General features: G+C 69.8%; 82 protein-coding genes, 1 pseudogene and 1 riboswitch. Of the genes and pseudogenes, 57 read left to right on the forward strand and 26 right to left on the reverse strand.

Annotated features, from left to right (window positions below; genetic code table 11):
• Nucleotides 1–264, forward strand: a pseudogene (locus ACFVDI_RS14360) (hypothetical protein); the annotation flags it as partial.
• On the forward strand, nucleotides 264–1,316 hold the full coding sequence (locus ACFVDI_RS14365; RefSeq protein ID WP_378906041.1) for an MBL fold metallo-hydrolase: 1,053 nt from the start codon (nucleotides 264–266) through the stop codon (nucleotides 1,314–1,316). The pseudogene ACFVDI_RS14360 and the gene ACFVDI_RS14365, both read left to right, overlap by 1 nt.
• Here ACFVDI_RS14365 and ACFVDI_RS14370 read toward each other — a convergent pair.
• Nucleotides 1,306–1,737 carry a GNAT family N-acetyltransferase gene (locus ACFVDI_RS14370; protein WP_378906043.1) on the reverse strand — a complete coding sequence of 144 codons (432 nt, stop codon included), beginning with the start codon at nucleotides 1,735–1,737 and terminating at the stop codon, nucleotides 1,306–1,308. The two genes, ACFVDI_RS14365 and ACFVDI_RS14370, sit on opposite strands and share 11 nt — an antisense overlap.
• A gap of 31 nt (nucleotides 1,738–1,768) precedes the next feature.
• Nucleotides 1,769–1,877: riboswitch (TPP riboswitch) on the forward strand.
• Between ACFVDI_RS14370 and ACFVDI_RS14375 the strand changes: the two genes are divergently transcribed.
• The 7 genes from ACFVDI_RS14375 (at nucleotide 1,874) to ACFVDI_RS14405 (ending at nucleotide 10,499) form a co-directional block, all read left to right on the forward strand.
• Nucleotides 1,874–2,935, forward strand: coding sequence for a thiamine ABC transporter substrate binding subunit (locus ACFVDI_RS14375; protein ID WP_378906045.1), 1,062 nt, complete (start codon nucleotides 1,874–1,876; stop codon nucleotides 2,933–2,935). Its footprint overlaps the riboswitch before it by 4 nt.
• Complete coding sequence (locus ACFVDI_RS14380; protein WP_378906047.1) at nucleotides 2,932–4,575, forward strand: ABC transporter permease; 1,644 nt, start codon at nucleotides 2,932–2,934, stop codon at nucleotides 4,573–4,575. Before ACFVDI_RS14375 ends, ACFVDI_RS14380 begins: the two co-directional genes overlap by 4 nt.
• Before the next feature lie 135 nt (nucleotides 4,576–4,710).
• On the forward strand, nucleotides 4,711–5,733 hold the full coding sequence (locus tag ACFVDI_RS14385) for an ABC transporter ATP-binding protein (RefSeq protein ID WP_378906049.1): 1,023 nt from the start codon (nucleotides 4,711–4,713) through the stop codon (nucleotides 5,731–5,733).
• A gap of 11 nt (nucleotides 5,734–5,744) precedes the next feature.
• Nucleotides 5,745–6,812 (forward strand): phosphatase PAP2 family protein, encoded by a 1,068-nt coding sequence (locus ACFVDI_RS14390; RefSeq protein WP_378906051.1) that lies wholly within the window; start codon nucleotides 5,745–5,747, stop codon nucleotides 6,810–6,812.
• Between the two features lie 30 nt (nucleotides 6,813–6,842).
• Entirely contained in the window at nucleotides 6,843–8,756 is a 1,914-nt protein-coding gene (locus tag ACFVDI_RS14395) for an acyl-CoA dehydrogenase (protein ID WP_378906053.1), read from the forward strand.
• Between the two features lie 145 nt (nucleotides 8,757–8,901).
• On the forward strand, nucleotides 8,902–9,921 hold the full coding sequence (locus ACFVDI_RS14400; RefSeq protein WP_378906055.1) for a type IV toxin-antitoxin system AbiEi family antitoxin domain-containing protein: 1,020 nt from the start codon (nucleotides 8,902–8,904) through the stop codon (nucleotides 9,919–9,921).
• A 26-nt stretch (nucleotides 9,922–9,947) separates the two neighbouring features.
• Nucleotides 9,948–10,499 carry an AAA family ATPase gene (locus ACFVDI_RS14405; protein WP_378906057.1) on the forward strand — a complete coding sequence of 184 codons (552 nt, stop codon included), beginning with the start codon at nucleotides 9,948–9,950 and terminating at the stop codon, nucleotides 10,497–10,499.
• Nucleotides 10,500–10,588: 89 nt separating this feature from the next.
• Here ACFVDI_RS14405 and ACFVDI_RS14410 read toward each other — a convergent pair whose 3' ends face one another.
• Complete coding sequence (locus tag ACFVDI_RS14410) at nucleotides 10,589–11,080, reverse strand: inorganic diphosphatase (protein ID WP_141796010.1); 492 nt, start codon at nucleotides 11,078–11,080, stop codon at nucleotides 10,589–10,591.
• Nucleotides 11,081–11,166: 86 nt separating this feature from the next.
• Between ACFVDI_RS14410 and dacB the strand changes: the two genes are divergently transcribed.
• The 4 genes from dacB to hpt all read left to right on the forward strand — a co-directional run bounded on the left by dacB (nucleotide 11,167) and on the right by hpt (nucleotide 15,286).
• The gene (dacB, locus tag ACFVDI_RS14415; protein WP_378906060.1) at nucleotides 11,167–12,546 is read left to right on the forward strand and encodes a D-alanyl-D-alanine carboxypeptidase/D-alanyl-D-alanine-endopeptidase; all 1,380 of its coding nucleotides are present in this window, start codon (nucleotides 11,167–11,169) and stop codon (nucleotides 12,544–12,546) included.
• Nucleotides 12,547–12,570: 24 nt separating this feature from the next.
• Nucleotides 12,571–13,620, forward strand: coding sequence for a zinc-dependent metalloprotease (locus tag ACFVDI_RS14420; RefSeq protein ID WP_378906062.1), 1,050 nt, complete (start codon nucleotides 12,571–12,573; stop codon nucleotides 13,618–13,620).
• A gap of 120 nt (nucleotides 13,621–13,740) precedes the next feature.
• Nucleotides 13,741–14,724 (forward strand): tRNA lysidine(34) synthetase TilS, encoded by a 984-nt coding sequence (gene tilS, locus ACFVDI_RS14425; protein WP_378906064.1) that lies wholly within the window; start codon nucleotides 13,741–13,743, stop codon nucleotides 14,722–14,724.
• A gap of 10 nt (nucleotides 14,725–14,734) precedes the next feature.
• Nucleotides 14,735–15,286 carry a hypoxanthine phosphoribosyltransferase gene (gene hpt, locus ACFVDI_RS14430; protein WP_378906066.1) on the forward strand — a complete coding sequence of 184 codons (552 nt, stop codon included), beginning with the start codon at nucleotides 14,735–14,737 and terminating at the stop codon, nucleotides 15,284–15,286.
• 33 nt (nucleotides 15,287–15,319) lie between these two features.
• Here hpt and ACFVDI_RS14435 read toward each other — a convergent pair whose 3' ends face one another.
• Nucleotides 15,320–16,105, reverse strand: coding sequence for a hypothetical protein (locus tag ACFVDI_RS14435; protein ID WP_378906068.1), 786 nt, complete (start codon nucleotides 16,103–16,105; stop codon nucleotides 15,320–15,322).
• Nucleotides 16,106–16,275: 170 nt separating this feature from the next.
• On the opposite strand from ACFVDI_RS14435, the gene ftsH reads away from it, so the two are divergent.
• The 10 genes from ftsH (at nucleotide 16,276) to ACFVDI_RS14485 (ending at nucleotide 25,542) form a co-directional block, all read left to right on the forward strand.
• Nucleotides 16,276–18,315 carry an ATP-dependent zinc metalloprotease FtsH gene (ftsH, locus tag ACFVDI_RS14440; RefSeq protein ID WP_378906070.1) on the forward strand — a complete coding sequence of 680 codons (2,040 nt, stop codon included), beginning with the start codon at nucleotides 16,276–16,278 and terminating at the stop codon, nucleotides 18,313–18,315.
• Nucleotides 18,316–18,325: 10 nt separating this feature from the next.
• The gene (folE, locus tag ACFVDI_RS14445) at nucleotides 18,326–18,964 is read left to right on the forward strand and encodes a GTP cyclohydrolase I FolE (protein ID WP_378906072.1); all 639 of its coding nucleotides are present in this window, start codon (nucleotides 18,326–18,328) and stop codon (nucleotides 18,962–18,964) included.
• 132 nt (nucleotides 18,965–19,096) lie between these two features.
• Nucleotides 19,097–19,903, forward strand: coding sequence for a dihydropteroate synthase (gene folP, locus ACFVDI_RS14450; RefSeq protein WP_378906196.1), 807 nt, complete (start codon nucleotides 19,097–19,099; stop codon nucleotides 19,901–19,903).
• Nucleotides 19,900–20,280, forward strand: coding sequence for a dihydroneopterin aldolase (gene folB / locus ACFVDI_RS14455; RefSeq protein ID WP_165109446.1), 381 nt, complete (start codon nucleotides 19,900–19,902; stop codon nucleotides 20,278–20,280). Before folP ends, folB begins: the two co-directional genes overlap by 4 nt.
• Nucleotides 20,277–20,843 (forward strand): 2-amino-4-hydroxy-6-hydroxymethyldihydropteridine diphosphokinase, encoded by a 567-nt coding sequence (folK, locus tag ACFVDI_RS14460; protein WP_378906075.1) that lies wholly within the window; start codon nucleotides 20,277–20,279, stop codon nucleotides 20,841–20,843. Before folB ends, folK begins: the two co-directional genes overlap by 4 nt.
• A gap of 82 nt (nucleotides 20,844–20,925) precedes the next feature.
• Nucleotides 20,926–21,363 (forward strand): DUF3180 domain-containing protein, encoded by a 438-nt coding sequence (locus ACFVDI_RS14465; RefSeq protein WP_378906077.1) that lies wholly within the window; start codon nucleotides 20,926–20,928, stop codon nucleotides 21,361–21,363.
• Nucleotides 21,364–21,378: 15 nt separating this feature from the next.
• On the forward strand, nucleotides 21,379–21,972 hold the full coding sequence (locus tag ACFVDI_RS14470) for a hypothetical protein (RefSeq protein ID WP_378906079.1): 594 nt from the start codon (nucleotides 21,379–21,381) through the stop codon (nucleotides 21,970–21,972).
• Nucleotides 21,973–22,197: 225 nt separating this feature from the next.
• Entirely contained in the window at nucleotides 22,198–22,878 is a 681-nt protein-coding gene (locus tag ACFVDI_RS14475) for a hypothetical protein (RefSeq protein WP_378906081.1), read from the forward strand.
• Complete coding sequence (locus tag ACFVDI_RS14480) at nucleotides 22,869–23,243, forward strand: hypothetical protein (RefSeq protein ID WP_378906083.1); 375 nt, start codon at nucleotides 22,869–22,871, stop codon at nucleotides 23,241–23,243. The genes ACFVDI_RS14475 and ACFVDI_RS14480 overlap by 10 nt, the downstream gene beginning before the upstream one ends.
• A 4-nt stretch (nucleotides 23,244–23,247) precedes the next feature.
• Nucleotides 23,248–25,542 carry a glycosyltransferase gene (locus tag ACFVDI_RS14485; RefSeq protein ID WP_378906085.1) on the forward strand — a complete coding sequence of 765 codons (2,295 nt, stop codon included), beginning with the start codon at nucleotides 23,248–23,250 and terminating at the stop codon, nucleotides 25,540–25,542.
• 27 nt (nucleotides 25,543–25,569) lie between these two features.
• Here the strand turns inward: ACFVDI_RS14485 and ACFVDI_RS14490 are convergent, their stop codons facing one another.
• The 5 genes from ACFVDI_RS14490 to ACFVDI_RS14510 are packed head-to-tail and all read right to left on the reverse strand — an operon-like array spanning nucleotide 25,570 to nucleotide 30,834.
• Nucleotides 25,570–27,198 (reverse strand): hypothetical protein, encoded by a 1,629-nt coding sequence (locus ACFVDI_RS14490; protein WP_378906087.1) that lies wholly within the window; start codon nucleotides 27,196–27,198, stop codon nucleotides 25,570–25,572.
• Entirely contained in the window at nucleotides 27,195–28,034 is an 840-nt protein-coding gene (locus ACFVDI_RS14495) for a hypothetical protein (protein ID WP_378906089.1), read from the reverse strand. Before ACFVDI_RS14495 ends, ACFVDI_RS14490 begins: the two co-directional genes overlap by 4 nt.
• Nucleotides 28,035–28,037: 3 nt before the next feature.
• Nucleotides 28,038–28,823, reverse strand: coding sequence for a class I SAM-dependent methyltransferase (locus tag ACFVDI_RS14500; RefSeq protein ID WP_378906091.1), 786 nt, complete (start codon nucleotides 28,821–28,823; stop codon nucleotides 28,038–28,040).
• Nucleotides 28,820–29,839, reverse strand: a complete 1,020-nt coding sequence (locus ACFVDI_RS14505; RefSeq protein ID WP_378906093.1) for an NAD-dependent epimerase/dehydratase family protein — start codon at nucleotides 29,837–29,839, stop codon at nucleotides 28,820–28,822. Before ACFVDI_RS14505 ends, ACFVDI_RS14500 begins: the two co-directional genes overlap by 4 nt.
• Nucleotides 29,836–30,834, reverse strand: coding sequence for a glycosyltransferase (locus tag ACFVDI_RS14510; protein ID WP_378906095.1), 999 nt, complete (start codon nucleotides 30,832–30,834; stop codon nucleotides 29,836–29,838). Before ACFVDI_RS14510 ends, ACFVDI_RS14505 begins: the two co-directional genes overlap by 4 nt.
• Nucleotides 30,835–30,908: 74 nt before the next feature.
• Between ACFVDI_RS14510 and ACFVDI_RS14515 the strand changes: the two genes are divergently transcribed.
• Nucleotides 30,909–33,221, forward strand: coding sequence for a hypothetical protein (locus tag ACFVDI_RS14515; protein WP_378906097.1), 2,313 nt, complete (start codon nucleotides 30,909–30,911; stop codon nucleotides 33,219–33,221).
• An 8-nt stretch (nucleotides 33,222–33,229) separates the two neighbouring features.
• Here the strand turns inward: ACFVDI_RS14515 and ACFVDI_RS14520 are convergent, their stop codons facing one another.
• The 4 genes from ACFVDI_RS14520 to pseB form a co-directional block, all read right to left on the reverse strand.
• Nucleotides 33,230–34,378 carry a hypothetical protein gene (locus tag ACFVDI_RS14520; RefSeq protein ID WP_378906099.1) on the reverse strand — a complete coding sequence of 383 codons (1,149 nt, stop codon included), beginning with the start codon at nucleotides 34,376–34,378 and terminating at the stop codon, nucleotides 33,230–33,232.
• Nucleotides 34,379–34,455: 77 nt separating this feature from the next.
• The gene (locus ACFVDI_RS14525) at nucleotides 34,456–35,178 is read right to left on the reverse strand and encodes a cytidylyltransferase domain-containing protein (RefSeq protein WP_378906101.1); all 723 of its coding nucleotides are present in this window, start codon (nucleotides 35,176–35,178) and stop codon (nucleotides 34,456–34,458) included.
• Nucleotides 35,175–36,296 (reverse strand): DegT/DnrJ/EryC1/StrS family aminotransferase, encoded by a 1,122-nt coding sequence (locus ACFVDI_RS14530; protein ID WP_378906103.1) that lies wholly within the window; start codon nucleotides 36,294–36,296, stop codon nucleotides 35,175–35,177. Before ACFVDI_RS14530 ends, ACFVDI_RS14525 begins: the two co-directional genes overlap by 4 nt.
• A 2-nt stretch (nucleotides 36,297–36,298) precedes the next feature.
• Nucleotides 36,299–37,321 carry a UDP-N-acetylglucosamine 4,6-dehydratase (inverting) gene (gene pseB, locus ACFVDI_RS14535; protein WP_378906105.1) on the reverse strand — a complete coding sequence of 341 codons (1,023 nt, stop codon included), beginning with the start codon at nucleotides 37,319–37,321 and terminating at the stop codon, nucleotides 36,299–36,301.
• Between the two features lie 114 nt (nucleotides 37,322–37,435).
• Between pseB and ACFVDI_RS14540 the strand changes: the two genes are divergently transcribed.
• Complete coding sequence (locus tag ACFVDI_RS14540; protein WP_378906107.1) at nucleotides 37,436–38,494, forward strand: PseG/SpsG family protein; 1,059 nt, start codon at nucleotides 37,436–37,438, stop codon at nucleotides 38,492–38,494.
• On the opposite strand, the gene pseI is transcribed toward ACFVDI_RS14540, so the two are convergent.
• Complete coding sequence (gene pseI, locus ACFVDI_RS14545) at nucleotides 38,491–39,546, reverse strand: pseudaminic acid synthase (RefSeq protein ID WP_378906109.1); 1,056 nt, start codon at nucleotides 39,544–39,546, stop codon at nucleotides 38,491–38,493. The two genes, ACFVDI_RS14540 and pseI, sit on opposite strands and share 4 nt — an antisense overlap.
• Nucleotides 39,546–40,082, reverse strand: a complete 537-nt coding sequence (locus ACFVDI_RS14550; RefSeq protein ID WP_378906111.1) for a GNAT family N-acetyltransferase — start codon at nucleotides 40,080–40,082, stop codon at nucleotides 39,546–39,548. The genes pseI and ACFVDI_RS14550 overlap by 1 nt, the downstream gene beginning before the upstream one ends.
• A 52-nt stretch (nucleotides 40,083–40,134) precedes the next feature.
• Between ACFVDI_RS14550 and ACFVDI_RS14555 the strand changes: the two genes are divergently transcribed.
• The 9 genes from ACFVDI_RS14555 (at nucleotide 40,135) to ACFVDI_RS14595 (ending at nucleotide 50,120) form a co-directional block, all read left to right on the forward strand.
• Nucleotides 40,135–40,386, forward strand: coding sequence for a phosphopantetheine-binding protein (locus ACFVDI_RS14555; RefSeq protein ID WP_378906113.1), 252 nt, complete (start codon nucleotides 40,135–40,137; stop codon nucleotides 40,384–40,386).
• Nucleotides 40,383–41,615, forward strand: a complete 1,233-nt coding sequence (locus tag ACFVDI_RS14560; protein WP_378906115.1) for an AMP-binding protein — start codon at nucleotides 40,383–40,385, stop codon at nucleotides 41,613–41,615. The genes ACFVDI_RS14555 and ACFVDI_RS14560 overlap by 4 nt, the downstream gene beginning before the upstream one ends.
• Nucleotides 41,608–42,354 (forward strand): SDR family NAD(P)-dependent oxidoreductase, encoded by a 747-nt coding sequence (locus ACFVDI_RS14565; RefSeq protein WP_378906117.1) that lies wholly within the window; start codon nucleotides 41,608–41,610, stop codon nucleotides 42,352–42,354. Before ACFVDI_RS14560 ends, ACFVDI_RS14565 begins: the two co-directional genes overlap by 8 nt.
• The gene (locus tag ACFVDI_RS14570; protein WP_378906119.1) at nucleotides 42,354–42,725 is read left to right on the forward strand and encodes a hypothetical protein; all 372 of its coding nucleotides are present in this window, start codon (nucleotides 42,354–42,356) and stop codon (nucleotides 42,723–42,725) included. Before ACFVDI_RS14565 ends, ACFVDI_RS14570 begins: the two co-directional genes overlap by 1 nt.
• Before the next feature lie 30 nt (nucleotides 42,726–42,755).
• Complete coding sequence (locus ACFVDI_RS14575) at nucleotides 42,756–44,795, forward strand: acyltransferase family protein (RefSeq protein ID WP_378906121.1); 2,040 nt, start codon at nucleotides 42,756–42,758, stop codon at nucleotides 44,793–44,795.
• Nucleotides 44,796–45,038: 243 nt separating this feature from the next.
• Nucleotides 45,039–46,913: a capsular polysaccharide synthesis protein gene (locus ACFVDI_RS14580; protein WP_378906123.1), complete on the forward strand. Its 1,875-nt coding sequence runs from the start codon at nucleotides 45,039–45,041 to the stop codon at nucleotides 46,911–46,913.
• Between the two features lie 83 nt (nucleotides 46,914–46,996).
• Nucleotides 46,997–47,392 carry an adenylyltransferase/cytidyltransferase family protein gene (locus ACFVDI_RS14585; RefSeq protein ID WP_378906125.1) on the forward strand — a complete coding sequence of 132 codons (396 nt, stop codon included), beginning with the start codon at nucleotides 46,997–46,999 and terminating at the stop codon, nucleotides 47,390–47,392.
• 82 nt (nucleotides 47,393–47,474) lie between these two features.
• Nucleotides 47,475–48,911 carry a hypothetical protein gene (locus tag ACFVDI_RS14590; protein ID WP_378906127.1) on the forward strand — a complete coding sequence of 479 codons (1,437 nt, stop codon included), beginning with the start codon at nucleotides 47,475–47,477 and terminating at the stop codon, nucleotides 48,909–48,911.
• 18 nt (nucleotides 48,912–48,929) lie between these two features.
• The gene (locus tag ACFVDI_RS14595; RefSeq protein WP_378906129.1) at nucleotides 48,930–50,120 is read left to right on the forward strand and encodes an acyltransferase family protein; all 1,191 of its coding nucleotides are present in this window, start codon (nucleotides 48,930–48,932) and stop codon (nucleotides 50,118–50,120) included.
• Nucleotides 50,121–50,122: 2 nt separating this feature from the next.
• On the opposite strand, the gene ACFVDI_RS14600 is transcribed toward ACFVDI_RS14595, so the two are convergent.
• Both ACFVDI_RS14600 and ACFVDI_RS14605 read right to left on the reverse strand, forming a co-directional pair.
• A complete protein-coding gene (locus tag ACFVDI_RS14600; protein ID WP_378906131.1) occupies nucleotides 50,123–51,220 on the reverse strand; it encodes a glycosyltransferase family 2 protein in 1,098 nt (365 codons plus the stop codon).
• Entirely contained in the window at nucleotides 51,211–54,744 is a 3,534-nt protein-coding gene (locus ACFVDI_RS14605; RefSeq protein WP_378906198.1) for a CDP-glycerol glycerophosphotransferase family protein, read from the reverse strand. The genes ACFVDI_RS14600 and ACFVDI_RS14605 overlap by 10 nt, the downstream gene beginning before the upstream one ends.
• A 336-nt stretch (nucleotides 54,745–55,080) precedes the next feature.
• On the opposite strand from ACFVDI_RS14605, the gene ACFVDI_RS14610 reads away from it, so the two are divergent.
• The 8 genes from ACFVDI_RS14610 (at nucleotide 55,081) to ACFVDI_RS14645 (ending at nucleotide 63,993) form a co-directional block, all read left to right on the forward strand.
• Nucleotides 55,081–56,001, forward strand: coding sequence for a Rossmann-like and DUF2520 domain-containing protein (locus ACFVDI_RS14610; protein ID WP_378906133.1), 921 nt, complete (start codon nucleotides 55,081–55,083; stop codon nucleotides 55,999–56,001).
• Entirely contained in the window at nucleotides 56,001–56,867 is an 867-nt protein-coding gene (gene panC / locus ACFVDI_RS14615) for a pantoate--beta-alanine ligase (protein WP_378906135.1), read from the forward strand. Before ACFVDI_RS14610 ends, panC begins: the two co-directional genes overlap by 1 nt.
• Complete coding sequence (panD, locus tag ACFVDI_RS14620; RefSeq protein ID WP_378906137.1) at nucleotides 56,864–57,289, forward strand: aspartate 1-decarboxylase; 426 nt, start codon at nucleotides 56,864–56,866, stop codon at nucleotides 57,287–57,289. The genes panC and panD overlap by 4 nt, the downstream gene beginning before the upstream one ends.
• Nucleotides 57,290–57,298: 9 nt before the next feature.
• Nucleotides 57,299–59,026 carry an L-aspartate oxidase gene (locus ACFVDI_RS14625; protein ID WP_378906139.1) on the forward strand — a complete coding sequence of 576 codons (1,728 nt, stop codon included), beginning with the start codon at nucleotides 57,299–57,301 and terminating at the stop codon, nucleotides 59,024–59,026.
• On the forward strand, nucleotides 59,026–59,955 hold the full coding sequence (nadC, locus tag ACFVDI_RS14630) for a carboxylating nicotinate-nucleotide diphosphorylase (protein WP_378906141.1): 930 nt from the start codon (nucleotides 59,026–59,028) through the stop codon (nucleotides 59,953–59,955). Before ACFVDI_RS14625 ends, nadC begins: the two co-directional genes overlap by 1 nt.
• 11 nt (nucleotides 59,956–59,966) lie before the next feature.
• The gene (locus ACFVDI_RS14635; protein WP_378906143.1) at nucleotides 59,967–60,749 is read left to right on the forward strand and encodes a type III pantothenate kinase; all 783 of its coding nucleotides are present in this window, start codon (nucleotides 59,967–59,969) and stop codon (nucleotides 60,747–60,749) included.
• Between the two features lie 121 nt (nucleotides 60,750–60,870).
• The gene (locus ACFVDI_RS14640; protein ID WP_008354872.1) at nucleotides 60,871–61,194 is read left to right on the forward strand and encodes an Lsr2 family protein; all 324 of its coding nucleotides are present in this window, start codon (nucleotides 60,871–60,873) and stop codon (nucleotides 61,192–61,194) included.
• 213 nt (nucleotides 61,195–61,407) lie between these two features.
• Nucleotides 61,408–63,993: an ATP-dependent Clp protease ATP-binding subunit gene (locus tag ACFVDI_RS14645; RefSeq protein WP_378906146.1), complete on the forward strand. Its 2,586-nt coding sequence runs from the start codon at nucleotides 61,408–61,410 to the stop codon at nucleotides 63,991–63,993.
• A gap of 145 nt (nucleotides 63,994–64,138) precedes the next feature.
• On the opposite strand, the gene ACFVDI_RS14650 is transcribed toward ACFVDI_RS14645, so the two are convergent.
• On the reverse strand, nucleotides 64,139–65,005 hold the full coding sequence (locus ACFVDI_RS14650) for an A/G-specific adenine glycosylase (protein ID WP_378906148.1): 867 nt from the start codon (nucleotides 65,003–65,005) through the stop codon (nucleotides 64,139–64,141).
• Between the two features lie 80 nt (nucleotides 65,006–65,085).
• On the opposite strand from ACFVDI_RS14650, the gene ACFVDI_RS14655 reads away from it, so the two are divergent.
• Nucleotides 65,086–65,808: a hypothetical protein gene (locus ACFVDI_RS14655; protein WP_378906150.1), complete on the forward strand. Its 723-nt coding sequence runs from the start codon at nucleotides 65,086–65,088 to the stop codon at nucleotides 65,806–65,808.
• A 118-nt stretch (nucleotides 65,809–65,926) separates the two neighbouring features.
• Here ACFVDI_RS14655 and disA read toward each other — a convergent pair whose 3' ends face one another.
• Entirely contained in the window at nucleotides 65,927–67,009 is a 1,083-nt protein-coding gene (disA, locus tag ACFVDI_RS14660; protein ID WP_378906152.1) for a DNA integrity scanning diadenylate cyclase DisA, read from the reverse strand.
• 88 nt (nucleotides 67,010–67,097) lie between these two features.
• A complete protein-coding gene (radA, locus tag ACFVDI_RS14665; RefSeq protein ID WP_378906154.1) occupies nucleotides 67,098–68,483 on the reverse strand; it encodes a DNA repair protein RadA in 1,386 nt (461 codons plus the stop codon).
• Nucleotides 68,484–68,707: 224 nt separating this feature from the next.
• On the opposite strand from radA, the gene ACFVDI_RS14670 reads away from it, so the two are divergent.
• Together ACFVDI_RS14670 and ACFVDI_RS14675 are read left to right on the forward strand one after the other, a co-directional pair.
• Nucleotides 68,708–69,745, forward strand: a complete 1,038-nt coding sequence (locus tag ACFVDI_RS14670; protein WP_378906156.1) for a LacI family DNA-binding transcriptional regulator — start codon at nucleotides 68,708–68,710, stop codon at nucleotides 69,743–69,745.
• A gap of 28 nt (nucleotides 69,746–69,773) precedes the next feature.
• Nucleotides 69,774–70,943: an NAD(P)/FAD-dependent oxidoreductase gene (locus tag ACFVDI_RS14675; protein WP_378906158.1), complete on the forward strand. Its 1,170-nt coding sequence runs from the start codon at nucleotides 69,774–69,776 to the stop codon at nucleotides 70,941–70,943.
• A 5-nt stretch (nucleotides 70,944–70,948) separates the two neighbouring features.
• Here the strand turns inward: ACFVDI_RS14675 and ACFVDI_RS14680 are convergent, their stop codons facing one another.
• Together ACFVDI_RS14680 and ACFVDI_RS14685 are read right to left on the reverse strand one after the other, a co-directional pair.
• A complete protein-coding gene (locus ACFVDI_RS14680) occupies nucleotides 70,949–71,704 on the reverse strand; it encodes a D-Ala-D-Ala carboxypeptidase family metallohydrolase (protein ID WP_378906160.1) in 756 nt (251 codons plus the stop codon).
• A gap of 99 nt (nucleotides 71,705–71,803) precedes the next feature.
• Nucleotides 71,804–72,532 carry an SDR family oxidoreductase gene (locus tag ACFVDI_RS14685; RefSeq protein WP_378906162.1) on the reverse strand — a complete coding sequence of 243 codons (729 nt, stop codon included), beginning with the start codon at nucleotides 72,530–72,532 and terminating at the stop codon, nucleotides 71,804–71,806.
• A 101-nt stretch (nucleotides 72,533–72,633) separates the two neighbouring features.
• Between ACFVDI_RS14685 and ACFVDI_RS14690 the strand changes: the two genes are divergently transcribed.
• Nucleotides 72,634–73,476, forward strand: a complete 843-nt coding sequence (locus ACFVDI_RS14690) for a LysR family transcriptional regulator (RefSeq protein ID WP_378906164.1) — start codon at nucleotides 72,634–72,636, stop codon at nucleotides 73,474–73,476.
• 9 nt (nucleotides 73,477–73,485) lie between these two features.
• Here the strand turns inward: ACFVDI_RS14690 and ACFVDI_RS14695 are convergent, their stop codons facing one another.
• The 4 genes from ACFVDI_RS14695 to sigJ all read right to left on the reverse strand — a co-directional run bounded on the left by ACFVDI_RS14695 (nucleotide 73,486) and on the right by sigJ (nucleotide 76,666).
• Nucleotides 73,486–74,199 carry a class I SAM-dependent methyltransferase gene (locus ACFVDI_RS14695; RefSeq protein WP_378906166.1) on the reverse strand — a complete coding sequence of 238 codons (714 nt, stop codon included), beginning with the start codon at nucleotides 74,197–74,199 and terminating at the stop codon, nucleotides 73,486–73,488.
• 46 nt (nucleotides 74,200–74,245) lie between these two features.
• Nucleotides 74,246–74,902, reverse strand: a complete 657-nt coding sequence (locus ACFVDI_RS14700) for a VOC family protein (protein ID WP_091045019.1) — start codon at nucleotides 74,900–74,902, stop codon at nucleotides 74,246–74,248.
• Nucleotides 74,903–74,980: 78 nt separating this feature from the next.
• Nucleotides 74,981–75,742, reverse strand: coding sequence for a hypothetical protein (locus ACFVDI_RS14705; RefSeq protein ID WP_378906168.1), 762 nt, complete (start codon nucleotides 75,740–75,742; stop codon nucleotides 74,981–74,983).
• Between the two features lie 36 nt (nucleotides 75,743–75,778).
• Complete coding sequence (gene sigJ / locus ACFVDI_RS14710) at nucleotides 75,779–76,666, reverse strand: RNA polymerase sigma factor SigJ (protein ID WP_378906170.1); 888 nt, start codon at nucleotides 76,664–76,666, stop codon at nucleotides 75,779–75,781.
• Between the two features lie 134 nt (nucleotides 76,667–76,800).
• On the opposite strand from sigJ, the gene ACFVDI_RS14715 reads away from it, so the two are divergent.
• The 5 genes from ACFVDI_RS14715 (at nucleotide 76,801) to ACFVDI_RS14735 (ending at nucleotide 81,055) form a co-directional block, all read left to right on the forward strand.
• Nucleotides 76,801–77,394 (forward strand): NADPH-dependent FMN reductase, encoded by a 594-nt coding sequence (locus tag ACFVDI_RS14715; RefSeq protein WP_378906172.1) that lies wholly within the window; start codon nucleotides 76,801–76,803, stop codon nucleotides 77,392–77,394.
• The gene (locus tag ACFVDI_RS14720) at nucleotides 77,391–77,822 is read left to right on the forward strand and encodes a YybH family protein (protein ID WP_378906174.1); all 432 of its coding nucleotides are present in this window, start codon (nucleotides 77,391–77,393) and stop codon (nucleotides 77,820–77,822) included. The genes ACFVDI_RS14715 and ACFVDI_RS14720 overlap by 4 nt, the downstream gene beginning before the upstream one ends.
• A 163-nt stretch (nucleotides 77,823–77,985) precedes the next feature.
• On the forward strand, nucleotides 77,986–79,248 hold the full coding sequence (locus ACFVDI_RS14725) for an MFS transporter (RefSeq protein WP_378906176.1): 1,263 nt from the start codon (nucleotides 77,986–77,988) through the stop codon (nucleotides 79,246–79,248).
• Nucleotides 79,249–79,317: 69 nt separating this feature from the next.
• The gene (locus ACFVDI_RS14730) at nucleotides 79,318–80,274 is read left to right on the forward strand and encodes a Ppx/GppA family phosphatase (protein ID WP_378906178.1); all 957 of its coding nucleotides are present in this window, start codon (nucleotides 79,318–79,320) and stop codon (nucleotides 80,272–80,274) included.
• A gap of 10 nt (nucleotides 80,275–80,284) precedes the next feature.
• A complete protein-coding gene (locus ACFVDI_RS14735) occupies nucleotides 80,285–81,055 on the forward strand; it encodes a sugar phosphate isomerase/epimerase family protein (RefSeq protein ID WP_378906180.1) in 771 nt (256 codons plus the stop codon).
• A gap of 25 nt (nucleotides 81,056–81,080) precedes the next feature.
• Here the strand turns inward: ACFVDI_RS14735 and ACFVDI_RS14740 are convergent, their stop codons facing one another.
• Nucleotides 81,081–82,286 carry an MFS transporter gene (locus ACFVDI_RS14740; protein WP_378906182.1) on the reverse strand — a complete coding sequence of 402 codons (1,206 nt, stop codon included), beginning with the start codon at nucleotides 82,284–82,286 and terminating at the stop codon, nucleotides 81,081–81,083.
• Nucleotides 82,287–82,360: 74 nt separating this feature from the next.
• On the opposite strand from ACFVDI_RS14740, the gene ACFVDI_RS14745 reads away from it, so the two are divergent.
• The 6 genes from ACFVDI_RS14745 to ACFVDI_RS14770 all read left to right on the forward strand — a co-directional run.
• The gene (locus tag ACFVDI_RS14745) at nucleotides 82,361–83,548 is read left to right on the forward strand and encodes a heparan-alpha-glucosaminide N-acetyltransferase domain-containing protein (protein ID WP_378906184.1); all 1,188 of its coding nucleotides are present in this window, start codon (nucleotides 82,361–82,363) and stop codon (nucleotides 83,546–83,548) included.
• 92 nt (nucleotides 83,549–83,640) lie between these two features.
• Nucleotides 83,641–84,234 (forward strand): TetR family transcriptional regulator, encoded by a 594-nt coding sequence (locus tag ACFVDI_RS14750; RefSeq protein WP_378906186.1) that lies wholly within the window; start codon nucleotides 83,641–83,643, stop codon nucleotides 84,232–84,234.
• Between the two features lie 44 nt (nucleotides 84,235–84,278).
• The gene (ccmA, locus tag ACFVDI_RS14755) at nucleotides 84,279–84,992 is read left to right on the forward strand and encodes a heme ABC exporter ATP-binding protein CcmA (RefSeq protein ID WP_378906188.1); all 714 of its coding nucleotides are present in this window, start codon (nucleotides 84,279–84,281) and stop codon (nucleotides 84,990–84,992) included.
• Nucleotides 84,989–85,726 (forward strand): ABC transporter permease, encoded by a 738-nt coding sequence (locus ACFVDI_RS14760; RefSeq protein WP_378906190.1) that lies wholly within the window; start codon nucleotides 84,989–84,991, stop codon nucleotides 85,724–85,726. Before ccmA ends, ACFVDI_RS14760 begins: the two co-directional genes overlap by 4 nt.
• Nucleotides 85,727–85,762: 36 nt before the next feature.
• Nucleotides 85,763–85,933 carry a DUF1720 domain-containing protein gene (locus ACFVDI_RS14765; RefSeq protein WP_378906192.1) on the forward strand — a complete coding sequence of 57 codons (171 nt, stop codon included), beginning with the start codon at nucleotides 85,763–85,765 and terminating at the stop codon, nucleotides 85,931–85,933.
• A 90-nt stretch (nucleotides 85,934–86,023) separates the two neighbouring features.
• Nucleotides 86,024–87,541 (forward strand): molybdopterin oxidoreductase family protein (locus ACFVDI_RS14770; protein WP_378906194.1); only part of this gene is annotated, 1,518 nt, incomplete at its 3' end.

Here is an 87,541-nt window from a genome sequence, read left to right on the forward strand (position 1 = left end):
GCCGCGACCTATGTCGCGGGCTGGTTCGCGATCCGCCGGGCGGCCAACGGGTCGGCGGGATTCGCGAAGGTCATGCTGTGGATCGAGCTGGCGGGTGTCATGGTCGTCGGTGTCCTCTCCTTGGCCGAGCCGTCCTGGTTCCCGGATGCATCGGTATGGTCGAAGTTCGGGAGCGGATACGGTTTCGTTCCCGCCCTGCTGCCGATCCTGGGTCTGCTCTGGCTCTGGAAAGGTCGAACCCCAGGGCCGACCGAAGGAGTCTGATGAGTCAGTCGACAGCCACCGCCATCTCGCCTGACTCGGGGGAGCACTGGTCCGCTCCGGGAGCATGGACGGTCGCCGACGGCGTGCACCGGATCCCGCTGCCGCTGCCGATGGACGGGCTCAAAGCGGTGAACATCTACGTCCTCGAGGGCTCTGACGGACTCTCGCTGGTCGACGGCGGATGGGCGATCACCGAGGGGCGCTCCGCGCTGGAGAGCGGGCTGAAGAAGCTCGGTTTCGCGTTCGGCGACATCCGGCGCTTCCTGGTCACCCACGTGCACCGCGACCACTACACGCTGGCCTCGGTGCTGGGTGAGGAGTTCGGCGCCGACGTGCTGCTCGGCGCCGGCGAACGGCCCACCCTCGAGCTCACCAACGGCGACCTCGACGGCTGGATCTCGACCGACCGGCTGCTCGCCCACGCCGGTGCGCACGAGCTGGCCGCGGTGTGGGCCGCCAACCCGCCGCCCTTGCCCGACCTGTCCCACTGGCGGATGCCTTCTCGATGGCTCGAAGGGGACGTACGCCTCTCCGTCGCCGGCCGCGACGTCGATGCCGTGCACACCCCTGGTCACACCCAGGGTCACTACGTCTACGCGGACCTGGCCGGCTCCGTCCTGTTCGCCGGTGACCACGTGCTGCCCACGATCACCCCGTCGATCGGCTTCGAGCCGGTGCCCGTCATCGACCCGCTGGGCGACTTCATGGCCTCGCTGACCAAGGTCCGCTCCATGCCCGATCTGCAGCTTCTGCCCGCCCACGGCCCCGTCGCGACCTCGTCGCACGCGCGCGTCGACGAGCTCCTGGCCCATCACGAGTCGCGGCTCGCCCAGTCGCTTGACTCGCTGCGGGCCGGCCGGCGCTCCGCGCTGGAGGTGGCCAACGACCTCGGCTGGACCCGGCACGAGCGTGCCTTCGCCGAGCTCGACTACTTCAACGCCGGCCTCGCGGTCATGGAGACCAAGGCCCATCTCGAGCTGCTGGCGGCGCGGGGTCAGGCCACGCGTGAGGAGACCGAGGCGAGCGTGCTCTTCGCTCCCGTCATCGCCTGAGCCGCATCGGCGTGTGCGGGATGCCGTCCTCGAGGAACTCCTCGCCGTCCTTCACGAACCCGAACTTCGCGTACCAGCCGGCCAGCGGCGACTGGGCGTCGAGGACGATGTCGCGGTCGGTGACGGCCTCGACGGCAGCCTTCATGATCACGTCCGCCAGGCCCTGGCCGCGGTGGGTGGGGGCGAGGACGACGCGGCCGATCCGCCACACGTCGCCGTCGTCGAGGATGCGGGCGGTGCCGGCGAGCTGGTCGCCGTCGGTCAGCACCACGTGACGCGTCCCGGGCTCGAGGTCACGGCCGTCCAGGTCGAGGTAGGGGCAGTCCTGCTCGACGACGAAGACCTCCTGGCGCAGCTGCCACAGGGCGTACGCGGTCTTGGGGGTGAGGTCGTCGAAGGACGAGATGGAGACGTCGGTCATGGGTGGATTCTCGCAAGCAAGTAGTGTTGCCCGAAACAGACAGGGGAGGCCGGAAGGCCTGAGAGTGCGGCGAACAGCGCCGCAGACCCTCCGAACCTGCTCCGGTTGACACCGGCGAAGGGAGTCAGAAATGCGCATGCGTACGCCTGCCATCGCTGCCACAGCTATCTCGGCGTTGCTGCTGTCCGCCTGCGGCGGCACGCCGGCGGAGCCGGAGGCCGAGAAGTCGAAGGGGGCCGGCGACAAGACGGTCGTGCTGCTGACCCACGACAGCTTCACGCTGCCGAAGGAGGTGCTGGCCGAGTTCACCGAGACGACCGGCTACACCGCCGAGATCCGGCACGCGGGCGACGGCGGCGAGCTGACCACCAAGATCGCCCTGGACACCGGCAACCCCGACGGTGACGCGGTCTTCGGCGTCGACAACACCTTCGCCAGCCGGGCGATCGACCAGGGCGCGCTGGAGGCCTACACGCCGGAGACGGTCCCCGCCGGGGTCGACGAGTTCAACCTTCCGGGCGACGAGGAGCACTTCCTCACCCCGGTCGACAACGGCAGCGTGTGCGTCAACATCGACACCGAGTGGTTCGCCGCGAAGAAGCTGACGCCGCCGAAGTCGCTCGACGACCTGGCTGAGCCTGCGTACCAGGACCTGCTCGTGACTCCTGGCGCGGCGACGTCGACGCCTGGACTGGCGTTCCTGCTGGCCACCGTCGCCGAGTACGGCGAGGACGGCTGGGCCGACTACTGGGGCAAGCTGATGGACAACGGCGCCAAGGTCGTCGACGGCTGGGACCAGGCCTACTACTCCGACTTCACCAAGGGCGGCGGCAAGGGAACGCGTCCGATCGTCGTCTCCTACGACTCCTCGCCGGCCTTCACCGTCAAGGACGGGAAGACGACGACCGCCGCGCTGCTCGACACCTGCTTCCGTCAGGTCGAGTACGCCGGTGTGCTGAAGGGTGCCGATAACCCCGAGGGCGCCCAAGCGCTGATCGACTTCATGCTCTCCGACAGCGTGCAGGGGGCACTGCCGGAGAGCATGTACGTCTTCCCCGTCTCCTCGAGCGTCGAGCTGCCCGCCGACTGGGCGAAGTTCGCCCAGCAGCCGACCTCGCCGCTCTCCGTCGAGCCCGAGGAGATCGAGGAGAACCGGGAAGCGTGGCTGGCGACCTGGAGTGACACGATCGCGCAGTGAGCTCCACCCGTCGCGTAGGGACACTCGTCGCGCTCGCCGCCCTTCCGGTGACCGTGCTGGCGGTCTTCTTCGTCCTGCCGGTCACCGGGATGGTGCAGCGCGGCCTGTTCTTCGGTGGCTCCTTCGACCTGTCCGTGGTGTCCCGGGTCGTGGGGCGCCCGGAGATCCAGCGGGCGCTCTGGTTCACGCTGTGGTCCTCCGGGCTGGCGACGGTGCTGAGCGTGGCCTTGGGGCTGCCGGCGGCATTCGCGCTGCATCGACTGGCGTTTCCGCTGCAGCGTGTGATCCGGGCCGGGCTGCTGGTGCCGTTCGTACTCCCCACCGTCGTCGTCGGGGTCGCTTTCCGAGAGCTCATCGGCGAGGCCGGACTGTTGGCTGGCCTGGGGCTCGACGGGACGCCGACCGCGATCATCCTCGGGCTGGTCTTCTTCAACGCCTCGGTGGTGATCCGCGCGGTCGGGGCGGCCTGGGAGTCGCTCGACCCGCGACCCGGTGAGGCCGCTGCCGCTCTCGGGGCGTCGCCTTCGCGGGTCCTGTGGACGATCACCCTGCCCGCCCTGCGTCCCGCGATCGTCTCGGCGGCGTCGGTCGTCTTCCTCTTCTGCGCGACCGCGTTCGGGATCGTGCTCACCCTCGGCGGGGTGCGCTACAACAGCATCGAGACCGAGATCTACAAGCTCACCTTCACCCTGTTCGACCTGCCCGGCGCCGCGGTGCTGTCGGTGCTCCAGCTGGTGGTCGTCGTCGGTCTCCTGATCGTGGCCGGTCGGCTGCGTTCGGTGCCCGATCCCGCGCAGTCCCGGGTCGTCGTACGCCGCCGGCGGGTCTCGCCGCGGGACCTCCCGGCCCTGCTCTCGACGTCGGTGCTGGTCCTGCTGGTGGCCGGGCCGCTGCTGGCGCTGCTGCTCGGGTCGCTGCGGGTCGAGGACCGGTGGAGCCTCGGGAACTACGTCGCCCTGCAGACCCCCGGGTTCGACCCGCCGCTGCCGGTGCCGGTCACCACGGCGCTGATGACGTCGCTGGCCGTCGCGGTGCAGGCCTCGCTGGTCGCGCTGGTGCTCGGGCTGCTGGTCGCGTTCGCGGTCACCCGGCGGTCGCGGACGGTCGCCGAGCGTCGTGTGCGCGCGGTGCTCGACGGGCTGTTCATGGTGCCGCTCGGGGTCAGCGCCGTCACGCTCGGGCTCGGGCTCTATCTGACGCTCGGGTCGGGCGTCCTCGACTTCCGTGACGAGCCGTGGCTGGTACCGCTGGCCCAGGCTCTGGTCGCGTTGCCCCTGGTGGTGAGGACGTTGGTGCCGGTCCTGGGATCGGTCGACGACCGGCTCCGCCAGGCCGCCGCCGGGCTCGGGGCCGGGCCGCTGCGTGCGGTCATGACCGTCGACGTACCCGCCGTCTGGAAGCCCCTCCTCGCCTCCTCCGGCTTCGCCTTCGCGGCCTCGCTCGGGGAGTTCGGCGCGACGTCCTTCCTCGTCCGCGAGGAACGCCCCACCCTCCCCGTCGTCATCCTCCGCCTGCTGTCCCGCCCGGGCTCCGACAACTACGGCATGGCCCTCGCCGCCGCTTGCGTACTCGCCGCCACCACCGCCCTCGTGATGCTCCTCGTCGAGCGTCTCCGCGTCCCTTCGATCGGAGCACTGTGAATCCACGCCGAGAAGTCACCCGCGCCGGCCGAGGCGTCACCCCCGTCGGCCGAGAGGTCACCCGCGTGCCGGCTCGAACGACGTACGTGACGCCTCGGCCGACCGGGCCGACCTCTCGGCAGGATCGAGGTTGCGATGCTGTCGCTGCGTGAGGTGTCGGTGGCGTACGACGGGAAGACCGCCGTCGAGGACGTCAGCCTGGAGCTGGCGGACGGAGAGGTGCTGGCGCTGCTCGGGCCGTCGGGCTCGGGGAAGTCGACGCTGCTGCGGGCCGTGGCCGGGCTGGAGCCGGCGACGGGGGAGATCGGCTGGGACGGGCGATCGGTGCGCGGGGTGCCGACGCACAAACGCGGGTTCGCGCTGATGTTCCAGGACGGGCAGCTGTTCCCGCACCTCAGCGTCGCGGGCAACGTCGCCTACTCGATGCGGCTGCGGCGTATCCCCGGCGCCGACCGGGAGAAGCGGGTCGCCGACCTGCTGGAGCTCGTCGGCCTGGGTGGCTACCAGGATCGCCTTCCGGGCACGCTGAGCGGTGGCGAGCGGCAGCGGGTCGCGCTGGCGCGCGCGCTGGCGGTCGAGCCGAGGCTGCTGCTTCTCGACGAGCCGCTCTCCGCGCTCGACGCGGGGCTGCGGGAGCGTCTGGCCGGCGATCTGCGGCGGATTCTGCACGAGGCCGGCACGACAGCGCTCATGGTCACCCACGATCAGGAGGAGGCGTTCGCGGTCGCCGACCGGATCGCGCTCCTGCGCGACGGTCGCCTCGTGCAGGAGGGGACCCTCCGCGACGTCTGGGCGCGGCCGACCGACACCTGGGCGGCGCTGTTCCTCGGCTATGCCCGTGTGCTCGAGGGCAGTGCGGCGCGGACCGTTCTGAAGGCCGCCGGACTGAGCCCGGCCGGAGCGGTGGCGCTCCGCCGCTCGGCTTTCGTCGCCGACCCGGCGGGACCGCTCACCGGCACCGTCGTCTCGGCCAGGGCCACGCCGGAACAGCACCGGCTCGTCGTACGTCTCGACGACATCGGCGAGGTCGACGCGGTCGCCGACTCGGCGCCGGCGCCGGCGCCGGGCGAGTCGGTCAGGCTGCGGGTGGAGCCGAACCGGCTGGCCGTTCCAGAATCTGTTGTCCCCGAATCGGCAGAGCAGCCACCCGCCATTTAAACTTAACGGCTATGTATCGACGCGCTCAGATCTTCCTCGTCAGTAGCGCGCTGATCTTCGGCCTGATCGCAGTCGTTACCGCGCAGATCGTCGACAAGCGCATGCTCGACCCGGAGGGCTTCCTCGGACCGTCCTGGCTCCGGTTGCCCCTCCTCGTCGGAGCCGCCCTGCTCGTCGACCTCGTGCCACGCACGCTGTGGTTGGCGAAGTTCAAGTGGAAGGACATGGGGCCGATCTTCAAGGAGCGGGTCCGCACCCACTGGACCCGTGAGCGGCTGACGCTCGTGGCGATGGGCATCGTCTGCTTCTACCTGGTCTACGTCTGCTACCGGAACCTCAAGTCCTTCCTGCCGTTCGTCGTGCCGGAGACCTACGAGTTCGACCACGAGCTGCACCTGATCGACAAGGCGGTGCTCTTCGGCTCCGACCCGGCGATCCTGCTCCACGACCTGCTCGGCACCGGCTGGGTGGCGTGGTTCCTCTCCTACATCTACATGTGGTTCCTGCCGCTGGTGCCGTTCGCGGTCGCCGCATGGCTGGTCTGGTCGCGCAACCTGGCCTACGGCTACTGGTTCGTCGCCTCGCAGTGCATCGCCTGGATCCTCGGCACGGTGTCCTACTACTGCCTGCCGACGGTCGGCCCGGGCCTGCAGTACCCCTATCTCTACGCCGATCTGCCGGACACGCCCGCCAGCAGCCTGATGGAGTCGCTGGTCTTCACCCGGCAGCACGTCCTCTTCGACGTCGACGCCAACGTGGTGCAGTCGGTCGGTGGCTTCGCCTCGCTGCACACCGGCATCACCCTGCTGGTGGCGCTGATGATCCACGCCACGATCAAGAACAAGATCGCCCGCTGGGCCGGCTGGATCAACTTCGGGATCACCGTCGTCGCGACCGTCTACTTCGGCTGGCACTATCTCGCCGACGACGTCGCGGGCGCGATGATCGCGCTCGTCGCCTACTACTTCGGCGGGCTGGCGGCCGGCCAGAAGTTCCAGCGCAAGGGCGTGCGTCGGCTCGTCGCCGAGTCCGACGCGATCGCCGGACGCGAGGCGAAGGTCGCCCACGAGCTGACCTGATCCTGACCCCGCCCGGCATAGGGTGGCGACGTGAACGCCATCGATGCCGCCGCACTGACTTCACTTCTCGACGGGCGCTATGCCGGGGTACGCCAGGACGTACGCCGGGCGCTCGCCGACCGCGCCGACTTCCTCGACGAGGTCGAGGAGCTGCCCCGGGCGGAGTACCGCGAGCGGGTCCGGGAGGTGCTCCTCGACGTCTCCGCGACCGGCCTGACCGGGCTCGGGTTCCCGAAGGAGTACGGCGGCGGCGGTGACGTCGGTGCCTCCATCGCCGCCTTCGAGGAGATGGCCGGCGGGGACCTGTCGCTGCTGGTGAAGTCGGGCGTGCAGTTCGGGCTCTTCGGCGGCGCCATCCTGCAGCTCGGCACCGCGCGGCACCACGACCGCTACCTCGCCGACATCGTCTCCGGGCGCCTGCTCGGCTGCTTCGCGATGACCGAGCACGGCCACGGCTCCAACGTGGCCGCCGTGGCGACCGTGGCCACCTACGACCCGGCCACCCAGGAGTTCGTCATCGAGACGACCCGGGAGGATGCGTACAAGGACTACATCGGCAACGCCGCGTGTCACGGCGAGCTCGCGGTCGTCTTCGCGCAGCTAGTCGTCGGCGGCGAGGAGCGTGGGGTGCATGCCTTCGTCGTGCCGATCCGGGTCTCCGGCGAACCGGCTCCCGGGGTGAGGATCGCGGACGACGGGCCCAAGATGGGGCTCAACGGCGTCGACAACGGACGGCTGTGGTTCTCGGGCGTGCGGGTGCCGCGTACGTCCTTGCTGAACCGTTTCGCCGACGTCACCGCCTCTGGCGAGTATGTCTCGGAGATCGAGTCGGCCGGTCGGCGCTTCTTCACCATGCTCGGCACGCTCGTGCAGGGCCGGGTCTCGGTCGGGGGAGCGGCGATCCGCGCCTCGGAGGTCGCGCTGACGATCGCGGTCCGCTACGCGCTGCGGCGGCGGCAGTTCGAGGCTTCTGCTGAGGCCGAGGAGTCGCTGCTCATGGACTACGGCCAGCACCAGCGCCGGCTGCTGCCGCTGGTCGCGCGGACCTATGCGCTGCGCTTCGCGCAGGAGGTCGTACGCGACGACCTGCACGACGTCTTCTCCGGTGTCGCCACCTCCGAACACGCCCGCCGAGAGCTCGAGTCGCGAGCCGCCGGCACCAAGGCACTGGCGACCTGGCACGCCACCCGGGCCATCCAGGAGTGCCGCGAGGCGTGCGGTGGCGCGGGCTACCTGGCCGCCAACCGGTTCGCGGCCCTGAAGGCCGACACGGACGTCTTCACGACGTTCGAGGGCGACAACACCGTGCTGCTGCAGCTGGTCGCAAAGGGGCTGCTCACCGGCTACTCCAGCGAGTTCGAGGAGATGGACCAGCTCGACCTGGTCCGCTTCGTGGCCGGCCTCGCCGTCGAGACGGTCCTGGAGCGGACCGCCGTGCACAAGCTGCTCGAACGTGTCCGCGACGTCGTCCCGATCGCGGGCGAGCGCGAGCCGGACATCCTCGACGCCGATTACCACCTGGCCATGCTGCGCTTCCGCGAGGAGCACATGCTCGCCGGCGTCGCCCGGCGCCTGCAGTCCGGGGTCAAGGCCGGCGGAGAGCCGGGTGCGGTGTTCTCGACCGTGCAGGACCACGTCATCGGTGTCGCCCATGCGCACGTCGAGCGGCTCATCCACGAGGCGTTCCGGGAGAAGGTCCGCGGGCTGCCCTCCGGGGCGGTGCGCGACGTGCTCGACGTCGTCTGCGACCTCAGCGCACTCTCGGTCATCGAGGCCGACCGTGCGTGGTTCATGGAGCACGGCCGGCTCTCCTCCGAGCGTTCCAAGGCCATCACCGCCGAGATCAACCGACTCTGCCGCGAGCTCCGCCCGCATGCGCGGCTGCTCGTCGACGGTTTCGGGGTGCCCGAGGAGCTGCTGCGGGCGGAGGATCTGATCGGCTGAGGGCGGGGCGGATGCTCACCGAGGTAACTCGGTCGGGTGCCACTGGCTTCGTGGAGTTCCGTGAAGGCAGTGAGGGCTCGCCGAGTTACCTCGGTGAGCATCCGCCCGCACCCCGCGCGGAACCCGGGCCGCTGACTCTCCACAGGTGGCGTTCGGTTCCGAGTTATCCACAGGCCACCCGATTCGGGTCGGAAATGTCGGCGCAGGGACGAAGCCTGGACGCATGGACCCATTACGAATCATCACCGCCGGCGAAGGCTTCTTCACCCGCCGCGAAGCGAAGAACGCAGGCTACGCAGACCGCGAGATCACCGCGGTCGTCCGTCAGGGGGCATGGCACCGGATCAGACGCGGGGCCTATGTCTTCGCCGACGAATGGGCAGCACTCGACGCGGTCGGACGACACCGCGTGCGTGCCCGGGCCGTGCAGCGTTCGCTGGGCGGCAAGATCGCTTTGAGCCATGTGTCCGGCATGGTCGCGCACGGGATCGATCTGTGGGGTGTGGATCTCGCCAAGGTGCATGTGACCAGGCTCGATGGTGCCGGACGTCCGCTCGAGGGAGACGTCGTCCATCACCTGGGCGCAGTGGGGGAGGACGAGGTCGAGACACGCGACGGGCTGCGTACGCTGCCTGCGGTGCGATGTGCGCTCGAGACGAGCCTTCAGGCCGACGACGAGGTCACTCAGTGCCTTCTCGATGCGGGCCTCCGAGCGACGGCGTTCACGAAGGCGGAGCTGATCGCCGAATACGAGCGGATGAACCAGTGGCCCTTCAGCCATCCGCTCGGAGCCGCCGTCGCACACGCGGATCCGCTGTCGGGATCGATCGGGGAGTCGCGGTGTCTGTGGCTGTTCCGTGTCGGAGGCCTGCCGCGGCCGGAGCTTCAGGTGCCGGTCTATCGCGCCGACGGTTCACTGGTCGGCATCGTCGACTTCGCTTGGCCGCAATTCCGGTTGTTCGGTGAGTTCGACGGCCGGGTGAAGTACGGAAAGCTGCTCAGGCCTGGTCAGGCGCCCAGTGATGCTGTGTTCGAGGAGAAACGGCGTGAGGACGAGATCCGAGAGATCACCGACTACGGCTTCGTGCGCGTCATCTGGGATGACCTGGACAGCCCACGCCGGACGCTGGGTCGGTTCGAGTCCCGGATGCGGATCGCCAGCTGAACCCCGGCGAGTGGTTGACTGGCCACGTGGCCAGGCTGATCCTCATCAACGGAATGCCCGGGGTAGGAAAATCGACGCTCGCCAGGCGCTTCGCAGCCGACCACCCCGGCACGCTGGTGTGTGACATCGACCTGCTGCGTACGTTCATCGGCGGGTGGAGAGACGACTTCCTCGGCGCCGGTGCCCGGATCCGGCCGGCGGCCCTGGGACTGATCCGCGGTTACCTCGGTGAGTCCGGCGACGTGGTGCTCCCACAGCTGTTCGCCAGAGTCAGCGAGCTCCGACGCTTCGAGCAGGCGGCACATGACGCCGGTGCCGAGTTCGTGGAGGTCATGCTCGAAGCCGTCGAGAACGACGCCCTGCGTCGATTCCACGCACGCGATGACGGCAGCGATCCCTGGCACCCGATCGTGCGAGAGATCGTGGCGGAGTCAGGTGGAGACGAGCACCTCAGAGCGTACGCCGCCAAGCTCGCCGACCTGGTGGCCCAGCGCCCCGCGACGAAGGTCGTCCTCAGCGTCGCGGGCGAACTGGAGGCGACGTACGACTCTTTGCGCGCCGCGCTCGACGAATGCTGACCGAGTTACCTCGGTGAACATCCACGCCCGACGACCGAGTCACCCCTCGACAAGCTCAGGGCATCGCCTCGGTCAGCAGGCGACAGGACTCAGTGAGCGGTGTTCTTGAACCGGTCGATCGAGGCGGCGATCTCCGACTCCGCGGCGGCCTTGCCGACCCAGTCGGAGCCCTTGACGGTCTTGCCGGGCTCGAGGTCCTTGTAGTGCTCGAAGAAGTGCTTGATCTCGTTGAGCGTCCACTCGTCGACGTCCGCGAGGTCCTGGATGTGGTCGAAGCGGGGGTCGCAGGGGACGCAGAGGACCTTCTCGTCCTGGCCCTTCTCGTCCTCCATGACGTACATAGCGACGGGGCGGGCCTGGACCAGCACGCCCGGGAAGAGCGGGTAGGGGGTCAGGACCAGCGCGTCGAGCGGGTCACCGTCCCCACCGAGGGTGTCTTCGATGTAGCCGTAGTCTGCGGGGTACATCATGGAGGTGAACAGAACGCGGTCGAGACGAAGCCGATTCGACTCGTGGTCCACCTCGTACTTGTTGCGGGATCCCTTGGGGACCTCGATCAGTACGTCGAACTCCTGCGTCACTTCTCTGCCTCCAGACAAACCCAAAAACGGAATGCCGGACAGTCTGACACCGATCGGCGTCAGACCCGGCATCGAGGAGGATATCCGTGGAGCCTGACACCCCGCCGAAGTGGCCGTCAGAGGAGACGGACGAGGCCCGCGGGAAGCTCGCGATCGTGGTGCCGCTGGTGCTCGCACTCCTGGTGGGAGCTGCGGCGGCGGCGTACGCCCTGGGGTGGGTGCGCTATGCCCAGGGCAACGTCGCGCCGACCCCGCCGCCGGCACCGCTGAGCATCGCCACGGTCAGCCCGGCGGCGGTCGCGGGCCAGCAGACGAAGACTCCCGGAAAGCCTGATCAGGCCGCGCTGGAGCGGGTGATGCGCGAGATGGTCGGCGACAAGCGCCTCGGCCGGCATCTCAAGGCGGCGATCGCGCCGCTCGAGGGCGCCCCGCTGGTCACCCATGGCACCGGGGCCGCCACTCCGGCCAGTGTCACGAAGGTGCTGACCAGCGTGGCGGTGCTGGAGGCGTACGGTCCCGAGCGTCGCTTCGAGACCAGCACCACCCTCCAGGGGAGCACGGTGACGCTCGTCGGAGGAGGTGACGCATCTCTCACCAGCAACGACCTCGATGCGCTCGCCGTCGAGACGGCCCGTGAGCTCGGCACCACCAAGACGGTGAGCCTCGCCTACGACGACAGCCTCTTCACCGGTCCGGTGCTGAGCCCGACCTGGCGACGCACCTACCTGGGGGAAGAGGTCGGCGGGATCACCGCGCTGCTGGTCGACCACGGTGGGTCCCAGGCGACGGGCTACAGCCGCGATCCCTCCCTGCAGGCCGCCGAGCAGTTCAAGAAGGCCCTGGTCAAGCACGGGATCAAGGTCGACGGCAAGCCCGTGCGCGGGACCAAGGCAGGTGCCCAGCTCGCGGTACGCCAGGGCGACACGCTCCGCGAGATCGTCGAGTACACGCTGCAGCACAGCGACAACCAGCTCGCCGAGGTGCTCGCCCGCCACGTCGGGCTCGCGGCGGGGGAGCCGACCTTCGACGGCTCCACCGCGGCGATCACCGCCACGCTCAAGGACCTCGGCGTGGACACCACGGGACTGGTCCTCCGTGACGGTTCCGGCCTCTCCCGGCAGAACCGGATCCCGCCGACGCTGCTGGTGAGCACGCTCCAGACCGCGGCCAGCGCCAAGCGCCCCGAGCTCGCGCCGGCGACGACCGGCCTGCCTGTCGCCGGCTGGGTCGGGTCGCTGTCGCGCCGGTTCAACTTCGACGCCGAGCCGGGTCGCGGCCGCGTGCGGGCGAAGACCGGCACCCTCACCGGAGTGTCCGGGCTCTCCGGAATCGTGGTCGACGCCCGCGGCACGCCGTTCGTCGTCGTACTCATGGCCGACGGGTTCAAGCCCGAGCAGACCCTGGACGTACGCGACGCCCTCGACGATGCGATGGCGTCGGTCGCGACGTGTCGATGCTCGGCATAGGTCCGGTCGGCTACGGTCGTAGGCATGACCCATCGAGCTGAGGAGCCCAGGCCGACCGGAGCGACGATGGTCGACTGGGACCTGGCCGTGCGCCTCGGCGCGAAGGTCGCCGGGGACGGCCCGATCGTCTCGCGCGACGAGGCCCGGCAGGCCGTCGAGGAGCTGCGTGCCGATGCCGCGAAGGCGACCGAGTTCGTGCGTGACTTCACCGGCCTGGACGCGCCCCGCGACACCGCGCCGGTCCTCGTCGTCGACCGCAGGGGCTGGATCCAGGCCAACGCCGACACCTTCGCCCACGTGATCTCGCCGGTGGTCGACCGGATCACCGCGAAGCGGGCTCCGGGCGCCCTCTCCCTGGCGGTCGGCTCCAAGGTCAGTGCCGCCGAGGTGGGTGGTCTGCTCGGCTTCATGTCCTCGAAGATCCTCGGCCAGTTCGACCCGTTCTTCGGCCCCTCGGGCCGGTTGCTGCTGGTCGCGCCCAACGCCGTCCACGTCGAGCGCGAGCTCGGCCTCGACCCGACCGACTTCCGGCTGTGGGTCTGCCTCCACGAGGAGACCCACCGGGTCCAGTTCACGGCGAGCCCGTGGATGCGCGACCACCTCTTCGCCCAGATCGAGGGTCTCTCCGAGGCGATGGACCCTGCGTCGATCTTCGATGGCGGCCTGCAGCGTGTCACCGAGGCGCTGAAGGGCAACGGCAGCATCGTGGATGCCTTCGCCAAGCCCGAGCAGAAGGAGATCATCGACCGGGTCACCGGGATGATGTCGCTGCTCGAGGGCCACGCCGACGTGGTCATGGACGACGTCGGCCCCGGCGTGATCCCGAGCGTCACCGCGATCCGCAAGGCGTTCAACAAGCGCCGCCAGGGCATCGGCATGCTCGACCGCCTGCTGCGCCGCCTCCTCGGACTGGAGGCCAAGATGGCGCAGTACCGCGACGGCGCGAAGTTCGTACGTCACGTCGTCGACCGCGTCGGCATGGACGAGTTCAACGCCGTCTTCGCCGGCCCCGAGAACCTCCCGTCGAAGGCCGAGATCGTCGAGCCGGACGCCTGGGTCGCGCGGGTCTTGTGACTCGCCGGTTGGTTCGTCGAGGTATGCAGACGAGGTGTCACTTCCCGTGCGGAGTTCCACGAGGGAAGTGACTGTTCGTCTGCATACCTCGACGAGCATTCGCCTCGCTAGGGTGACGTGGTGAGCCTCCACCCCTCGATCGCAGCCGTACGCCGCCCCGTCCGCGCCACGCTCGAGCAGCTGGAGCCGGGCGACAAGGTGATCGTGGCCTGCTCCGGAGGAGCGGACTCGCTGGCGCTGGCCTCCGCGGCGGTGTTCGAGGGCCACAAGCTCGGGCTGCACATCATCGGCGCGACCGTCGACCACGGGATGCAGGAAGGCAGCGACGCCCAGGCGAGCAAGGTCATCGCCCAGCTCGCCGAGATGGGCGTCGACGAGACCGTCACCGCGACCGTCGAGGTCAGGGCCGACGGTGAGGGGCCCGAGGCAGCGGCCCGACAGGCCCGTTACGCGGTCCTGGACCAGCTGGCCGAAAGCCTCGGCGCGAGCGTGGTTCTGCTCGGCCACACCCGCGACGACCAGGCCGAGACCGTGCTGCTGGGCCTGACCAGAGGCTCGGGCGCCCGGAGCCTCTCCGGGATGCGCGCCGCCTTCGACCGCTATCGACGCCCGCTCCTCGGCACCACCAGGACCGACACCGAGACCGCCTGCCAGATCGAGGGCCTCGACGTCTGGCAGGACCCCCACAACCGCGACTTCGCCTACACCCGCGCGCGCATCCGCCACCGGGTCCTGCCCACGCTCGAGGAGGACCTCGGCCCGGGGGTCACCGAGGCGCTGGCCCGCACGGCCGAGCAGCTCCGCGAGGACGCCGACTTCATCGACGACATCGCCGAGGCGATGCACCGCGAGCTCGGCGGAACCCTCACGGTCGAGACCCTTGCCCAGTACCCCGCCGCCGTCCGCACCCGGGTCCTCCGGATCGCCGCCCTCGCGGCCGGCAGCCCGCCCGCGGAGCTCACCCGCGAGCACGTCAAGGCCGTCGACGAGCTGGTCACCGGCTGGCGCGGGCAGCGCTGGATCGACCTGCCGGGACACCTGCGGGCGCGGCGTACGAACGCGACGATCGTCTTCGAATCAGGCCCTTTCCCGACGAGCATTTAGAGTGGCGCCCATGGACACCGAGTACGTCGGCGACGACCTCGTGAAGACCCTGTTCACCCACGACGAGATCCAGGCGAAGGTCGAAGAGCTGGCCCGCCGGATCGAGAAGGACTACGAGGGCGAGGAGCTCCTGATCGTCGGCGTCCTGCGTGGCGCGGTGATGATCATGGCCGACCTCGCGCGCGCCCTGAACCGCCACGTCGAGATGGACTGGATGGCGGTGTCCTCCTACGGCTCCGGCACCAAGTCTTCCGGTGTGGTGCGGATCCTGAAGGACCTCGACACCGACGTCACCGGCAAGCACGTGCTCATCGTCGATGAGATCATCGACTCCGGCCTGACGCTGACCTGGCTGACTTCCAACCTCAACAGCCGCGGCCCGGCGAGCCTCGAGATCGTCACGCTGCTCCGCAAGCCCGAGGCGGTCAGCATGCCGGTCGAGGTGAAGTACGTCGGCTGGGACATCCCCGACGAGTTCGTGGTCGGCTACGGCCTGGATTTCAACGAGAAGTACCGCAACCTCCGCGACATCTCGACCCTCGCCCCGCACATCTACAGTTGAAGCGCAGCCCGAAGCAATAGGCGCAGCTGAGCCTCAGCGGGCCGGACGCACGCTGGCGATGACCTTCGCCAGCGCTGCGTCCGGGTTCGACCCCTCGGCGCCCCGGTCGGCGACGACCACGAAGAGCGCCTGGCCCGAGGGCTTGGGCACCGACACCACGGTCACCTCGATGGCGGGCACCGGGCAGCTCTGGCTGAGCGGTACGGCCCTCGCGGTCACCGCGGTGGCGGCGGTGCGGCCGCCGTCGACCTCTACCGTCCGCGGCTCACCGAGCGATCCGGTCGGGTTGCTGCCGCCGTCGTCCTGGGCGGCCGCCTTGGCCCAGTGCATCGCGGTGGCCTCGATCGTACCCTTGTCGGAGATCGAGCCGGGGGTGACGAAACCGACCAGGGTGTGCCAGTTGCCGTCGCACCAGTCGTCGCCGTAGATGGCGACGCCGTGCATGAGCGCGGTGACCTCGCCGGTGGGGGACTCGAACCCGGCGAGCGTGTCCGGACCCGGCTCCCAGTCCGGAGGTACGTCGTAGGTCATCCGGTCCTTCGCCGAGGTCACCGGTTGCCAGGTCCCGTCCGGGACCGGCGCGGGAGCGACCGGCGCCGGTGGGGGTGCGCTCGGTGAGCTCGTGGACGGGGTGGCCGACGGCGAGGCCGGCGGAACGCGTACGTCATCGGACCCCTGCGCCACGAGCCGCCAGGCGACCGCGCCCGCAGCCACGACGAGGACGACCAGGAGCACGATCAGTGCCCCGACGATGATCACGGCGAGACGGCTGCCGGAGGCGCTGGTGGGACCCGCTGTCGAGGCTTTACTTTCGGCCATGTCGACACACTAGGTCGGTTTCGCCCGGCTACCTCGCTGGATCGCCGCTTTCGCTGATGGCAGAACCGCTCAGGTGGGTTCGGGCACGATTTGGCGTGTACCGTCGTTCTAAATGACGAGCACGCTCCCCGGCGTGCGGTGTCTGACCCCGTAACGGTTGAAAGAAGCCTGTGAAGCGCATATTCAAAGGTCCCTGGCTGTGGATCATCCTGGCAGTGCTCGGTGTGATCCTGGCGCTGCAGTACCTGGCCCCTCGTAACGGCGGTGACGAGATCACCACCAGCGAGCTGACTGAATACATTCAGAACGACCAGGTCAAGGAGATCACGTTCGTCGACGGCGACCAGGAGATCAAGGCGACCCTGACCAAGGACGCCCGCAAGGGCAGCGCCGAGGTCACCACGTCGTGGGTCGACGGCGACCAGGAAGCGCTCATCGAGATGGTGCGCAAGACCGAGGCCGAGGGTGACAACCTCAAGGAGTTCAACTCCGAGGTGGCCAAGCCCTCCGTGCTCGGCTCGATCCTGAGCTTCCTGCTTCCGTTCGTCCTGATCATCGTGCTGTTCCTGTTCCTGATGAACTCGGTCCAGGGTGGCGGCGGCCGCGGGGTCATGCAGTTCGCCAAGTCCAAGGCGAAGCTGATCACCAAGGACATGCCGAAGACGACGTTCGCCGACGTCGCCGGTGCGGACGAGGCGGTCGAGGAGCTCCAGGAGATCAAGGAGTTCCTGCAGGAGCCGGCCAAGTTCCAGGCTGTCGGCGCCAAGATCCCCAAGGGCGTGCTGCTCTACGGCCAGCCCGGAACCGGTAAGACCCTGCTCGCGCGAGCCGTCGCGGGCGAGGCCGGGGTGCCGTTCTACTCGATCTCCGGCTCGGACTTCGTCGAGATGTTCGTCGGTGTCGGTGCGAGCCGTGTCCGTGACCTGTTCGAGCAGGCCAAGGAGAACGCTCCCGCCATCGTCTTCATCGACGAGATCGACGCCGTCGGCCGTCACCGCGGCGCCGGCATGGGCGGTGGCCACGACGAGCGTGAGCAGACGCTCAACCAGCTCCTCGTGGAGATGGACGGCTTCGACGTACGCGGCGGGGTGATCCTGATCGCGGCGACCAACCGTCCCGACGTGCTCGACCCGGCGCTGCTGCGCCCGGGCCGTTTCGACCGTCAGATCCAGGTGGACGCGCCCGACCTCGCCGGTCGCGAGAAGATCCTCCAGGTCCACGCCCGCGGCAAGCCGCTGGCCGGCGACATCGACCTCGACTCGGTGGCTCGCCGCACCCCTGGCTTCTCCGGTGCCGACCTGGCCAACGTGCTCAACGAGGCTGCGCTGCTGACCGCGCGCAGCGACCAGAAGCTGATCACCAACAAGGCCCTCGACGAGGCCATCGACCGCGTGATCGCGGGCCCGCAGAAGCGTACGCGCCTGATGAGCGAGCAGGAGAAGCTCATCACCGCCTACCACGAGGGTGGCCACGCGCTGGTCGCCGCGGCGCTGCCGGGTCCGGACGTGGTCCAGAAGATCACCATCCTTCCGCGCGGCAAGGCGCTGGGCTACAACCTGGTCATGCCCGACGACGATCAATACAGCCAGACCCGCTCGTCGATGCTCAACAAGCTCTCCTACATGCTCGGTGGCCGTGCCGCGGAGGAGCTCATCTTCCACGACCCGACCACGGGTGCCGGCAACGACATCGAGAAGGCGACCAACCTCGCCCGCGCGATGGTCACCCAGTTCGGTATGACCGAGCGCCTGGGTGCGATCAAGCTCGGGGAGTCCAACGGCGAGCCGTTCCTGGGGCGCGACATCGGCCACCAGCGCAACTACTCCGAGGAGATCGCGGCCATCGTCGATGACGAGACCAAGAAGCTCCTCGCGACCGCTCACCAGGAGGCCTTCGACATCCTCGAGGAGAACCGGGACGTCCTCGACAACCTGGTCCTGCAGCTGCTGGAGAAGGAGACGCTCTCCAAGCAGGAGGTCGCCGAGATCTTCGAGCCGCTGCGTCGCCGCGACCCGCGTCCGGCCTGGACCGGCTCCGACACCCGCCGCCCCTCGGACCGCCCCGCGGTCGAGATCCCGCAGTGGATCGTCGAGCGCGACAAGGCAGCGGTTGCCAAGGCGATTCGTTCCGCCTCTCAGAAGTCCGCCAACGGTGTCGACCTCGGCAAGCCGACCGAGGCCGGCTCGCCCGAGGCGACCCCGCCTGCCTGATACGGAACACATGTCCGAGACCTTCGATGATGTAGCGCCCGTCCACGTCCCCGAGCGGGACGTGGCGGACGTTCCTCCATTCGACCAGAAGCGGGCCGAGGCGGCCGTGCGCGAGCTGCTCTACGCGATCGGGGAGGACCCCGACCGCGAGGGACTGCTCGACACCCCCGCTCGGGTCGCCCGTGCCTACAAAGAGGTGACCCGCGGGCTCCACCAGGAGCCCAAGGACGTGCTCACCACGACCTTCGACCTCGGCCACGACGAGATGGTCCTGGTCCGCGACATCGAGCTGTGGTCGATGTGCGAGCACCACCTGGTGCCGTTCACCGGCGTCGCCCATGTCGGCTACATCCCAGCCGAGTCCGGCAAGATCACCGGCCTCTCCAAGCTCGCCCGGCTCGTCGACGTCTACGCGAAGCGACCGCAGGTGCAGGAGCGTCTCACCACCCAGGTGGCCGACGCTCTCACCGAGATCCTCGAGGCCCGCGGCGTGATCGTGGTGATCGAGGCCGAGCACCTGTGCATGACGATGCGCGGCGTCAAGAAGGCCGGCGCCCGCACGATCACCAGTGCCGTACGCGGCACGATGCGCTCCAACGCCACCACCCGGGCCGAGGCGATGGCCCTGATCCGGGGCGGGACCCGGTAGGTGTCCTGGGGCGCGGAACGCGCTGGGTAGGGTCGTCCCTGTGAACGAGCGCCAGCGAGTGAGCCATGAAGTCATCACGCGGCCGCGTCCGTATTCTGGCGCTTGCGCTACGGAGGTGGCCGCGTGAAGGTCATGGGGATCGTCAACGTCACGCCCGACTCGTTCAGCGACGGGGGACGGTTCTTCGCGACCGATGATGCGGTGGCCCATGGCCATGAGCTGCTGGAGCAGGGTGCGGATCTGCTCGACATCGGCGGTGAGTCGACCCGTCCGGGTGCGACCAGGCCGTTGGTGGCCGACGAGCTGGCCCGGGTGGTGCCGGTCATCGAGACGCTGGCTGCCGAGGGCGCGACGCTCTCGGTCGACACGATGCGCCCGGAGGTCGCGGCGGCGGCGGTGAAGGCCGGGGCGAAGATCATCAACGACGTCTCGGGCGGCCTGGCCGACCCGGGGATCCTGAAGGTGGCGGCCGAGCACGGTGCGACGTACGTCGTGATGCACTGGCGCGCGCACGGCGCGGAGATGCAGCACGAGGACCATCTCGTCTACGCCGACGGCGTGGTCGCCACGGTCAAGCAGGAGCTGGAGCAGCGGATCGAGGCGGCGCGTGCCGCGGGGATCCAGGACGACAACATCGTGATCGACCCCGGCCTGGGCTTCTCCAAGACGGCCGACGACAACTGGCGGCTGCTGGCGGGGGTGGAGGAGTTCCACGAGCTCGGCTTCCCGGTGCTCATCGGGGCGAGCCGCAAGACGTTCCTGGGCCACCTGCTGGCCGCCCCCGATGGCACGCTCCGTCCCGTGACCGAGCGGGAGAGCGCCCACGACGCGATCACCGTCTTCCTGGCGCAACGCGGTGTCTGGGCGACACGTGTTCATGACGTACGTGCCGCGAAGGACACCCTCGCGGCGGCAGTGAGATTGGGAAGTATCGGATGAACATTGAGGAACCAGCCGACGAAATCCAGATCCTCGGTCTGGAGTGCTACGGACACCACGGGGTGTTCGACTTCGAGCGCCGTGAGGGGCAGAAGTTCATCATCGACCTGGTCATCGGCACCGATTCCCGCAAGGCGGCGGCGACGGACGACTTGCAAGACACCGTGGATTACGGAAGTCTCGCGATGGCGGTCAAAACCAATGTTGAGCGCGACCCGGTGGACCTCATCGAAACGCTTGCCCAGCGGATCGCGGACATTTGCCTTGCAGACATCCGCGCACTTTGGGTACGTGTTACGGTTCACAAACCGGGGGCGCCTATCGAAGCGACGTTCAAAGACGTCACCCTGACGATCACCCGGAGGCAGAGCACGTGACAGAAGTACCCAACCCGCACATCATCGACGCCGACACGCTCACCGGGGAGATGCGGCCGATCCGGCGGGCGGTGCTGTCCTTGGGCTCCAATCTCGGTGACCGGTTGGCAAACCTGCAGGACGCGTTGAACACGCTCGCCGAGACCCCGGACGTCTGGGTGACGACGATCTCGCCGGTGTACGAGACCGAGCCGGTCAACTCTCCCGAGGGTTCCGACCTCTACCTCAACGCGATCGTGCTGGCCGACACCACTCTCACCCCGGCGCGCCTGCTCGACCGGGCGCTCACCATCGAGGACGCCTACGGTCGCTCGCGCAGCGGCATCTTCAACGAGCCGCGCACGCTCGACATCGACGTGATCTCGGTGGGCGACAAGATCCTCGAGGAGGAGTCGCTGACCCTGCCGCACCCACGTGCCCACCAGCGCGCCTTCGTGCTGAAGCCGTGGCTGGACCTGGAGCCCGCCGCCGACCTTCCGGGCGTCGGTCCCATCTCCGAGCTGCTCGAGCAGTCCGACCAGACCGGCATCACCCGCCGCGACGATCTCGTCCTCGAGCTCTGAGCCGGATCTGAGCACGGCACCGGAGGACCCCGACCAGGGTCCGGAGAAGGATCCCGCTGACGACGAGCGCCGGCTCCGCCCGATGTCGGGCGGAGCGATCACGGCGTGGGCCGTCATCGGAATCGTCGGTGGCTGGCTGGCCCATCCCGTGCTGGAGTCCTGGCGCGGGGTCGCCCCGGTCGTCACCTGGGCGCAGCCGTTGGTGCTGCTGCTGATCGCGGGCGCCCTGGGCGTGACCGCCTGGATCACCCACCGCCAGCTGCAGGTACGCGGCGAGCGGATCGAGGCGCACCAGGCGGTCAACCGGCTCGTGCTCGCCCGCGCCTGCGCCCTGGTAGGCGCGCTCCTCGCCGGGGGCTATCTCGGCTACGCGGTGAGCTGGCTGGGCTACGACGCCAGCACGGCCGCGGGCGAGCGACTGGTTCGCTCGGCCCTGGCGGCCGTCGCCGGGATCGCCATCGTGATCGCCTCGCGACTCCTCGAACACGCGTGCCGGGTCCGCAAACCGGATGAAAACTAGCCGTACCGTGGAAGCATGCCTTCCCCATCCGCAACTTCAGTCACACGCAGGCGTCAGCGCAGCACACGCCTGACGGTCGCTGTAGCACTGCTGGCGCTGGCCGCCATCACGATCACCGCCGCGGTGGCCTCCGGGTCCTGGCTGGTCGTCGTGCTCGCTGCCGTTCTCGGGCTCGCCTGTGGCGCTGCCGCTACCAAGATCACCCATTCCGAGCTCCTCCAGACCCGCCGCGACTGGGCGCGTGACCGCGCCGAACAGGCTCAGGCCTACCGCGTCGAGTCCGAGAAACGCGCCGAGGAGAATGCCGAGTTCCGCGCGCACATGGGCGCCAAGCTCGCCGACCGCGTCCAGGCCGTCGAGGAGCTTGAGGCCGCCCTGGCCGCTGCTCATCAGCGTGCCGCCGAAGCTGTCCGCCGCCGCGGTGAGGAGGCCCGCCGGGCCGCCCAGGCCGAGCTCCGCGGTGAGCAGCTCGAGGCCCGTCTCCAGGCGGTCGAGGCCGATGCCGCCGAGGCGGCGATCCGGGTCGCCGAGCTCGAGTCCGAGCTGGACGCCGTGCGCGCCGAGCTGGAGGCCGAGCGCAGCAGCTGGACCGGGGCTCAGTCCGCCTGACCGGCGCATGGCACACAGATGTACAGATGGTGACGAAGCGCCAACATCATCATCGCGACCTGCGTCGGCACGCGTGAAAGTACGCCGCGATGCCGAAATCGATACTCGGCCGGGTAACTGTCGAGGGGCTCGCTCGTTATGATTTTTCCGAACGGGTAACGCGACCGTCGCGTCTCCGCGCTCTGCGATGAGGCTGCGACACGGGTCGTTGGAAAGGGGAATCCGGTGACCTTGATCGCCGAACGGGCAGTCACGATCACTGAAGGCCTCGCCTACCTACGCGACCTGATGGCCACCTACGCGAAGAGGTCGTCGGTGACCTCGGTCGCGGTGCTCGGGAATGCGCCCCTGGGGCCCAGCGACGAACGCGCCCAGGCGATCGACGACTCCGACCTGGTCATCCGGGTCAACAGTTTCGTGCTGGATGTCCCCGGAGAGCCGCGCTGCCAGGGGTCGCGGGCCGACGTCGTGATCTGGAACCGGATCACCCGCCCGACGCGGTTCACCTTCGACCGCTACCGCGAGCGCCTCTACCTCCTCGCCGAGCCGATGCGCTTCCACGGCCGCCCCGAGGTGTGGCCGATGTCCTGGCCGACGGATCTGGGCTTCGTACCTCTCCCCAACGCGGAGGTGCTTCCTCGTATCGGCGACGAGCTCGACATCCCCTGGCGCACCGAGCGGCTCGCACCGACCACCGGCTTCACGGCCGCGTGGCTGGCGGTCAACCTGTTCCCGGAGGCCGACATCCGGATGTCAGGGTTCTCGTTCATCGACAATCCCGGCCAGACCGAGTGGGTCTACCAGGTCGGTGGGTCGTCGCCGGTGGCACCGGAGCACCGGATCGAGGCAGAGGCGCGTGTGATGACTGACTGGCTCAAGGAGGAACGGGTATCTCTATGGCGTTGAAGCGACTGCGCGGCGAGGTCATCAAGAAGGTCCGGTCCGCTGCCGACGCCGAGGAGTCGCGGGCCATCATCGAGGAGCTGCGCGCGATCACCGATCGGCAGCGCGAGCGCATCGCGGACCTCGAGCGTGAGCTGGCCCGGGTCAGCCCGCAGGTCGCTGCTCTCGAGGCGCGTCTGGAGACCCTGCGCGACACCGTCGAGCGGGGCAACATCGCGACCACCGCTGCGGCGGGCGGCGACGTCGACACCGCCTCGATCTGGGCCGAGATCCAGCGCCAGCAGGAGCAGGTGCGCGCCCGCATCACCGCAGCCATGCGTTTCGAGGAGAGGTTGCGACGGCTCGAGGACGGGAACCGCGTTGGCTGAGAGCGTGTCGCAGGCTGCGCTGAGTATCGTCATCCCGTTCCACAACGTGGCGCCCTACTTCCAGACCTGCTTGGAGTCGCTTCGGACCCAGACCTTCTCGGACTTCGAGGTGGTCATGGTCGACGACGCGTCCGACGACGGCTCCGCGGAGATCGCGGATCGGTTCGCCTCGAGCGATCCCCGATTCCGGGTGGTCCGCTCGGCGAAGGTCGGTGTCGGTGTTGCGCGCAACATCGGCGTCGAGAACAGTCACGGCGACCTGCTTGCCTTCGTCGACGCCGACGACTACGTGCCGGAGTACGCCTACGAGCTCATGACCGACACGCTGGCCGAGACGGGGTCGGACTTCGTCGCGGGCAACGCTCGCCGCTTCGACTCGGTGTCGGTGTGGCAGTCGTGGTCCCACCGTCGTCCGTTCGTCACCGCCCGCAGGGCGACGCACTGCAGTCGCACCCACATCCTGGGCATCGACCGCTACATCTGGAACAAGGTCTACCGGCGCGACTTCTGGGACGCCGCCGGCCTCAGCTACCCGGACATGCTCTACGAGGACTATCCGGTTGCCCTGGCCGCGCACATCCGCGCCCGTCAGGTCGACATCCTCGCCGACCCCGTCTACTACTGGCGCCAGCGCGACGGTGGCGAGGCGTCGATCACCCAGAGCCACTGGCATCTCGACAACCTCGAGGACCGCGTACGTTCGGCCGAGATGCTCTTCGAGATGGTCGAGGAGCAGGCCCCCTACCTCGCCGACCTGGTGAAGTCGCATCTCACGGCGACGGACGTCCAGGTGCTCGCCCGATCCATCGAGGACCATCCGGCCGACGAGGCCGGACGCATCTTCGACCTCGCCGCGCGCTACCTGGCACGGATCGACGATCAGATCCTCGATCGTCAGGGCCCGTTCGAGCGACTGGTGTTCGACCTGCTGCGGCGCCGTCAGCGGGACGCGCTGACGGCGTTGACCCGCTATCGGGCCACGAACGGCACCCAGGCTCCGCTCGCCCGTCGGCGGGACGGTTGGTACGCGAGGCTCCCCTCCTTCGAGGACGCCGCGGTCGGCGTCCCCGACTCGGTGTTCCGCCTGGCTCCTGCCTACATGAAGGCCAAGGCCGTGGCGACCGAGGCGTGGTGGAGCGGCTCCCGGATCGAGGTCCGGATCAACATCGGTGCCAACACCCTCGCGCTCGCACCCCGAACCCGCTTCAAGGTGTGGCTGGAGAGCCCTGCCGGTGTCAGGGTTCCGGTGGATCATGTCGCTCGACCACGGGCGATCGCGTTCGGGCAGGTGGACAGGTCCACGCTCGAGCTGAGCATCGATCCGTCACAGCTGGCGGGCGATCGCCAGTGGCGCCTCATGATCGGGATCCGCAACCGCGATCTCCGCGACGTGATCCAGGTGACGACGTCGGGCGACGGCCGTGAGCGCTGGCAGGGCTGGCGGCGCATCGGCAACCGCTGGTGTCGCCCGGGACGCCTCCCCGGGGGCTTCGGGGTCACCGTTCGCGATCTTCCGGACGCGTGGGTCGATCACGCCACGGACCTCGGCGACGAGATCGAGATCCGCGGCGCGTTCCGTGGCGCTCCTCCTGCGAGTGCGGAGCTGACCCTCACCGGCCGCGGTGGCTCGGAGACGACCCACCCGTTGACGATCGGCGAGCGGGGCGAGCGGGGCATCACCCCGTGGCGGGTGACGGTGTCCGTCGGCGCCGTTCTCGAGCGGTCCGGGCTGGACATGCCCATGGAGGAGATCGTGCCGACCCGGGTGAAGCTGACCCGGAAGGGACGTACGTCCCCGCTACCCGTGCACCCGGACTTCCTCGGGTCTCGATCTCTGATGAAGGGGCGCGCGGTGAACGCGACCCGCGACCCGAACGGCTCCTTCGTCATCACCGCGACGCCCGACCGTCCCGTGGTCCACGACGCCTGGTGGCAGGGCGAGGATCTCATCCTGCGTGGTCCGGACGGTCCCCGCCTGGCGTCGGCCGGTGCGGTGCTCCGCACCTGGCCGACCCCGGAGAAGCCCCTCGACGTCTCCCTGGACGTGGCCGACCGTGACGGGGTCTTCCTGATCACCGTGCCCGCGGGTGCGTTGCGGAGCACGGCGGTCGAGCACGGTGCCTGCGAGACGACGATGTGGTCGCTGCTGGACGGCCGCGAGCACAAGCCGGTCGTCGTGGCCCGTGAGCTCAGCGAGCGGGTGCCCCAGCCCGCCGCGGCCGAGGCGGCGAAGCTCGAGTTCGGCTGGTCGGACGAGATCCACCTGCGGCTCGCGCCGGCCACGCCCGTCGACGCGTGACCGGCTGACGCCTGCTGGAGCCAAGCCCTAGCGCCTGGCCATGCGTCGGATCGCGGCGCGGACCCTTCTGAGCAGTCGGGCCGCACGCCGGGCCCCGGGGACGCGTCCGACGCCGGCACGCGCCCGTCCGGGGACGGCCGTTGCGCGCCGGGCGACTCGGTTCACGGAGGACGCCTGCCGAGCGCTCAGCTGCTCCTCGAGCTCCTTGATGCGGCTGTTCAGTGAGGTGACGTCGCGCCGGGCTGCCGTGCGGACCTCGTGGGTCATCGTCTGACGCTGACGCATCTGCTGCTTGAACCAGGTCACCTGGCCACGCAGCGCCTCGTTCTCGTCCATCAGCTTCTTCAGCTCGCCCGGGTCGGCGTCCGGCGTCGTCCGAGGGTCTGCGACCACGGGGGTCATGCCGGTGGAGGAGAGCGCGGACTCGCGCTGCTGACGTACGCGGCGGACCTCCGCCGGAGTCACCGCGAGGTCGAGAGTCGCCGCGAGCAGGACGGTGAGCTCGTCCCGGCCGCGACCGGCCGGCCAGGGGTGACGCCAGCCGGCCACACAGATGTAGGCGGCGAGCTCGTCCAGCAGCCCCACGAGGATCTCGTCGGCGGACTCGGCGAGCTTCACCGTCGACTCGTGGACAGGGACGACGCGGTCCGCGTCGAGGCCGATCTCGTCGACCTGAAGACCGCACCAGAGCTCGGGGGCGCCGGCCACGGCGTCGTGCAGCCGGCGTACGTGACGGCGAAGGGCCGCCGCGTCCCGGCGGGCCGAGTCGCGCATCGCTTCGAGCAGCCAGGACCGGTCGGCAGCCGTCCAGGACGTCTCCTCACCCGTCCGGTCGACACCGAGGACGGTCGGGGTCGAGTTGAGGCCCCGGGTGACCAGCCAGCCGCCGGCAGCCGCCGCGGTCCCCAACGCGTCCAGCGCCTGACCCAGCGCCGGCTGGACCTCGCGCAGCGTGGGGGTGTCGGAGGGGCGGCCGTGAGCGATCGCGAGCGCCACCGAGCAGACGTCGGGAGCTGCGGCCAAGGATGGCGAATCGACGTCGGGCCACAGGGTGTATCCGCGACCCGCGAACCGTGCGCTCGCGTCCGTGAGGCTCGCCGGGTTCCCGCGATCGTGGACGGGGAACGACCAGTCGGCGTTCTCGTCGGATGCCTCCGGGGTGACGGCCCTGAGCTGGGCGAGCGGCGATCCCGGGTTGGGGACGACCACGGCCAGGCGGGAGTCGCCCGGTGCGATGCCGGCGAGGTGCTCGCAGAGCGCGCGCCAGTCCGCCGGATCGGCGTCGATCGTCGCGACCCGGCCGAGCCCGTCCAGCGCGAGCACGGCGTCGACGGGCCGGTCGGGGATCCACGCCCGCAGATCACCGCAGACGACGTCGACGGACCTGGCGGCGTAGCGCTCGGCGACGAGCTCGGCATCGGCATGCGTGCGGAGGACGACGGTCGTCGTCACGGCCCGGTCGACGACCGCATCGAGCAGGTCGAGGTCGTGCGGGCCGACGACGAGCAGGTGCGCCGCGCCGCTCGCCGTCGCCACCGCGAACCGGGTCAGGACCGGTCCGCGGGGGAGCGGACGGGTGCCGGCCATGTCGGACCAGTCGTACATGTCACCGGAGACGACGCTGTAGCCGGCGACCTTCGTGTCGATGTCGTTCATGCAGTGATCTCCCATCCGAAGAGCGCGCGCAGCTCGGCAGGCGACGCCATCGCATCCAGCCCGAGCTCGCGCACGGTCGTGGCGCGTACTTCCTCTGCGTCGGTCTCCACCCCGTGGAACTCGGGGAACAGACGCCTGGCCTGCTCGTTCCCGTCCCGGACGCTGGCGTCCCGGACGTCGGCGAAGGTCATCGGGTCACCGTAGACCGCGACCTCGGAACCGACCGACGCACCGTAGAAGATCGCCGTGGTCAGCCGGTTCGACGCGACCCGGCGGTGCCGGATCTGCTCCGCGTACTGCTTGTGGAGGAAGCGGATGTCCGTGCCTTGGCGCAGCGTGCCTCGCTTGCCGTGACAGATGACCCGGAAGCCGGCGTCCTCGTAGCGGCGGCGGATCTCCGGCATGTCGTACTCGATCCAGTAGAGACAGACGGTCACCGGGCCGTCCTCGGTGTCGCGGATCTCCGCGATCAGCCGGTCGTGATCACCGCTGACCTCACCGTGGTCCCAGGTGTGGAACGGGTAGAAGATCGTGCCCTCGCGCTCGTCGGCCGGGGGAATGGGCTCGACGTCCTTCTTGAGTTCGAGCAGGTAGTTCCACGGGGCGCCGATCACGGCGTAGTCGCGCCAGCCGGCCGCCTGACCGCGGCGCAGGTTCGCGTGGGACCAGACGAACTTGGGGAAGCCGTAGGGCGGCGCGTGGCCAGGGCCGAAGCCGTGCAGAAGGTTCCAGCCGTGCTGGAGCACTCCCCAGATCGGGCGCGGCTCCTCGAAGGAGAGGCCGCAGTACTCCGAGAGGATGTGCGCGTGCCCGTACCAGTGATTGCTCGTGTCCAAGTCTCAGTCTCCGAGATCTAGCGAACGGATTCGGTCGGTCTTGACCGCCACCACGAGCACCGAGGACCCGAACGGCAGATCGAGCCGGGGCAACAGGCGCTCGTCGATGCGGGTGGCGCCGAGCAGGACCTTCTCGACCGTGGGGGAGACCTCGGGGAGCGGTGCGACGCCGCCGTCGGGAAGCTGCCGGGCGCCGGCCGGACCGCGCTCCTGGAACCGGGTGACCAGGCGCTGGGCGGCGAACATCGGAAACGTCCCTGCGAAGCCGTACGTCGCTCGCACGGGTGACAGTCCGGCTGCCCTGACCGCCGCCACCGCCCGCCGCCGGGTGTAGCGCCGGTGGTGGTGGTTGTGGTCGTCGTGGCTGGTCCAGGCCCAGTTGTACGCCGGCACGGACATCAGCAGGCGGCCGCCGGGGGCGAGGACGCGCTGGATCTCGGCGAGGGCGGTGGCCTCGGGATCGCAGTGCTCGATGACGTCGAAGGCCGCGACCACGTCGAAGGAGGCGTCGGCGAAGGGCAGTCCGGTCGCGGAGCCGCACACGCCGCCGTCGGCGAGGCCACGCGGGTCGACGTCCAGCGAGACGTGGTGCTCGGCGGTGCCTCGGAGCCAGGTGACGCTCGGCCCGTCGGCGCTGCCGACGTCGAGCAGGCGACGCGGGGTCCCGACGTACGGCTTCATGACGGTCTCGAGGATCCGGGTGCGCGCCCGGTACCACCAGTAGTCGCTCTGGGCGATCGAGGGAGAGCCGCCGGACCTGGTGCCCAGCAGCATGCCCGTTTCGGTCATCGGATGGAGACCTCGCTCACGTGGGTCGACTGATGTTTGTGGCCGGGGGCGGAGGTAGCAGCAGCGTAGGCCAGTGCGATCTCGTCGGCGATGCGACGCACGCCGACGGCGAAGGGTGTCTGCGTCCGTTGGTCGAGCTCGGGCCACACGACGCTGCGGACGCGCAGATCGCGTACCTGGCCGGGAGCGCCGGCGCCCGGGATGCGCAGCCGCGCCCGTCGTCTGAAGACCCGGTTGGTCTCTCCGATCACAGCCGAGAGGGTCACCCCGGTGCCGGTGGCCAAGATCTTGACGACAGCGTTCGATCCGGTCCGCTGGACCTGCTCGTCGAGGCCGTCGAGGGCATCGACGACCATCTCGGCGCAGTCGCCGACGTAGAGATAGTCGCGGATGGTGTCGAAGGAGACCCAGACCGGCAGCGGCGTGCCGCGCAGCTGAGCCAGACACAGCTGGGAGACGAGGCCCTGGGGCTTGGAGAGCTTCTGGCCGGGCCCGTAGAGGTTGGTGATCCGGCCGAGAAGCGCCACGGAGCCGGTCTCGTCGCAGAACGCGGTCAGAGCCTCCTCCATGGCCAGCTTGGCCGTGCCGTACGCCACCAGCGGGCGAGGCTCGGAGAGCTCGGTGAACGGCGGATCGGCCGAGCCGGCGTAGACGCCGCCGGCGGAGGACGCGAAGAAGAACGCCAGCCGAACGGTGGGTCGTAGAGCCGGGCGGAGGTCGTCGAGTACGTCGCGGAAGAGGGACACCTCGGCCTCGAGCTCGTCCGCCGGGGTGGCCACGAACCCCGCGCCGGCACACCAGGCGATGTTGACGCGGCCGTCTGGCGCGGAGTCGAGGAAGGCGGCGAGCTCGGACCTCAGGACGGCGCGAGCGGCCACCGGGTCGTGCCATGGGACGCTCGTCGTACGCACGGACGCGCCCGAGCGCTCGAAGGCGGTGCGTACGTGGCGGCCGAGCAGGCCCCCACCACCGACGACGAGCGTGGGCGGTCGGGACGGATATCGCGCGCCGGTCACTCGGGGCGACCGGGTCGGGGGCCCTCGCGAAGCGGGCCGTTCGCGGGGTCGCTGACGATGACGTAGAGCGGCTTGCCCATGGCCATGTTGACGGAGACACCGAGGTATTCGGCGATCACGCCCAGCGTGAGCATGATGGCGCCGGAGCAGACCAGCACGGCGGCCATCAACGAGGTCCAGCCCTGGACCGGGACCCCGCCGGCGAGACGAGCGACGACCAGCGCGACCGCGAGAACGATGCCGGAGGCAGCGAGCAGGGCTCCGCAGATGCTGACCGCACGCAGCAGCCGGGTGCCGCCGGTGAGCACCATCCGCCAGAAGTGCGACATCAAGGAGCGGTAGTTGTAGCCGGAGGGCCGCTCACCCTCCTCGCGCAGCTCCACCGGGCAGGTCGCCACGTCCGAGATCACCCAGCTCAGGGCGACGTCGAGGTAGACCCCGTTGGCGGCGTAGGCGGACACGCTCCGGCCGTACTCGCCGAGGATCAGGCGGAAGCTGTTGAACTGCCGGGCGCTTCCCCCGGGCATCAGGCGGTCGATGACGACCTTCGAGCCGCGTGAGGTCAGGTTGCGCAGCGGACCGTGGGGCGCGGCGTTGGTGGGGCGGGCGTAGACCAGGGCGGCCCGCTCCCGCAGCGCGGTGTCGAGCATCGGCCGGATGTAGGCCGGGTCGTGCTGGCCGTCCTCGTCCATGGTGACGATCCAGTCCGATCCCGACGAGGCCAGGCCGGCGAGGGTCGCGGCGTGCTGGCCGAAGTTGCGGCTCAGCCAGATCGGCCGAACGATGTCGTACTTCTCCGCGAGCTGTCGCATGGCGAGATCGGAGGCGTCCGGGCCGTGGTCGTGGACCAGGAGGATCTCGGTGACCCGCCCCTGTTGCCCGTCCGGGGTGACGAACGGCTCGGCGAGGTCGACGATCTCGCTCACCACGTCCGGAAGCGTCTCGGCGCCCCGGTAGACCGGGATGACGACGGAGACGGTGTGGGTGAGGGACATCGCCTAGGAAAATAGCGCATTCGGAGGGTCTTGGGTGTACTCCATGTAGGCGTTTTGTTGGCATGATCGCCCGCGTGACTGCAGACCCGGCAACCGTGGGCGTCGCACCTGACGCACAGCCATCCTCGGACCGCACGCTCTCGGGCAGTGTGCGCCCGGGAGCCGCCTGGTCAGGTCTGCTCCCCGGGGTGCTCGTCGTGGGCGTGACCCTCGTCCTCGCGATGGTCGTGGCCGGCGTCGCTCTCGGCGACGCCCTGCTCTTCACCGGGTACGTCCTGGCGTTCCTCACCTTCCCCGGCACGGTGGTGTGGCGAGCGGTCGCGAAGCCGGGGCCGGGCCTCGGCAACGACCTGGTGCTCGGCACCATCCTCGGGCTCGTCCTCGAGGCCCCGCTCTACGTGCTGCTGCGCGCGACCGACCTCACCTCGCTGATCTACGGCTACCCGGTCGCGGTGCTCGTCGTGACGCTGGTCGTCGTCCGGCGCCGTCGACGGGTCGGTCCGGTCGTGGTCGGACCGGCGCACCTGTGGTCGTGGGCCGGTGCGGCGGTGGCGGGCGTACAGGTTCTTCTGGTCACGAAGCAGATGTGGACCTACCGACCCCTCGACGCGTTGCGGGCGCCGTACGTCGACGAGCCCTTCCACCTCGCCATCGCCGGCGACCTGCTGCATCACTTCCCCGGCCAGATGCCGTGGGTCGAGGGCACCCCGCTCTTCTACCACTGGCTGGTCTACGTCCACCTGGCGTCGGCGGCGACGGTCACCCACATCGAGCTCATCGTGCTCCTGCGCAGCCTGTCGATCGCGTTGCTCGTGCTGCTCACCGTCGGAGGAGCGTACGCCGCGGCCACACGTCTCACGGGACGGAAGTGGACCGGGTTCGTCGCTGCCCTCGTCCTCGCCCTGGGTGCCACTCCGGACTTCTTCGGCTGGACCAGCCTGGTCAGTCCTGCGCAGCTCGCCCTCGACTCCGTCACCCGCGCGTTCTACAGCCCGACGCACGCTTTCGTGATGCCGCTCCAGATGGTCCTGATGGTGCTGGTCGTCGAGATGATCCGGCGTGAGCGGTGGCGATGGCGGCCGTGGCTGCTGACGGTGGTCGTCATGGTCGCGGTGGCCGGCGCGAAGTCGTCCGCCCTGCCGACGGTCATCGCCGGTCTGCTCCTCGCGCTCGTGGTCGCGGCCGTGCTGCGCCGCAGGCATACGGTCCGCACTCTCGCGGTCCTGTTCGGCTCGGCCGTCGCTGTCTTCCTGGTCGCGCAGCAGGTGTTCTACGGCGGCGGCACCCGGGCGACGACGATCGATCTCAACGGGAGCACCGTCCAACGGCTGGGCATCCTGATGCTGCCCGAGGGGGAGACGCTCCCCGGGTCCGCGCCGGTGTCGATCTGGATCTGCTTCACCGTCGGGTTCGTCCTCGGTGCCGTGCCGCTGATCATCGGCCTGGTGCGCGGCGGCTGGCGCCGCCCCGACCTCGTGTTCCTGATCGGCCCATGGGCCGCCGGGGCCGGGGCGTTGATGGTCCTGAGCCACCCGGCGCTGAGCCAGGCCTACTTCCTCCTGGGCGCCGCCGGGTTCTTCGCCGTGGCGACCGCCGTCGCGCTCTCGGACCTCCTCCCGGTCGACCTGTCGCGGCGCGACGGGGTGCGGATCATCGGCTGCGCCGCTCTGGGTTGGCTCGCGCTCGTGGCCGTGAGGCTGATCATGGGCGGCAAGATGCCCGCCACCGGCTCGGTCTTCACGCCGACGTTGCTGACCCAGCTCGCCGTCGGGCTGCTGGTGCTGGCGGTGGCCGTCGGCGCGGTGCTCGTCTACGCCAAGCGCGCCGCGATCGCGGCGATCCCGTCGGTCGTGGCGCTGATGCTGGGAGTCGTCCTCGCCGGTGCACCGCAGACCGCCGCGCTCGCGGTGGCCGGCCCCTGGCTCTCCCGGGCTCCCGCCACGGACATCATCGGCCCGGGTGGGATCGCCGCCGCACGGTTCGTCCGCCAGCACTCGCAGCCGGACGAGCTGATCGCGACCAACGCCCACTGCATCGGGCTGCCCGTGCCCGACTGCGACCGCAGGAACTTCTGGATCGCGGGGTACGCCGAGCGCCGGGTCCTGGTGGAGGGCTGGGCCTACATCGACCCGCTCGTGGTCGGGCAGCCGTCGACCGACCTCAACAACTCGGCCTACCTGCCCTTCTGGGACCCGGAGCTGCTCGAGGCCAACGACGCGGCGATCACGCGTCCGTCACCGGAGACGATCGGCAGGCTGCGCGACGAGCACGGGGTCGACTGGCTCGTCGTCGATCGCCGTTATCAGGCCGACCTCCCCGGCATCCGCCGCGAGCTCGGCCAGCCGCGCTTCAAGGGCGGGCTCTACTCCGTGTTCGACCTGCGCTGAGGTCCGAATCAACGGCGCAGGAGGGCGCGGAGCCGTTCCCGTCGTGAGGGCGGGGTCGCCTCCCGGCGCCGGGCCCGGGCCTCCTCGACCTCCTGCTGGATCTCCTCGGGCATCGTGTGCAGCCCCTGCATGACCAGCTTCACGACCTGCATCACCTCGTCGCCCGGGATCTCGGCGTAGTCGCCGATGTTGTAGGCGGGGAAGTTGCTCTGCTCGATCATCTCGGTGAAGGCGAAGCCGCCGAGCTTGCCGATGAGGAGGTTGTCCTCGCGGTAGTCGTCGAGAAGCTCCTGGCGGAACTCGGGGGTCATGTAGACCGCGCTGGTGTCGTTCCAGCCGAGCTGGGTGGCCTTGGTGACGAACTCGCCCCGGAGGATCTGGATCCACCGCAAGCGGGTGGCCTTCCAGGAGTCGGCGCCCCGGAGCCGGCCCCGCATCGGTGCGGCCGCCACGATCGGAGCCATGTGCCGTGCGGTCTCGACGGTCCGCCAGCCGGACCCGACGTTGCTCGACGCGGCGCCGGTGCCCTTGATCGGGAGCTCGCAGGTGCTGAGGAAGTCCGTGACGGCGTTGCCGTCGCGCAGCTCCTTGCGGATGAACGGGCGCAGCCGGAGATCGACGTCCGGGATGGCAGTGGTGATGGTCTCCGCGAACTGTCCGTAGTGGAGGAAGCTCATGTCGAGCGGCGACCACTCACGGAAGTCCTCGAAGGGCAGATCGACCAGCTCGGCGTGCTCGGGTCGCATCACCATCAGCCGCTCGACGTAGAACGCGTTGTAGAACGTGGCCTGGTCGCGGACGTAGTGGACCCAGCGGACCTGCGCGCCCGCCTGGCGCGCGTAGTCGCCGATCGCGCTGATGTGCTCGGGCTGGAGCAGCGAGAACGACTCGCACGAGATCACCGTGGTCTCGGCGCTGCCGGAGGCGATCGACTCGACGAGCTGCTCCCAGGTGCCGAGAGCCGGCATGAAGAGCACCTCGCCGACCAGCTGGGAGTAGAGGTTCTGGTGCTGGATGCTGTGCTCGCCGCGGCCGATCGTCGGATAGGCCACCTCGGGCGGGAGGTTCCCCTCCCTGCTGGCGCGGGCTAGGAAGGACTGGATCGCCGTGCTCCCGGTCTTGAAGGTGCCGGAATGGACGATCAGAGTCTTCTGCATGCAACGCTCCAAATGTCGCTGCTGGGATGGGGTGCGGCGCGACGTCCCGCGTGGTCACGAATCCTACTGGCCGAGGCTCACTGGCCGAGCTTCTTCTGCTCGATCTGAGCGTTGATCCCGACCAGCTCGGGATGGGCCTCCAGGAGCGTGACGAGGCCGGCGGCGTCGAGACGATGCGCGTCGTGCTCCTCGATGAGGATCCGCAGGAGCTGCATGTCCTCGGGGGTGTCGAGCGTGATCCGGTACGCCGAGGCGTCCCGCTCCCACGGCAGGTTGAGCTTGGGCCGGGCATCGTCGGTGTAGAGCCACGGGGTGACGTGCTCGCGGTGGGGAGTCTCGGTGGCGAGCCGGTCTGCCTCCAACAGCGCCTCGGCGGAGAAGACCTCGAAGTCGAGCCCGCGTGGGTAGGTGCGCTCCAGGGCGTTGCTGGCATAGAGCGTGGGGTCGCCGGCGGCGGCCCAGGCGTCCACCCCGCGGCGTACGACATCGCCGTCGATCAGGGGGCAGTCGCTGGTCACCCGGACGACGACGTCGGGCTCGAACTCTCGCACCGCCAGGGCGAAGCGGGACAGCACGTCGTGCTCGCTGCCCCGGACCACCCCGGCGCCGAGCTTGTCGGCCAGGACGGCGACCGGGTCGTCGTCGAGGTTGGTGGTCGTCGCGACGACCACCGGGAGTCCGGCCGCGGTGAGCCGGGCGAGGTGATGCTCGAGCATCGTGACGCCCGCGGCCTCCCGCAGCACCTTGCCGGGAAGGCGGGTGCTGGTCATCCGTGCCTGGGTGATGACGGCGGTCTTCACAGGATGCCGATCAGGGTCTCGACGACCTGGTCGACCTGGTCGTCGGTCAGGTCGGGGTACAGCGGCAGGGAGAGCTCCTCGGCGTAGAACGCTTCCGCGTTCGGGCACATCCCGCGCCGGTAGCCCAGGTCCGCGTAGACCGGGTGCCAGTAGACCGGGATGTAGTTGACCTGTACGCCGATGCCGGATGCCCGCATCTTCTCGAAGACCTCGCGCCGGCGGTCCTCGAGGATGCGCACCGGATAGAGGTGCCAGGCCGGATCGACGCCCTCGCGCCGGACCGGCAGCCGCAACCCGTCCACGTCGGCGAGCGCGGCGTTGTAGCGGGCGGTGATCTCCGCCCGCCGCTGCTTGAACCCGGCCAGCCGCGCGAGCTGGGAGAGGCCGAAGGCGCACTGCAGATCGGTGAGCCGGTAGTTGAGCCCGAACTCGTGGACCTCCTGGTGCCATGGCCCCTCGTCCTCGATCCGGAACCGGTCGGCGTCACGCATCAGCCCCACGAAGTGGAACTCGTGGGCCCGCTGCGCGATCGCGGCGTTTTTCGCGACGACGGCGCCGCCCTCGCCGGTGGTGAGGTTCTTGGTCGGGAAGAACGAGAGCGTGGTCAGGTCGGCGAGGTCGCCGACCGGGCGCCCACCGGACGAGCCACCGATCGAGTGGGCCGCGTCGGCCAGCGTCAGCGCACCGACCCGGTCGGCGATCGGCTGCAGCGCGGCGTAGTCGGCCGGATGGCCGGCGTAGTCGACGGCAGCGACGACCTTGGTGCTGTCGGTGACGAGGGCATCGACGGCTGCTGGGTCGATCAGCGCTGTGTCCGGATCGACGTCGGCGAAGACGACCTTCGCGCCGAGCAGCGAGGCTCCCGAGGCGGTCGCGACGAAGGTCATCGGCGTGGTGACGACCTCGTCGCCGGCACCCACCCCTGCGGCGGCGTAGGCGATGTGGAGTGCAGCGGTGCCGGACGTGCACGAGACCGCCCGGTGCCCGCCGACCACGTCGGAGAGCGCCTCCTCGAACGCGGTGACCGTCGGCCCGGTGGTGAGCCAGTCGCCGCGCAGGATCGCCGTGACTGCCTCGATGTCCTCCTCGGAGACCGACTGGCGGCCGTACGGAAGCATGCTCAGATCCCCGACTCCAGGACCGTGCGCAGATCCTCGGCGTCGTACCAGATGTCGTTCTTGTCCGAGGCGCAGTGGAAGCCGTCGGGGACCGGCACGGCGTCCATGATCGGCTTGTAGCCCCACTGCGGGTTCTCGGGCTCGATCACGTAGTACTTCCCGTCGTGGATGCTGACCGCGCGGCGGCCCTCCTCCGGGCTGATCATCTCCTCGTGGAGCTTCTCGCCGGGGCGGAGGCCGATGTCGACGAAGGTCGCGTCGGGTGCGACCGCCTTCGCCAGGTCGACGACCTTGTGGGAGGGGATGTGCGGGACGAGCAGCTCGCCGCCCTGCATGAGCTCGAAGGTGTCGAGCACCATCTGCACCGCCTGCGGCAGCGTGATCAGGAACCGGGTGCACCGCATGTCGGTGATCCCGAGCGGCTCGCCGCGCTCGGCCATCGCCTTCCACTTCGGGATGATCGACCCGCGCGAGCCGGTCACGTTTCCGTAGCGCACCACGGAGAACCGGGTCTCGTAGGAGGCGGCGTAGTTGTTGCCGAGGATGAAGATCTTGTCGGCCGTCAGCTTGGTCGCGCCGTAGAGGTTGATCGGCGAGGAGGCCTTGTCGGTGGAGAGGGCGACGACCTTCTTCACGCCGGCGTCGATCGAGGCCTCGACGACGTTCTGCGAGCCCAGGACGTTGGTCTTGATGAACTCGAAGGGGTTGTACTCCCCGGTGTCGACCTGCTTGAGCGCCGCGGCGTGGACGACGTAGTCGACGTCGTGGAGCGCCCGGTGCAGGCGGTCGCGATCGCGGATGTCTCCGATGAACCAGCGAAGCCGCGGGTCGTTGCCGAACAGCTGACGGCACTCGTACTGCTTGAGCTCGTCGCGTGAGAAGACGATCACGCGCCGCGGGTTGAGGTGGTCGAGGACATGGCGGATGAACGCCTTTCCGAACGAGCCGGTCCCGCCGGTGACCAGGATGCTGGCGCCATCGAGAGGATGGTCGGCGGGGGACTCTCGGACTTCCGAATTCGGCACGGTCACAGGGATGCTCTCTAGTCTGGGCCTCATCTGCTGCGCCAACGATACGGCGCGCAAAAGGTGACATATGCCGTTCGCCAGAAACGGACGGATCCGGGAGGTTGCGCAGACATGTCCATGGGATCGCCCGACGACGAACGTCTCCGGGTGGCGATGGTGTGCGACGCCGGACCCGAGGTCGGGATCGGGCACGTCATGCGCTGCCTGGCGCTCGGGGAGGAGCTCGTCGCGCGCGGAATGTCTGTCGTGGTGGTCGCAGACCTCGACCGGGTGCCCTGGGCGGCCGAGCAGGTGCGGCGGCGGGGGATCGAGATCGCGTCGCCCGGCCAGGGCGATGTGCGCGACGTCCTCGCCCGCCTCGAGCCGTCGTCGGTGGTCGTGGACTCCTACCTCCTCCCGGCATCGGTCTACGCCGAGCTGCGGGAACGCTGGCCGCTGCTGGCGCTCACCGACGGCGATCCCGGCGACCGGGTCGCCGACCTCTACCTGGACCAGAACCTCGGCGCGGAGGCCTCCGCGTGGGTCCTCCCCGAGGGTGCCCGGCATCTCGGTGGGCTCGACTACGCCCAGCAGCGACGTGACATCGTCCGGCAGCGTCCGAGCGCGCCCAAGGCAGCCGCCGACGAGCACACGCCGCTGCGGGTGCTGGCGTTCTTCGGCGGCACGGACGCCTTCGGGGTCTCCCCGCGGGTCGCCCGCCTGGTCGTGCGAACCGGGATCGCCGTGGAGCTGACCGCCATCGCGGCCACCCCGGAGCTCGCCGAGGAGATCGCCGGCATCGTGCCGGCGCCGGGTCAGGCGGTCCACGTGATCGGGCAGACCGACGTCCTGGCCGAGCTCGTCGCCGACGCGGACGTGGTGCTCAGCGCCGCCGGCACCTCGGCCTGGGAGCTCTTCTGCATCGGCGCGGCGGTCGGGTTCGTCTGCGTCGCCGACAACCAGCGGGACGCGTACGTCCGGATGGACGAGGACCGGCTGGCCGTGGGCATCGCCACCCTGGCCGAGCTCGACGGCGACCCCGAGGTGGCCGTGGCCCGGATGCGTGACCTGCTGGGGGACGTACGCCTCCGGGAGCGGTTGCGCGCCGCCTGCTGGGCCACGGTCGACGGCCGAGGGCCGGCGCGCGTCGCCGACGCGCTCCTGGCCCTCGACCGGGTCAGAGCGATCTAGACCAGGTCCCAGCTGAGCGGGGTGCCGGCCGGGACGTCCTGGGTGAAGGTGCGCCCGACGACGATGTCCACGTCGCCCGGCGGCAGCCCGTCGGCGGGGCGGACGGAGCGTACGTTGTCCGGTCCGACCTTCTCCCCGGCGCGTACGTCGCGGGTGACGAAGAGCGAACGACGGAACCGCAGGCCCTCGCGCTCGGCCGACTTCGGGCCGATCCGGGCCTCGCCGAGCGCCTGCCAGGCGATCCTGGTCTCGCTGACCAGGGAGGCGAACTCGTGCGGCTCCAGGGAGAAGTCGGAGTCGACGGCACCGTCCGCGCGCGAGAGCGTGATGTGCTTCTCGATCACGCAGGCGCCGAGCGCGACGGCCGCGACCGAGGCGCCGATGCCGAGCGTGTGGTCGGAGAGGCCGACGGCGACGTCGAGCCCGTCGCGCAGCACCGGGATCCCGCGGAGGTTGGAGGCCTCCGGAGGCGCCGGGTAGGACGCCGTGCAGGCCAGCACGACGAGGTCCTCGTTGCCGGTCGCCCGTGCCGTACGCACCGCCGCGTCGATCTCGGCGAGCGTCGCCGTGCCGGTGGAGATGATCGTCGGCAGCCCGGTCTCGGCAATGGCGCGGACCAGGGGCAGGTCGGTGATCTCGGAGGAGGCCGACTTCAGCATCGGGACCCCGAGCTTCACGAGGAAGTCGACAGCTGTCGGGTCGAAGGCGGCGCTGAACGGCACCATCCCGAGCTCGCTGGCCAGGGAGAAGATCGGCTCGTGCCACTCCCACGGCGTGTGCGCCTCCTCGTAGAGCTCGTGGAGGCGGCGGTTGGGCCAGAGCGGATGGTCCGCCGAGAGCCGGAAGGCGGGGGTGTCGACGTCCAGGGTGATGGTGTCGGCGGTGTAGGTCTGGATCTTGAGCGCGTGCGCGCCGGCCTCGCCCGCGGCCCGGACGATGTCGAGCGCCCGCTCCAGGTCGCCGCCGTGGTTGCCGGACATCTCCGCGATCACGAACGGCTCGTGGCCGGGACCGATCTTCCGGTCGCCGACGGCGATCTCGTGGGTGGTCATCACTGCTCCTTGCCGGAACGTCGGGTGGGTCGGTCGTCGCGGTGCAGGCGGACCGGGATCGCGGTCACGGAGCCGCCGTCGACGGTCTGCTCGTAAGGCTCGCCCTCGGTGAACCCGAGCCGGCGGTTCATGGTGCGTACGGCCTCGTTGTGGGGGAGCACCTCGCCCTCGAGGAGGTCGATGTCGAGACCGTCCGGCTCGAGGGCGAAGGCGTACGCCACGGCCTCACGCATGATCTTGGTCCACGCCAGCAGCGCGGTGCCGTCGGCGGTGGTGCCGTCGTGGTCGAGATAGAAGCCCCAGGACGCCGACCTGGCGACGGGGTCGTGGTCGAAGAAGGTCACCACCCCGAGCGGGCGGGAGGCGTACTCGAACATCAGCACCCGCCGGGTCGGATCCTGGATGACCCGGGACCACCAGGCGGCGTGCTCCTCGGCGGTGATCACATGCTGGTTGATGCTCACCGACCGGTTCGCCTCCTGGTTGCGCCACGCGAGCATGCTCGGCAGGTCGGTGTCGGTCGCCCGTCTCAACATCGGTCTCCTCAGACGTCAGGGGATGCGCCCCGACGTTATATGGTCCGAGGCCATGGAGACTCTTGACCGACCGGCGGTCCGCAAGCTCATGGGCGAGGTGCTGGCCGTGCAGGGAAAGACCCTGCCCGCCGACGACACCGCGAAGCTGGCCGACATCGGCTTCCGCTCCCTCGACTTCTCCGAGCTCGCGCTCCGCGTCGAGGACGAGATCGGCGACGAGCTCAACTTCGAGGCGGCCGGACTCCGCTCGATCGAGACGATCGCAGACGTGCTCGACCTGCTCGTGGAGATCCAGGGGCAGTGATCGCCGACAACCTCGTCGTTGATGCCCGAACGGGGCGGCGTACGACCTGGGGCGAGCTCGTCCAGCAGGCCGCCCCGCGGCCGGCGCCGACGGCTCACGTGGTCGAGCACAGCGTCGATGCCCTCCCTGCGGTCGCGGCGCTGAAGGACGGCGGTGAGCTGCTCGTCGTCGCCGCCGGACGTCTCGACGAGGCGCTGGCCGAGGAGCTGCGTGGGGCGGGGTTCGACCTGGTCGCCGGGGACGACGTCCAGGTGGCGACGAGTCACCGCGCGGCCGAGGACGGCCGGGTCTGGCTGCTCACCTCCGGGTCCACCGGCCGGCCCAAGCGGGTCGGCCACACCCTGGCGTCGCTCTCGACCGTCACCGGCGACCTGGCGCCACGCACCTGGCTGTGCCCCTACTCGCCCGGGACGTACGCCTGGTGGCAGGTGATCACCCTGGGCCTGGGCGTGCCCGGCCAGGACCTGGTGCTGGTCGACCCGGCCGACCCGGCCGCTCTGGACGACTGGGTGGTGCCCGCGCTCGAGCACGGCGTCACCGCGGTGTCCGGGACCCCGACGTTCTGGCGGCGTACGCTGATGCGCCACGGCGCCGAGCTGAGCAGGCTTCCGCTCGAGCAGGTCACGCTCGGCGGCGAACCGGTCGACCAGGCCGTGCTGTCGCAGCTCGGCGAGGTCTTCCCGGACGCGCGGGTGTCCTGGATCTACGCCTCCTCCGAGGTCGGCGCCTCGATCGTCGTCCATGACGGTCGCGCCGGGTTCCCGGTGGAGTGGCTCGACCGCGATGTCCCCGGCCGCCCGCGGCTGTCGGTCGTCGACGGTGAGCTGGTGATCACCTCGCCGCACCACGGCGTCGACGCCTCGGGTGCCGAGCTGGCCGGGGCCGTACGCACCGGCGACGCCGCCCGCATCGAGGACGGCCGGGTCCTGGTGACCGGTCGCCTGGACCGCGACGAGCTCAACGTCGGCGGCTCGAAGGTGTCCGCCGGCGCCGTACGTGACCTGCTGCAGTCCCACCCCGCGATCGCCTGGGCCTCCGTGCGCGGCCGGAAGGCTCCGCTGGTCGGCACCATGGTCGTCGCCGACGTGGTCGCCGACCAGGACTCCGACGTGAACGCCGACGACCTGACCCGCTGGGCGGCCGAGCGGCTGCCCGAGTACGCCGTGCCGCGGCGCATCAAGATGCTCGCCGAGATCCCGGCCAAGGAGACGCTGAAGAGCGATGTCTGAATCCACTCTGTTCCCGCCCGCCTCCGTCGTGCTGGTCTCAGGTGCCTCGCGAGGCCTCGGCCTGGCCATCGTCGCCGACCTGCTCGAGCGCGGCGTGAAGGTCGCGGCCTTCGCGCGCACGGTGACCCCTGAGCTCGACCAGTTGGCCGAGAAATATCCCGAGGCCACCCATGTCGGCTCGGTCGACGTGACCGACGAGAAAGCGGCCCAGGCGTTCGTCAAGGAGGTCGAGGGCAAGCTCGGTGTCATCGACGGGCTGGTGAACAACGCCGCGATCGGGCAGGACTCGCTGCACGTGCACACCTCCTCGGACCGGATCGCGCAGATCATCGAGACCAACCTGACCGCGCCCCTGGTGCTGACCCGGTTCGTGCTGCGGCGCCTGATCGGCAAGGGCCTCAAGGGCCGGGTCGTCAACGTGACCTCGATCTGCGGCCAGCGTGGCTACCAGGGCCTGGTGGCCTACTCCGCCACCAAGGGAGGTCTCGACGCGGCGACCCGCTCGCTGGCCCGTGAGCTCGGCGGCCGGGTGCTGGCCAACGCGGTCGCGCCCGGGTTCTTCGCCTCGGAGATGTCCGCGGTGCTCGGGGCGAACCAGCTCGATTCGATCGCACGGCGCACGCCCTCGGGTGCGATGACCACGCCCGAGGACGTCGTGCCGACCGTGCGGATGCTGCTGCTGGAGCAGACCAACATCAACGGCCAGTCGATCGTCATCGACGGCGGCGGCTCGATCTGATGCTCGACGGCCAGCTCAGCGTCGGCACCGACGCCGAGCTCGCGGGATATCGCGCCCGCAGCCACCTTCACGACGGTCGGGTGATCGCCTGGACGGGCTCCTACGACGTCCCGGTCGCGGTCGACGGAGAGGTGGAGCGTACGGTCCCGGCGGCCCTCGCGAGGCGGTTCGGTGTCGATGGGTTCTGGGAGCGATGGACCCGGGCGGAGTGCCTCGCGAAGCTCACCGGCCGCGGCGCCGTGGACCTCGTGGACCTGGTGGACCTGGTGGCGGCCGAGGTGCCTGCCACCGGCGTGCGCCTGAACACCCTGCGTCTACCGGGCGGGATCGTGGTGTCGATCGGTTGGTTGGGCGATGCCCCGAATTCCTGATCAGTTCACAGAATCGCCATAATCCTTCGGGTGATTCGCACCGAGATCCAGGCGCTGAGGGCGTTCGCCGTCAGCGCTGTCGTCCTGTTCCACCTGTGGCCCAACCGACTTCCCGGGGGCTATATCGGTGTGGACGTCTTCTTCGTGATCTCGGGCTTCCTGATCACCTCACACCTGCTGCGGAGCCAGGAGAAGGGGCGCCTGAGCCTGGCCGACTTCTGGGCCAAGCGGGCGCGGAGGCTGTTGCCGGCGGCGTACCTCGTTCTGGTCGTCACCGCGATCGGGACGCTTCTGTGGGTGCCGAAGGTGCAGTGGCAGACGTTCTTCCTCGAGATCGGTGCGGCAGCGATCTACATCGAGAACTGGGAGCTCGCGCGCAACTCCGTCGACTACCTGGCCGCGCAGCACGCGGCCTCGCCGGTGCAGCACTACTGGACCCTGTCGGGCGAGGAGCAGTTCTACCTGATCTGGCCGCTGCTCGTGCTGCTCGCCGCCTGGATCGCGGCCCGCAGCGGGGCGAATCCACGCCGGACCACCGCCATCGTCCTCGGCGTCGTCACGGCCGCCTCGCTCGTCTTCTCGCTCTGGTGGACGATCGTCTCCCCGGAGACCGCCTACTTCATCACCCCGGCCCGGGCCTGGGAGTTCGGGCTGGGCGCAATGCTTGCCTTCGTGCCCGTGCTCGCCGGCCGCGACGGCTTCCGGTCGCTCCTCTCGTGGGTGTCCCTGGCAGTTCTGACCGCATGTTGCTTCGTGCTCGGCCCGGAGACGCCGATGCCGGGCTTCGCCGCGGTCGTGGTCTGCGTCGCCACCGCCGCCCTGATCTGGGCCGGCAACCCGAGCGTCGCCTGGTCGCCCACCCGCATCGGCGACCTCAAGCCCTTCCAGTGGCTCGGCGAGATCTCCTACTCCCTCTATCTGTGGCACTGGCCGCTGATCATCCTGACGCCGTACGTCCTCGGCGTGGACCACCTCGGTCTCCTCGAGCGGGTCCTGATCGGCGCTGCCTCCGTGCTGCTGGCGGTGGCGACCAAGCACTGGGTCGAGGACCCGGTCCGTACGCATCGCAAGCTCGTCCATCACCCCGGCCGCAGCCTGGCCGCGACGGGCATCGCCGCGGTGCTCCTCGTCGGTGCCAGCGGCACCGGCTGGGGCTACGTCGAGAAGCAGAACCGCGAGGACGCCGCGCTCGCCGCCGAGATCACCGAGGACGCCCCGCGCTGCTTCGGCGCGGCCTCCCGTGCGCCCGGTGCGAAGGATTGCCCCAACCCCGAGCTCGACGATGTGCTGATCCCGACCGCTGCCGGCGTACGCGAGGACTGGCCCGACTACCCCGGGTGCGACGAGCAGCTGCTCCAGCGGCCGCTGAAGGGGTGTGCGGTCGGTGAGCGAGCGCCCGGTCGCCCGCACATCGCTGTGATCGGCGACTCGCACAGCCGGGTGCTGATGTCGTCGCTGGAGACGTTGGCGGACCGTGGCATGCTCTCGGCCGAGCTGTTCTGGGGCAGTGGCTGCTCGTGGACGGCCGGGGAGCCGTACGTGAAGACCACCGAGTTCAAGGACCAGTGCCGTTCGCTCAAGAACGACCTCGGCGCCAAGCTCGAGACGAACGCCAAGGACTACGACTTCGTGATGACCACGGCGTGGTCGAAGCTGATCACCGGTCCCAAGCCGGAGCGGGTCAAGGCAGTCAAGGACGCCTGGAAGCCCGTGCTGAAGCAGGGGGTGCCGGTGGTCGCGGTCCGTGACAACCCCACCTCCGGTGAGACCCGTGAGGACCAGCCCGCCTGTGTGGAGGAGGCCGGTGTCGCACGCGCCAACGAGGAATGCAGCCTCGACCGGAAGAAGTCGTACGACTCGATCTTCGACCCGTTCGGTCCGGCGGCGCGTCAGTCCAAGAACGCCCATTTCATCGATCTGACCCGCTTCTACTGCGACGAGGACAAGTGCCCCGCGGTCATCGGTGGGGTCAACGTCTACCGCGACCGCGACCACATCAGCGTGACGTACGCCGAGACGCTGGCGCCCTACATCTACCGCGAGCTGCGCGGCTTCGGGTTGATCGACTGAACCGACGGGCGAGGCGGTTTATCCTTAACCGTCGCGACCGGGGTCGGGGCAGGCCGATGAAGCCGCCCCGCACGTCACGGAGCGACGAGTAAACCGGCACGGCAGCTCGGACGCACGGCCACTGGGTACGAAGACGAGGTGGCTGTGCACAACCCTGATCGGGCAACGAACGAAGTGACCCCGGCGAGCGGCGATCCTGTCCTCGCCAACCTATTTCCCAACCCAGGCCTGCGCAGATCGCCGATGCTGAGCGCCGATCTCGCCCCCGACGGGCATCACGCTCTCGGGTCCGGGGACTGGATCTACGTGCACAAGCACGGTCGCGCGACCCTGGTCGACGACGGCGACGTACGCGCGGTGCGCATCGAGGGCAACGGTGCGAGCAACGACACCCACATCAGCCCAGGTGGGCGTGACGGTGGGCTACGGCTCGGCATGTCGCCCGGGCACACCTACACGTTCGCCGCTGATGTCGAGCTGGAGGCGCCGCTCGGTGGCGTGCTGCACCCCGACGCTCTGCGGATCGTCGCCGGCTGGGAGGTGGACGGGCAGCGGACGTGGCGCGGCGCCCGGTCCGCCGCAGCACAGAATGCGCCGGGCCGCACCCGTCTCGCGGTGACCTTCACCTTGCCTCCTGACGCCGACGGTGCCTGGGTTCGGCTGTTCTGCGGCGCGGCCAAGGGCACCGTGCAGTGGTCCCGCTTCCAGCTGTCGGAGAGGACGAACGGACGCGTCTTCCTCGATGCCGCCGCGGCACCGCCCGCCGGCCTGATCGCCCGTTGGCATGGAGAGCCGGACGCCTCCGCCTCGGAGCTGGTCGTCCCCGACCGCCACTCCGCGGATCTGCTGGACGACCTGCTCGCCGGATGGGTGCAGCTCGAGGCCTTCGAGGCCGCTGCGCGTGCCGCCGCCGCGGTCGTTCCCGGGTCCGACCTTGCCTCTGCGCTGGGACAGGCGCGAGAAGACGCGTGGGCCGAGGCCCTCGAGCTCAGCGAGTCGGCCGTGGACAAGGAGCCGGAGGCGCTCGCACCACGGCTGCTGATGGCCGCCGCCGCCGTGAGACTGAAGAAGCCCGAACAGGTCGTCGCGGCGCTGACCCCGGTCTTCGAGCGCCCGGCCGTCGATGCGACCACCTGCTACGCCCTTGGTCGGGCCTGCCATCAGCTGGGCCGACTCGATGATTCCGGCGAGGCCAGTCGGGTGGCGATGTCCAAGGACCCGAGGATCGACGACGGCGCCGCCACGGAGCTGTTGGCGGCTTCCCCCGATTCCGTGCCGGAGCGCGTCGCCGTCCGGAAGTTCGTGAGCGCGCATCTCGACCAGATCAGGAGGATGGCGCGAGCCAGCCGTGCCGACAAGAGCGGCGACATGCCGTACGTCTTCGTCTACTGGGCACAGGGCATGGAGGCGGCGCCGCCGATCGTGCGGGCATGCTACGAGCGGCTGAAGCGAGTGCCGGGGATCGAGCTACGGCTCATCACCGAGGCGAGCGTCCCGTACTGGGTCGACCTCCCGGATCATGTGAAGCAGCGCGTGCCAGCCACGAAGGCCGCCTTCTCGGACTGGCTGCGGATCGCGCTGTTGAAGGAGTACGGCGGCGTCTGGGTGGATGCGACGTGCTACGTGACCGGTGCCCTGGACGTCGTCGACGAGCTGGTGGGTGATCGCCGCTTCTTCGCCTTCCGGTACAACGATGCCCGGATCTCGAGCTGGTTCCTCGCCGCTCGCAACAACTCCTACATCGTGCACATGATGCACGCCGCCCTGGAGGTCTACTTCCGGTCTCACGACAAGGTGACCCACTACTTCTTCTTCCACGACCTCTTCGAGGCACTGGCCCAGCTCGACGATCGGTTCGGCGAGATCTGGGAGACCAAGGGGCAGCACCGCTCCACCAGCGTGCCCCACCAGCTGCAGGGTCTGCTCCGTGGACCGTCCGGGACCGGCGAGGACATCGCCGCGATCCATGGTTCGTTCGTGCACAAGCTGACCTACAAGCTCAAGGCGCACGAGGTCGGCCCCGACACCGTCGCCGGAGCCCTCGTGAGGGGTGACTACGAGGGGAATCTGGTGCGAGCGGAGGAGCCGAGAAGGCGTCGGTTCACCGGGCGAGGATGAGGCGACGCACAGGTGAACGCGGGGAATCCGCCAGGGGACTCGGGGTTGGACGATGAGTCGGCCGCGTGGAAGAATCCGCCCCTATGTCTCGCACAGTTGTCACCTTCGGAACCTTCGACGTCTTCCACGTCGGTCACCTTCGAATCATCGAGCGTGCAGCCGAACTCGGTGATCGGCTCGTGGTGGGGGTCTCGGCCGACGCGCTGAACTTCAGCAAGAAGAACCGCTACCCGGTCTTCAGCGAGGACGAGCGGCTCGCGATCGTGGCCGCGCTCAAGCCGGTCGACGAGGTCTTCGTCGAGGAGAGCCTCGAGCTGAAGCGCGACTACCTGGTGAAGTTCGAGGCGGACGTGCTGGTCATGGGGGACGACTGGGCCGGCCGGTTCGACGAGTTCAAGGACATCTGCGAGGTGGTCTACCTGCCGCGCACCCCGGCGATCTCCACGACGGCGCTGATCGAGAAGATCAGCACGACGTAGTGCGTGGGTCGATGGCGCTGCACCATCGATCGTCCGTCCCCCCGACCTGAGAGTTCCCATGGTTTCCACGACCTTTGCGGCGTTGGCACGTCGATTCCGTACGCCGCTCCGCGATCTTCCCGGTACCAACGTGCTCTTGCCCTCCCTCGGCTATTTCGGCGGCATCGAGGCGAACCGGCTCACCATCGGCGTCCGAGGACCGGTGTCGTCGATCCGGATGCACGTCCCCGGCGACGTCGAGGGACAGGTCGACCTGCGGGGCATCGAGCTCTACGACGGAGGGGTGCGCGTCCCCGTCGAGCGCGGAAACGCCGAGATCACCCAGAGCTCGGTGGCGCCGACCCAGCCTGCGGGCGCAGACCCGTTCACCTACGGGACGCTGCGCACCACGAAGGAGAAGGGCGCGTGGTGGTCGGTGACCTTCCGCGAGCCGATCGCCGCCGACGAGGTGAGGGTCTACAACCGCCGCGACCGATGGGGAGATCGATCCCGTCGCCTCTCCGTCGAGGTCACACCGGCGGACCACGGTCAGCCGACCGTCTTCACGGTCGACTCCGACGAGGTGATCGCCGACACCCTGCGAGTGCTGAGCCGGGTCACCGGTCTGCGGGTGGACAAAGCGGTGCTCCGCACGGCCGACGGCGCCCGAGCGACGAGGCGCGAGATCCTCGACACGCTGGCGCACCGGGCGGGCGAAGGTCTGCTGACGGCGGACGCCGAGGAGCAGCGCCTGCTGGCATCCGTGCTGCCGACGAGGCTTCCGGCTCAACGGTCGATGTCGGACGCCGCCTGGCAGCTGCTGGGACACCTGCTCGCGGCGGAACGACTCCGGGTGCACGGCACGGCGACGTCGATGATGGCGTTCTCGGGTGTCCTGCGCAGCCGCGACGAGCTGGGCAGGCTCGAGCGGGAGGTCAATCGGGCCAGCGAGATCCTCGGCGGTGAGGAGTCGGTGGTGACCCGCCACGGGCTGCGGGACCTCGGGCTGCTCCGCAGGCGCTCGAAGGAGTACGTCACCGCCATCGTTCGCGCGACGGAGATGCTTGCCGGCCTCGGGCAGGACGCCATGCTCGCCTACGGCACGCTTCTCGGCGTCGTACGCGAGGGCGACTTCCTGGCCCACGACGACGACGTGGACATGCTGACCCCGATCCTGGCCCCGTCGCTGGACGAGGGCCGGGCGACGCTCGGCGAGCTCCACGAACGCATCACTGCCCAGGGCTGGAGCGTGCACCGGCCGGGCGGAGGGATGAACTTCCACGTACGCGACCCGGAGACCGGGCTTCACATCGACGTCTTCCCGATGATCGTCGGGCCTGAGAAGACGTCGCTGCACATGGAGCAGATGGCGATCCGGCACATCGACACCACGCTGTTGCTGCCCTCGGCCGAGCAGACGTTCAAGGGTGCGGCCGTGCGCGTTCCGGCCGACCCCGAGGGCTTCCTCGAGGAGCGATATGGCGCGACGTGGCGTACGCCCGACCCATTCCATGACTGGCCCTGGACGCTGACCGACTAGATTCTGCTAGGACCCCACGTGATCGACGCTCTCGAGGCCACGGCCTCCAAGACCGACGCTTCCAAGACCGACGCCTCCAAGAACGACACTGCTCCGCAGACGCCTGCCAAGGCGCCCTCTCTGGGCCGGATGGCGGCCCTCGACGGCCTCCGTCTGCTCGCCGCGGTCGCCGTCATGCTGTATCACTTCACCGCTCGCGAGAATCCCGCGTGGGGCGAGGGGACGGTGCCGCCGGACATCTTCCCGGAGCTCTCCCGCTACACGATGTTCGGACAGTTCGGCGTCGATCTCTTCTTCGTCATCTCCGGATTCGTGATCCTGATGTCGGCATGGGGCCGACCGGTGAACGCCTTCGTGACGTCGCGGGTGACGCGACTCTTCCCGGCCTACTGGGCGGGTGTGCTGCTGACCGCGTTCCTGCTCGTGGTGCTCTGGCCCGAGCGCAAGGAGGTGCAGCTCAGCGACATCGCCACCAACCTGACGATGGTCCAGAGTGCCTTCGGGGTGAGCAGCGTCGACGGCGTCTACTGGACGCTCTGGTTCGAGCTCCGCTTCTACGTGATGATCGGTGTGCTGCTGCTCGTCGGGCTCACCGGTGCTCGCGCGCTCGCCTTCGCCGCGCTGTGGCCCACGGCCGCGGTGATGGCCGACACCGCCGGGTCCGGACTGCTGGCCAACCTGCTGCTGGCCGAGTACGCCCCGCTGTTCGCGTGCGGGATGGCGATGTACATGGTCGCCCGCGACCGCAGCTCGATGCTCGCCTGGCTGGTCCTGGCACAGAACGTCGTGCTGAGCGTGACCTGGTGCGCCGGGAACACCCGAGACCGGTTGATCGGGTGGACCACCCTGGAGCCGACGGTCATGCAGTGTGTGCTGATGACGCTCGGTTGCATCGGTCTGGTCGCGCTCGTCACCCTGACCCCGCTGCGACGCCTGAACAGCCGCATCCTGACCACTGCGGGCCTGCTCACGTACCCGCTCTACCTGATCCACCAGTACTGGGGATGGTGGATCATCAGCGGCCTGCACAACGACCTGCCGCCCTACGCCGTGCTCGCGATCGCAGCGGCCGTCGCGATCGCCCTGGCCGCGCTGGTCCACGTGCTCGTCGAGCGGCCGTTGGCGCCTGTCCTCAAGCGCGGCATCGCCCGATCCTTCGCCAGCCTCGCCGCACAGGAGCGACAGGTCTCGACCCGAGAGCGAGGGTGAGCTCAGACCCGCAGGGCGTACGGGTCGACGCTGCTCAGATCGAGGTCGGGGATCTCGATGGAGGTGCCGTCGGCGCTGCGCGGGACACGTCCGTGCTCGGCGATCCATGCCGCCACATGCTTGGCCACCTCGTGCCGATCGTGCTCCACGAGCCAGCCGAGGAGACGCTGGCCCGGCGGAAGGTTGGTGTCGGCGAGCGACTGCCCGGACCAGATGTCGCGGACCATGGCGACCAGCAGGTCCCACCACTCGTCCGAGGCCGTCGGGATCGCCGCGAAGTAGCGTCGCAGGTCGCCTGGCAAGGTCTTGCTCAGGAAGGTCTCGAGCACGATGGGAGAGCCGCCGGCGGCGACGTACTTCTCGACGGTCGTCAGCGACATCCGCTTGGTGGTGTGACGATCCCGCAGGTCGGCGACGGTCGAGCGCTGCTGGGTGATCGAGGTGCCGTCGGTGCGGATGCGCCAGTGGTAGACGAAGTCCGGGATGACGTCGAACGCCGTCGCCCTCAGGTAGGCCTCGGTCAGCGTGGGCTGGTCCTCGTAGCGCAGCCCTTCGGGCCAGAAGAGCTCGGCATCGTCCCAGAACGTACGCCGGTAGACCTTGTTCCACGCGAAGACATCGCCCAGGATGCGCGGGTCGGCGTCGATGGTCGTGCGTAGCCGCGCCGGGTTGTGGAAACGGTGCATCCAGGTCGGCTCGGTGTAGTCGCCTTCCTCCCACCGGTAGATCGACCCGGTGACGAAGTCCGATCCCGTCTTCTCCAGCGTGTGGACCATGGTCGCGTACGCCTTCGGCGGCACGACGTCGTCGGAGTCGGCGAACGTGATGTAGTCCGCGCCCGCCAGGTGCTGCAGGCCGGTGTTGCGGGCGGCGCCGAGGCCATGGTTCGCGGTGCGACGGACGCTCACGCGGGGGTCGCGCTCGGCGTACTCCTCGGCGATCACGCCGGTCATGTCGGTCGACCCGTCGTCGACGACGACCACGTGCAGGTTCTTGTAGGTCTGGCCCAGGATGCTGTCAAGGGCGGCGGGCAGCAGCGGCGCGATGTTGTAGGCGGGTACGACCACGCCGAGCATCGGCCGGCTGCGCCTCAGTCGCACGCCTCCGCCGTGGACAGCAGCGCGTCCACGGCGCGGGAGGCGGCGGCGCCGTCGTCCCAGGGGGCGAACTTCTCGCGGAAGGCCGCGCGTGCTTCGGCGTAGGCCTCGTCGGCCGCTGGTCCGGCGGCAAGGTGGGCGATCAGGGACTCGTTGTCGCTGAACAGCGGTCCGGGAGCGGCGTCGGCGAAGTCGAAGTAGAACCCGCGAGAAGCCTCGTACTCGGCCAGGTCGGGCACCAGGAACAGCTGCGGGCGGTCGAGGATCGCGAAGTCGAACATCACCGACGAGTAGTCCGTCACCAGCACGTCTGCGGCCAGGAACAGGTCGTTGATGTCCGGGTAGAGCGTCACGTCGCGGATCCGGCCGGCGAGCTCCGGCGCGACCGAGGCGCCGCCGGAGGTGTTGACGTGGCCACGGACGAGCACGGTGACGTCGGGCAGGGCCTCGACGACCTGCGCCGGATCGAGGTAGAGCACCTTGGAGAAGGTGTCACGCCAGGTCGGGGTGTAGAGCAGCACGCGCTGGTCGTCCGCGATGTCGAGACGCCTCCGGATCGCGGCCCGGGCCTCGTCACGGTTGTCGGCGGCGAGCACGTCGTTGCGCGGGTAGCCGGACTCGAGCACCTCGCCCTCGAACCCGAAGGCACGCGGAAGGATCTCCGAGCAGTAGGGGCTCGGGCTGATCAGCCGGTCCCAGGCACGGGCCTCGGCATCCATCGTCTTCATGTAGAGCACCGAGAGCCCGCCCTTGGGGTCGGTGATGTCCTTGGCGATGCGCTTGAGGGGAGTGCCGTGCCAGGTCTGGATGTAGGCCTGACCTGCTGCCTTCTGGAAGAAGAACGGCCAGTTGTCGTTCGTCACCAGATAGCGTGCGCGGGCCAGCAGCTCGAACCACTCCTCCGAGAAGCGGACGACCGACCGGACGCCGTCGGGGACCAGAACCGAGCGGTCGTTGATGCTGTAGACCGGCTCCGGGCCGTCGCCCGCGCGGTGACGGGCGAGCAGCTCACGCGCCATCGCCGCGGGGGAGTCGCCGGCCATCTTGCCCTTGAACGTCTCCAGCAGGACGACGGGAAGGCGGGAATCGAGGCGCTGCTCCAGGTAGCGATCGCGCAGCTGCTGCTGCCTGCGTCCGGCGCGTACGTCCACGGGCAGGGCGTGCGAGATCACGATCAGGCCCCACGAGTTGCTGATGCCGATGCGCACCGGAGCGCCGGCTATCTCGATGTCGATCGGGCCGTCCGCGCGCAGCGAGGTGGCGACCTTCAGATGGGCGAACTCGCGCACCGTGCCGGTCGCGTCGACCAGCCGCAGCTCGTAGCGGCCGGTCGGCAGCGCGGTGCGTCCGAGCTGCCAGGCGTTGCGTGCGACCGGGAGTTCGATCTCGAACTCTCCGGCCGGAAGGGTGACGCTTGCGATGGCGTCGGCGCGGCCCGAGGTCAGCTGCAGACGGTGGTCGGCGGCACCGAGGCTCACGCCGCGGAGCACCAGACGCTCCTTGGTCGCGTCGATCGCGTTGATGTGCACCGACGGCTGCCGATGGGTCACCCGGACGGTGTTGCCGCCGCTTCGCACGACGTACGCCTTTCCGGGCTCGGCGCCGGCCTCGGCCCCGAGGACGTTGGCCTCCTCGGTCCAGCGGACCGGGACGTAGGCGCCGGAGGTCAGCTTGACCTCGAGCTCGCGCGACCGCCGCGGCTGGAGCTGGACGGTCAGCGCGCCGCCGGCGTCACGGCTGACCACCTTGCCGAAGTCGGGAGAGACGATCGGGTTTCGCTCGGGGCCGACGATGGTGAGCTCGACCGCGCCGTCAGGGGTGATGCGGTGGCCTGAGGTGCGCGCCCAGTCGTCGTGGACGTGCACGCGGAAGCCGTCGGCGCCGCTGCCACCGAGGCGGACCAACCGGTCGGCGAGGATACGACCCTCACGGAAGCCGGCTGGACCCGACGGCACCTGGCCGCTGATGCCGGAGAACCGGGTGAAGTCGCCCTGGGTGTGCTCGAAGTCGAACACCAGATCCTGTTGGCCGGCCGGCATGACTTCGGCGAGCTTCTGGGCGTCGATGCGGGCCTCGAAACCGGATCCGGCTCGATCCTCGTAGGCGCGATTGGCGACCTCGTCGAGCCAGGGGTCGGTGAACCGGGTCACCGGGACCTCCACCTCGACGTCGCCGCCACGCAGGTGCAGGCGGAGCTCGTGTGGCGCGTACTCGTCAGTGAGGTTCTGCAGGAATGCGGCACCGCGCAGAACGAGGTCGGAACCATCCCAGGCGGCCGAGGTCAGCTGCACGCGGGGAAGCAGGTCGACCTCCTCGACCCGGAGCGTCTCGGGCGGGAGCGTGCCGCGCTGGTCGAGACCCTCGGGGAGCACGAAGACCGGCCTGCCGTCGGCGACTCCGATCGGGCGGCCCGACTGGAACTGCTGAAACCATCCCCGCAGGTCGTCGACCAGCTCGAAGTCGTCGTGGCTCAGCGCCCAGGAGACGACTCGGTTGCGGAACTGGAGACGGGCCCAGATCTCGCCGGGGATCTCGTCACGCAGGAACGCCAGGCGTTCGCGCACGGCATCGGCGTACTCGGCGTTGCCGGCGCCGATCGCGGCCTCAACGTAGTTGGGGAAGTCGTAGTCGAGCAGCTTCACGAACCAGGTGTTGCGGACCTCGGTCGGGGCCTTCTGCACCAGTTCGGCACAGCGGTCCTGGCTGAGGATGCGGTCGGCGAGGTCCTGCAGCGTCGCCTTCTGTTGGGTGATCGAGGTGCCGTCCTCACGCGTACGCCACAGGTAGACGCAGCGGTCGAGGATGTCGAAGGTGGCGTCGAGATAGGCGCGGGTGATCGGCACCTGGTCCTCGTAGCGCACCCCTTCGCTGAACTGGAGCTGGTGCGACTCGACGAAGCTGGTGCGGAAGACCTTGTTCCACGAGGTGATGTCGAGCAGCGCCAACGGCTCGTCCTCGATGGTCAGGCCGGTGCGGGTCTCCCGGGTGAGCTTCTTCACCCAGTTGGGGCGGGTCGCCTTGCCCTGTTCGCCACGCTCGAAGGCCGCGGTCACGAAGTCGGAGCCGGACTGCTCGAGCAGTTCCACCATCGCCTCGTAGGACCCGGGGAGGATGATGTCGTCGGAGTCGGCGAAGGCGACGTAGTCACCACGGACGTGCTCCAGACCGGTGTTGCGGGCAGCACCCAGGCCGCCGTTCACCTTGGTGACGATCTTGACCCGCGGATCGCGACGGGCAACGCTGCGTACGACATCGGCGGAGCCGTCCGGGGAGCCGTCGTCGACGACGATGACCTCGAGCGCCTGCAGTGACTGGGTCAGGATGCTGTCGAGCGCGGCGCCGACCCACTGCTCCACGTTGTAGATCGGCATGACCACGCTCAGGACGGGCTTGGGGCCGAGCCCGACGGCATATCTCGCACGGCGTGCCTCCTGGCGGGCCACGCGGGCCACGCGCCGGGAGTCGACGTTCATCGTCCGGTCGATCGCGTCGGCGACGCGATGGGCCGCACGGCGGCGCGGGCTCATGGCTGACAAGGAGGGGGAACCTTCCCACAGGGGGTAAGAAAGAAAGTCGGCTGACGAGTCTAAGTGTTCGGTTCCCGTTCACCTGAATCAGTGGGGGTGGTCAGCATGTCGTGTGTTCCACCGCGGTTCCAGCCCGATGCCAGGGCAGGTATGGAGTCGTCAGGCCGGCGTGACGCGTGCCACACCAGCGAGATGTTTCGGAAGAGTGACCGGCGGCGTACCTTTGTTTCGGCTCGGTCACGGTGGCCGAGCACGCAGGCACAACGTCTGGTACCCAACCCGGCTCCGCTCACAAGGGGGAGTGGTCGGAGGGACTGGAACGAAAGGTCTACAACCATGAACCCACTCAGGGTGGGCGTCGTCGGCGCGGGTCGCGTCGGGGCCGTCCTTGCAGCCGCACTGCGCACCGCCGGCCACGAGATCGTGGCTGTCGCGGGTGAGTCCGACGCCTCTCGCGCACGCATCGCCTCGCTTCTCCCGGGGGTCCCGGTCGAGAAGCCGACCGCCGTCGCCCGCGCGTGCGACCTCCTGCTGCTCACCGTCCCCGACGACATGCTCGGCAACGTCGTCCAGACGATGACCGACGCCGGCGCGATCCGCCCCGGGATGTACGTCGCCCACACCTCCGGCCGCCACGGCCTGGCGATCCTCGAGCCGGCCGCTGCCATCGGCGCCCACGTGATGGCCGTCCACCCGGCGATGACCTTCTCCGGCACCTCGGTCGACCTAGCCCGGCTCTCGGGCTGCGTCTTCGGCCTGACCGCCGCCACGCCCGCCGACCGGGCCTTCGCCGAGGCCCTGGTCCACGATCTCGGCGGCAACCCGATGTGGGTGCCCGAGGAGATGCGGACGCTCTACCACGCCGGGCTCGCCCACGGCGCGAACCACCTGGTCACCCTGGTCACCGAGGCGATGGAGATCCTCGCCGCCGCCGGTGCCACCGACCCTGCGGGCACGCTCCGCCCGCTGCTGACCGCCGCCCTCGACAACGCTTTGGACCACGGCGACGCGGCGCTGACCGGCCCGATCGTCCGCGGCGATGCCGGCACGGTGGCGGCCCACCTCGACGACATCCGCACCAACGCGCCGCAGACCCTGGCCTCGTACGTCTCGATGGCGCGGGCCACGCTCGACCGGGCCGTCTCCGACGGGCGGCTGGTGCCGATCCGGGCGCTCAAGATCAAGAACCTCCTCGACGAGGCCGATCGCACCGCGGTGCAGCCGTTGCCGCGTCCCGCCCACCTCTGGAACCAGTGATGACCGTTCTCGCCTCTACTCGTGAGGAGCTCGCGAAGCTCCTCGACCCCGCCCGCCGCGACGGTGCCATGGTCGGTTTCGTGCCGACGATGGGCGCGCTCCACGAGGGGCACGCGTCGTTGATGCGGGTCGTCCGTGAGCGGGTCGGCGGCGGTCCGGTCGTCGTGTCGATCTTCGTCAACCCGCTGCAGTTCGGAGCGGGCGAGGACCTCGACCGCTACCCGCGCACGCTCGAGGCGGACCTGGAGGTCTGCGAGCGTGAGGGCGTCGACGTGGTCTTCGCGCCTTCGGTCGACGAGGTCTACCCCGGCGGCGACCCGCAGGTCACCGTCGCTCCCGGTCCGCTCGCCGAGGTGCTCGAGGGAAAGACCCGGCCTGGCCACTTCGCCGGCGTGCTCACCGTCGTCGCGAAGCTGTTCGGGCTGGTCAAGCCAGATGTCGCCGTCTTCGGCGAGAAGGACTACCAGCAGCTGACACTGATCCGCCGGATGTCGGCCGATCTGTGCCTCGGCGTCGACGTCGTCGGTGCCCCGACCCAGCGCGAGCCCGACGGCCTGGCCCTCTCCTCGCGCAACCGTTACCTTTCGCCCGAGCAGCGGGAGGAGGCGACCACGCTGTCGCGGGCGCTCTACGCCGCGCAGCGCGAGGCCGTTTCGGGTGTGGACGCCGCGCTCCAGGCGGCCCGCGCCGAGCTGCGTCGCTCGAAGGGCGTCGACCTCGACTACCTCGTGGTCACCGACCCCGCGCTCGCGGAGCTGCCCACCAACCCGGAGCCGGGCACCGAAGCCCGGATCCTCATCGCCGCCCGGGTCGGCACGACCCGACTCATCGACAACATGAGCCTCACGATCGGAGCATCCCGATGACTCGTCTGCGCACCATGATGACCGGCAAGATCCACCGCGCCACGGTCACCCAGGCAGACCTCCACTACGTCGGCTCGGTGACCGTCGACGCAGATCTCCTCGACGCCGCGGACATCCTCCCCGGCGAGCTGGTCTCCATCGTCGACATCACCAACGGTGCCCGCCTGGAGACCTACACGATCGCGGGCGAGCGCGGGTCCGGCGTCCTGGGGATCAACGGCGCCGCCGCCCACCTGGTCCACCCCGGCGACCTCGTCATCCTCATCGCGTACGCGCAGATGACCACCGAGGAGGCCAAGGCCTTCGAGCCGCACGTCGTCCACGTGGACGGGGACAACCACATCGTCGCGCTCGGCTCCGACCGGAGCGAGCCGGTTCCAGGGACCGACCAGTTGCGTGGACCGCTCGTTCTCACGCAGTAGCGTGCGGCTATGAACATGCAGCTGCTCTCCGCCCGTGATCCGGGCTGGACCGAGTGGGCGGACGTGATCGTGGTGGGCTCGGGGATCGCCGGGCTGACCGCGGCGCTGCGGCTGAAGGACCAGGTCGAGCGGGTCGCCGTCGTCACCAAGGACGTGCTCCAGGCCGGCTCGACGCAGTGGGCCCAGGGCGGCATCGCGGCCGCGCTCGGCGAGGGTGACACCCCCGACCAGCACGAGGTCGACACGCTCGTGGCGGGCGCCGGGGCGTGCTACCTCGAGGCCGTACGCGTCCTGGTCGGTGAGGGCGCCGAGGCCGTGCGCGAGCTCATCGAGTGGGGCGCCGACTTCGACAAGGACCCCGAGGGCAACCTGTCGCTCACCCGGGAGGGCGGTCACCGCCGCGACCGGATCGCGCACGCCGACGGCGACGCGACCGGCGCCGAGATCCAGCGCGCGCTGATGGAGGCGGTCCGTCGCGCTCCGGAGATCCTGGTCTTCGAGCACGCGATGGTCGTCGACCTGCTGACCGCCGCCGACGGCGGCGTCGCCGGCCTGACCATCCACGTGATGGGCGAGGGTGACGCGGACGGCGTCGGGATCGTGCGTACCCGGGCTGTCGTCCTCGCCTCCGGCGGTCTCGGCCAGGTCTTCTCGCAGACCACCAACCCCGCCGTCGCCACGGCCGACGGGATGGCGATCGCGCTGCGGGCCGGTGCGACGCTGCGCGACCTGGAGTTCGTCCAGTTCCACCCGACGGTGATGTATCTGGGTGAGGACTCCCGCGGCCAGCAGCCGCTGATCTCCGAGGCCGTACGCGGCGAGGGCGCCTTCCTGGTGGACTGGGACGGCAACCGGCTGATGAAGGGCGTCCACGAGCTCGAGGACCTGGCGCCGCGCGACATCGTCTCCAAGGCGATCATGAAGCGGATGCTGGAGACCGGTCACCCGAACATGTGGCTCGACGCCCGTCACCTCGCCCGATCGGTGATCGAGCCTGTCGAGATCACCGCAGAGGAGACCTCGGCCACCCGGGCGTTCTGGGAGCGCCGTTTCCCGAACATCCTCGCCTCGCTGCTCTCGCACGGCGTGGATCCGTCCGTCGACCTGATCCCGGTCGCCCCGGCGTGCCACTACGCCTCCGGCGGTGTACGCACGGACCTGTGGGGCCGTTCGGACGTACCCGGTCTCTACGCCACCGGTGAGGTCGCCTGCAGCGGTGTCCACGGCGCCAACCGGCTCGCCTCCAACTCGCTGCTCGAGGGGCTGGTCTTCTCCCGCCGGATCGCCGAGGTGCTGCCCGGTGAGCTGCGTCAGCTGGAGGATCCCGAGCCGGGTGCCGGCACGGGGCGCCCGCTCGTCCCGGGCACCGCGCTCAAGCGGCTGCAGGAGACGATGACGACCAAGGTCGGGGTGCTCCGCAACGCGACCGGTCTCGCTGAGGCGATCGACGAGCTGGACGAGCTCGGCACGACTGCCGCGACCGAGATCGATCCCGCCGCCTGGGAGGCGACCAACCTGCTGACCGTCTCCCTCGCCCTGGCGAAGTCCGCGTTGCTGCGCGAGGAGACCCGCGGCTCCCACTGGCGCGAGGACTTCGCCGAGCGCGACGACGCCGGGTTCGCCGGCCACTTCGACGTTCGGCTCCGGGACGGCGAGACTGTCGTCAGCTTCACCCCGGCCCCGGCGACCGATCCCTCCCGGACCACCGCAAACCCGTCAACCATGGCAGGAGCCTGATGACCATCCGACGCGTGCCCTTCGACGAGATCCCGCAGTCGCTGCGCGACGAGCTGACCAAGGCCGGCCTCGACGCCGGCGAGGTCTACGACGCCGTCGAGCTCGCCCTCGACGAGGACCTGCCCTCGGCCGCTCCCGGTGAGATGCCCAGCGAGGACGTCACGTCGGTGGCCACGATCGCCCCCGACTCGACCGGGATCGGCGTCTTCGCCGCCCGGGAGGACGGCGTGGTGGCCGGCCTCGGCGTGGCCGAGCTCGTCTTCGCGTACGTCATGGGTGACTCGGTCACGGTCACCGACCGTGTCAAGGACGGCTCCAAGGTGAAGGCCGGCGACGTCATCATGCGGATCGCCGGGCCGACCCGCGGGCTGCTGACCGCGGAGCGTACGGCGCTCAACTACGCCTCCCACCTCTCCGGTGTCGCCACCGGCGTCGCGGCCTGGACCGAGGCCCTGGAGGGCACCGGCGCGCAGGTGCTCGACACCCGCAAGACGCTGCCGGGGTTCCGGGCCCTGGAGAAGTACGCCGTGCGCTGCGGCGGCGGCGCCAACCACCGGATGTCGCTGTGCGACATGGCGCTGGTCAAGGACAACCACATCGTCGCCGCCGGCGGCGCGGTGCAGGCCTACGAGGCCGTGAGGTTCGCCTACCCGGACGTGCCGATCGAGGTCGAGGTGACCACGATCGAGGAGCTCGAGGCGCTGCTCGACGCCGGTTGCGGCCGAATCATGCTCGACAACATGTCGACCGCGATGATGAAGGAGGCCGTCGAGATCACCGCCGGACGTGCGGTGCTCGAGGCGTCCGGTGGGCTGACCCTCGACCGGGCCCGCGAGGTCGCCGAGACCGGTGTCGACTATCTCTCCGTCGGCGCGCTGACCCATTCGGTGAAGGTCTTCGACATCGGCTTCGACCTGTCCGAGGGCTGAGGCGACCCGCCATGTCCCTGCTCGCTGTCAACATCGGCAACAGCCACACGGTTCTCGGGCTGATCGCCGATGGTGTCGTGTCCGCCGACTGGAAGGTCTCCACGCTCGAGCACCGCACCGCCGACGAATGGTGGGCGCTGCTGCGGGGGATCCTCGGCGATGCGCTGGTGGCGAGTGTGGACGGCGTGGTGGTGTGCGCGACCGTGCCCTCGGTCCTGCACGAGTGGCGCGAGATGATCGCCCGCCATCTCGGCTCGGTCGAGAGCGTGGTGGTCGAGCCGGGCGTACGCTCCGGCATCGCGATCCTCATGGACAATCCGCGCGAGGTCGGCACCGACCGGATCGCCAACGCGGTCGCGGCCGTGGCGCTCCACGGCGGCCCGGCGATCGCGGTCGACTTCCGCGGCACGGCGACGACCTTCGACGTGGTCAACGCTGCCGGACAGTACGTCGGCGGTGCGATCCTGCCGGGGATCGAGCTGTCGCTCGAGGCCCTGGGCCGGCGCGGCGCGCAGCTGCGGAAGGTCGAGCTCGCCCGTCCGCGGTCGGTGATCGCCAAGAACACGGTCGAGGCGCTGCAGTCCGGAATGGTGTTCGGAGTCGCGGCGCAGGTCGAGGGTATGGTCGCCCGGATCATTGCCGAGCTGGGCGTCGCCGCGGACGATGTGACGGTGATTGCGACCGGCTATCTCGCGGAGTTCGTTCTCGGTGAGAGTAAATGCTTCTCGGTGCATTCTCCGTGGCTGACGATGCAGGGTCTGGAACTCATATTCCAGAGGAATGTCGGCCGTTAGCGGTTTTCGGTATGCCGCCCTGTTGATTCATCTGGATGATATGTAATGCTATGCGCATCTCGCTTAACCGCGGGGCCTATATTCGGCCCGTTTCCGGGTGAAGAGCAGTGAAGGTAGGAACATGGCTAAGAAGGTTCAGATCATCCTCGAGGATGACATCGACGGCTCGGAAGCTGCGGAGACGGTGTCTTTCGCCCTGGACGGCACCTCTTACGAGATTGATCTCAGCGACGCCAATGCGGCAAAGCTTCGTGATTCTCTCGCGCTCTTCATCGGTCACGCCCAGAAGGTGAGCGGCCGTCGCGGCAGCGCCAAGAAGGCTCCCGCCGCCGGCGGGTCGACCCCGAAGGTCATGCGCGAGTGGGGAAAGGCCAACGGTTACACGGTGCCCGACCGTGGCCGCATTCCGGCCGAGGTCCGGGCCGCTTTCGAAGCGGCTCACTGACCGGCGGATCTCGCCGCACCGAACGACCGGCTGCCGTGCCCTCCGGGCGCGGCAGCCGCGTTTGTGTGGCTGCCCGTGCGGGCGGCGCTGTCCGGGGTGCGGAACGCGTGTTCGCTCTCAGCGCACGGATCGCGTTGTGTTGTCGGGAACGCGTAGGCTGTCTGCGGGGTTGAATCTTGGTGACGCCCCAGAATTCTTAGGAGAGATGCGTACATGTTCGAGCGGTTCACTGACCGAGCCCGCCGGGTGGTCGTGCTGGCCCAGGAAGAGGCCCGCATGCTCTCCCACAACTACATCGGGACCGAGCACATCCTGCTCGGTCTGATCCACGAGGGCGAGGGCGTCGCGGCCAAGGCTCTCGAGTCCCTCGACATCTCGCTCGAGGCGGTCCGCAACCAGGTCGAGGAGATCATCGGCCAGGGGCAGCAGGCACCGTCCGGGCACATCCCGTTCACGCCGCGTGCCAAGAAGGTGCTCGAGCTGTCCCTGCGCGAGGCGCTGCAGCTCGGCCACTCCTACATCGGCACCGAGCACATCCTGCTCGGCCTGATCCGTGAGGGCGAGGGCGTCGCAGCCCAGGTGCTGCAGAAGCTCGGCGCCGACCTCAACCGGGTCCGCCAGCAGGTCATCCAGCTGCTCTCGGGCTTCCAGGGCAAGGAGGGCCAGGCCGGCACCTCCGGCGCCACCGCGTCGACCGGCACCACCTCCACCGAGGCGCCTTCGTCCAGCCTCGTCCTCGACCAGTTCGGCCGCAACCTGACCCAGGACGCCCGCGAGGGCAAGCTCGACCCGATCATCGGTCGTGAGGGCCAGATCGAGCGCGTGATGCAGGTGCTCTCGCGGCGTACGAAGAACAACCCGGTCCTCATCGGTGAGCCCGGCGTCGGCAAGACGTCGATCGTCGAGGGGCTGGCCCAGGACATCGTCAAGGGCAACGTGCCCGAGACGCTCAAGGACAAGCAGATCTACACCCTCGACCTGGGTGCGCTGGTCGCCGGCTCGCGTTACCGCGGTGACTTCGAGGAGCGCCTGAAGAAGGTGCTCAAGGAGATCAAGACCCGCGGCGACATCGTGCTGTTCATCGACGAGATCCACACCCTCGTCGGTGCCGGTGCGGCCGAGGGCGCGATCGACGCCGCCTCGATCCTCAAGCCGATGCTGGCTCGTGGTGAGCTGCAGACCATCGGTGCGACCACGCTCGACGAATACCGGAAATACCTGGAGAAGGACGCCGCTCTCGAGCGCCGTTTCCAGCCGATCCAGGTGCCGGAGCCGTCGATCGCGGTCGCGATCGAGATGCTCAAGGGCATCCGCGACCGTTACGAGGCCCACCACCGGGTGACGATCACCGACGAGGCCCTGGTATCCGCGGTGACCCTGGCCGACCGTTACATCTCCGACCGGTTCCTGCCCGACAAGGCGATCGACCTGATCGACGAGGCCGGCTCGCGCCTGCGCATCCGTCGGATGACGGCCCCGGCCGACCTGCGGGAGTACGACGACAAGATCGCCGACGTGCGCCAGCGCAAGGAGGCCGCGATCGACGGCCAGGACTTCGAGGCGGCCGCGCGTCTGCGCGACGAGGAGAAGCAGCTCATCGCCAAGAAGGCCGAGCGTGAGAAGGCCTGGCGTGCCGGCGACATGGACGAGGTCGCCGAGGTCGACGAGGAGCTGATCGCCGAGGTTCTGGCCGTGGCGACCGGCATTCCGATCGTGCAGGTCAACGAGGAGGAGTCCCAGCGCCTGCTGCGTATGGAGGACGAGCTCCACAAGCGCGTCATCGGCCAGGACGAGGCGGTCAAGGCCCTGTCCCGCGCCATCCGACGCACGCGTGCCGGTCTGAAGGACCCGAAGCGCCCCGGCGGTTCGTTCATCTTCGCCGGTCCCTCCGGTGTCGGTAAGACCTGGCTGTCCAAGACGCTCGCCGAGTTCCTCTTCGGCGACGAGGACGCGCTGATCCAGCTCGACATGTCCGAGTTCGGCGAGAAGCACACCGTCTCGCGGCTCTTCGGTTCGCCTCCGGGCTACGTCGGCTACGAGGAGGGTGGCCAGCTCACCGAGAAGGTGCGCCGCAAGCCGTTCTCCGTGGTCCTCTTCGACGAGGTCGAGAAGGCCCACCCGGACATCTTCAACTCGCTGCTGCAGATCCTGGAGGAAGGTCGCCTGACCGACTCCCAGGGCCGGGTGGTCGACTTCAAGAACACGGTCATCATCATGACCACCAACCTCGGCACGCGGGACATCGCGAAGTCGGTCAACCTGGGCTTCTCCCAGGCCAGCGACGCCGCGGGCTCCTACGAGAAGATGAAGGCCAAGGTCTCCGACGAGCTCAAGCAGCACTTCCGTCCGGAGTTCCTCAACCGTGTCGACGAGGTCATCGTGTTCCCGCCGTTGTCGCAGGAGCAGATCATCGCGATGGTCGACAACATGATCGGTGCCGTCGAGGTCCGCCTCAAGGACCGCGACATGGGTATCGAGCTCACCACGGCTGCGAAGAAGCTGCTCGCCGAGCGCGGTTTCGACCCGGTCCTGGGTGCCCGTCCGCTGCGCCGCACGGTGCAGCGCGAGATCGAGGACGTGCTCGCCGAGAAGATGCTCTACGGCGACATCGGCCCCGGCTCGATCGTCGTGGTCGACATCGAGGGCGAGGGCCCGGCCGCGAAGTTCACCTTCGAGGGTCAGAAGCGTTCCTCGATTCCGGACGTACCTCCTCTCGAGGGCGCGACCGTGACCGATATCGAGCTCCCCGACCAGGATGAGCCGATCAACATCGAGAAGCCGAAGCCCGACTCGGAGTAGTCGGTCAAAAGCGACGCCCCGGCCGCTTAGGCCGGGGCGTTTGCTTTTATATCCCCGCCGAGTGGGCAGAAATGGCGGCCGAGACGTCAGTTGTGGCGGACGAAAGTAGAGTTTCGTCCTCCATTTCTGCGGTTTCGGCTGGAGGTTAGGGGAGGGCGAAGAAGTCCGGCTCCACCTCGGCGGCCAGATTGTCCTTCAACAGGCCTTCCAGGGCGCGTTTGCGTTGGGTCTCGTCGGACCAGACGACGTCGAGGCGACTGCGGTGGACGGGGGAGTCGGCGTCGCGGAGCACGGCCAGAAGCCGGCCGCGGCACTGGCGATCGGTGCCGGCCCAGGTCTGGACCTTGCGAGGCGGGCCGTCGTACGCGGGGTGGCCGGCCGCACGCCAGGCGCAGAGGTCTGCGACGGGGCAGCGAGCACAGGTTGGGCTGGCCGCGGTGCAGACCAGGGCGCCGAGCTCCATGACGGCGACCGACCAGGTGGCGGCGGTGGGCTCGTCGTGGGGGAGTACCCCGGCGGCGAGCTCGCGCTCGGCCTTGTTGACGGACTGCGCGGGGAACTCGACGCCGCTGAGCGTCCTGGCGAAGACGCGGCGTACGTTCGTGTCGAGGACCACGTGGCGTTTGCCGTAGGCGAAGGTGGCGATGGCTGCCGCGGTGTAGTCGCCGACGCCGGGGAGCGCGATCAGCTCGTCGTAGGAGTCGGGCACCTCGCCGCCGTGCTGCTCGACGATCGCGGTGGCGGCGGCGTGCAGGCGTAGGGCTCGGCGCGGGTAGCCGAGACGGCCCCAGGCGCGGACGGCCTCGCCCGTGGCCTCCGCGGCCAGGTCGGCGGGGGTCGGCCAGCGCTCCAGCCAGGCCTCGTGGACGGGGAGCACACGGGAGACCGGGGTCTGCTGGAGCATGAACTCGCTGACCATCACCGACCACGGAGTCGCGGTCGCGGTCCGCCACGGGAGGTCGCGGGCGTTGGCGTCGTACCAGTCCAGAACGGCGTCGTGGAGTTCGGTCACACCCCGATTGTGCCGTGCGACAGGTATTGCCACGGAGTGGCACCCCGAAACCTGGGCGAAGGGTCATTACGGTGTCGCCTATGGCCCGTGCGAGAAGGACTGGAGGACGACTGCCGGCCTCGGTCTACTGGCGTCGGAGGCTGGCGGTGCTCGGCATCGTCATGCTCCTGATCGTCGGGATCTCGCGCTTCTTCCTCAACGGATCCGACGGGTCGGACGACACCGCGAAGCCGGTTGCCGACCAGCCCACCGCCACCGTGACGGTCACGCCGACGCCCAGTGCGGAGCCGTCGAAGAAGGCGGGCAAGGCGGGGGGCAACAAGAAGCCCGCGAAGCCGAAGAGCAGCGCGCCGCCGGAGCCGACCGGCGAGTGCTCGCCCTCCGACATCGTCGTCGAGCCCGCCGTCTCCGACGGCTACTCCTACGACAACGTCACCATCCCGCTGCAGTTGCGCACCGTGAAGGCGACCGCGTGCACCTGGAAGCTGTCCGCAGACGCTCTGCAGGTGCGGATCTCGCAGAAGGGTGGCGACCTGGTCTGGTCCACGGTCGACTGCCCCAAGGCGGTGCCGACCAAGGAGGTCGTCGTACGCCGCGATGTCGTCACCACGCTGCCCCTGACCTGGACCGGCCGCCGTGTCGTCGCCGGCGAGTGCACCGGACACGGCCCGTGGGTGAAGCCGAACTTCTTCGTGATCGTCGCCGCCGCCCTCGGTGGCGAGCCGGCATCCGCCACTTTCGGCCTCTACAAGCCGGGCACTGCGCTGTCGCGTACGGAACCCGACTCGCCGGTCAACCGATAGCCGAGACGTCAACCAGGTCGTCCGAGTTGGCACGCCGTGCCAACTCGGCCGACGTAAGTGCCAACTCGGCCGGCGTACGTGACGCTTCGGCCGACCGGGCTGACGCCTCGGCAGGGGGTCAGACGTAGCGCTCGAGGATGGTGGACTCGGCCAGGCGGGAGAGGCCCTCGCGGACCGAGCGGGCGCGGAGCTCGCCGACGCCCTCGACGGCCTGAAGGTCGTCGACGCTGGCGGAGAGGAGCTTCTGCAGGGTGCCGAAGTGGTCGACGAGCCGGTCGACCACGGCGGGTGGGAGTCGGGGGACCTTCGCGAGGAGGCGGTAGCCGCGCGGGGCGACGGCGCCGTCCAAGGCATCCGAGGTGGTCAGGCCGAGGACACGGGCGGTGGCGGCGGGGTCGACGAGCTCGGCGGAGTTGAGCGCCTCGAGCTCGGCGAGCAGCTCCTCGGGCGAGCGCGCGCGGCGGCCGCGGGGGAGGTAGTCGCGGATGACCATCTCGCGCTCGGCGTCGACGCCGGTGATGAGCTCCTCCAGCTGGAGGGACAGCAGCCGGCCATCGGTGCCGAGCTCGAGCACGTAGTCCTCGATCTCGCGGGCGATGCGGGTGACCATCTCCAGGCGCTGGGCGACGACGGCGACGTCGCGCACGGTCACCAGGTCCTCGATCTCCAGCGCCGACAGGGTGGAGGCCACCTCGTCGAGCCGGAGCTTGTAGCGCTCCAGGGTCGCCAGCGCCTGGTTGGCACGGGAGAGGATCTGGCCGGAGTCCTCCAGGACGTGGCGGGTGTCCCCGACGTACGCAGCGATGATCTGCATCGACTGGGACACCGAGATCACCGGATGACCGGTCTGCTTGGCGACCCGGTCGGCGGTGCGGTGGCGGGTGCCGGTCTCGGTCGAGGGGATGGTGTGGTCGGGCATCAGGTGGACCGCGGCCTGCACGATGCGGCTCAGCGAGTCGTCGACGATGATCGCCCCATCCATCTTGGCCAGCTCGCGCAGGCCGGTGGAGGTGAACGGCACGTCCAGCGTGAAGCCGCCGGTCGAGATGGCGTCGACCATCTTGTCGTAGCCGAGCACGATCAGCGCGCCGGTGCGGCCGCGAAGGATGCGCTCGAGCCCGTCACGCAGCGGTGTTCCGGGCGCGATCAGAGCGAGCGTCTCGCGCAGTCGGATGGAGTCCGCGGTGCGGTCGGCGGGCACGAGATTCCTTTCGGAGTGGGATGGGGTGATTCTAACCGTGGATCCAACCGTAATGCCGAGAACGATCGGCCACGAGTCCCCAAGCCGATCACACCAAGCGGAGGAATTCCAGCGCGGCACTGATGCTGTGGACCTCAAAGACACGCATCCCGTCGACGTCGCGCTCATTGGGTCGGTTGGGCACCGGAGTGCCCGGGTCGGCCGGGACGACCGCGACGGTGAACCCCAGCCGCGCCGCCTCGGAGAGCCGCTGGTCGAGGTCGCGCACGCGCCGCAGCTCGCCGGCCAGGCCGATCTCCCCGAGCGCCACCACCCCGCGTGGAGTCGGCGTGCCGGTGTGGCTGGAGGCGACCGCGAGCGCCATCGCCAGGTCGGCGGCCGGGTCACTGATCCGGGCCCCGCCCACGGTCGAGGCGAACACGTCACGGCCCGAGAGGCCGACCCGTGCGTGCCGCTGCAGCACGGCGAGGATCATCGCGAGCCGGGAGCCGTCCAACCCCGAGGTCGTACGCTTCGCCCGCTCCTCCGCTCCCAGCACCGTCAGCGCCTGGATCTCGGCGAGCAGCGGCCGGCGACCCTCCATCGTCACAGTGACGCAGGTGCCGGGGACAGAGACGTGATGGGTCTCCACGAAGAGCCCGGACGGGTCGGTGACCGCGACGATGCCCTCCGAGGACAGGTCGAAACAGCCCACCTCGTCGACCGGGCCGAAGCGGTTCTTCATCGCCCGCACCATCCGGAACCGGGAGTCGCGGGCACCCTCGAAGTGGAGGACCACGTCGACCAGGTGCTCCAGCACCCGCGGCCCGGCGATCGCCCCGTCCTTGGTCACGTGGCCGACCACGACGGTGGTGATGTTGCGGGTCTTGGCGACCCGGATCAGCGCCGCCGCGACTTCGCGCACCTGGGTCACGCCACCGGGAACTCCCTCGACCCCGGAGGCGCCGATGGTCTGCACGGAGTCGACCACGATCAGGTCGGGCCGGGTCTCCTCGATATGGGTCAGCACGGCACCGAGGTCGGTCTCGGCGGCCAGATAGAGCTCGTCCTGGATCGCGTTGGTCCGGTCGGCCCGCAGGCGCACCTGCGACGCCGACTCCTCGCCGGTCACATACAAGGCACGCCGCCCGTAGCGTGCTGTCTGCGCCGCCACCTCCAGCAGCAGCGTCGACTTGCCGACGCCCGGCTCACCGGCCAGCAGGATCGCGGCCCCCGGCACCAGCCCGCCGCCGAGCACCCGGTCGAGCTCCGGCACCCCTGACGTACGCCGCTCCGACTCGGTCACCGACACCTTGCCGATCGGCACGGCCGCGGTGGAGACGGGGGCCGACGGCGTACGGCCGATCGGGGCCGCCGTCTCGGCGACCGACCCCCACGCCTGGCACTCGCCGCAGCGGCCGACCCACTTCCCGGTCTCCCAGCCGCACTCCGAGCAGCGGTAGGTGGCGCGTTTGGACGAGCGTGCGGTAGCCATGGCCAGCAACTTAGACCAAGGCACCGACATCCGAACCTGCGTCGCCGCGAGGCACGAGCGGCGGCGCAACGGGAGGAGGTCGAGCGAGCGCAGCGGGTGAGCCCGCGAACCCGCGAAGCGGGTCGAGACCAACATTGACCCTGAAAGCGTCCCCAGGGGCCAGCAGTCGTTACCATGGCTTGGAACGATCCAGAGTTCCACATCGGCGTCAAGGGAGGCAGAGCGTGGCGGTGCCGCGTTCCGGCGGTCACATCTCGGCCGCTCCGCCGACCCTCGCGGACGTCGCGGAGCTGGCCGGCGTGTCCCGCCAGACCGTGTCCAACGCGGTCAACAACCCTGACCTGCTGCGTGCCGACACCCTGGCCCGCGTGCAGGACGCGATCGACAAGCTCGGCTACCAGCCCAACCGCGCCGCCCGGAGCCTGAGGACGCGAGCCAGCCATCTGATCGGCCTGAGGATGCCCGCTCTCCAGGAGGGCACGGCCAACGCGACGATGGACCGCTTCGTCCACACCTTCGTGGAGGCGGCGGCCGAAGCCGGCTATCACGTGCTCCTCTTCCACGGCGACCCCGCCGACCCGCTCGACGGCTACGACGAGCTGCTCCGCTCGACCGCGGTCGACGCGTTCGTGGTCACCGACACCCATCTCGGCGGCCAGCAGACGACCTGGCTGCAGTCCCGGCGGGCACGGTTCGTCTCCTTCGGGCGTCCCTGGACCCAGCCCGACGCCAAGCACCCCTGGGTCGACGTCGACCTCGCCTATGGTGCCGAGATCGCCACCGAGCACCTGATCGAGCGTGGCCACTCCAAGATCGCCTGGATCGGCTGGCACAAGGACTCCCTCCTGGGTGAGGAGAGGCGAAGCGGTTGGATCCACGCGATGCACACCCACGGCCTCTCGACCACCGGCCTGGCTTCGCGCACCGAGGACTCGATCAGCTCGGGCAAGGCCGCCGCCGACGCGATCCTCGACGAGACCGAGCCGACCGCGCTGGTCTGTGCCTCCGACACGCTCGCGATGGGCGTGCTCCACTCACTCTTCGAGCGACGTCTGCGGCTCGGCGAGGACATCGCGGTGGTCGGCTTCGACGATTCCCAGGTCGCGCAGACGGTGCCGCCGGGCATCACCTCCGTACGTCCTCCGCTCGAGGAGGCCGCGCGCGAGCTGGTCAAGGCGCTCGAGGAGCTGCTGGCCACTCCGTCCTACGCCGCGCCCGGCGTGATGCTGAAACCCGCCCTGACCGTCCGAGGGTCTTCATAGACTGAGCGATCCGCGCGACGATGGCCTCATGGGAACAGAGGACACGAACGACATCGTCGTCATCGGTGCTGGTCTCGCGGCAGTCAGCGCCATCGAGGCCCTTCGTGACGAGGGGTACGCCGGCCGCCTGACCCTGGTGGGGAAGGAGCCGGAGCTGCCCTACGAGCGACCGCAGCTCTCCAAGGACTTCCTCTCCGGCGCCAAGGAGTTCAAGCTCTCCCACGACGAGGCGTGGTTCGCCGAGAAGGACGTCACCGTCCTGACCGGCACCACCGCGACCGCCCTGAACCTGGACGACGGCACCGTCACGCTCGACAACGGCGAGGAGCTGCCCTTCGACCAGCTGCTCCTGGCCACCGGCGCCGCCCCGAGGACGCCGCCGATCCCGGGCGTCGAGAACGCGATGACCCTCCGCACCGTCGAGGACGCCCGCCGCCTCAAGGAAGCGATCGAGCCCGGCACCCGGGTGGTCGCGGTCGGCGGCGGCTGGATCGGGCTGGAGGTCGCGGCATCGGTGACCGCGCTCGGCGGGAAGGCGGTCGTGCTCGAGGCGGCGGCTCAGCCGTTGCTCAACGTCCTCGGTCCGGAGCTCGCCGAGCACGTCGCGGCCCTGCACACCCGTCATGGCGTCGAGGTCCACACCCAGACGACCGTCGAGGCGATCGAGCCCGGTCTCGTACGCACCAGCGCCGGCGAGATCCCCGCCGACATCGTGCTCGTCGCGGTCGGTGCGGCACCGGCCACGAGCCTGGCCGCGGACGCCGGTCTCGAGGTCGGCGACGGCGTCGTGGTCGACGAGGGGCTGCGTACGTCTGATCCTCGGGTCTTCGCCGCGGGCGACGTCGCGCTCGCGAAGCACACCGTGCTCGGCCCGCTACGGGTCGAGCACTGGGACAACGCGATCAAGCAGGGCCGGCTGGCAGCCCGGTCGATGCTGGACAAGGGCGGCGCCTACGACTGGCAGCCCTACTTCTTCACCGACCAGTTCGAGTTCTCGATGGAGTACGTCGGGCGCTCCGCGCCCGAGGACGAGGTGATCCTCCGTGGCAACACCGAGGGCGACGAGTTCATCGCCTACTGGCGGCGCGGTGCGACCGTCACCGCCGGGATGAACGTCGGGATCTGGGACGTCAACGACAGGCTCCGCGAGCTGGTCGGGACCGATGCCGATCCCGACCAGCTCACCGAGTCACCCTGAGCAGCTCAGAAGCACTGCGAGGCGCTGTGGTAGACGCTCGACTGGATGCCGAGGTGGATGTGGTCGCTGTGGTCGGGGTAGCCCGGCCCGAGCACCTGCGGGAACGACTGGCGTGAGGCACGGGCGATGCCGCACATGGTCGTCGCGCTGCTGCCGGGCACCAGATCCATGGCCCGGCCGTAGAGGTGGTTGCTGTTGGAGGCTCCGCCGACCGCGTCGTTGCACGCCTTCGAGCGGTAGGCCGAGGTCACCCGCAGCGGGTTGTCGCCGAGCCGGTGCCGGATCGCCTCGGCCCGCCACATCGCCTGCATCAGGTTGGCCTTGACCTGCGTGATCGTCACGCCGGAGATCGGCGTCGGCCAACCGCCGTAGCAGACGTCGTCGACCTCGCTCCAGTCGAAGTGGATCGGGGTGCAGTCGTCGTCCTGCAGCGCGTAGATCTTGTTGAAGGTGTTCGCGCCCGCGACTCCGTCGGCGGTGAGCCCGTAGGCGGCCTGGAAGTTGCGTACGGCGGTCGTCGTCGCCGGGCCGTAGGACCCGTCGATCGAGAAGATCGTGCCGGTGGCCGCCCAGCCGGCGACGCGGATCTGGAGCTGGGTGACCGCGTTGCCCGAGGACCCCTGCTGGAGCGTGCCGCTCCAGGTGTAGCAGGCGTCGGCGTGGGCGGGGGCGGCCGTAGAGGTGATGGCGACCAGGCTGGTCGCCAACGTGACGAGGAGAGAACCGATGACCGTGCCGAGGCGGCGTGGGGTGAGGCGCATCTGTGGAGCTCCTATCTTCCGAGAGGTCCGAGAGGACCCGAGTCGCTCCCTAGAGTGGCCTCCTTTGACGTCGTGTACTTGGATTTCGCGTGAATGTAATCACCAGGGAATGACGCCGGCGTCCTCGAAGTAGCCGCCGGTCGGGCCGTCGGCGGGCAGGGTCGCGAGGCTGATCGCGATCCGGGCGCCCTCCTCGGGCGTGCGTACGCCGCGGAAGCCGTTCAGGTCGGTGGCCACGAATCCGGGGCAGCCGAGGTTGATCAGGATGTTCGTGTCGCGCAGCTCCTTGGCGTACTGGATCGTGACGGCGTTGAGGTAGCTCTTGGTCGGGCTGTACGCCACCGAGATCGGTCCCACGGCCAGCGGATCGTCGGACGCCGTCTGCCGGGTGAGGGAGCCGACGCCGCTGGACATGTTGACGATCCGGGGCGCGGCGGAGCGTCGCAGCAGCGGCAGCATCGCGTTGGTGACCCGGACGACGCCGAAGACGTTGGTCTCGACCGCGACCCGCATCTGGTCGATCGAGATCTCGGTCGGGTTCTGCGGCATGCCCCCGGTGACGCCGGCGTTGTTGACCAGTACGTCCAGGCCGCCCTGCTCCTCGAGAAGCCGAGCCGCGGCCGCGACGCCGGCGTCGTCGGTGACGTCCAGCGGCACCCCGAAGGCGTCGACGCCGTTGGCTCGCAGCTTCTCCACCGCCGCCTCACGGCGGCTCTCGTCGCGGGCGCCGACGCCGACCTTCCAGCCGCGCGCACCGAGGCCCGCGGCGATCTCGTAGCCGATTCCCTTGTTGGCGCCGGTGACCAGCGCGATCATGTTCTCGCTCATGTCGTCCAGCCTGGCCAGGGGCCGCGGAAGACTCCAATATCGTCTCGGTGGCCGCCTATACCGCTCGGGTATGTTCCCAGGTCGGAGCTAGGGTCGAGACCATGGAGACCCGGGAGCTTCGCTACTTCGTCGCGGTCGCCGAGGAGCTTCACTTCAGCCGTGCGGCCGCTCGCCTCGGGATCGCCCAGCCGCCGCTGTCGCGCGCGATCAGCCAGCTCGAGCGGCGTCTGGGTGGCCCGCTGCTCGAGCGCAACAGCCGAGGCGTCACGCTCACCGACGCCGGGCGGGTGCTCCTCGCCGAGGCTCGTGCCGCTCTCGATGCGATCGACGCGGCCGAGCGACGCACCCGTCGTGCCACCGGCGACGGTGCCGAGCCGGGTCTGGTCCTGGTCTCCAAGGCCGGAGCCTCGACGGAGCTGCTGACCAAGCTGCTCGACGCCTACGCCGCGGAGCCGGGTTCGGTGAAGGTGGAGGTCGACCTGTGCGGCATCGGGGAGCAGGGGCCGAGGCTCCGCGACGGCCGGGCCGACGTCGCGCTGCTGCATCGCCCGTTCGACTCCGTCGACGGGCTCGACTCCGAGGACCTGCTCACCGAGGGCCAGGTCGCGGTCCTGCCCTCCAGCCATCCGTGGTCGACCCGGTCCCAGCTGACGATGGCGGACCTCGACGACGTCCCTGGCCTCCCGCCGATGCGCTGGCCGTCGGGCGGCGGCTACGCCGACGGCCCCGGCCCCGAGGTCCGCGACTCGGCGCAGCTCTATCAGCTGATCGGGCTCGGCCGGGCGTACGCGATCCTGCCGGAGTCCGCACGCGCCGAGCAGCATCACGGCATCGTCACCGTCCCGGTGCTCGACGCCCCCGAGGTCACCACGGTCATCGCCTGGCCGCCGCACAGCCGCTCGCTCGCCCTGGCCACGCTCGTCCGGACCGCGACCCGCCTCTAGCCCTGCCGATCAGAAGCGTTTCCACCAGAGGTTGACCGCGTAGTCGACGTACGTCCCCTGGTGCTCCTCCAGGATCGCGGCCGCGGTCGCGGGGTCGAACTCGATGCGGGCGACCGCCTCCAGTTCGGCGCGCGAGGCGAAGGACCAGTCCATGTCGACGGGGACGCGCGTCCAGCCGTGCATCGACCAGAACCGCTCCTGCTCCTCGGGTGGCGGGACCTTCGGGTAGCCGCGGCGGAACCATCCGCCGAAGGTCGAGCGCGAGCCGTCGTTGTCGATCACCATCGCCACGCCCCCACGGCGCATCACCCGGTCGAGCTCGCCGAGCCCCGGCTCGGAGCCCGGGCCGAAGAAGTAGGCCCAGCGGGCGTGCATCACGTCGACCGACGCCGGCGGCAGCGGCAGCTGCTGCGCTACGCCGTTGTGGACGGCGACGTTCGGGAGTCGTCTCGTACGCCGTCGGGCCAGCGTCACCAGATCCGGGTGGGGCTCGATCCCGGTGACGGAGCGGGCCTCCTCGGCGAACCTCGGCAGGTAGAACCCGGTCCCGCAGCCCAGGTCGAGCACATCCCGCCCGGCCCACGGCGCGGTCTCTGCCATCGCCGCCCACAGGCGTCCGTGCGGGTCGAGCGCACGGTTCTCGATCTCGTACGTCGCGGTGTGGTTCCAGATGTTGGGACTCGGGATCGCTCCCGTTGCGCCGGGCAGGTCAGCGCGGCTCATGTCTGCTCGACGGGGGGTCTCGACAAGCTCGACCACCCGCGCCGGGTCAGATCCGGACCTCGCCGCGCGGCGTCACGAACTTGGCGGCGAGCAGGCCGGGGGTGCCGTGCTCGGCGACCCAGTCGATGTGGACGTTCTCGGCGGGCTTGCCGGTCCACGGGTCGACGCGTTCCTTCAGCTCGTCGCCGAGGTAGTCCTTGACCCGCTCCGGGTCGCCGGAGATCTCCAGGTCGGTGAGGGTGATGTCGGAACCGGCATTGCCGGGGTGGAGGTCGGGGGTCTCCCACTTGATGAAGTAGGGCAGCTGCGGGTCGGCGATCAGGCCGTTGATGCCGATCTGCTGCCAGTGGAGCTCGCGGCCGTCGGGGAGGTGACGGTTGCCGGGGACAGCCTTGCGGCCGAGCCGCTCCTCGATCGGGGTCATGTCGTCGACGCCGATGACGAAGCCGATCCAGCCGCCGCCCAGGGCGGAGCGGGCCTTGACGGCCTGCCCGAACGGGGCCTTGTCGCTGGCCGGATGCTCGAGCGCCTCGACGACCTCGAGGTAGAGACCGCCACGCATCGGGAGGATGTAGTTGCGGGTGCCGAAGCGGGGGTGGACACCGCCGTCGACGAACTCCTGGCCGAGCAGCTCACCGAGCTGCTTGGCGGTCTGTACCAAGCCATCGGGTCCTGCAGCGTACGAAACATGGTCCAGGCGCATGTAACGATTCTGAACTCTCCCTGAGAGAGAAACCAATCCAGGGTCGCTATCTCTTGATGTCGAGATACACCCGGGGGTTCAGCGCGGGCTGGCGGGATGGAGGGCCAGGGCGGACCTCGAGCGGACATGCGCCTCGCAGTGGCGGACGAGCTCGGCGTACGCAGCCTTGCCCATCAGCTCGGTCAGCTCGGCCGCGTTGGTGAGGTAGACGGGCTCGACGGCGACGTGGGCCTCGGTGTTGCCGGAGCAGTACCAGTCGAGGTCGTGGCCGCCCGGCCCCCAGCCGCGCCGGTCGTACTCGGTGATCGTCACCTCGGTGTAGGTCGTCCCGTCGGTCAGCTCGACGTCACGGAACGTACGCCGGATCGGCAGCTGCCAGCACACGTCCGGCTTCGTCTCGAAGTGCTCCCGGCCCTCCTGGGCGGCCAGGATGTGCAGCGCGCACCCCGATCCGCCGGCGAAGTCCGGCCGGTTGGCCAGGACGCACGACTCCTGCCCGCGGAACTCGGTTACCCGCGTCTTCCGCTCGCCGTCCTCGTCGAGCTCGACCCAGTCGTCGGTCGTCACCTCACGCCCCGGGTGCTGCTCCCAGGTCTCCGGTGTCAGCTCGGCGACGAACCTCGCGGTCCGGGCCTCGTCCTCCTCGTCCGCGAAGTGTGCCCCGAGCGTGCAGCACCCCACGTCCGGCGAGCTCTTGAACATCCCCGGGCAGCCGTTGCCGAAGATGCAGGAGTAGGCCGACGTCAACCAGGTCAGGTCGCATCGCATCCGCTCGTCCGGGTCGTCGGGGTTGACGAACTCCACCCACGCGCGCGGGAAATCCAGGGGTACCTCGGCCACCTCGCAAGCCTACGTGGTCGTCCGGTGTCGAGAGGTTCACCGTGCGATCCACGGACGCAGCTTCTCCGGGTTGCGTACGGCCCAGATGCGGGTGATGCGACCGTCGGCGACGTCGAAGGCGTAAACGGAGACGGTGGTGCTGTCGACCTGGCCGACGAGACCGGCCTGGCCGTTGACGAGGCACTCCTGGAGCGTCACCTCGGGAGCGCGGGCGGCGATATCCATCCAGGCGGAGGCGATCTGCTCGGCGCCGCTGATCGGCTCGAGGAAGGCCAGGGCGAGGCCGCCGCCGTCGGCGGTGGCGACCGCATCGGGGTCGAGCAGGCCGACGAGGGCCTGGATGTCGTGGGACTCCCAGGCGTGTTTGAAGCTGCGGACCAGGTCGGCGCGCTCGGCGGCCGAGTGGTCGCGGGAGGTGTCGATGCGGCGGCGGGCGTGGGAGGCGAGCTGGCGGCAGGCGGCAGGGGTGCGGCCGACGACGTCGGCGATCTCGTTGAAGGTGTAGCGGAAGATGTCGTGCAGGACGAAGGAGACCCGCTCGGCCGGGGTCATCGAGTCGAGCACGACCAGGAAGGCCATGCTGACCGACTCGTCGAGGGTGACCCGGTCCGCGGGGTCTGCCGGCGCCGACCCGGTGTCGAGCCAGCCACCCGGCACCGGCTCCGGGATCCAGTCGCCCACGTAGTGCTCCCGCCGGGCCCGGGCGGAGCCGAGCAGATCCAGGCAGATCCGGCTGGCGACCGTCGTCATCCAGGCGCCGGGAGAGTCGATCGCCTCCCGCTGCTGCTCGGTGAGTGCGTACCAGCGGGTGTAGGTCTCCTGCGCCACGTCCTCGGCCTCGGCGAGCGAGCCGAGCAGACGGTAGGCGAGGTTGATGAGCTGGCGGCGCTCACCGATCACCTCGGCGAGGTGCGGGTCGGTCATGGCGGCTCCTTCGTCTGCAGGTCTACAACCGATCCGACGAAACAGCGACCCGATCTGTGAGACCGCCTGACATTCCGTACGTCTCCTTCGTCGGAGGGGCAGCAGAACCACCACGAAACACAAGGAGTCCGGACGTGATCAGCATCGGCATCATCCTCGGCAGCACTCGCCCCAACCGCAATGGCCCGCAGGTCGCCCACTGGGTCCACGACCTGGCCTCGCGCCGCGACGACGCGACCTTCAACGTGATCGATCTGGTCGATCACCCGCTCCCGCACCTCGACGAGCCGGTGCCGCCGATGTTCGGGCCGTCGGTGAACCAGCACACCCGCGACTGGGCGGCGCGGATCGCCCCGTTCGACGGCTTCGTGATCGTCACCCCGGAGTACAACGGCGGCATGCCCGGAGTCCTGAAGAACGCCATCGACCACGCCTGCGCGGAGTGGACGAACAAGGCGGTCGGGTTCGTCTCGTACGGAGTCAGCGGCGGCGCTCGCGCGGTCGCCCAGCTGCGTACGGTCTGCGGAACGCTGGGCATGGCCGACGTGAGCCGTCCGGTGGAGCTCTCGCTGTTCACCGACTTCGAGAACCACGCCACGTTCGTGCCCGGGGATCGTCACGCCGTCGCGCTGACCGCCCTGCTCGACCAGGTCGTCGCATGGAGCACGGCGCTCGCGCCGCTGCGGGCCACCGACGGTCTCGTCGGCGTTTCGGGAGCGCGGTCATGAGCGCCGTGGACGAGGCCGCGATCCGCGGTCGGATCGAGAGGATCATCGAGGGACTGCGGGCCAAGGACCTCGACATCCTGCGGGAGCCGTACGCACCCGATGTCGTCTCCTTCGACGTGGAGCCGCCTCTCCAGCACGTCGGGATCGAGGCGAAGCTCGCGAGCTGGGCGAGGGTCTTCGAGGTCTTCGGGACCGTCGACTACGAGCTGCGGGACCTGACGCTCACCGTCGGTGACGACGTGGCGTTCGGGTACGCCTTCGGCCGGCTCAGCGGGACCATGAAGAACGGGGTCGCGACGACCGGGATGTGGGTCCGGGTCACCTACGGTCTGCGGAAGATCGACGGCACCTGGGTGATCGCCCACGACCAGGTCTCGGTGCCGCTCGACATCCTCAGTGGCAAGGGGATGGTCGACCTCGAACCGTGACGAAGACGACTCTGCGGCGATTCCGAAGGGCCGGGGCCAGCGGCGTATTCTTGTAGGGACGGAGCCACCGCTCCGTATCCATTGTGTGTATCACCTCGCGCTGGCCCCGCCGGCGGACCAAGGCGGCACAGAGCCGCGGTTCGCAGCGGGAGGTTCGAAAGAGATGTCGGAGCAGGGCGAGCAGAGTCTGGTGCGCGCCGTCGGGGGGACGTACTTCCCACTCGCGCTGGTCGCGCGGCTGCCGTACGCGATGATGGTCGTCGGGGTGCTGACGCTTGTCGTCGCGGGCCGCGGCTCGCTGGCGCTCGGCGGTCTGAACTCGGCGATGGTCGGGATCGGTGCCGCGGTGTGCGGTCCGCTCCTCGGCGCTGCCGTCGACCGGTTCGGCCAGCGCCGGGTGCTGCTGGCGATCAGCGTCGCGAGCACCGCGGCGCTGGGCGCGATGGCCTGGGTGGTCTACAGCCCGCTGCCGGACACGGCGGTGCTGGCGGTCGCCTTCCTGGTCGGCGCCACCGCCCCGCAGATCGCGCCGCTGTCGCGGTCGCGGCTGGTGGCGATCATCTCCGCGTGCATCGTTCCGGGGCGGCGTGTCCGGGTGCTCAACTCGACGATGGCCTACGAGTCGGCGGCCGACGAGATCGTCTTCATCGTCGGTCCCGTGGTCGCAGGCATCCTCGCGGTGACGATCGACCCGTGGGCGCCGGTCGTCGCCGCGGCGGCGCTCACCCTGGTCTTCGTCTCCGCCTTCGCCCTCCACCCGAGCGCCGCGACCGCGCAGGCCTCTGCCAGACATTCGCCGGCTGTCGGCTCCGTGCGCGAGCTTGCCCGTCCGGGCGTGGTCGTCATCGTCGTCGGCATCCTCGGCGTCGGCCTCTTCTTCGGCTCGATGCTCACCTCGCTGACCGCCTTCATGGCCGACCACGGGCGACCGGAGCAGGCGGGCCTGGTCTACGCCGCGATGGGCATCGGGTCCGCCGCGCTCGCGCTGGGTGTCGCCGCCTTCCCCGTGGGCTTCACCGCGACCGCGCGCTGGCTGGTCTTCGGCGGCGTGATGCTCGCCGGCGCCCTCACCCTGTCGGGCGTCTCCTCGGTGACCGGGATGATCCTCGCGCTGCTCGTCATCGGCCTCGGCATCGGCCCGACCCTGGTCACCCAGTACGGCCTCGGTGCCCGCCGCAGCCCCGCCGGCCGGTCCGCAACGGTGATGACCATGCTCGGCTCCGCCGTGATCCTCGGCCAGTCCCTGGCCTCCGCGGTCACGGGCGACATCGCCGAGCGCTGGGGCACCGAGGCCGCCCTGCTCCTGCCGGCCGCCGCTGCGCTCGTGGTCGTGCTCGCGGGACTGGCCAACGCCCGGATCGGGGAGCCTGCTGTCTCCGTTCCCGCCCAGAGCTCCGAGCGCGCCGCGGCCACGGCCGGGCGCTGACGTCGTCCGCACAGCGAGCATTGGAACACTGCGTGCGCGCGGGGCGTCGCGGCGAAGTAGCGTAGACCCATGCGTCTGGGCGTACTCGACATCGGATCGAACACGGGACACCTGCTCGTGGTCGACGCCCACGGCGGGGCGGCCCCGCTTCCGGCGTTCTCGTTCAAGCAGCCGCTGCGACTGGCGGAGCACCTCGACGACTCCGGCGACGTGACCGAGACGGGGATCGAGGCGCTGACCGAGTTCACCCGCGAGTCGGTGCGGGTCGGGGAGGAGAAGGGCGTCTCGGAGACGCTGGCGTTCGCCACCTCGGCGGTGCGCGATGCGGGCAACTCGCAGCAGGTGCTCGACCGCGTACATGCCGAGACCGGGGTCGAGATCGAGGTCCTTCCGGGCGACGACGAGGCGAGGCTGACCTTCCTGGCCGTACGCCGCTGGTTCGGCTGGTCCGCCGGCCGGCTCGCCGTCTTCGACATCGGCGGCGGCTCGCTGGAGATCGCGGCCGGACTGGACGAGCAGCCGAACGTCGCCTGGTCGCTGCCGCTGGGCGCCGGCCGGCTCGCGCGCAGCTACTTCGGTGACCGGCCGACGGAGGATGAGCAGCGGGAGCTGCGCCGGACGATCCGCGCCACGATCGCCGAGGACGCGGGCAAGATACTGCGCGACGGCCAGCCGGACATGGCGGTGGCGACCTCGAAGACGTTCCGCTCGCTGGCCCGCATCTGTGGTGCCGCCCCGAGTGGTGAGGGGCTGCGCGTGCGCCGCCAGCTGCCGCTGTCCGAGCTGCGCGACTGGATCCCCAAGCTGCTGGAGATGTCGCTCGAGGAGCTCTCCGAGCTGCCCGGGGTCAGCCCTTCGCGTGCCCATCAGATCGTGCCCGGTGCGCTGGTCGCCGAGGCGTGCCTCGACATCTTCGACCTGGAGGCCTTCGAGATCTGCCCGTGGGCGCTGCGGGAGGGGTTGATCCTCGACCGTCTCGACCACCTGTCCTTCATCGGCAGTTCCGATCTCGGCAGGTCCGAATAGGAGGCCCGCGATGATCTCGTTGTCGACGTCCTCGACCTATCCCGAGTCGACCGCTCACGCCTTCACGTACGCGGCGGAGGTCGGCTATGACGGGGTCGAGATCATGGTCGGCATCGACGCGCTGTCGCAGCAGACGCATGCGGTCAAGCAGCTCGCCGAGCACCACGGCATCCCGATCGTCGCGATCCACGCGCCGACGCTGCTCTTCACTCAGCAGGTCTGGGGCTTCGAGCCCTGGGGCAAGCTCGAGCGGTCGGCCGAGATGGCAGCCGAGGTCGGGGCGGGGGTGGTCGTCGTACATCCGCCGTTTCGCTGGCAGCGCGAGTACGCGGCCGGGTTCGTGGAGGGAATCGCCAGGCTGGAGCGCTCGACCGGGCTGCGGTTCGCGGTGGAGAACATGTATCCGTGGCGGGCGGCTCGGCGTTCGACGCCGATGTACCTGCCGCACTGGGACCCCTCGACCGAGGAGTACGCCAACACCACCATCGACCTCTCCCATGCCGCGATCGCGGGGGACGACGTCATCGAGATGGCCGAGCGGCTCGGCCCGCGGCTGCGCCACATCCATCTCACCGACGGCACCGGCTCGGCCAAGGACGAGCACCTCGTCCCCGGTCGTGGCCACATGGGCGCCGACCGGTTCCTGCGCCATCTGGCCGGCTCGGGCTTCGACGGCGAGATCGTCCTCGAGATCAACACCCGGCGGGCCCGGTCCCGCGCCGAGCGCGTCGCCGACCTCCGCGAGTCGCTCGAGTTCGCGCGCAAGCACTTCGAGGACTGACGCCACTGCTGGTCGAGCGTGACCGTCAGTCGCGGGCGGCGAGCCAGGACCAGGTGAGCGAGGTCAGGGCGAGGACGAGGACGGCGGTGGCGACGCCCCACCAGCCGACGACGTACGCATAGCCCAGCAGCCAGCCGAAGAGGCTCGAGCCGCCGTAGTAGAAGAGGTTGTAGAGGGCGCTGGCCTGGGCCTTGCCGACCTTCGCGCGGGCGCCGACCCAGCCCGAGGCGACGCCGTGGGCGCCGAAGAAGCCGGTGGTGAGGACGAAGAGGCCGGTCAAGACCATCGCGAGGTTGTCCGGGAAGGTCATCGCGACGCCGACGATCGTGATGACGACGCAGGTCAGCATGACCTTTCGGCGCCCGTGGGTGGCGGCCAGGCGGCCCGCGACCGAGGAGGAGACGGTGCCGCCGAGGTAGGCGAAGAAGATCTGGCTGGAGATCGCCACCGGCAGCCCGAAGGGCTCCCGCTCGAGGCGGAACCCCAGATAGTTGTACGTCGCCACGAACCCGCCCATCAGCAGTGCCGCCTGCCCGTAGAGGACGAGCATGCCCGGGTCGCGGAGGTTGGCGAGCACCCCGTCGCGTACGGACGTGGCCGGCTTGCCGGTCGGGCGGACCCAGCCCTGGGCGCGGGGGATCAGGGTGATCGCGATGATCGCCGCGATCGCGGAGAGGACGCCGCCGGCGGTGACGCCCAGCCGCCAGCCGCCGAGGTCGGCGAACGGACCGGTGATGACCCGGCCGAGGAGGCCGCCGACGGTGGTGCCCGAGATGTAGATGGCCGCGGCGACGCTGACGTGACGTACGTGGATCTCCTCGGCGAGGTAGGCGACCGCGAGCGCGGGTACGCCGCCGAGTGCGAGGCCTTCGAGGCTGCGCAGGACGAGGAGCGTGCTGAAGCCGGGGGCGAGCGGGGTGAGCAGGCCGAGGACCAGGGAGATCGAGAGCGCGATCTTCATCGCCGGAGCCCGGCCGATGCGGTCGGCGACCCATGACCAGCCGAGGACGCTGACCGCCAGCCCCAGGGTCGCGGTGGAGACGGTGAGCGCGGCCGAGGCCTCGCTGACCTCGAGCGCGTGCGCGACGGTGGGGAGGATGCCCTGGGTGGAGTACATCTGCCCGAAGGTCGCGATCCCGGCGGCGAAGAGGCCGATCAGGATCCGCCGATAGCCGCTGCTGCCGGCATCGTGTCCCACCCACGAGCGGGTCAGGGCGGTATCTACGGACATCGTTCCCACGGTAAAGCAGGTCTTGTGGGTGGGTGAACCCGCGGGCTGCGTGAGATATCTCTACTCTTGGGGCGATGTCCACGCTCACCGATCGACTCTCGACGCGTCTCGTCGGTGTCGACGTGGCGCGCTGCCTGGCGCTGCTGGGGATGATGGCGACGCACGTGCTCGACCCGGTCGACGCGACCGGCGAGCTGACCAGGATCCAGGCCGTCGCCGGCGGCCGGTCCGCAGCGCTCTTCGCGGTGCTCGCCGGGGTCAGCCTGGCGCTGATGACCGGTCGTCAGAACCCGGTGCGGGGCCGGGTGCTCGCGTCGCGGTCGCTGGGGCTGGCCGCACGGGCGGTGCTGATCGCAGCGCTCGGGCTGGTGCTCGGGTCGCTCGGCACGAACATCGCGATCATCCTGACCTACTACGGCGTGCTGTTCCTGATCGCCATCCCTTTCCTCGGGCTGCGGGCTCGGTGGCTGTGGCTGCTCGGTGTGGTCTGGGTCGTCCTCGGACCACTGGTGTCGCAGGTCGTCCGGCCGATGCTGCCGCCGCGACAGTTCGACAGCCCGGAGCCGTCTCAGCTGCTCGAGCCCGGCCGACTGCTCGCCGAGCTGCTCTTCACCGGCTACTACCCGGCCGTCCCGTGGCTGGCCTACCTGCTGATCGGGATGGCCATCGGCCGCATCGACCTGCGCAACCGGCTCGTGGTTTCGATGCTCTGGTCGGGCGGCGTCATCATCTCCGTCTCGGCCACCTGGCTGTCCGGGAGGCTGACCCGGCTGCCGTCGGTGGCCGAGGTGCTGCTGCGCGAATACTCGGGGATGGACATCGACAGCGCGCTGACCTCGATGAGCCACGGCCTCTACGGGCAGACGCCGGTCGACGGCTGGCAGTGGCTGCTGGTCGTCGCGCCGCACTCGTCCACGCCGTTCGACCTGGCGCAGACGATCGGCAGCTCCATGTTCGCGATCGGCGCCTGCCAGATGATCGCGCTGCGGTTGCCGTCCCGGTGGCGCACCGGCATGGCGGTGCTGTTCGGCGCTGGCACGATGACCCTCACCCTCTACACCCTGCACGTGGTGATGAGGACCGATGCGGTCTGGCCGCCGGAGACCCCCGACACGTACGTCCTGCATGTGCTCGTCGTGCTGACGATCGGCGCCGCCGTCACCGCCTGGGGCCGCCCGGGACCGCTCGAGTGGGTCGTCGGCCGTCCCGCGGCCTGGTTGCGCCGGACGGAGCCCCGCCCCGAGCGGACGCCGTCGGGTTAGCGTGCTCTCGTGAGCGAGCGTCAGCGAGTGAACCGTCAGCGCATCAGGCGACCGCGTCCGTATTCTCGCGCTTGCGCTACGGAGGTGGTCGCATGAGCACGGCACCGCGGCGAGGGCGCAGGCCCGGTTCGCCGGACACGCGAGCGGCGATCCTGGCGGTGGCTCGGCAGCGCTTCGCGCAGCAGGGGTACGCCGCGACCTCCGTCCGCGGGATCGCGACCGCCGCCGGCGTCGACTCTGCTCTGGTGCACCACTACTTCGGCACCAAGGAGGACCTCTTCGTCGCTTCGCTGGAGCTGCGCGTCGACCCGCGAGACGTCGTGCCCGTGGTCGCCGCCGGCGGCCGCGACGGTGTGGGGGAGCGGCTGATACGCCTCCTCCTGAGCATCTGGGACGACGAGGAGTCCCGGCTCCCGCTGATGGCTCTGATGCGCAGCGCTTTCGAGCCGGAGGGCAAGGCGCTGGTGCCAGAGGCGTTCGGCCGTCTGATCCTGGCTCCGGTCAGCGAGGCGCTCGAGCTCGATGAACCGGAGCGGCGGATCACGTTGGTGGCCTCGCAGCTGGTCGGGCTGGTCGCGCTCCGTTACATCGCCCGGATCGAGCCGCTCGCCTCGGCTCCGGTGGAGACCCTGGTGGCGACGTACGCGCCGGTGGTCCAGGGCTATCTGACCGGGCCTTTGCCGTAGTCCTCTTGCACGGGGCGCCGCGTCGTGCCACATTTCATCATGTGATGAATAACGTGGTGGAGGCATCAGGTCTCCGAGTCGTACGCGGGAAGCGCGAGGTCCTCCATGGCCTCGACTTCTCCGTCCGGGCGGGTGAGGTCACCGGGCTGCTCGGACCGTCCGGGTGCGGCAAGACGACGTTGATGCGAGCCCTGGTCGGCGTGCAGGCGAGGGTCACCGGGTCGCTCACGGTCCTCGGCCGCCCGGCGGGCTCGGCGGCGCTGCGCGCGCGGATCGGCTACGTCACGCAGGAGGTCAGCGTCTACGAGGACCTCACGGTCACCGAGAACCTGAAGTTCTTCACGCGGGTGCTGGGCGCGCCGCGGTCGTCGGTCGCCGACGCCATCGAGACGGTCGACCTGGCCGACCACAAGGACCAGGTCGTACGCGATCTCTCCGGTGGTCAGCGCTCGCGGGTCGGCCTCGCCGCCGCGCTGCTCGGCTCGCCGGAGCTCCTGGTGCTCGACGAGCCGACCGTCGGGCTCGACCCGGTGCTGCGCGAGCAGCTGTGGGACACCTTCCGGGACCTGGCCGCCGCGGGTGCCGCGGTCGTGGTCTCCAGTCATGTGATGGACGAGGCCGAGCGCTGCGACCGGCTGCTGCTGATGCGCGAGGGCGCGTTCCTCGCCGACGGCAGCCCGGCGGAGATCAAGCAGAAGGCGAGCGCCGACGACATCGAGCAGGCCTTCCTGGCCCTGGTGAGGGGAGCGGTGCGATGAGCCTTCGACGGACGCTCGCGGTGACCGGGCGGGTGCTCGCCCAGATCCGGCGCGACCACCGGACGCTGGTGATGCTGGTAATCCTGCCGACGTTGCTGATGGCGCTGCTGTGGTGGATGTACGAGGAGTCGCCCGCGCCGATCTTCGACCGGATCGGTCCGGCCCTGCTGGCGATCTTCCCGTTCATCGTGATGTTCCTGGTGACCTCGGTGACCACGCTGCGCGAACGCTCCTCCGGGACGCTCGAGCGGCTGCTCGCGATGCCGCTGGGCAAGGGCGACTTCCTGCTCGGCTACGCGCTCGCGTTCGGGCTGTTGGCCGCCGTGCAGTCGGCCGTTGCCGTCGCGGTCAGCGTGGGTCTCCTCGGGCTGGAGATCACCGGCTCGGTCGCCCTCCTCGTGGTCGTCGCGATCGTCGACGCCGTCCTCGGCACCGCGCTCGGACTGTTCGTCTCGGCCTTCGCCACGACCGAGTTCCAGGCGGTGCAGTTCATGCCGGCGATCGTGGTCCCGCAGATCCTGCTGTGCGGGCTGCTGGTGCCGCGCGACTCGCTGCCGACGGTCCTCGAAGCCATCTCCGACGTGCTCCCGCTCTCCTACGCCGTCGACGCGATGACCCATCTGGTCACCTCTGCCGAGACCGGCGACGTCTGGACCGACCTGGCCGTCGTCGGTGGCTTCGTCGTGGCCGGCCTCGCTCTCGGCTCGGCGACGCTGCGGCGGCGTACTCCCTGATCGCCGAGACGTCGCCCGCGTCGGCCGAGACGTCGCTTGCGTCGGTCGAAATGGCAGCGGCTGACGCCTCGCCCGACGGGACTGACGCCTCGCCCGACGGGACTGACGCCTCGCCCGACGGGACTGACGCCTCGCCCGACGGGACTGACGCCTCGCCCGACGGGGGCGACTTCTCGGCGGGATTGTGAGGTGGTGAGGGGAAGTTGACGGAAGGGGTACCGAGAGCCGATCGGCGCGAAACGTTGACACCGGAATGTAGAGGTCGCCCACCCCCGACCCGAAACGGTGTGAGTACGCGTGACCGACACCCACTGTCCTTACTGCAGTCTGCAGTGCGGGATGACCCTTGTCCGCAAGGGTCCCCGGCTGGAGGTCAGTGAGCGCTCGTTCCCGGTGAACGAGGGAGCCCTGTGCCGCAAGGGGTGGACGGCGGCGGGACTGCGCGGCAGCCGTGAGCGGCTGACGACGCCGATGGTGCGCGACCGGGCGACCGGGGAGTGGAGCGCCGCGACGTGGGACGAGGCCCTCGACCTGATCGCCTCGAAGCTCTCCGACCTGCGCGACGCCCACGGTGCCGACGCGAACGCCGTCTTCGGCGGCGGCGGGCTGACCAACGAGAAGGCCTACCAGCTCGGGAAGTTCGCCCGGATCGCCCTCGGCACCTCCCAGATCGACTACAACGGCCGCTGGTGCATGAGCTCCGCCGCCTCGGCCGGCAACCAGGCGTTCGGCGTCGACCGCGGGCTGCCGTTCCCGCTGGCCGACATCGAGCAGACCGACGTCTGCGTGCTGGTCGGCTCCAACCTGGCCGAGACGATGCCGCCGGCGGCCCGCCACCTCGACCGGCTGCGCGAGAACGGCGGCAAGGTCGTCGTCATCGACCCGCGGCTGACCCCGACCGGTGAGCGTGCCGACCTCTTCCTCCAGCCGGTCCCCGGCACGGACCTGCCCCTTGCGCTCGGTGTCCTGCACCTGCTCGACGCGGCCGGCGCGGTCGACGAGGACTACATCGCCGAGCGGACCACAGGCTTCGAGGACGTACGCCGCTCCGTGGCCGCCTGGTGGCCGGAGATGGTCGAGCGGGTCAGCGGGGTCGAGGCCGCGCAGCTTCGCGAGCTCGCCTCCCTGCTGGCGAACGCGGAGAAGGTGACGGTCCTGACCGCCCGTGGCGCCGAGCAGCACGCCCAGGGCACCGCGACCGTCCTGGCCTGGCTCAACGTCGCGCTCGCCCTCGGCATGCCCGGCAAGACGTACGCCGGCTACGGCTGCCTCACCGGACAGGGCAACGGCCAGGGTGGCCGTGAGCACGGCCAGAAGGCCGACCAGCTTCCCGGCTACCGGATGATCGACGACCCCGCGGCCCGCGCGCACGTCGCCGCGGTCTGGGGCGTCGACCCGGAGACCATCCCCGGCAAGGGCCGCTCCGCCTACGAGCTGCTGGACGCGCTCGGCACCCCCGAGGGCCCCAAGAGCCTGCTCGTCTTCGGCTCCAACATCGTCGTCTCCGCCCCCAACGCCACCCACATCACCTCGCGCCTGACCTCCCTCGACCTGCTCGTGGTCGCCGACATGGTGATGAGCGAGACCGCCGCCCTCGCCGACGTGGTGCTGCCGGTGACCCAGTGGGCCGAGGAGACCGGCACCATGACCAACCTCGAGGGCCGGGTCATCCTGCGCAACCAGGCGATCACTCCGCCCGAGGGCGTACGTTCAGACCTCGACGTGATCGCGGGTCTGGCGGCTCGTCTCGGGGTAGTCCAGGGAGTTTCCGTCGGTTACTCGCCAGTAGACCGACGGAAACTCCCTGGACTACCC

Origin of the sequence: Nocardioides sp. NPDC057767, assembly GCF_042798275.1 — a bacterium.
In the GTDB taxonomy this organism is placed as follows: Bacteria; Actinomycetota; Actinomycetes; order Propionibacteriales; family Nocardioidaceae; genus Nocardioides.

What these genes read in the sequence shown, in the direction of transcription:
- ACFVDI_RS14365 (WP_378906041.1), top strand. Translation starts at nt 264, where the DNA reads ATGAGTCAGTCGACAGCCACCGCCATCTCGCCTGACTCGGGGGAGCAC.
- ACFVDI_RS14370 (WP_378906043.1), bottom strand. Translation starts at nt 1,737, where the DNA reads ATGACCGACGTCTCCATCTCGTCCTTCGACGACCTCACCCCCAAGACC.
- ACFVDI_RS14375 (WP_378906045.1), top strand. Translation starts at nt 1,874, where the DNA reads ATGCGTACGCCTGCCATCGCTGCCACAGCTATCTCGGCGTTGCTGCTG.
- ACFVDI_RS14385 (WP_378906049.1), top strand. Translation starts at nt 4,711, where the DNA reads ATGCTGTCGCTGCGTGAGGTGTCGGTGGCGTACGACGGGAAGACCGCC.
- ACFVDI_RS14390 (WP_378906051.1), top strand. Translation starts at nt 5,745, where the DNA reads ATGTATCGACGCGCTCAGATCTTCCTCGTCAGTAGCGCGCTGATCTTC.
- ACFVDI_RS14420 (WP_378906062.1), top strand. Translation starts at nt 12,571, where the DNA reads ATGACCCATCGAGCTGAGGAGCCCAGGCCGACCGGAGCGACGATGGTC.
- hpt (WP_378906066.1), top strand. Translation starts at nt 14,735, where the DNA reads ATGGACACCGAGTACGTCGGCGACGACCTCGTGAAGACCCTGTTCACC.
- ACFVDI_RS14435 (WP_378906068.1), bottom strand. Translation starts at nt 16,105, where the DNA reads ATGGCCGAAAGTAAAGCCTCGACAGCGGGTCCCACCAGCGCCTCCGGC.
- folE (WP_378906072.1), top strand. Translation starts at nt 18,326, where the DNA reads ATGTCCGAGACCTTCGATGATGTAGCGCCCGTCCACGTCCCCGAGCGG.
- folP (WP_378906196.1), top strand. Translation starts at nt 19,097, where the DNA reads ATGGGGATCGTCAACGTCACGCCCGACTCGTTCAGCGACGGGGGACGG.
- folB (WP_165109446.1), top strand. Translation starts at nt 19,900, where the DNA reads ATGAACATTGAGGAACCAGCCGACGAAATCCAGATCCTCGGTCTGGAG.
- ACFVDI_RS14465 (WP_378906077.1), top strand. Translation starts at nt 20,926, where the DNA reads ATGTCGGGCGGAGCGATCACGGCGTGGGCCGTCATCGGAATCGTCGGT.
- ACFVDI_RS14470 (WP_378906079.1), top strand. Translation starts at nt 21,379, where the DNA reads ATGCCTTCCCCATCCGCAACTTCAGTCACACGCAGGCGTCAGCGCAGC.
- ACFVDI_RS14480 (WP_378906083.1), top strand. Translation starts at nt 22,869, where the DNA reads ATGGCGTTGAAGCGACTGCGCGGCGAGGTCATCAAGAAGGTCCGGTCC.
- ACFVDI_RS14490 (WP_378906087.1), bottom strand. Translation starts at nt 27,198, where the DNA reads ATGAACGACATCGACACGAAGGTCGCCGGCTACAGCGTCGTCTCCGGT.
- ACFVDI_RS14500 (WP_378906091.1), bottom strand. Translation starts at nt 28,823, where the DNA reads ATGACCGAAACGGGCATGCTGCTGGGCACCAGGTCCGGCGGCTCTCCC.
- ACFVDI_RS14510 (WP_378906095.1), bottom strand. Translation starts at nt 30,834, where the DNA reads ATGTCCCTCACCCACACCGTCTCCGTCGTCATCCCGGTCTACCGGGGC.
- ACFVDI_RS14520 (WP_378906099.1), bottom strand. Translation starts at nt 34,378, where the DNA reads ATGCAGAAGACTCTGATCGTCCATTCCGGCACCTTCAAGACCGGGAGC.
- ACFVDI_RS14530 (WP_378906103.1), bottom strand. Translation starts at nt 36,296, where the DNA reads ATGCTTCCGTACGGCCGCCAGTCGGTCTCCGAGGAGGACATCGAGGCA.
- ACFVDI_RS14540 (WP_378906107.1), top strand. Translation starts at nt 37,436, where the DNA reads ATGTCCATGGGATCGCCCGACGACGAACGTCTCCGGGTGGCGATGGTG.
- pseI (WP_378906109.1), bottom strand. Translation starts at nt 39,546, where the DNA reads ATGACCACCCACGAGATCGCCGTCGGCGACCGGAAGATCGGTCCCGGC.
- ACFVDI_RS14550 (WP_378906111.1), bottom strand. Translation starts at nt 40,082, where the DNA reads ATGTTGAGACGGGCGACCGACACCGACCTGCCGAGCATGCTCGCGTGG.
- ACFVDI_RS14555 (WP_378906113.1), top strand. Translation starts at nt 40,135, where the DNA reads ATGGAGACTCTTGACCGACCGGCGGTCCGCAAGCTCATGGGCGAGGTG.
- ACFVDI_RS14565 (WP_378906117.1), top strand. Translation starts at nt 41,608, where the DNA reads ATGTCTGAATCCACTCTGTTCCCGCCCGCCTCCGTCGTGCTGGTCTCA.
- ACFVDI_RS14570 (WP_378906119.1), top strand. Translation starts at nt 42,354, where the DNA reads ATGCTCGACGGCCAGCTCAGCGTCGGCACCGACGCCGAGCTCGCGGGA.
- ACFVDI_RS14580 (WP_378906123.1), top strand. Translation starts at nt 45,039, where the DNA reads ATGCTGAGCGCCGATCTCGCCCCCGACGGGCATCACGCTCTCGGGTCC.
- ACFVDI_RS14585 (WP_378906125.1), top strand. Translation starts at nt 46,997, where the DNA reads ATGTCTCGCACAGTTGTCACCTTCGGAACCTTCGACGTCTTCCACGTC.
- ACFVDI_RS14605 (WP_378906198.1), bottom strand. Translation starts at nt 54,744, where the DNA reads ATGAGCCCGCGCCGCCGTGCGGCCCATCGCGTCGCCGACGCGATCGAC.
- ACFVDI_RS14610 (WP_378906133.1), top strand. Translation starts at nt 55,081, where the DNA reads ATGAACCCACTCAGGGTGGGCGTCGTCGGCGCGGGTCGCGTCGGGGCC.
- panC (WP_378906135.1), top strand. Translation starts at nt 56,001, where the DNA reads ATGACCGTTCTCGCCTCTACTCGTGAGGAGCTCGCGAAGCTCCTCGAC.
- panD (WP_378906137.1), top strand. Translation starts at nt 56,864, where the DNA reads ATGACTCGTCTGCGCACCATGATGACCGGCAAGATCCACCGCGCCACG.
- ACFVDI_RS14625 (WP_378906139.1), top strand. Translation starts at nt 57,299, where the DNA reads ATGAACATGCAGCTGCTCTCCGCCCGTGATCCGGGCTGGACCGAGTGG.
- nadC (WP_378906141.1), top strand. Translation starts at nt 59,026, where the DNA reads ATGACCATCCGACGCGTGCCCTTCGACGAGATCCCGCAGTCGCTGCGC.
- ACFVDI_RS14635 (WP_378906143.1), top strand. Translation starts at nt 59,967, where the DNA reads ATGTCCCTGCTCGCTGTCAACATCGGCAACAGCCACACGGTTCTCGGG.
- ACFVDI_RS14640 (WP_008354872.1), top strand. Translation starts at nt 60,871, where the DNA reads ATGGCTAAGAAGGTTCAGATCATCCTCGAGGATGACATCGACGGCTCG.
- ACFVDI_RS14645 (WP_378906146.1), top strand. Translation starts at nt 61,408, where the DNA reads ATGTTCGAGCGGTTCACTGACCGAGCCCGCCGGGTGGTCGTGCTGGCC.
- ACFVDI_RS14655 (WP_378906150.1), top strand. Translation starts at nt 65,086, where the DNA reads ATGGCCCGTGCGAGAAGGACTGGAGGACGACTGCCGGCCTCGGTCTAC.
- radA (WP_378906154.1), bottom strand. Translation starts at nt 68,483, where the DNA reads ATGGCTACCGCACGCTCGTCCAAACGCGCCACCTACCGCTGCTCGGAG.
- ACFVDI_RS14675 (WP_378906158.1), top strand. Translation starts at nt 69,774, where the DNA reads ATGGGAACAGAGGACACGAACGACATCGTCGTCATCGGTGCTGGTCTC.
- ACFVDI_RS14680 (WP_378906160.1), bottom strand. Translation starts at nt 71,704, where the DNA reads ATGCGCCTCACCCCACGCCGCCTCGGCACGGTCATCGGTTCTCTCCTC.
- ACFVDI_RS14685 (WP_378906162.1), bottom strand. Translation starts at nt 72,532, where the DNA reads ATGAGCGAGAACATGATCGCGCTGGTCACCGGCGCCAACAAGGGAATC.
- ACFVDI_RS14690 (WP_378906164.1), top strand. Translation starts at nt 72,634, where the DNA reads ATGGAGACCCGGGAGCTTCGCTACTTCGTCGCGGTCGCCGAGGAGCTT.
- ACFVDI_RS14695 (WP_378906166.1), bottom strand. Translation starts at nt 74,199, where the DNA reads ATGAGCCGCGCTGACCTGCCCGGCGCAACGGGAGCGATCCCGAGTCCC.
- ACFVDI_RS14700 (WP_091045019.1), bottom strand. Translation starts at nt 74,902, where the DNA reads ATGCGCCTGGACCATGTTTCGTACGCTGCAGGACCCGATGGCTTGGTA.
- sigJ (WP_378906170.1), bottom strand. Translation starts at nt 76,666, where the DNA reads ATGACCGACCCGCACCTCGCCGAGGTGATCGGTGAGCGCCGCCAGCTC.
- ACFVDI_RS14720 (WP_378906174.1), top strand. Translation starts at nt 77,391, where the DNA reads ATGAGCGCCGTGGACGAGGCCGCGATCCGCGGTCGGATCGAGAGGATC.
- ACFVDI_RS14725 (WP_378906176.1), top strand. Translation starts at nt 77,986, where the DNA reads ATGTCGGAGCAGGGCGAGCAGAGTCTGGTGCGCGCCGTCGGGGGGACG.
- ACFVDI_RS14730 (WP_378906178.1), top strand. Translation starts at nt 79,318, where the DNA reads ATGCGTCTGGGCGTACTCGACATCGGATCGAACACGGGACACCTGCTC.
- ACFVDI_RS14735 (WP_378906180.1), top strand. Translation starts at nt 80,285, where the DNA reads ATGATCTCGTTGTCGACGTCCTCGACCTATCCCGAGTCGACCGCTCAC.
- ACFVDI_RS14740 (WP_378906182.1), bottom strand. Translation starts at nt 82,286, where the DNA reads ATGTCCGTAGATACCGCCCTGACCCGCTCGTGGGTGGGACACGATGCC.
- ACFVDI_RS14745 (WP_378906184.1), top strand. Translation starts at nt 82,361, where the DNA reads ATGTCCACGCTCACCGATCGACTCTCGACGCGTCTCGTCGGTGTCGAC.
- ACFVDI_RS14750 (WP_378906186.1), top strand. Translation starts at nt 83,641, where the DNA reads ATGAGCACGGCACCGCGGCGAGGGCGCAGGCCCGGTTCGCCGGACACG.
- ccmA (WP_378906188.1), top strand. Translation starts at nt 84,279, where the DNA reads ATGAATAACGTGGTGGAGGCATCAGGTCTCCGAGTCGTACGCGGGAAG.
- ACFVDI_RS14760 (WP_378906190.1), top strand. Translation starts at nt 84,989, where the DNA reads ATGAGCCTTCGACGGACGCTCGCGGTGACCGGGCGGGTGCTCGCCCAG.